Origin of the sequence: Peribacillus sp. V2I11 (assembly GCF_030817135.1) — a bacterium.
In the GTDB taxonomy this organism is placed as follows: domain Bacteria; phylum Bacillota; class Bacilli; order Bacillales; family DSM-1321; genus Peribacillus; species Peribacillus simplex.
In genome coordinates this window covers 217,844-333,186 of record NZ_JAUSYW010000001.1, presented here as the reverse complement: position 1 = coordinate 333,186, position 115,343 = coordinate 217,844, and the positions used below count along the sequence as shown (strand labels likewise).

The following is a 115,343-nucleotide window of genomic DNA, read 5'->3' as shown; positions in this document are numbered from 1 at the left end:
TGGCTACTATGTGAAAGATGAACGAACAAAACAGTTTGCCTATTCATTCCACGCGGCCGCAGACCGCAACGGTTTTGTATTGGGAACGATTGTAACACCTGGAAATACACATGACAGTCAGATCTTAGAGCCACTAGTTGAACAAGTGATTGAGAAAGTTGGAAAACCGGAAGCCGTTACCGCAGATGCAGCTTATAAAACACCAGCGATTACAAGCTACCTATTTAACAAAGAAATCATACCGGCTTTAGCTTATACAAGTCCTCGCACCAAAGAAGGATTTTTCCGCAAACAGGACTATGTATACGATGAACATTTTGATTGTTACCTTTGCCCTTCGGGCGAAACTTTAAAGTACTCAACAACAAATAAAGAGGGCTATCGCGAGTACAAATCGCCAAAACAAATTTGTAGAACATGCTCATTTTTATCTCGGTGTACAGAAAGCAAAGACTGTCAAAAAGTGGTGACACGGCATATCTGGCAAACACATGTGGAAGAAGCAGATCATCTGCGTCATCATCAAGATGTAAAACCTATATATGCAAAACGTAAAGAAACGATTGAGCGTGCATTCGCAGATGCAAAAGAAAAGCATGGTATGCGTTGGACTACTTTAAGGGGACTTAAAAAATTGTCGATGCAGGCGATGCTTACTTTCGCTGCCATTAATTTAAAGAAGATGGCCAATTGGACATGGCGAGGTCCAAAAATGGCCTAACATAGTGGGCTCGTAGAGCCCCAATCTCTTAACTTTAGGCGAAAATTCAAAGGGAATTTCAAAAGGGGTTCAGAATTTTTTAATTCCGAACCCCTTTTGTCTACAAACTGTGAGCTTATCCCTCTAGGGATAAGCTCTTTTTACTGAGGTTTTATAAGCGAAAAGAAAATCGCTATTGATTATGCTAGTTCATGTGCGACGACTTTAAAATATTAATGGTGTCCAATATAAACACATCCGACAAACTGTACATGAATCTACCTATTGTTATTTTGAGCTTCCTTGAAAAACTTTAAGGAACTGCAAGAAACATAAAAACAAAATATGTAGAAATTAATAGGGTTGCACATAAAAAAATTTAATTAATTATATGATGAACTATAGTCATATCAATTTCCAGAAGATAGTTGGGGTATTATGGGTATTTTGTCATTTCTGCACTCTTTCTGCATAATTTTGTAATGATAATGTAAATTTAGGTAAATGTGCATGTCATTTAATGGTGATAAAATAATAAAAAAGATCTAATCGGGGGAAAAATAGAAAATGAAGAAAATCATAGCATCGGTTGTAGTGACGGGATTGTTACTATCAAATCCATTGGTCAGTAATGCCGCATTGGGAGATCGGACCTTAAAAAGTGGAATGACTCATACCGAAGTAAAACAATTACAAGAGGTTCTAAAGAAAAAAGAGTATTTTAAGAGTAAGAATACCACTACATATTTTGGGACCGTTACTAAAAGTGCAGTTGTAAAATTCCAAAAAACTAAAGGCTTAAAAGCCGACGGTATTGTTGGTCCGAATACATATAAAGCTCTGGGTGTGAAAAAGCAGACAACCAACGTAGCTAATAGGAATAAAACAAGCAATAAATCTACAGCGATAGTGAGTGAAGCAAAAAAACATTTGAATGTACGGTATGTATGGGGTGGAACCACTCCTAAAGGTTTTGATTGCAGCGGATTCCTAAAATACGTTTTCGAAAAAGGTGCAGATGTCACTTTACCAAGAACGGTATCTGAAATTTATAAAAAGGGGACAAAGGTTTCCAAACCACAAGTTGGAGATTTGGTCTTTTATGAAACCTATAAACCTGGCGCCTCACATGCAGGTATTTATATCGGAGGTAATCAATTCATACACAGCTCATCATCAAATGGTGTAAGCATTTCCTCCATGGATAATAGTTATTGGAAAAAAAGATATTTAGGAGCAAAAAGAATGTAATAGAGAAAGTTGCCAGTTTTTTTTAGAGACTGGCTTTTATTTATTATTATTGTTCTACCAATAGGTTACGATATTGAGAAGTCCTATGATGAATTAGGCTGTTAGTATAAACCCCACCCAGGCTATGCAACAAAGCAACATTGACCAAGTTCCTCCGAATGTTCAATGAGATTTATCTCTTTGTTTTTCATGACGGGATATATCCTTTTAAAGTGAAAAATAAATAGACGAGTTACCTCGTCTACCCATTACTTATGAAACGGTTGATTCATCCTGCTTCTTTTCAACAGTCGTTAACTCAGGATTTTTCCCTTCCTCTTCATCTTCTTCCGTTACTAACCCATTGGTTGCACTTTTGAATTCAGTTAAAGTACGTCCAAAAGCCCGGCCGATTTCCGGTAATTTTTTAGGACCAAAAATGATCAAGGCAATGATAAGTACTAAAATTAATCCAGGAATTCCGATATTTGAAAACATATGGAATCAGCTCCTAATATTGAAGTTTTAACGTTCGTAATCCATGGAAGTGGCAACGTGTCACTAGGATGATGATGCCAAATGCCATTCAGGTGCTATACTACAACTTCAATCCCTTAAAATTTCACAAAAAATGCAGTAAAGTACATGATCAATAGTCCAATTGAGAATCCAGAAAGGTTTAACCATGAAACAGATGCTTCGTTATGTGTTCTATGATCTTCAATGAGCATTTTCGTTATTACATAAATTACTTGAAGAATGGCCCCTGCACCAATACCCAGGAACAAAGCTCCCCAAATTGGAGAGAAGATAAATCCGCCAACCCATGTACCTGCAATGGCGGGTGCACCTGCAATAACTCCCAGTAGTAGAAAGTCCCTGAATCGAGGTGTGGTCTTTAATAAAGGAGCAGCGATTCCAATACCTTCCGTAATGTTGTGAAGGGTAAATCCGATGATTAAAAAGGTTCCCAGAGCTGCTTCACCTAGGGAAAAGGAAGAACCAATAGCCAAACCTTCCCCAAAGTTATGAAGCCCTATTCCGGTAGCCATCAACAAAGCAAGACCTAAGGGAGAATATCCTTTCTTTTCTTGTTTTCTTTGTTGATACTGATCAAAGCCAATCAATAATAAGAAGGTTAAGGAAGCTCCAATAATCACAACCATATTGCCCTGAAAGACAGAAGGAGCTTCTGCACCAATTTCAAAGCCATCGGCTAGAGTCCCAACAAATAAAAATAAAAGCAGCCCTACCGTAAGGGCAAGGATCGCATTAATCCACTTACGTGAGAAACGTTTCATAAATGGATACCACAACAACCCCAATGTGATCGGGACAATTCCAACGTAAAATCCTATTATGCCGTAGTTTAAAAAGTTGCTCCAGGTGGTTTCTGGGGAGAGTGTGGCAGCTGCAACTTCACCTTCCGTGATAATCCCATTCTCTGTGATTAGTTTAATGGCATGTGGATCACCTTCCACCCATGGGTATGCGATGGTCACCTTTCCTTCTTCAAATCGATCAAGTTTTGCTTGAGGAGAGACACTGAAATTCCACACCGAATCATTGACCATAACTTGAGAAATCGTTAATGGTTTTGGTCCTGTATTACTTACAGATAATTCAAACCCGGTTTCGGTTATCTTGATGCGTTCAATGTTCAGGACTTCAATCGGTGCTGCAGGATCTTTTTCTACACCTGCTCCATTCATTAGTACCCATCCAAGAACCCCTATAAGTAAAATTAACGGTATTAAACCAGTAATTAGCCATTTCCCCTTCATATAATTCCCCACCCTTCTTTACTCGACCTCAAAGAATCCCATCCAGCCTAACTCAGCGAATTCGCTTACATGGGCATGAAACATATATATTCCCTTGAATGGAAAACGAACTTCTACAATTCCACGTTCTCCCTGACATTGCATGATGGTATCTGTGAACTGGGATGGATTATCGTTTCTGCCTGTTGGATAGTACGTAAAGTAATTTGCATGTAAGTGAAACGAATTTATTAAGTCGAATTCCGTTAAATTACTTAGATAGATACGTACAAGTTGATCTTTTTTGATTTTAATAGGGTGATTCATAAATGCGAAGGCATATCCATTCACTGTATAAAACTCGTTTTCGCCATCTAAATCCAGGTCAAACCCATTCATAACCATGTTTAACTCTAATGCTGGCTCTCTTGGCTTCTTTGGATCAATAATAAAATTTCCATATAACCCTTTATGGATATGGCGAGCTAGGGGGAGTACATGGCAATGATATATTTGCAAACCGTATGGTTTCGCTTCAAATTCGTAAGTGAAATTTTGTCCAGGATAAATGGAAGTTAAACCGTCCATCTCAGGGGGATGGATTCCGTGAAAATGGATAGAGTGGGGATGGCTGCCCTCATTAATAAAGTGAAACCGCAAAAGATCACCTTCCGTACAACGAAAGGTTGGTCCTGGAATAGTTCCGTTATAAGTCCAGCCTGGGAATTTAATTCCTTTGGCAATTTCGATTTCCTTATCAATTGCCACTACTTCATATTCCCGGAGTGTTTGGCCGTCTGGCAACTTGGTAACTTTTCCATAGTCAAACTCAGTAAGGAGCCGTTCAGCCATTTTATAACCAGTTGTTATTGTTTTATCATTCATATTTGCATGATTGGAATGATTGCTCTTCTTATGAGACGAATCATTGGATGCCTGAGCCACAGTTGGAATTTGTGTCATTTTATTTAAGTAATAAGATCCAGCTATTCCAAACGCACCTGCAGTCCCCATCTTTAAAACATTTCTGCGGGAAACCTTTTTCTCATCAGACATTACTTGACCCCCTTCTAAAAAGTTTCCTAAAGGAAACTCTTTGTTGTATAAGCTATACTTTAAGATATGTACAAGTTTCATGTCAACTCTTTTTTTTCAGAATACTTCGTATACGATGACATGCACTTTAGGATCTTGTAGAAGTGGATGAACAAAGATCTTTACGGACGATATATGGCAGCAAAAAAGCTGGATGGATCTAGTCCTTCAACTTATCCATCCAAGAGTAATAAAAATACTTTGTCCACTAACTATTTTTTAAGTATAAATAAAAAGGGCTTTACATACTATAGGGGGGTATAGTACTATTTCGATAAAGAAGTTGAGGGAAATTGTCAATGAATTCAGATAGTCTTGATAATATTGGTGAAATCGATTCGAAGGACAAATCCGAGGAATAAAAGGGTTAATTGAAAAAGATACGTACTGTGACGATGTAATTACACAAATAGCTGCGACCCAGTCCGCTTTAAATAGTGTTGCCCGAATTTTGAGGGTCATTTGAAAAGCTGTGTTCTTGAAAGAATTCAAGAGGGAGATACAGAGGTTTTAGATGAGGTACTGGTAACATTTCAAAAATTAATGAAAAAATAGAAGGAGATTGAGTTAGTATGGAAAAAAACACTTTAAATGTAAAGGGCATGTCTTGTGGACATTGCATTAAAGCGATTGAAGGTAGTGTAGGGAAAATATCTGGAGTTAATTCTGTGAAAGTAAACTTGGATTCAGGAACTGTGGAAGTAGAATTCAATCCAAATGAAGTAACCCTTGATTCTATTAAGGAAACAATTGACGACCAGGGTTATGACGTACAATAACATGACTAAAGAACGTGCTGATTAAAGCACAATTTCTTTCCGATATTCATATACTATACCATGGTATGGTTTATATAATTGAAATAAATTATCTAACATAAATTAAGGAGAACAAAAGAATGGAGAATGTAATATTAGCAGTGAAAGGAATGTCATGTGGGCATTGTATTAATTCAATTGAAGGGAATGTAGGAAAAATGAAGGGAGTTCATTTTGTTAAGGTTCACTTAAATGAAGAAAAAGTAGATGTATCCTTTGATTCGAAAGTAGTTTCTTTAAAGGGAATTACTGACATTATAGAGGACCAAGGTTATGATGTAGAGCTGAGTAAATTTCCTGAAGATCAAAGTTGTCACTAAGGAATTGAAAAAACGTGCTGTCTTGCCCCCTGCACGTTTTCTTCACTAAAAAATATACCCCACTGTAGTATGTGGTGATAGGAGTGTAAGGTTATGAGCGATAAAAAAGAAACAACACTTCAAATAGCTGGCATGACGTGTGCTGCCTGTGCAGTGAGAATAGAAAAAGGTCTCAAAAAAATAGATGGAGTAGAGGATGCAAGCGTAAATTTTGCGTTAGAAAAATCAAAAGTAATTTTTGATCCATCCAAATCAAGTGTTAACCAACTTAAAGATGAAGTTGAATCCTTAGGGTATAAAGTGGTTAGTGAAAAAGCTGAATTTGATATATCTGGTATGACATGCGCAGCATGTGCTAACAGGATTGAAAAGCGTTTAAACAAGTTAGATGGAGTGCAAAATGCAACTGTAAACTTCGCATTAGAATCAGCCCTTGTAGAATACAATCCGGATGAAGTTTCTATCGTTGATATGAAAGATGCCATTAAGAAATTGGGTTATCGTTTAGAACAAAAGCAAGAAACTACAGGCGAAAAGGTTGATCATAGACAGAAGGGAATTGAGAAACAAACAGGAAAATTCATATTTTCTTCTATTTTATCCATCCCTTTACTTTGGGCGATGGTCAGTCATTTTGAATTTACATCTTTCATTTGGCTACCAGAGATGTTCATGAATCCATGGGTGCAACTCGCACTTGCGACTCCTGTTCAATTTTACGTAGGCTATCAATTTTACGTAGGCGCCTTTAAAGCATTAAGGAATAAAAGTGCGAACATGGATGTTTTAATTGCACTTGGAACCTCTGCAGCTTATTTCTATAGTGTTTACTTAAGCATTCTGTCAATAGGGTCCGATGCACACATGGTTGAATTATATTTTGAAACAAGTGCCGTATTAATTACTCTCATAATATTAGGTAAGTTATTTGAAGCAAAAGCAAAGGGGCGTTCATCGGAAGCCATTAAAAAACTTATGGGGTTGCAAGCCAAAACAGCCACTGTTTTAAGAGACGGTCAAGAATTGAATTTACCTATCGAAGAGGTAATAGCTGGAGATATCGTTTTTGTTAAACCAGGTGAAAAGGTACCTGTAGACGGAGAAATATTTGAAGGGAGATCTGCCCTAGATGAGTCAATGATTACAGGTGAAAGTATTCCTGTTGATAAAACAGTAGGAGATTCAGTAATAGGCTCAACCATAAACAAAAACGGGTTTCTGAAGGTTAAGGCAACAAAGGTAGGAAAGGATACCGCCTTAGCTCGAATTATAAAGGTAGTCGAAGAAGCACAAGGATCAAAAGCGCCTATTCAACGCTTAGCTGATGTCATATCAGGAATATTTGTCCCTATTGTAGTGGGTATAGCGATTATTACTTTTCTTGTGTGGTACTTTTTTGTAAGTCCTGGAGAGTTTGCAGTAGCTCTTGAAAAGTTAATTGCCGTATTAGTTATCGCATGTCCATGTGCTCTAGGCCTAGCTACTCCTACGTCCATTATGGCAGGGTCAGGTCGCGCAGCTGAATATGGGATTTTGTTTAAAGGCGGAGAGCATCTTGAAACAACTCATCGGGTGGATACAGTGATCCTTGATAAAACGGGAACTGTAACAAATGGAAAACCAACACTTACAGATGTTATTCTCTCAAATGGGTTTGAAGAAAAGGAATTTTTAAAGTTAGTCGGTGCTGCAGAGAGAAATTCTGAACATCCGTTAGCTGAGGCAATTGTTGAGGGGATTAAAGAAAAAGGTATTGAACTAGGCAGTTCAGAACACTTCGAAGCCATTCCTGGCTTTGGAATCGAGTCTAAAGTTGAAACCAAATCCTTGCTTATCGGAACACGCCGACTTATGGAGAAAAACCACATTGATGTTGGAAACATATTACCTAAGATGGAAAACTTAGAAAAGCAAGGTAAGACCGCAATGCTAGTTGCAATTGATCATCAATTTGCCGGAGTGATTGCAGTTGCAGATACAATTAAGAATACTTCTCAAAAAGCGATTGAAAGGCTAAAAAATATGGGTCTTGAGGTCGTTATGATTACAGGGGATAACAAACAGACAGCTCAAGTGATTGCAAATGAAGTCGGAATTGACCATGTTATTGCAGAAGTCTTGCCAGAAGGAAAGGCAGAGGAAGTTAAAAAACTTCAAAAATCTGGAAAGGTAGTCGCGATGGTCGGTGACGGTATTAACGATGCACCAGCGTTAGCTACTGCAGATATTGGCATGGCAATCGGTACTGGTACGGATGTAGCAATGGAGGCTGCTGATATCACCTTAATCAGAGGAGACTTAAATAGTATTGCCGATGCCATCTTTATGAGTAAAATGACGATTCGAAATATCAAGCAAAATTTATTTTGGGCCTTTGCTTATAATGCTATAGGAGTTCCAATTGCAGCACTGGGATTTCTGGCACCATGGTTGGCAGGAGTAGCAATGGCATTTAGTTCAGTTTCAGTTGTTTTAAACTCACTCAGATTACAAAGGATTAATTTAAAAGGATAAACTATCTATAGGAGAGGAGTGTTTTTATGAAACAAAAAAACATTTTAACCTGGGCGATTTCAGCCATTGTTTATCTCGGGTTAGTAATTGCCGGTTATACCGTATTTGCAAGCTTGGACAGTAATAACGATCACACTGATACCCATGATGAGGCAAAAACAAATGGTAACGAGGAAAAAGAATCTATTAATGAGCAAGCACATAAAGATAATCATACTAGCCAAAGAAGTGATGGTAAGGATTTGCATTCAGATCATGTAGATCAATTAGAAAGTGAAGTGTTCACAAACGTAAAATATGAAGAAGGTTTAATTATTATAGATGTGAAGGATAAAGATCAAAATTCACCCAAATTAGAAATTTCACATGAAAAGATTATGCACTTAATTATTGTAAGTGCCGACTTAGAAGATTATTATCATATCCATCCTGAGGAAAAAGGAAATGGCGTTTATACACTGAAATTCGACCTACCTGAAAACTCTTATAAAGCATTTGTTGATATTAAACCAAAAAACCTTGCCTATCAGGTTAGTCCGACAGAGTTCCATGTGGGGAAAGGTCATGGTGAACATAAGGGAAATCCACTTAAGGTTGATACAAACTTAGCAAAAACAATTAATGAAAAAACAGTTGAATTAAACACTACAGAACTAGGAATAAACAAAGATGCTACGTTAAGTTTTGATACGAAAGGAATTACTCCAGAGCCCTATCTGGGGGCTTTAGGCCATGTTGTTATTTTGGACGATAAGGGTGAGGAATTTGTTCATGTGCACCCGCAATCCGAAGAAAAGACACTTTTTGAAACAAAATTTGATAAACCTGGGATCTACAAAGTGTGGGGAGAATTTAAGTTTGATGGTAAAGTCAATAGCTATCCATATGTTATAGAGGTTAAATAAAAGGAAGAACAAAAGGGGAATTTTTATGAACTTAGATGGGATTAGCAAACATCTATTAATTTGCAACGGGAAAACATGCACTAAAAATGGAGCAGAAGGAGTAACAGAGACAATTAGGGGAGAATTAAAAAACTTAGAGCTGCAAAAGGAGATTCACACAACAAAAACATTATGTAACGGGCAATGCAAGCATGGTCCGATCGTTGTTCTATATCCACAAGGAACATGGTATAAAGAAATGAATAAAACAAAAAGTGAAGAACTTATTCGTCAATTGAAGGAAAATGACAATGTTCATTTTGACTCTGAACTTTATTGTTATGATGGGAAAGCATTTAAGAACCATGAGAGTGAACTGTAACATTTTATAACTATATCTAAAAAGGCGTTTCTGTATAACAGGGCGCTTTTCTACTGTAATAAGTGTTGAGTGACAATTGCAATAAGGTCTAATATAAGGCTATTTATGTAGTCATAGGCATGCTCAAACCCAGCATCACGAATACATGGTGTGGTTATTTTTAAGGAGGTGAGTGTATCTACAAATGTAGCTGTTGCCAGGGTGCAGGATGTTGTCCTTATTGTGATGGATCATGTTCAACCGGTAGGTAAAGCTTACTAATCCTATTTAGACGGGAGCTTTTTTTAAGGATAATGGCTGATCATGTGAAATTTATCGGACATCTCCTTGACCGTCTGAAAGAAAACTTGTAGATATGGCACGAGACTTTAGCAATGATTTTGATCAATTGGTCTTCCAAGCTGTAGACTTAGATTCTATGAAACCGCAATCCCAACTGTTCCTCTTTTGGATCAATTTCTAGATCAGAATCGTGTGTCTGTAGTATCACTTCGAGACTTTAAGAAAACCCCAGGGATTTAATTGAAGAATGCAAAATCAAGAGCATAATTCATCCTCTATTGGTGTTTTTAAGGCGAATGTGTGCCTAGGGCGGCTTCGGCTAAAAGTAGTATGAAAAAACCGACCAAAAAAGGTCGGTTTCTTCAAATTCGTCAGTTATCTTTTGGGAAGATGACCACTTCCATTATGATCATCCTAATTTGGATGGTGGAGCAAATGTTGTTTTCTTAAAAGAAACACAACAAATTTATTAATTTCGGAGCTTCTGGTGAAAAATGTTTGAAATTTGTAAGAAGCTAAACAAATCCGCTATAAAAACAAATTGGAAACTCTTATGAGTTTATCAAGTTCTTGAACTGTATAAAGAAAATTGCAAAGAAGACCGCCTATTCTGGCGATCTTTCGAATCTACATATTAAAAAGCTAAGCAGCATCTTTTATCTCTCTTGTTTTGTTAGCAAATAGTTTTTCTTTAAGAGTAGGCATTATTATACCATCTACCCCATATCTTCCTGCATTCATAGCAGAAACTATGATAAATATTGACAATAAAACAAGTTGTGGGTTTGTACTTGTAGTACCACTAAACATATAAGAAAAGTTCATCGCCATTCCAAAAAACACTGCTGTTTTTGTAAAACAACCGACTAATAATCCTAGTCCAACAAACAGTTCTCCCCAAGGTACTAAGAAGTTAAATACCTCTATATTAGGAATCGCTATATTTTTTAGAAATACTACCCACCATTCTTGAACAGCCGGGTGTTCACCTGTTGCATTGGACAACGCCCCCTGTAAAAAGCCAGAAGCATCAAACTGTCCACTTGCTATCTTCCCCCAACCAGCCATAATCCACGTATAGCCGATATATACACGTAACATAGCTAAGAGTATAGACATGTTTTTATTGTGTCTTAAAGCATCAATCATAATGTTTTTCCCCCTATAGTATAAAAAGTACTAAGAAATATAATAACATAACCGAAAATGATTTTCATTATCAATTAAATAATATGTAAAAAAACTCTTCTACAATCGGAAGTAACATACGGGGAGGGCTCTTAAGGAGCTTTCTGATGCTTCCCTTCAATACAGTGACAATACTGCTGGAAACCTTATCCTTAAACAACTGGGGGGACGACTGAATTTAAAAAAGCACTGGAGGAAATCGGAGATAATGTTACCAACGCTGAGCGAGTTACTCCTGGTGAAACTCATGATACGAGTACACCAAGAGCACATGCTACTAATCTTCAGGCTTTTACATTGGGAGATGCACTTCCAACTACTGAGAAACGTGAACTTTTAATAGATTGGATGAAGAGAAATACTACTGGAGATGCGTTAATTCGTGCTGGAGTGCCGAAAGGTTGGGTAGTGGCTGATAAGACTGGAGCAGGATCATATGGTACGCGAAATGACATTTCGATCATTTGGCCATCAAAAGGAGACCCTATTGTTCTTGCTGTACTTTCATGTCGTGATAAAAAAGATGCTGATTATAACGACGACCTTATTGCTGAGACAACAGAAGAAGAAATTAAGGCCCTTAAAGTAAAAAATAAATAGAATATGATTGTACTAAAAAAGGTTACGTTAAGCAGCCTTTTTTAGTAGATTAATTCCTAAAACGATTATTATGGTGACCCTTCAAGAACGGACAAACAGGTCGGTTCCTGGCATCAACATTCAATTTTAAAAGGTCAACCAGTAAAGAATCACTGGGTTGACCTTATTTTAATATTTATTTAACTACTAGTTGGGGGGGTAAGACCGAATTTCCCTCGTAGTATGCTACTGCTAAACCCGATAAATCCTCCAACAATTGCTGGAATAATCCACCCTAGTCCGACATCGTACATAGGGAGAATTTCATTAAAAAAATTATTAATGGATGAAAAGTGTATACCAGCTCGATTTAATCCATCAAATAAACTAATTATAAATGTTAGAAGTAAGCTTCCTTGATACACTTCAGCTTTCCCTTTAAATAAAGAATGAAAAAATGTCAAGAAAATTAATACAATGGCTAATGGATAAATAGCTGTTAAGAGAGGAATAGAAACAGCAATTAACTGTGTTAGCCCAATATTGGCAACTATTGCACTAAAAATAGATAAACTAATGGCAATTGTTTTGTAAGGTACCTTTGGAAATAGTTTATGGAAGAATGAAGAACAAGATGTAACAAGTCCTACGCTTGTTGTTAAACAAGCTACTGTAATCATTAATCCTAATAATATCCCGCCATAAGCTCCAAAATAATAATCCGAGACTTTTGCTAAGATGGTACCTCCATTTTCCAGGTGCCCAAGTTTTTCTACACTTGAAGCACCCATATAAGATAGAGCTGAATACATGGTTGCTAGGAAAAAGGCAGCAATTCCAGTTGCTTTTGCACAAACAACCATAATTTGTTTTTTTGTTTTTGCACCTTTTTCTTTAATGGCATTAATGATGATGATGCCAAAAACAAAAGATGCAAGCGTATCCATTGTTAAATACCCTTCTCTAAACCCATTAAAAAATGGTTGAACTGAATAATTCTTAATAGGTGCTTGAAAATCTCCGATTGGATGATTAAAAGCAACTACTACTAGGATTCCAATGAACGTTATCTTGATTGGTGTTAATATTTTCCCGACAATTCCGACAACCTTCGCGGGATTGATCGAAAAAAGGCACGTAATGCTAAAAAAGATGATTGTAAAAATAAGTAAAGGTATAGAGCCTGAATTTTCGGACAAAAAAGGTTTTACACCGATTTCGAAAGAAACGTTTCCTGATCTAGGCAAAGCAAATAAAGGACCAATGGCTAAATAAAGAACGGTTGTGAATACAATACCAAATACAGGATGTACCCGACTTGCTAACGACTGTAAATCATCTTTCCCCGAAAAACCAAGTGCTAACACACCAAGTAACGGCAAGCCAACTCCTGTTATTAAAAACCCTGCATTTGCTGACCAGATATTCATTCCTGCTGATTGACCAAGCATTGGTGGAAAAATTAAATTTCCTGCCCCAAAAAATAGAGCAAATAACATTAACCCAATAACTAATATAAATGAAAATGGTACTCTAGTAGCCAAATTAAAACCTCCATGAAAGAACTAGATTTTACTTTTCGAAAAGAAATAATTTTCAAAAAATTAATTTCAATATAAATTTTAAGTTTCTCCTTTTGGGCGGCCTTATTTAATATGCAATAAGGTTCTTTAAAAAATTTTAACGAGGAGCAGATAATTACTACCAAAATTCAAATGTTAATCGCTGTGAATTACAGAAAATTCCCCTACTTAACCCCCTTTTAGTGATGTGTAATCATTGACTAAAAATACCATTTATAACTATTGATATATTGTAATACATACTTCTTTCTCTTTAAAGGATACAAAGGAGGAAAAAACAAGAAATAAAGTTGTCATTGGGAGGTATAAAAGTGGATTATGGACTAATGGTTATTGGAATAGCTCTTTTACTTGTGTCATAAGGTAGCTATGAAAAAACAATCCTGGTTGTTAGCTGGATTTAATGAAAAATATAAATAGTTTTGTATCCTTATGAAGTAACTGTTGGTTTTATTAACAATTGTGTAAGTATTTATCAATGGAAGGTTAATCGATTAATTCAACTAACAGGTGCTTTAGCCTATGATCGGAACTGTCTTTAAGGCAGCTTTTTCTTTATGGAACTATCGGGGCAGGTTAGTTCCATAAGGAATACCTAAATATTAGATCTATTAGTATTGTTGGAATGATGTTATCCATAAAAAACAATTTTTTTGGAAAGAATAAAAAAAATAGGAATGAAAGAGGACCGGTGCTATGAAGTGAACCCAAAAAGTTAGACACTTTATTTACTTAGGCAGCCTTGAGGGCATGAACCCGGTAATCTACCGGGCTCATGCCTTTTAATTTTACCTTGATTCTTTGATGATTGTAGTAATGGATATATTCTTCTAGTTCTTGTTTGAAATGCTCCATGCTTTCAAATTCTTGAAGATAGAGTAATTCGGATTTTAATAAGCCAAAGAAGTTTTCAATGACTGCATTATCGAGACAATTTCCTTTGCGGGACATGCTTTGTGTAATGTTATGTTTTTTCAAATCATGCGAGTATTGTTTCATCTGATAATGCCAGCCCTGATCTGAATGGAGAATGGGTCTCCCCCCACGAGCAAGTACGTTTTGCCCTGGCTACCGATATTTTTCGATTCCAGTCACTGTCTAAGGGTCAATAGTAGATTGTGTTTTTTCTGTTAAATGCTTCAAGGTCGAGTCTGAACAGAAATAACCTCAACGCCAAGTTCTTCCAATGATTTTTTAAAGGAAGGGTGGAGTCGATCATCCACAATAAATTTGTCAATTTCCTGCAAGTCTGCAACCTTTGCAAAGGAAACCTTTCCCATTTTGCTAGAGTCGCTTAATAAGATAACTTGCTGTGCATTCTGGATCATCAATTTTTTTATCCTAGCTTCAATTAAATTTGGTGTTGTCAAACCTTCAGTTAAATGAACACCATTTATCGCCACAAAAGCTTTGTCCACACGGATCATTTCCAAGTTGTGTTCAGCAAACGATCCCACCGATGCAAGCGTTTCATTTCGCAGGCTTCCTCCTAAAAACAATATTTCTATACCTGCAGTGGGTTTGAAATTTCTCATAATCAGTATGGAATTGGTAACTATTGTTAACTGGGAAAACTGTTGAAGATCTTCAAGGATTGGCAGAGTAGTTGTTCCAGCATCTAAAAGAATTGTATCTCCATCGTCTATAAATTCAACAGCTTTTTTTGCGATGGCTTTTTTTTCTTGTACATATTCAACTTCTTTATCCATAATCTTTGGTTCAAAATTAACGGCTTGTAAAGAAACAGCTCCCCCATGAGTTCTTTGAATCTGGTTAGTTGTTTGAAGTTCTTTCAAATCTCTTCGAATCGTTGATTGCGATACTTTTAGATAATCACTTAAATCTTGGACTGAGGCTCTAGAATAGTTAGTTATAAAATCAATAATTTTTAATTTTCTCTCTTCACTGTACAAAAAAACTCCACCTCCATCACAGTGTACATCGTAATTGTACACGATTAAGCAGAGTAATACATTATTTTTAAAAGAATTCTAAATCTTTAGAAAACATTGACAATTATTTAAGATTCTCATAAAATTGTCATATGTAATCATAGTTGGTCAAAAAAAATCATAAATGATCAATTATGAAAGCGATTCCAAATATATAGTGGGGAGATGATACATTTTTTAACTAAGAATTTAACTCAATAACAGGCGAAATTCAAAAAACGGGAGGATTTTATGAAAACTTATCTAAAATCGTCATTTATTTTGATTATCATGATGTTTCTGGTTGTTTTGACTGCCTGCAGTGTAATTGATACAGGATCGAATTCACAATCAAACAGTGCGGGAAGTGTTGAAAAAAATAAAAGTGACCAAAAATTAAAAATAGGGTTAACACTAGGAACGCTCTCTAATCCTTTCTTTGTTTCTATGTCAAAAGGAGCGAAGAAAGCGACAAAAGAAATGGGGGCTGAGTTAATTACGGTGAGTGCAGACTATGATTTGGCGAAGCAAACTTCTCAAATTGAAGATTTCATTACAAAAGAAGTTGATTTAATTCTTTTAAATGCAGTCGATTCAAAAGGCATTGCTGGGGCAGTGCAACAAGCCAAATCAGCGGGTATCCCGGTTATTGCAGTTGATGTAGCTGCAGAAGGCGGAGTGGACAGTGTCGTTACATCTGATAATTACCAAGCAGGTAAAATTGCAGGTGAGTATATGATCAAACAATTAAAAGGGAAAGGAAATATAGCAATAATTGAAGGCCCACCGGTATCTGCAGTTACAGATCGTATTAATGGTTTTGAAGAAGCGATTAAGAAATCAGAGATTAAGGTGATTGCTAAACAAAATGGAGAAGGAAATAGAGAAAAAGCGTTATCTGCAACAGAAAATATCTTGCAAGCACATTCGAATGGCTCTATTGATGCAATTTTTGCTATTAATGATCCTGAAGCACTTGGAGTAAAGATTGCTCAAGAACAAGCAGAACGTGAGAAGGAATTTTTTATTGTGGGTGTAGATGGTGCTCCAGAAGCAGTCGAAGCTTTAAAAGAGAACAAAAGTTTTACAGCTACTTCTGCACAGCATCCAGATGAGATGATGAAAAAAGCACTGGAAATTGGGAAAGATGTGTTGGATGGAAAGAAAGTCGACAAGTTAGTCAAAGTTCCTGTTGAATTAGTTACTCAAGAGAATGTGAACAACTATAAAGGTTGGTAATGAGAGGATGAATAAGATCTTCCTTAGAAGGTCTTATCTTTTTTAAGAAATTAATTCATTAAGGGGGACAATAATGTGAACAGTGTACAATTAATTGAGAATGATGTTGTTTCGGTATCTGACTCTCCCTCTCCCATTCTCAAAATGAAAGGGACCAGTAAGACATTTTCAGGAGTCACTGTTTTAAAAAATATTAATCTTGAACTCTATAAGGGGGAAGTTCATGCATTAATGGGGGAGAATGGAGCAGGGAAATCTACACTTATTAAAATATTATCAGGTATCTATCAGCCTGATGCAAATGGTGGCAGCATCATATATAAGAATAATTCTGTCACTTGGAGTGGTCCAGTGGAAGCGAAGAAACAAGGAATTAGTGTGATTCATCAAGAATTGAAGCTATCTCCAAATTTGACAATAAGTGAAAATATTTTAATGGGTACTAAATTTCCTGAAAATAAATTTGGCATGGTTAAATGGGATGATGTTTATCATAAAGCAAAAGAAATTTTACATTCAATGGGATCTGAATTAAATCCCCAAACGATAGTATCCACATTAAGTGTGGCACAGCAACAAGTTGTAGAAATTGCTCGTGCTCTTTCATATAATGCAGACGTATTAATTATGGATGAGCCGACCGCGTCGTTAACTGATAAAGAAATTGAAAAGTTATTTGAGATAATTGAGGATTTAAAAAAGAAAGGTGTTGCTATTGTTTATATCTCTCATCGAATGGATGAAATTTTTCGAATTTCAAACAGGTACACCGTTCTAAGAGATGGCGAGTGGATAAATAGTGGACCAATCAAGGATACAAATCCTGAGCATCTTGTAAAGTTAATGGTCGGAAGGGAATTAAACTCCCTTTTTAAGAGGCAAACAAAAGTAGCCACATCTCGTGTCGATGACACGAAGCCCGCCCTCGAAATAAATGGAATATCTGATAAAAGGGTTGTGAAAAATGTTTCGTTTAAAATATATCCTGGAGAAATTGTTGGACTTGCTGGTCTTGTAGGGGCAGGTAGAACCGAATTAATTCGAACCATCTTTGGAGCTTCTCAAAAAACAGGTGGTGAAATTCTGGTTAATGGTGAAAAAGTGAATATTACCTCTCCGAATGATGCAATCCGACATGGTATTGCCCATGTGCCGGAAAGTCGAAAGGAGCAAGGATTGTTTCTGAACATGAGTGTCAAAGAAAATATTATTATGAATGAATTAAAAAAATTTCGCAAAGCTGGTAAATTGAACTGGAAAGAAATTGATCAAAAAGCAGATTCCCTTATAAAGGAATTAGGAGTAAAGGTTTCTTCGTCTGAACAGCTTGTTGCCAATTTAAGCGGTGGAAACCAGCAAAAGGTTGTCATCGCACGGTGGCTCTCGATTGGTCCAAAGGTTCTACTTCTCGATGAACCAACTAGAGGTGTGGACATTGGGGCAAAAACAGAGATTCATAAAATTGTATCAAAGTTAGCTGAAGCTGGATTGGCAGTGTTAGTAGTTTCCTCCGAGCTGCCTGAAATTTTGGGAATTAGCGATCGAATTCTAGTAATGCACGAAGGTAAATTACAAAGGCATTTAACAAGGCAAGAAGCAACTCAAGAAAAAATCATGTTTTTTGCTACAGGGGGGCAATGAAAATGAAAGCGAATACAACGGTTGTAACCACTGATAAAGCCCGATATGGAAAGGAAGCTCTACAAATTTGGAATCGCTTAGGAATGCTCATTATTTTAGTATTATTATGTGTTGTGCTGGCTTTTACTGCACCAAATTTCTTGGAAATGTCGAACTTGTTAAATGTACTTAAGCAAGTGTCCATTAATGGCGTACTGGCAGCTGGAATGACGCTTGTCATTTTAACAGGTGGAATTGATTTATCTGTAGGTGCCATTGTTGCTTTATCGGGTGTTGTTTCCGTAATGATTTCCCAAGCGGGAGTACATCCGTTGGTGTCAATCTCCGCTGGACTATTAGTGGGGGCTTTCTTTGGACTTGTAAATGGATTTTTTACAGCAAAAACTAAATTGCCGGCCTTTATTGTCACCCTTGGAAGTTTCACATATGTAAGAGGGCTTGCGTACGTGATTAGCGGTGGCTACCCTATTGTTGTGGAGTCAGATTTGTTTAAATTTTTGGGAGCTGGCCGGCTATTTTTAATCCCCACTCCTATCTATATCATGGTTATTGTGTATATTGGTATGTTCTTTGTCTTGAAATATACTATGTTTGGTCGTCATGTATACGCAATTGGTGGAAGTGAGGAAGCGGCGCGTCTTACAGGTATTAAAGTAGAGCGTACTTTAATGAAAGTTTATTCGTTAAGCGGGTTATTAGCGGGTCTTGCGGGTGTTGTTCTGGCAGGTCGATTATTTTCTGGACAGCCAACAGCAGGTTTAGGGTATGAACTTGATGCTATTGCCGCAGTAATATTAGGCGGCACGAGTTTAACGGGTGGCGTTGGGAGAATACAAGGGACTATTATAGGAGTTTTAATTATGGGTGTAATTAGCAATGGACTAACGTTAATGGATGTTGGATATTATTGGCAACTCGTTGTTAAAGGCGGTGTGATCATTGCCGCTGTACTTATTGACCGATTAAGAAGCCAGTCTCAATCATTATAAAGTAAAACAAAATTGCAAAGGTGTGAGGCCGTTGAAAAAAGCAATAGAAAAACTTTCAGCATGTGGTGTAATTTGTACTTTAGCATTAATCCTAGTTGTTCCGACATTTGCAGCCGATTCAAATTATTATAATGAAAGTAACCGAAATCAATTTCATTTTTCACCTGAAGCAAGTTGGATGAATGACCCGAATGGGATGGTCTATTATGATGGGGAATACCACCTTTTTTATCAAAACGATCCTTATAGTTCTAAATGGGGTCCTATGCATTGGGGACATGCGGTCAGTAAAGACTTAGTTCACTGGGAGCATTTACCTGTTGCTCTGTATCCAGATGAAAATGGAATGATATTCTCAGGAAGCGCAGTGATTGATTATAACAATACTGCAGGATTTGGAAAAGAAGCAATGGTGGCGATTTTTACTCATGCTGATGGGTCAAAGCAAGTGCAAAGTCTTGCTTATAGCAATGATAAAGGAAGAACATGGAAAAAATATGAAGGGAACCCGGTTATGCCGAATCCTCCTATTTCAGATTGGCGGGATCCAAAGGTTTTTTGGCATGATCAATCAAAAAAGTGGGTGATGACGCTTGCAGCGAAAAACGATGTTATGATTTACACTTCACCCAATTTAAAGGAATGGAGCTACGGGAGTTCATTTGGTGTTGATCCCACATCGGTGCAAGCCACAAGCCTAGATAAGGATGGATCAGTATTATCCAAACAAACAGGCAGTGACTTTGTTTATGAAGCGGATATAAGTGTAAGAGAAAAAAATGGTCGAAAGGGTTCCGGGGAACTGGTCTTTCGTTCGGATTCTACCTTAAAAAATGCTTATCTTGCTGGATTGGATGCCAAATCCGGGAAAGTGACTTTAAGCAAATTGGTTGATGGAAAGAAAATCGTCCTTCAGGAAAAGAAAATTAAAGTGATGGATGAAGATTCAACTAAGTTGAGAGTGGAAACTAAAAAGGATTTCATAAAAATTTCTATAGGAAACAAACCGGTTATAAAAATGACTGATAATTCGTATGAAAGTGGAAATTTTGGCTTATATAATAGAAATGCTGTTTCTGTTTTTAGGAATGTTTTCTTTAAAAATGCGACAAACTTTAAAACAAATATCCTTAGCTGGAAAGCTATAGATGGAAAATGGGAAAGTACGTTGGAAGGGAAGGTAGGGAATTCTAAAACAAACGGTAATTACGTATCTTCACAGGTTGATGATCAATTTGGCTATAGAGCGAACGTTAAACTAAATGGGAAAAGTGCGAGAGGTGGACTTCTTTTCAGAGCTGACAAAAACGGTAAAAATGGGTACATTGCCCAATTGGATGCTGGGAATGGTAAGGTTAGTCTTTTAAAAATTGAAAACGATAGAGCTACTACCTTGGCTGAAAAATCCATAAGTATTGATTCAAATCAAGTGTATGATGTTTCTGTTTATACTAATGGCAGCAAGATAAAGGTATTGATAGATAATAAAGAAATCATAGAACAGGTTGATACAGCGTATGAGAGCGGGCATTTTGGTTTAACTGTAAGTAATTCAAATGTAACCTTTCAAGACGTGAATAAAGAAAATTACATTGTGGCAAAGGAACAAAATATTGCTAATCCTGATTTCGAGTCAGGAAGTCTAGAGGGATGGAGCGTTCTTGACGGTGATGCTTTTGGGGCAGCAAATGTTACAAAAGCTACTTCTTACTGGGGTGGTGCATTTGGACAACAGGATAAATATCATTTATGGGGATATACAGCAGAAAAAGGGGATGATGCAACCGGTTCGATTCGATCTTCCTATTTTACACTGGGGGGAAGCGGCGAAATTAATTTCTTGATTGGTGGGGGATACGATAAAAACCTTTATGTAGCGCTCGTCCGTGCCTCTGATAATAAGGAATTAATTCGTGCAGAAAACACCAAGTGGGCGGAGGATGAAAAGTATCGCCGTATGACATGGGATGCTTCAAAATATATTGGAGAGACCGTCTATATGAAAGTGGTGGACAATAAAACTGGAGGTTGGGGACACATCAATGTGGACGATTTTCATGTATACAATCAAGGGTCACTGCCTATTGTTGTTGACAATGATCCAACTAAGGCTGATACACCTTTCGTAAGTAAGAAAAAGGGCTTGATTAAAGAATGGGACTTTATAAATGGTGAATGGACAGAAGGGACACAAGGATCTTATAGCGGAGTGTGGGAATGTCCAGAATTAATTCAGGTGCCGGTTGAAGGGAAACCGAATAAGAAAAAGTGGGTGTTGTCTGTAAGTATAAATGATGGAGCAGCAGCCGGGGGTTCAGGAATGCAATACTTTGTAGGTGACTTTGATGGAAAAAAATTCACGAATAATAATTCGTCAGACAAGGTTCTATGGACGGATTATGGGGCAGACTTTTATGCAGGTGTGACATGGAATAATACTGGGAATAAAGGCAAGCCGTTATGGTTGGGATGGATGAGTAACTGGCAATATGCGAACGACACCCCAACTTCCCCATGGAGAAGCTCAACCACTGTACCACGTGAATTATCGTTAGTGCAGACAGAGAAGGGGTTACAATTGAAACAAACACCTGTACAACAATTAATAACCTTACGAGATAAAGGTCTTAAGTTAAGCAACCAACCTATTATCCCTGGTAAAAATCTTTTGAAAAATGTTAAGGGAGATACGTTAGAAATCGAAGCGGACTTTTCAGCAAATAAAGCAAGTGAAGTTGGATTTAAAGTAAGAAATGGTAATGGACAATATACGACCATTGGATACAACCCTAGCAATGAAACAGTGTTTATTGACCGTACCCATTCAGGATATGATTTTGGTCCGAATGTTAAAAAAATACATGAAGCCCCCGTACAAAATACAAATGGAAAAGTGAAATTGAAATTTCTTCTAGATCGTTCGTCCATCGAAGTGTTTGTTAATGAAGGAAAACAAGTGTTAACTGATCAAATTTTCTCATCACCAGAGAATCAGGGTGTCGAACTTTATAGTCTTGGCGGTACTGCTCATTTAGACTCTCTTGAAATGTATACATTAAAAAGTATATGGGGAATCAGTCCGATTGTTTCCAATCTATCTGGATGGACTACAATCAATGGTGAATGGGGAGACACTAGAGAAGGGAAACAAGGCCGCGGCGATTCTGACAGCTTTATAGTTGCCTCTCAAACCGCAAGTGATTTCACTTACAAAACCGAGGTGAAGGTATTAAACGAGGGAGCTGGAGCTCTTTTATTCCGAGCAGATGAAAAGGCCGAAAATGGTTATATAGCTACAGTGGATGTACGTAATGATATATTGAAATTGTTTAAAATTGTAGATGGGAAGATTGAAGTTCTACAGGAAGAACATATGGTACTTAATCCTAATCAAACATACAAATTAAATGTTACAGCAAAAGGCAGTCTGATCCAAACTTATTTGGATGATAATCTGATCCTAGAAAAGTCTGATACGACTTTTAACAATGGGCGTGTAGGGTTAAATGTATGGAATTCAACTACTGTCTTTAATCATCTTTCTTTAGAGACACAAAAATAAAAAATGATAAGTAAGGGCTGTTAGGCATAGCCAGCAGCTCTTTTATCACGGAATATAAGCATTAGTATCGTTCATATAAGTACACTTTTACGAACGGTTTGATAGAAAAGAGATAGAATTAACATGGAGAGGTGTAAAAATGGATGGTTCGTAAATTTGGATACATACGAGTAAGCAGCAAAGATCAAAATGAAGGACGACAACTTCAAGCCAGGTTGGATAATGGTTTTAAAGAACGAGATATCTAGATCTTTACAGGATGGTCCGATCCATTGAACCGGTTATGTGGCTTGGATGATTCTTGAATTCAGCGGTGGCAAGAATCAGTCTACGAATGCGCAAAAGCTAAAAATCTAGGAATGGAAGTTGAGCAATAGATTTTTATTTATTGACTCGTAAGCCAAGTTTCAATAAACATTGCAATTGCCCATCCTTAGCTGGATGGGCTTTTCAAATTTTATAATACATTTTGGATAAAATCTCAAAATCACGATTTGTGAGCAGGTATAATCTATAATATGGCAAAAACCTACTTTTCACTATCGATTGAAAACCAACCAGAGCCTATAAAAATTCAATAATGAATTATTGGTATTTCGATGAATCCTCTACAGAAAGGCATTATATGTGAATAAAATTCATTAATGAATTGATTGATCTTAATACTAAGCGATTTTTACACAAATATAGGACTTGGCATGCAAGTTGCATTATAAATAAGTATAAATCAAACATGCACGATATGAAATTCGTTTATGTGTGGAGGGATTAATGGTGCGAAAAACGATAAATAAACCATGGGAGCAGTGGTATGTTGAAAGAATGAACTCTATGAAGCTACCGGAAATATCCGTCTATTCACTGCTTGATATAACAGTAAGTAAGTTTCCACACCATACAGCCATCATTTATGAAGACCAGTCAATGGATTATAAGAATCTAAAAATGCAGGTAGACAGACTTGCAGGTAAATGGAGAGAAATGGGCTTTGTTAAAGGTGAACGGATTGGTCTGATGATGGCCAACCACCCTTATTTCATAATCAGTTATTACGCTGCCCAGGCACTAGGTCTGTTAGTTGTACAAATTAATCCCATGTATAAACCACGGGAACTATTGCAAATTTTAATAGACTCGGAGACCAAGAATATTGTATTTGACCAAACTGCCGCAAATACAATCGAAGAAACGAAAGCGATATATGAATTTGATGTTTGCATTGACACGGAAAATGATCAAAATGGTTCTTATTCCCTTCAAACGATGATTGAAACCGGGGAGGCCATTAGGAAGCCCGAAATGATAAGCCCGCATGAAGATACTGCAGTCATCCAATATACTGGCGGTACCACTGGGAAGATGAAGGGTGTCATGCTTACTCACCATAATTTAACCTCTAATGTCGTGCAGAGCTTTGAAATGTATGGGGATTCACTGAAACCTGGCGAAGAAATCGTTTTGGCAGCTACGCCTCTTTACCATGTTTATGCCATGACAAGTGCAATGAATCTAGGTATCTATATTGGAGCTGCCATCCTCTTATTTCCTAAATTCGAACTTCAAGATGTACTTGCAAAAATAAAAAAGTATCGTCCGACTTTCTTTCCAGGAGTTCCAAAGATGTATAATGCATTCGTCAATCATCCTGGAATTGAAAACTATGGACTGAATTGTTTAAAAAGTTGTTCTTGTGGATCGGCGCCCCTGCCGGTTGAAGTAATTAAGCGTTTTGAGGAGCTGACCGGTGCCAAAATCGGAGAGGGTTTCGGTTTGTCGGAGGCTTCGCCGTCCACACATCGTAATCCGCCTTTCGGAAAAAGGAAAATAGGAAGCATTGGCATCCCTTTTGCAGGCACGGACTGTATGATCATTGACGATGAAAATAATGAAGTGCCTCACTCATGCGTCGGGGAGTTGCTCATAAAAGGCCCGCAAATCATGAAGGGTTATTGGAATAACGAAGCTGAAACCAAAAAGGCCTTACAGAATGACTGGCTATATACTGGCGATCTTGCTGTGATGGATGACGAAGGATATTTCTATATTGTCGGGAGAAAAAAAGAAATGATAATCGTCGGCGGATTCAATATTTACCCGCAGGAGGTAGAAGGGGTTCTGTATGAACATCCGGCAATTAAAGAGGCAGCTGTGGTGGGCATCCCCCATAAAGAAAAAGGCGAAATTGTGAAAGCATTCATCGTACCCAAAGAAAGCGCTACCGTGGATCTTGAAGAAATAGAAGGATATTGTTATTCCCAATTGACGCCTTATAAGGTACCAAAAGTATTTGAATTGAGAAAAGAACTTCCGCGAAATACAGTGGGTAAACTATTAAAAAGATTGTTAGTTAAAGAAGAATTGGAAAAGGATTGATAGAGGGGGAATGTGTTTGCTCTTCCAACCATACGAGTTTGTGAATGAAAATAAAGAAGAGGAGGGATTCATATGCGTTGGGTTGTTCTCATTCTATTATTCTTTGGGGCCGTCATCAATTTTGCAGACAAATCCATCGTAGGTCTCGCAGCTGTTCCCATTATGAAGGAATTCGATCTTACCTATGCGGAGTGGGGTCTTGTTGGAAGCAGTTATTATTGGCTCTACCCGGTAACAGGGATTTTTGGGGCAGCATGGGCTGATCGGCTTGGGGCTAAAAAAGTACTGGGATTCATCATGCTGACATGGACTGTTTTGCAATTCGGCGTTTTAGCCATTACCGCTCTTCCATTATTAATTCTATACAGGATTTTACTGGGCGCATTCGAAGGGCCGTATAGCCCAATTGCTTACAGTCATGCCGATAAGTGGTTTCCGCCGAAACTGAAAGGCTTTGCCAATTCGGTAGTGGTTGGCGGAGGAACCGTTGGTGCGATGATCGTGGCACCGATCCTCGTTTCCTTAATTACGATATTCGGCTGGAAGGCCGCCTTTGCCGCTCTTGGTGCAGCAAGCCTTGTTTTGTTCTTCCTCTTTCAATTTTTAACAAAGGAAAATCCAGTTGAAGTATATGAAAACGTACAAAAGAAAAAGAAATTGAAACTAGAAAAAATAAAAGTGAAAGACTTTTTATTGCTACTTGCTTCTCCTACTGCCTTGTTTACTACACTCGCTTATTTTTCAACGTATGTTTTAGTTGTTTGGTTTTCTGTTTGGCTCCCGATTTATTTAGTGGAAGCCGTAAAAATGACTCCAGGTCAAATGGGAACCAGCGTTGCGATAATCGGTGTCGTTTCTGTATGTATTTATATGGGTGTTTCAATGGCGTCTGATCATCTATTCAAGAAGAATCAGAATTGGCGGTCATCGAGGGTATTTGTCGTCGCTGGCGCTATGATTCTTGGTGCATTGTTCTTTGCCTCGATAATGGTTTTTCAAAATCCAATCTGGGTGATAGTCGCCATGTGTTTAGCGAAGGGCCTTACATATGCCATTTTACCGATCGGACCAACGATCATGATCAATGAAATGCAAGAGCGGGGGGGATTGATGACAAGCATTTTAACATCGTCAGGGAATATAGCAGGCATTATTGCACCTCTATTAACTGGCTATATCATAAGTTTAGCTGGAGGAAATCAACTATTGGGTTATAACTTATCGATATTGTTCATGGCCATCCTTGTCCTGGCTTTTGGCATTCTGTTTGCGATATTCGTAAAACCTGCCAAACCAAAAGGGAATCATAAAAATAAAAGATCGGATAACGTTGATCTTAAGTCCTCATAAGCAGGGGAGAACCTGCTTTCATTCAATGAAACTAGGGAAATGATGGAATGCCTGCACAAAATGGTGTGAATAAAAGGAAAAGGAGCGGATGGGGAAATGAATAGAGATGCCGTCATAGTTTCTGCAGTTCGAACAGCAATAGGAAAACAGGGAGGTGCACTTGCATCGGTTCCTGCCCACGTTTTTGGGGCAGAAGTGATGAAAGAAGCCATAAATCGAGCGAATGTCGAACCTCGAATGATAGATGATGTGATCATGGGGAATGTGTTAAGCGGGGGTGGAAACATTGCCAGGTTAACTGCTCTGGAAACTGGTCTCTCGATTGATCTTCCGGGACTGACTGTCGACCGTCAATGCGGCTCGGGAATAAATGCTGTCAACTTGGCTGCACAAGCGATCCGGGCTGGTGAAGGCGATGTCTATATCGCCGGTGGGGTCGAGAGCATGAGCAGGGCGCCATACTTGATGGATCGTCCGGAAAAAGCATACAGTGCAAAGCCACCGCAGTTCAGAAAGTCCCGGTTGTCCCCAAAAGAGATTGGCGATCCCCCGATGGGAATCACGGCTGAAAACTTAGCGGAAAAATATGAGGTCAGCAGGGAAGAACAAGATGCATTCGCTCTGCAAAGCCAAAAAAATATGGCCAGTGCCGTGGAAGAGGGCCGTTTCAATGAGCAAATTGCGCCTATTTACATTCCCGTCAGAAAAGGTGACGATATCGAATTTAAATTGGATGAACATCCACGACCGCAAATAACGAAAGAAGGGCTAGCCAAATTATCACCTGCGTTTTTAGAAGGCGGATCCGTGACTGCAGGCAATAGTTCAGGATTGAATGATGCCGCATCAGCCCTGGTCATAATGTCGAGGGAAAAAGCGGCGGAATTGGGGATTAAGCCTTTAGCGACGATCAGGGCCCAGGCTGTTGCAGGGGTAGATCCAAATTATATGGGCATAGGGCCTGTTCCCGCTATAAGAAAGGTAATGGAGAAATCAGGGCTTTCCTTAAATGAAATGGACATTATTGAAATTAATGAAGCCTTCGCCGCTCAAGTCATTGCTTGTAATAGGGAGCTTGATATGAATCCCGCAAGAGTGAATGTGAACGGGGGAGCCATTGCACATGGGCACCCACTAGGTGCGACGGGTGCCATCCTCATGACGAAAGCGGTTTATGAATTGAAGCGTTCTGCCGGAAGGCTTGCTCTTATTACAGCTTGCATTGGAGGCGGACAGGGAATTGCTACGATAATTGAGCGCGAAGCCTGATTTTGTAAGGGTGGGGACTCTAATTTACCAGAATACAATGAATTCCATTAAATGATTAGTAGACACAGCATTAAGCCCTATATGCCATATGAAGGAAACTTGTCAACTGGCTACTCATGAACAGACCAAAGGAGGAATAAACTCATGACAATCACTTTAACCAAGGAAATGCAGCAAATGAAGGAAATGATCCGTAATTTTGTTGAAAGGGAAGTGGAGCCTTACGCCATACAAATTGAAGAAGAAGATGCCATCCCGGAGCATTTGGTGGAAAAAGCAAAAGACCTTGGCTTATTCGGGATAAGCATTCCTGAACAATACGGTGGAATTGGCTTAAATGCGGTGGGAAAGGCTACCGTATTAGAGCAGTTAGGAAGGACCCATAATGGTTTTGTTTCATTAATTAGCGCTCACACCGGGATTGGCAGTACAGGTCTGGTTAAGCTTGCATCCGAACATTTGAAAAATAAATACTTGCCTGATATGGCAGCAGGCACGAAAATTGGCGCCTTTGCTTTATCTGAACCCGGAGCGGGATCGGATGCAACCAATTTGGCAACAAGTGCAGAAAAGAAGGGTGATTACTGGGTGATGAACGGGACGAAACATTTCATCACGAATGGGCCGATAGCCGATGTTTATACAGTTTTCGCTTTAACGGATAATAAAGGGGCAAAGGGAGGGATTACTGCTTTTTTAGTAGAAAGAGATTTTCCTGGTTTGACTGTCGGCAAAAAGGACAAAAAAATGGGGTTAAGAGGATCATATACCTCACAGGTCATTTTTGAGGATTGTATCATACCTGAAGAAAATGTTATCGGCGAAGTTGGAATGGGATATATCTCTGCCCTTAAAATTTTAGGTGAAGGGCGGGTAGGATTGGCTGCAAGAGCAGTGGGTTCAAGCGGTAAATTAATTGAACTGTCAGCCAAATATGCAAAAGAGCGCATTCAATTCGGTAAACCAATCGCGGACAACCAAGCGATTCAATGGATGCTTGCTGATATGGCAACCGAAACGGAAGCCGCAAGAGCATTGACGATGATGGCGGCACAAAAGATTGATGAAGGAAAAAAAGTGATCAAGGAAGCATCAATGGCAAAACTGTTCGCTTCAGACGTTTTTAATCGGGTGGCGGATAAAGCGGTTCAAATTCATGGCGGAATGGGATATATGGCTGAATATCCAGTTGAACGTTTTTATCGGGATGCCCGCATAACGAAGATCTATGAAGGAACGAATGAAATCCAACGTTTAATCATTGCAAGGAATGTCTTGGAAGAGTGTTAAGTGTTTCCTGTTTTATTCGGGCAGGTAGTCTTTTGCCCATGTATCTGGATTCTTAAGGGGGAGGAACGAAATGGGAGAAGATATCGTGATCGTGAGTGCTGTACGAACACCAATCGGAAGGTACGGTGGAGCATTTAAAGAGATTAGTTCCGGTCATTTGGCTAGCATTGCCATTAAAGAAGCAATCAAGCGGGCGAATATTGTAGCTGAACAAGTGGATGAAGTCATTTTCGGGGAGGTTAGGCAAACGACCGAATCCTCGAATGTAGCGAGAGTGGCAGCACTCCGCTCAGGGATTCCCGATTCTGCACCGGCTTTTACGGTAAACCGGTTATGTGCATCTGGAATGCAGGCCATCACTTCAGCAGCACAGCAGATAAGCTCAGGTCAAGCAAATATTGTTGTTGCCGGCGGTACGGAAAGCATGAGCCGCGCACCGCTTTATTTAAGAAGTGCCCGTTTTGGGGGAGACAGGACTTTGCTAGTGGATTCTAATACTGAAGCTGGACAGCAACCACAAGAAATTTATGGAAAAAGTTTAGGGATGGGAATCACCGCTGAAAATGTCGCACAGCGATACAACATTTCCAGGGAAGAACAAGATGCCTTTTCAGTGGAAAGTCAACGCAGAGCGGCGCAAGCGATAGAAGAAGGAAAGTTCAAAGATGAGATCGTTCCTGTCCAGGTCTCTGACAGGAAAAGTACGGTTACCATTGAAACGGATGAATATCCACGCCCCGAAACCACAATGGAAAAGCTTGCAAGCTTAAAACCGGCATTCAGGGAAAATGGAACCGTCACTGCAGGGAATGCTTGTGGCCGTAATGACGGGGCTGCTGCATTGGTATTAATGAAAGCCGGTGAAGCGAAACGGTTACAAGTACAGCCAATCGCAAAGATTGTCGATTGGGCGACTGCCGGAGTTTCTCCTGAAGTGATGGGAATTGGTCCAGTACCAGCCGTTGGAAAACTTATGGAGCGCACCGGGAAAAAAGTAGAAGAAATTGGGCTTTTCGAATTAAATGAAGCGTTCGCTTCACAGGCATTGGCAGTAATCAGGGATTTATCGCTAGATGAAAACAAGGTGAATGTAAACGGGGGCGCCATTGCACTTGGTCACCCAGTCGGATCGACGGGTGCCAGGATCGTGACAACGCTAATACATGAACTGATTCGCAGGAAAGAAAGATATGGAGTTGCTACTCTTTGTGTTGGCGGCGGACAAGGAATGGCTATCATGATTGAAACGATATAGAGAATCTCCAACGAGAAAGGAGTGGAAACCCCATACGTTTCTGCTCCTTTCCGTATCTAAGTTGAATCGCGCCAAAGTGAGGGGGAGGAAGATTGCCTGTTGAAGTGGAGGATATTCGGAATCAATTCGAAAGTAGTGCATTCTTTTCACATATAGGGTTTGAAATCATTCGGTTTGAAGAAGGGAATGTAACGATAAAGTTAAACATTGAAGAACATTTACTTAATGTTAATGGAACACTGCACGGTGGCATTCATGCTACCATGCTGGATACCATTCTAGGAATGGTGACTCGTTCCGTTACCAAATCTAAAGTCGTGACGACAAGTTTAACTGTACATTATTTAGCCAGTATATCGAGCGGGGAATTATTTGCGGAAGCAAAAGTCCTTCAAAAAGGATATAAAATTGCCTTTACTGAAGGAGAAATAAAAGATACTGAAGGCAACATCATTGCAAAAGGCACAGGAATTTTTAAAATCATTCGTGATAAATGAGGCAAGGATGATCAAAGTTGGCTTGCCTATGTTCCTTTTTATTAGAAAAGAATGAGGTGTGAAAAAAATTGACTAGAACTTGGCATGGTTTTTATCCGAAAGAAACTCCTGCTGAAATTGACATTCCATTATTGTCATTATATGGACTCCTGGAACGTTCAGCACGACATTACCCAACCTGCAAAGCCGTTATAGATGGGGAACGGGAAATGACATATATGGAATTGAAGAATGCCTCTGACCGAGTTGCTGTGAATTTAGACAACCGTGGATTTCAAAAAGAAGATCGTATAGCAATCATGCTGCCAAATTGTCTAGAATATATCATTGCCTATTATGCGATTCATCGTTTGGGAGGTGTGGTCGTTCAAGTGAACCCACTGTATCAGTCGAGTGAATTGGATTATATATTACGGGATTCCGAAGCCAATTGGTTCATTGGAAGTAAGGAACAACGGGAAAAATTAGTGCTAACAAGTTTCTCTGAAGTGTTAACGTTCATATCTGCCGAACAATTAATGGAAACTGGAACGGATTTATCAAGGGAATATATGGAACTCCCTACTCTGGCTATCGATCCCAAGGAAGCTGTGGCTGTACTTCAATATACAGGGGGGACAACAGGGAAATCAAAAGGGGTCATGCTCACGCATTTTAATTTGATCTCGAATGTATATCAAGACTTTGCCTTCACGGCAAATGCCCTTCAACTCCAAAGGCCTGGCGAACGGATGCTTGGATTGACCCCATTATTCCATGTGTTTGGTAATGGACGATTGAATAGTGCTATTTATGCCGGATCAACTTATATCACATTAGAGAAATTTGAAATAAACAAGGTGGTAGATTTGATTCGAAAACATCGGCCAACCATTTTTCCTGGTGTCCCGACCATGTATATTGCTTTACTGAATCACCCGGATTTAACGGCGGACGATTTAAGCTGCTTTAAGTACTGCAGCTGTGGTTCAGCCCCGCTCCCGATAGAAATCATTCATCAGTTCGAAAGAAAATTACGGGTCACAATATTAGAAGGATTCGGAATGTCGGAAACTTCACCCACTACCCACCGCAATCCAGTCATAGGTCAGAAAAAACCAGGAAGTATCGGAATTCCTTACCCTAATACCGATGCTAAAATCGTCGATCTGAAAACAGGCATTGATGAATTGCCAACAGGCGAAATTGGCGAACTGATCATTAAAGGTCCGCAAGTAATGAAGGGATATTGGAAAAATCCAGAGGAAACGGCAACTGCTTTGCGGGATGGATGGCTTTACACTGGGGATATCGCGACGATGGATGAAAACGGCTATTTTTATATCGTAGGCAGGAAGAAAGATATGATTATTGCAAGCGGTTATAATGTTTATCCAATTGAAGTCGAAGATATTATTTATCAGCATCCAGCCGTAAAAGAGACATGTGTATATGGAGTGCCGGATTCATACCGTGGGGAAACGGTAAAAGCGGCCATAGTTTTAAAGAAAGGAAAGTCAGTCTCGGAGCAGGAAATCAGGGAGTTTTGCGTGCAACGACTGGCCAGATATAAAGTGCCGCGAAGTTTTGAGTTCAGGGAACAACTGCCAAAATCAGCTGTAGGGAAAATATTGCGTAGAATATTAATGGAGGAAGGAACGCAGAGCCCTACTGTCGGGGAGAGATAAGCATATCAATTTCGTTAGGGAGCTCATTTGAAACCCTAAATAAGTGAAACCTTTTTTCGAGATTCCCCTTATTTAGGGTTTTTTATCATATCTTTATATTCTCTAAAACTACTTCCCTTTTAGGGGAATTTCAAATGAAGTCCCATCCACCAATAATTCATGAGACTCACCATCCGCTATATCATCGGTAGTGAATGAAAAGGAATCGAGCCGTCCGAAGTTTTCCTCTGGATCAACCAATAAGCCAATTGTGCCTTTTCTTGTTTCTCCTGGTTGGTAATCTGATCGACTTACTTTTTTTGTCCCGATAAAAGTATCTCCGGAATGGATGAAATTTTTAGAAGGCACATCATATGTAAGATCATCATTGAAAGTAACATTTTCCATACTAAAGAACTGAAGTTCCTTCGAATCTATATTTTCAACAGAATAAGTTACCTCTAGATAAGAAACCTCTTCATCAATATCCGTTTTAGACAACGCAGCCTGTTGATCGATTTCCTCCATGGATAAATTCTCTTTATAGTATATCGAATAGGCCTCATCAAAACTCAATCCCGTATAGGACTTGAGCTCCTCCTTTACTTCATCTGTGAGTGAAGATAATTGAATCCTGCGGATATCCTTGATTGTGATGACCATGGGTGCCAATTCAAATGACTCATTAATAGACTTCGTTTCTAGTAATGTGAAGGTTCCCCAATTTTTTTGGCGAACCTTATCGCCGACTTTTTTAAGATGGGTCCCGCCATATTCCTGCACCTCAGGAATTTTGGATTCCTTGGCTTCCGCATTTTTCCCTTTTTCCGTTTTATCGCTCTCGAAATAATTGAAGGCAATTACACTTAAACAAATAAGCAATAATCCAACAATTGTTGAAATGTTCCATCTTTTACGGATACTTCATCACTCCTTGACTTAAACCATTGATGTCAAAGTGTAATATACCATTTTTTGCAAATGAAGGAAAGAAGAGTACCTGAAGATCCATCTTGTTTATGCAATGGTACACATTAAGGCGTTCCCAATTAAAATGAAAAAAATAAAACAACCGATAATGTCGACTAACTTATCCCGTTTTAAAAATTAAAAGAACGAAAGAATAAGCCGAAAAAACAGGAAGTAACTTGGCACATGTAAATTTTTAATCCCCGTCCTAAACGGGGTTATGATTGTTTGAGCTTTTAAAATTAAATAACTTTATTGTCTTTTACAATTCGGCTGCTCTATCTTTGGAATATAGGAAGGTGAATCAAATGATAGGAATATCTGTAAACATTGGGGGATACCAGGGCATTCCAGTCTCCACTTCTTTTGGAATGTGTGTGAATTTCTCATTAATTGTACACTCCATTTTTTCATAAAAATCATATCATGTTACGAAGAGAGAATATTATGAAACTGGGCAGTCGTTAAAGTAATATGGATTTTTTATGGAGGATGAATGTGTATTTGTTGTCTGTTATAACCACAATCTTTACTTATTAATGATTCTAAGTATTTATTTTTACAGCTCCCTGGAAACCATCTCTCTAGTAACAAATTTTTTAAAAAAGGAGACGTTTAGGGAATGTTGTGGCCTATTAACAATGGTATGGAAAGGATACATCAGCCGAATAAAAGTACAATGCTGTCCCGGCAAGAGATAAAAGCCATTGAGTCCTGGATATCTCAAATGGGGACATTCCAATTTTATAAAACCGCTGGACAAAAAATGTCTACTGGGAGAAAAACGCTAAAGTTCAAGTATAAAATCATTGGGCATGGATTTAACCGAGTCGTCTATGATTTAAATAATGGCTATATATTAAAAGTTGCATTTTCAGAAGTAGGATTAATCAGCAATGCAAATGAAGCCTATATATATAATAACTGTAATGAAAAAGCCAAAAAGTATTTTTGTCCGGTTAAGGAGTATGGGACGGGCTGGATTATCATGAAGAAGGTGGACACGAAAGTGCCATTTGCAATCAAGGAATATTCGAAACTGATCAAGTTGGAATTAAAACTCCTGAGGTACGGTATTATACCAATAGATTTGCGATTAGATAATGTCGGATATAACGAGAATGATGAAATGGTCGTCATTGATTATGGTTTTTTCACTCTGGATCTCAAAAGCCCTGTGCTGCGATGGTTAGTTTGATGATGGGTCTTACCAAAGAAAATATATAATGGAGATTATAATGAAGTGATTGGGCGAAGCGGTGAATTTTGTGAGCCGTTCTTCAGAGTTCATTAATTCCTAGAAATAAGTTTATCTAATTGCAACTGGTGAAGAGATATTATCGAAATATCTAAACGAAAAAAGCATGTTACGAAGGGCTTTTTTGTGCAACATGCTTTTTTATCCGTTTTAAAGGACCATAACTGATGACACAACGCTTGCCACTTTTTTATCATTTTGAAATAAATCTGCGAGTACATAAGCTGTTTTTTTTCCGATTCGGTCTACTTTTGCTTCAACCTGTACGTCTCCTAATCTTACTGGTCGATGAAAGGTAGTATGTAAATCAATGGATGCGAAGGATTGTCCGATACTTAATTTAGATGATATCGCATAAGCCATTATAATATCTGCTGCAGAAGTGACAAATCCACCCATAGCAACACCATTTCCGTTGATGAATGTTTCATCTACTTTCCATACTCCCCTTGCAATTCCATCCTGGGCATAATTCGCTTCAATCTGTAACGTAAGATCACAATTCGGAGGCTGTTTCCCCTCCGTTATAACTTGTAAAAGCTCGTGTCCTTTAAATGATTCCCCCATTAAAATGCCCTCCTTGAATAAGTTGAAACTACAGAATATTCTAACATATATCTTGATTTCAATGAAGTTGTTGATTTTACAAATAAAGTAATTAGAGACTTGAACCAAGAAATGTTATTTGGTGGTGGACTTGATTTCCACTCCAGGTACTCGCTTTCCGCGGGCGGTCTCGGAAGCCTCCTCGGCTTCCGCCTGCGGGGTCTCCCTAGACACGCTTTTCCCGCAGGAGTCTCGCACCTTCCGTTCCAATCAACTGGAACGTTTTTTATAAAAACTGCAGGCTGGTCTATTCCGAACAAGTTTAAGGCTAGATTATCCTTCATGTTTTCTTACTATAATCCTTAATGGATTGAAGAAATTTGCGACACTCCTGCCGAAAAACTGGCTAGCCTAGACCCCACAGACGCTTGCGTCGAGGAGGCTTGGCAGGCAGTCGGCGGAAAGGGAGCGGATTTTAGAAATCAAAGGGAACGTTTATTAAAGAAAAAACTGTAGGCAAATGGCTTTTCTTCGAATTTGTCTACAATTGAAGGTTCGGACGATCTTATCCTTCATGTCTTTTTACTATAATCCTTAATGGATTGAAGAAATTTGCGACACTCCTGCCGAATAACTGGCTAGTCAAGACACCGCAGACGCTTGCTTTGATGAGGCTTGGCAGACAGTCGGCGGAAAGGGAGCGGATTTCCTCAATCAAGGGCGGGAATATAAAAAACAGTAGGCATATTTATCTACTGAAACTTGAAATAATAATTATCAAAAAAATCAAAAATCTTCTTCTTTTTCTAATTAAATTGTGATAGTGTATAAAACAAAGAAGTATTACCTTCGTCATTTTATTAAAAAGAAGTATTTAATTCATCAGAAAGGGGTTATATTTTGGAACATCTTCCTTTTAAATTATTAGTGAAAGAAAGATTTGACCATTTATCGGCAGGTCAAAAAAAAGTTGCCGCTTACCTTATTGAAAATTTGGATGAAGCCGCCTTTAAAACAGCTTTTCAAATTGGTCGGGAAGCGGAGGTTAGTGAAACGACGGTCATTCGGTTTTCCTATTCATTAGGATTTGAAGGGTTTAGCAGAATGCAGGATAGAATTCAAAAACAGCTGCTTCACCAAAATCAAACAGATCTATCCAATAGTGATTCCATTCTTAGCATTGATGACAAGCAAGATCCATTTACAAAAGTGATAGAAAACGAAGTTCATATTTTAAGACATCTATTAGATCATACGAATGTTCAGGATATATGGAAGGTGGTCGATGTCCTGATACAGGCTGACCAAATATTAATTGCAGGACATCGGATTTCCCATGCTGCCGCCTATTGGTTCTCCTATACGCTAAGTTCATTAAGGGAAAATGTAAGTTTATGTTCACCAACAGGTGACTTTTATGAAAAGTTTTGTAATCTTACTAACAAGTCTGCATTGGTTGTTTTTTCCTTTCCAAGATATGCGAATGAAACATTAAAAGTTGCCGAGTGTGCGAAAGAACAAGGAGTTTGTTTAATTTCAGTTACAGACCGCCTTCTGTCACCTGTTGGCCGTATCTCTGATATTGCACTGACAACTGAAGAAAACGCAGAAACCGGAACCAATTCAATCGCTTCCGTCATTAGCTTATTGGACTTGGTTATTGCAGGTATACATCAAAAAGACGCAAAACGGATATATACCCATCAGCAAAAATTAGAAAGGCTATATTCAAGTTATGAAGTGTTTAATGAATGAGTTTAAATTCATGTAAAGGAGGAAGTGCATCATTATGAACCCGATTCAATATATTGATCAGCATCAAGAATCATTGTTAAAGTCCTACCATGACTTGCATTTTTTGGCTGAGCCAAGCTGGCAGGAGGAAAGAACGTCTAGCTATATTTTAAAATGTCTTAGGGAAGCGGGAATAACCATAAAAACATTTCAGAGCCATTATGGAATCATTGCTGAGATTCCAGGCATCTCAAAAAAGGTTGTGGCATTAAGGGCTGATATGGATGCGCTTGTCCAGGAAGTAGATGGAGTTGTAAAGGCCAATCATTCATGTGGACACGACGCACATAGCACAATGGTTTTATATACAGCATTGGCCATTGCCTCCAGCGGAATCCGGCCTGAACACACTCTCCGATTTATATTTCAGCCTGCGGAAGAAAAAGGAGAAGGCGCTCTTCAAATGATCAATGATGGCGCGCTGGAGAATGTTACATATTTATTCGGGGTACATGTAAGACCCAGTACGGAGGTTCTTTATATGAAAGCTTCCCCTGTCATTGTCCATGGCTCTGCCGAAACAATAAGGGGAACAATCAAAGGCATTCAGGCCCATGCATCCCGTCCGCAAGATGGAATCAATGTCATCGAGGCAGCAGCTTTGCTTGTCCAAAAATTACGGCAGATTAATCTGGAAACCGAAACTCCTTATTCCATCAAAATGACTCAATTTGAAACAAACAACAAAGCATCAAACGTTATCCCGGAGACAGCTTTCTTTGCAATTGATGCCAGAGCTCAGTCAAATGATGTTATGAATGAACTGAACCGCTTAACAAAGGAAGCTATTGACCAGACAATGGAACAAACTGAAACATCCATTTCATGGTCTGCGGAGGAATTCGTCCCAGCGGCGAGCTTGCATGAAAAAGCCATAAAGCTTGCTGAAATTGCAATAGGAGATATACTTGGGACGGAAAATGTCGTTCCAGTCTGTGTTTCTCAAGGAGGAGAGGATTTTCATTTTTATACAGCCCAAAATCCTGATATAACAGCAACCATGATAGGATTAGGCTGCGATTTAACGCCTGGTCTGCACCATCCGGATATGAAATTTAATCTAGAAGCACTTATTTATGGAACGAAAATTTTAATTAACACAGTAATGATGGCGGCAGGAGAATGAAATTCTTCACTTTAAAAATTAATGAAGGGGTGTTTTATGGAAAATACCGCAAAAACATCACAAACTGGTGGCCAAGCAGCCACTGATGAAAAACAACTGGAGCGCAAGCTAAAACCAAGGCATCTTTCCATGATTGCAATCGGCGGAACCATTGGAACGGGACTATTTTTAGCGAGCGGTTCCATTATTCATACTGCGGGTCCTGGAGGAGCTGTAGCTGCTTATATAATTGCCGGGATCATGGTTTTTTTTCTGATGACAAGTTTAGCCGAAATGGCTGCCCTTATTCCTATTACAGGCTCTTTCAGTACCTATACATCAAGGTTTGTCGACCCGGCATTAGGATTTGCGATCGGATGGAACTATTGGTATAACAATGCAATCGTAGTCGCTCTTGAATTAGCAGCTTCCTCCCTGATTATGAAATATTGGCTGCCTTCTGTTCCGGGCATCATTTGGAGCGCATTATTTCTTGCACTCATATTTGGCCTGAATATTTTATCGGTAAAAGGATATGGAGAATCAGAATTCTGGTTTGCCATCATAAAGGTTTTGACGATTATCATTTTTATTGCAGTAGGGTTATTAATGATCGTAGGAATCATGGGAGGCGATGCCGTAGGTTTTGAAAATATCACCAAAGGAGAGGCACCGTTTAAAGGAGGCTTTTTATCCGTTATAAGCGTCTTTATGGTGGTTGGGTTTGCCTTTCAAGGCACCGAGTTGGTAGGAATTGCGGCCGGTGAGAGTGAAAACCCGAGAAAAAATATACCAAAGGCCATTAAGCAAATCTTCTGGAGACTGCTCTTGTTTTATGTATTGGCGATAATCGTGATTGGATTTTTAATCAATTATAATGATCCGCGTTTGTTAAGCTCGGATATTGAAGATATTGCGGTAAGTCCCTTCACTCTAGTTTTTCAAAACGCAGGGCTTGCGATCGCTGCCTCCGTTATGAATGTGGTCATTCTTACTTCTGTTCTTTCTGCGGGAAATTCCGCTATGTACGGAGCTTCTCGGGTCCTTTGGGTGCTGGCTAAAGAAGGAAAAGCCCCTTCTTTTCTAAAAAAAGTGAATTCAGGCGGCATTCCAGTGAACGCTGTGTACTTTTCTACCATCGTTGGGATGGCAGCTTTTCTAACCTCCCTTTTCGGTGAAGGCACTATTTATACTTGGTTATTAAATGCTGCAGGATTATCAGGCTTTATATCCTGGTTGGGAATTTCGATTACACATTATCGTTTCCGGAAGGCGTTCATTGCACAAGGAAGAGATTTGAAAGATTTACCTTATGTATCAAAATGGTATCCATTCGGTCCGATATTAGCCACATTTTTATGTGTTACGGCTATCCTGGGACAAAATTACTCTGCTTTTTTCGGACCTGAGATTGACTGGTATGGAATTTTAATTTCTTATATCGGGCTTCCTTTATTTTTCCTGGCATTTCTAGGTTATAAAATCGTAAAGAGAACAAAAATGATTCCATTGAAAGAGGCTGATTTCAGTAAAGTGGAATAATCTCTTTGTAAAAAAAGTAGGAAAGTATTTCATTTAAGAAAAACCAATTAAATCATAGCTCCAGTGCCTAGCCACGGCAAGCCGTCAGCTGAGGAACTAACTTGTCCATCATATGTTAGGGTGATCAAGGCGCTTGTGCTTTTCCTTGGAGGTTGACCATGATTAAAACACAGGAAATTGTAATTCGTTCTCTTCATAGAATTGAAGAGTTAGAGGACGTAAGAAAGCTAGAGTCCAGCATTTGGGGAGAAAGCGACTCGATCCCCTCACACCAAACCTTAACAGCCGTGAAAAACGGTGGTTTGGTTATAGGAGCTTATTGCGAAGGGAAGCTGATTGGATTTCAATACAGCTTTCCGGGATTCAATGGGCAATCAGCCTACCTTTGTTCACATATACTAGGAATAGATGAGCAATTTCGCAATAAAGGTATAGGGGAAAAGTTAAAGTTAGCACAACGTGAGGAAGCGATAAATCTCGGCTATTCCCTTATTACTTGGACATACGATCCATTAGAAAGTGTTAATGGGTACTTAAATATAGCCAAGCTTGGTGGAGGATGTTCCACATATATCGCAAACTGCTATGGTGAAATGGAAGATCTTTTAAACAGCGGAATTCCTTCTGACCGCTTTCTTGTCGAATGGCATATTGGTAAAAAAGATACAAGGGATTCTAGTGGACGTGGAATATCGCTGGACTTTGTGATAGAAAACTCGCTTATTCAATGGGATACCATTGAAAAGGGAGTGCCTGTTCCTACTTTCACTCTTCCGCTGCCGGAACAAGAATGTGATACAGCTTTTGTGGCCATTCCAAAGGACTTCCGAACAATAAGAGTCACAAATATTCAAGCGGCCAATGAATGGCGAATGAAAACCAGGGACATTTTTACCGATTTATTTCAGCAAGGATGGCAGGTAACAGATTTTATAAAGATTTCCATGATAGATATTCCCGTTCAATTTTATATGCTAACAAGGAAATGAACTAGTAAGGATTAATATAATGTTTAGTAATTTCAGGCTGCTGTCAGCCTATTTTATAAAAAAATGGTAAGACTGTGTCTTTTAACAGTTTTATCACAAAAGGAGAATTTCCAAGTGAAAATTAAACAAGTTATTCTAAGGCATCTTAAGCTAGACTTGCTTGAACCTTTTACAACTAGCTTTGGGACGGAATACGATAGGGATTTTATCCTTGTAGAAGCCAAAAGCGATGATGGCATTTCCGGTTGGGCTGAATCGGTTGCGATGCTCGACCCTCTGTATAATGAAGAGACCTTAAAAACAAACTGGCATATACTCGAGGATTATCTAATTCCAATTATTCTTAAAAATGAAATCAATCATCCGGATGAACTCTCTGAAAAATATTTCACCCATATTCGCGGCAATTATATGGCAAAAGCCGCTTTAGAGGGTGCTGTATGGGACTTGTATGCGAAAAAGCAAAATGCTTCTCTCTCGAGTGTGTTAGGTGGAACAAAAAAGAAAATTGAAGTGGGGGTAAGCATCGGAATAAAGGACTCGATCGATTCGACTCTAGATATGATTGAAGCATGTCTACGTGAAGGCTATAAACGTTTTAAACTTAAAATTAAACCGGGCTGGGATGTTGAAATAATAGACAAGGTCCGAAAAGTATATCCTGAAATCCCGCTCATGGCAGATGCAAATTCTGCTTATACATTGCAAGATATAGACCGGCTATCCGCCTTGGATGATTTTAATTTAATGATGATTGAACAACCGCTTGCCTATAATGATATCATTGACCATGCAGATTTACAGTCAAGTTTAAAAACACCTATTTGCCTGGATGAAAGCATTCACTCATTAGAGGATGCAAGGAAAGCTATTAAATTAGGCAGCTGTAAAATTATTAATATTAAGATTGGCCGTGTTGGAGGTTTGACTGAATCCAGGAAAATCCATGATTTATGTCTTGAACATGAAATTCCGCTATGGTGTGGGGGTATGCTGGAATCAGGCATTGGAAGAGCGCATAATATTGCAATCACTTCACTGCCAAACTTTACTCTTCCTGGAGATACCGCAGCTTCCTCCCTCTACTGGGCAGAAGATATTATCGACCCCGAAGTTACAGTGGAAAACGGAATAATCATGGTTCCAGAATTGCCCGGAATTGGCTATGAACCAAGCATGGAAAAAATCGATAAGTATACTATGCACAGTCAAACATTTAATTTAAGTTAGAATAGGGTTGAAAGAAACGTCTAGGGTAGTTCCTACCTACAACATCTATTTTCCATACATTAAGGCATGATTCCCCATGAAGGGAGCATGCCTTTTTTTATTTAAAATCCATTTGCCACTCAATATTGTAATTCGACTTTCTGCCCTGTTTTGATTTCCTTTATTTATTCAAGCTTCGTATGAAGTGATTTGGTTCAAGCGTTATGACATGCAATTTAGCTTTTCTTATATACCTTAAAAAGTTATCATAATAGAGTCTCTGTACATTGTATATATACACATTTATGATACAAAACTGTATGTATAGAAAAAAGGGGTGAGGCGATGCGAAATTTACATATTATCTGTGCCATTACAACCGTATTCCTTTTCTCTTTTGGCTGTTTCTTTCCTTTAGCAGTCCATTCGGAAACCCAAAAAGTGATACGGGTTGCAGGGGATAATAACTTTCCTCCTTTCGAATACTTGAGCGATTCGGGCGTTTATACCGGTTTTAATGTGGATATAATGAACGCCATTTCTATCGAGACAGGCATTAGGTTCGAATACTATCCTATGCCGTGGAATGAGGCAGTACAAGCTATGCGCTCGGGAAGAGTGGATGCGATTCAAGGCATGAAGTACAATCAGGAACGTGAAGAGATTTATGATTTTTCTGCTCCGTATTTCACAAGTTCACAAGGGATTTTTGTGTTGAAAGATAACATGTATATCCGAAAAATCGAAGATCTTAAAGGCCGGAAAGTAGCCGTACAAAAAGGTGATGTTGCCAGCGGTCTATTAAGCAAAGTCGATCGTTTGCAATTGGTGGAAACTAACAATCAACAAGAAGCCGTTCAGTCGTTGATCGACGGAAAAGTGGATGCTTTCATTGGAAATCGGATTACGGGTCAATATTTCCTACAGAAAAATGAGCAGCAATCACTCATTAAGATTGTCGGTGAGTCACTTGACACCACAAATTATGCTGTAGCTGTGATGCCGAAAAACAAAGAGTTGCTGACTCTTTTCAATCAGGGAATTTCTCAAATCAAGAAAGATGGAACGTATGAAAAGATAGAGAAAAAGTGGTTCGGGGAATATATCCTGCCGAATACTCAACGACTACGCAAAACGCTGTTGTATTTGGAAATTGGTCTTTTTCTCACCTTCATTGTTATTTCTCTCATCTTATGGTGGAATCTCAGCCTTAAGCGAGAAGTAGCTAAGCGAACCGAGCAAATTGAGCACGTGAATAAAGACTTGGAGGAGAAGATGCTGCTACTTGAGGAAAACATCCACTTCCAGCAGCAAGTATTAAACAGTGCATACAGTTCACTAATTACACTTAATCAGCAAGGTCTTGTATCAATGATTAATGTTAGGGCCATGGAATATTTGGAGTTGGACGGTAATGTTGTTAGAAAACGTTTTCAGGATCTGCCCATTGCCTGTTTCATCCCAGAAAAGGAGATTAAGGCTGCGCTAGAGAAAAAGAGAGTTTTCTTACAAAAGGAAACGGTGTGGTCTCAGTATGCGAGCAAAAAAAGGCATATTACTTACAGCGTGTATCCAATTCAGACTATGGGGGGAGAAAGTGTAGGTGCGGTGTTGAATTTTTTCGATATTACGGAACAAAAACAGCTTGAGAGAAAAGTGGCTCAAGATGACCGATTGCGTTCATTGGGACAACTTGTGGCGGGTATCGCTCATGAGATAAGAAATCCGTTAACGTCAATCCTTACCTATACGCAATTGCTGCCGAAGAAATTTGCAAGCGCAGATTTCCGTACGTTCTTTTCCGAACAGGTTACAAGTGAAATTACCCGACTTAATACATTGATTAACGATTTGCTCGATTATGCTCGCCCTAAAAAATCAGAGCCTGCCACTTTTTCGCTGAATGAGACCATGCAAGGGATTGAGTTATTGCTTAAGCCTAAAATCAAAGAAAAAAACCTGCGTATTGTTCATGAGTTCGCTGGAGACATTCAGACGACTGCAGATACACAACAGATCAAACAAGTACTGGTGAACGTCATTCTTAATGCCATTCAGGCGTCCAATATAGGGGGAACCCTTATTTTCCGGGCATATTATCGGGACATGTTCACTGTTGTCGAAATCGAGGATGAAGGCATCGGCATTTCGGAAGAAGACATTGATAAGATCTTTGAACCTTTTTACACCAGGAAACCAAACGGGGTCGGGCTTGGTCTTTCCATTTCGTATCAGCTTGTCAAAGAAAACGATGGTACCATTGAGACAAAAAGTGAAGAAGGAAAGGGAACAGTAGTGACCATTTGTTTAAAGCATTAAAACAGAAAGGGTGAAGACGATGCACGATATCATGATTATTGATGATGAGCCAACCATTTGTCAGTCACTTACGTTTGCATTGGAGGACCAGTATCACGTTTATTCGTTTACAGACCCACGCGAAGCTCTCCCTCTTCTCGAAAGAGCAGAAATCGCCATCGTTTTGCTGGATTTAAAAATCGGGGGATACAATGGGATGGAAGTGTTAGAAGAAATCAAGCACCTCTCCCCCTCGACAGTTGTGATTATGATGACGGCCTACGGTACCATCCCATCTTCCGTAGAAGCAATGCGTAAGGGAGCGTTTTCATATGCGACAAAGCCGCTTCATATTGATGAATTGGAAGTGCTGATGCAAAAAGCAGAAGAAGTATATACCCTTCAGTCCAAAGTGAAATGGCTTAGTGAAGAATTGGATAAGGTGGCAGGTGTGAACGGCCTTATCGGTGAAAGTTTTGCAATGCGCAATATATACTCCCTAATCGATAAAGTGAAGGATATCGATTCTAACATTCTCATAGAAGGGGAAAGCGGAACCGGTAAAGAAGTCGTCGCCAGAACAATCCATAATCAAAGCAAACGCAGAAACAAAAAGTTTCAGGCTATTAACTGTGCCGCCATACCGACTCACCTGTTGGAATCAGAATTATTTGGATACGAAAAGGGCGCATTTACAGGGGCGATACAGCGGAAATATGGGCTTTTTGTGTTAGCGGAAGGAGGAACAATCTTTCTTGACGAAATCGGTGAGATGGATTTGGCGCTGCAGGGGAAAATTTTGCGCGTTCTACAAGAGAGAAAGGTAATGCCCGTTGGAGGGATAGAAGAGGTCAGCATCGATGTCCGTATCATTGCTGCGACAAACAGAGACTTGGTTAAAGAAGTAAAAGATAATCGATTTCGTGAAGATTTATATTACAGATTAAATGTGATTCCGATTCAACTTCCGTCTTTACGTGAACGAAAAGAGGACATTCCTTTGTTGTTGGAATTTTTCATTGCAAAAATCGGTGATCGAATGGGAAAACCTGTAGAAGGAATTTCCCATGAAGCGCTACAGCTTTTACAGCAATATGACTTCCCAGGAAATATTCGTGAACTGCAGAACGTGATTGAAAGAGCAATTGCGCTTACGAATGAGTCTTATATACAGAAAGCCGATTTACCTTCCGATATCCAAAAAAGCTCGCGCGCATTTTTCGGCAACACCTTAATCCCCGTCTATGTCGGCGAACCGCTTGAAGAAATCGAAAAAAGAGTGATTCTTCATAACCTTGCCGCTTTTAACGGTCATCAAAGGAGAACAGCCCAAACTATTGGCATCGGGGAGAGGACATTGCGGGACAAGTTGAAGAAATATCGGGAAGAAAAGTAGGCGGAAATTGCCGAGCGGCAATTTCCGCCTACTTTTTATTTTGATTATATCTTAATTTTCCTCTGTTTTTATGGCGATGGACTTGGCATGAAACTTGCTTAATTAAATTGTAGTAAGACCATTAAGCAGAATGGAGGGAATATGGATATACACCATAATGGTCTACAACGCTGGGCTGGAAGTTATAGTGCAGCGAAAGCGGGATGTGCAAAATGCATCAGGTGGTATAAGTCAATAGCCTATCCACGTTTAACGAAAACAAAAAGGACAAGCCATTGCACCATTATCTTTTAAAAGGGTACAACCCGCAATTGATTGGCGATTGCACATTTGAAGTATTTTTATTTATGGGGAGGAAAAACAAATGTATGCGTTACCAAATATGGATTTATGGAAAGGCAGAACAGATAGTCTAATAGATAAAGATGAATTTAGAATTCATCAAATAGTTAAAGATAATCAAATAACATCAATAAATAATACATGTGGAATAATAGGGTTCTCTTGTGAAGAAGGCGTACGCAGGAATAAAGGAAGACTTGGAAGCAAAGAAGCTCCCAATGAAATACGTAAAACCTTATCTTCTTTATCTTGGCACGGTCAATCAGCGGATAGTCTAGTTGATTTTGGAAATATCATTTGTGAAAATCAACAGTTAGAAGCAGCACAAGCTGAATTAGGAAGTCACGTTGAGAAAATATTAACTAAAAATATGTTTCCTGTTATATTGGGGGGCGGACATGAAACCTTTTATGGTCATTATCTAGGAATTAGGTCGAGTGTTGGACCCAATGCTAAAATAGGCATTCTTAACATTGATGCTCATTTTGACTTACGCTCTTATGAAGAAATAACTTCTTCTGGAACGATGTTTAAACAAATACTAGATAATGATCATCAAGCTAGTTATTTGCCTATTGGTATTCAACGTTATGGAAATACAAAAAAATTATTTGACACTGCAATTTCACTTGGTTGTTCTTGGATATTGGAAGAAGAATTAGTAGATGAGATTTCTGAGGAAAATGAAAATAAAATTCTGAATTTTATAAATCAACATGATTATATTATAGTAACACTTTGTATGGATGTTATAAACGCTTCTGAAGCACCAGGTGTTAGCGTACCTTCCTCATTTGGTCTTTCTGGAAAAATAGTTAGACAATTAATTCGTAAAATTACTTCACATACGAAAACTATTTCATTTGATATCTGTGAAGTGAATCCATCATTAGATTGTGATAATCGCACTGTAAAACTAGCTGCAAACCTAATAAATGAAGTATTCATGTGTGTGGAGAGGAGATAGACAATATGAGCATCGAGATTAATCAAACCATCACTATTTTTTTAGCGATACTGCTTTTGGCACTGGGCGGGATTATCGTTAAGAATGTCAAATTATTTAAACATTTTTGTATCCCTGCACCTGTTGTTGGGGGATTACTTTTTGCAATAGTCGCTACAAGTCTTAAAACCTTTCTAAACGTAACCATTTCATTAGATACGACACTCCAGGGATTATTTATGTTAACATTTTTTACGACTGTTGGATTGGGTGCTAGTTTTCAATTAGTAAAAGTCGGCGGTAAATTGTTATTAATATATTGGTTGTTATGTGGGTTTCTGGCATTTGCTCAAAATTTAATTGGAATTTCTTTAGCACCCGTTTTTGGGATTGATCCATTGATTGGTATGATGGCAGGAGCAATTTCCATGGAAGGTGGTATAGGTGCAGCTACAGCATTTGGTGGTACGATTGAATCTCTGGGAATTCAATCTGCCCAAGCAATTGGAATAGCAGCAGCTACTTTAGGATTAGTATTTGGTGGATTAGTTGGAGGTCCAACTGTAAAGTATCTAATTAATAAACACAAATTGACACCAAGTAAAAAGGATATTGAAATTCAAGAAAAGAAAGAAATGGAAGACAAAATAGAATTAAATGTAGCTTCATTTATGAAACAAGTATTAATACTGACATTTTGTATGGCTTTAGGTTCATATCTAGGAGAGTTATTTTCGGCGAAGACAGGTTATGTTTTACCGAATTATGTTGGAGCAATGATCGTGGCTGTAATAGTTCGGAATATTTTAGATAAAATAAATGGAAAAATTATCGAAATGCCTAGTATTAATTTTATTGGAGATATCACTTTAGGTATTTTCTTATCAATGGCATTAATGAGTATAAAACTATGGGAAGTTGCTGACCTTGCTTTACCAATTATTTTAATTGTGGTGATACAAGTAATTTTCATTATACTTTTAAGTATATTCATCATGTTTCGCTTTCTTGGCAAAAACTACGATGCGGCAGTTATGGTTGGTGGGTTTATCGGACATGGTATAGGGGCTACACCAAATGCTATGGCCAATATGTCAACAATCACTGCTAAATATGGACCTTCAAGTAAAGCGTATTTAATCGTTCCGATAGTGGGTGCATTTCTTATTGATGTTTTTGCCATGCCAATTATCATTATAAGTATTAATCTATTTAAATGATAATTTGCTCTTAATTACGGAATGAATTTCATAAATATTTGCCTTTGTTTATCGGAGTTATTAATGCATGAATAAAGTTTTTAGTGCAAAGCCCGAAATGGTCAAATAAAATAAGAATATAGTGTTAATACTGAATATTTTTGGTTGTTATACCAAAAACATTCGGTATTGATTTTTTTATATCGAACTTGCCCATGAGTAGGTAATTCACAATGATTTTTCTGTATGATTATTAATGCAACAGAACCCCATCAATTTCAAGTAGGTATGAGCGACCTTGTGTGTATCGTATCGTTACACTTCCTGATCTAGTAAGAATGAATTTCTCCTACGATGATCAGAAGCCAGTCGACTTAAGCTCAGTTAGCCTTCTGTTTATCGTATTCACCCTATTGGGAATACACCAATTTTGCTCTCGAAATTGATTTGATCTGAAATACTGTAGTAATGAAAGGGGAGAAAATAGTTGTCATATTCACTAAAAATAATAAGAAAAAGTGAACAAATAACTAGTCTTTGGTCAGGTGGTAAAACAACTCAACTTGCTATTTATCCTGAAGATGGAGATTACTCGAAGCGTGATTTCAAATGGAGGATAAGCACCGCAGATGTCGAGGTGGACGAATCCTTATTTACTTACCTTCCAGGTATTCAGAGAATTATAATGGTCCTTGATGGTGAAATGTTGCTGCAACATAAGGGAAAGCACCATGTGCATTTAAAGCCATTTGAACAGGATCGGTTTGATGGCGGCTGGACTACCCGAAGTATTGGGAGGGTTACGGACTTTAATTTGATGTTAGCAGAAGGATGCGAAGGGGACCTTAGCACGATTCATATGAATAATGGAATCCATTCTGAAGTGTTGGATAACGGGGAATCTTCGAAAAGATCCGACGCCTATTATTGTTTCAAAGGAAAAAGTAGAATGAGTATCGATGGTAAAGGGACTATTGTTTTAGAGCAAGGTGACTTGGTAATCTTAAACATCGATCATTTATGCAACAATTTAAATGTAAAGTTATCCAATTACGAAGACGACTCATCTGCAACAATTATTAAAGTAAATATTTTTTATTGATAGAAATTCTGGTTCTAGTGCAAAAACATTCACTAGAAGTATAGTATTCATTGAAATTTTGCGGTAAAAGGCATATCCAAATAACTTTTGTAGGAGGAGCTGCAGACAAAACGCGGATATATTACATAACCAATACGATTATGCTGCAATCGATCTTGTAAAGTTCAGTCGTAAAGTTCCAAAAAAGTAAAGGCTTAAACGCCGACGGTATTGTAGGTCCGAATACATATAATGCATTGGGTGTGAAAAAGCAGACATCCAACGTAGCTAATGTGAATAAAACAAGCCAGCACATTAGAGATGAAAATATTAGAAACGAAAAGAGAAGGATTTTCCTGTGGTCATAACAAAAAAGGCGAATTAGTAGAAGGAAAATATCTATATATCCTTACCCAGCTGCTTCTGGACTATGGACCCTTCTTTAGATCTAGCACAGTTGGTCCTTGAATTAATAAATGCAATAAATGCACTAAAAGAGGAAAGTAAAATCGGAATTTCTGCAAGTAAAGCAAAAGAAATGATCACTCCACAGAGAGGAAGATCGTGGACTGGGCTTGGTGTATTTCTAGAGGATTCGAAAAAAGAACTTAAAATTACATTACTTGCAAAAAGGCCAGGAACAAGCAGCGCTCATAGTCGAATTAATGTGAAAAAATTCATTCAAGTTCTTTATTTTGAAACGAAGCGATCGATTAGGAATCATTAATTATACAAACATGCGAAAGAACAAGTACTACTATGCTGTTCTTTCGCATATTTGCATGCGTAAAAAATGGGTGCGTTTACATTTCAGAATATTCTAAAATAAAGAATGTAGGCTTTTGTAGTTTTTTGTAGGATGATGTAATTTCGATGATAAAGTAAAGAAAAGGTTAAGTTTTATCTACAATGCTAATCGTTAGGGGATCCAGAGTAATGGTAGCAAAGGTCAAAAAGTAAAAAGAGCTTAAGCATATTGAAAAAGGGAAGGTGAGGAAAGTAAATGAAGAAATTTAAATTAAGTTTAGCTAGTCAAATTTTCATTGGTTTAATTCTAGGGATTATCGTTGGTGCCACTTTTTATGGTAATGAGACGGCCCAAAGCTTTTTACAGCCATTCGGAGACATTTTCCTACGAATGATTAAAATGATTGTAGTGCCTATCATTGTTTCAAGCCTTATCGTTGCAGTTGCGGGTGTAGGTGATTTGAAAGCGGTAGGTAAACTTGGTGCTAAATCATTATCATACTTTGTTGCGGTAACACTTACTGCGATTGCTGTTGGTTTAATTTCCGCGAATATCATCCAGCCTGGTGCTGGTGTGAATATGAATAATCTGGAACAAACAGATATTTCCACATATGTTGATACTGCAGAAACTAAGCAGCATGAATCGTTCGTAGATACACTTGTACACATTGTGCCATCCAATCCTGTTAAAGCCATGGTAGAAGGCGATATGCTAGCGATCATTTTCTTCTCCGTGTTGTTTGGACTTAGTATTGCGGCCATCGGCGAAAAGGGTAAACCAGTATTCCGTTTCTTCCAAGGTACAGCTGAAGGAATGTTCTACCTAACTAATATGGTCATGAAATTCGCTCCTATCGGTGTATTTGCACTAATCGGTGTGACTATCTCCAAGTTCGGTTTGGAATCTTTAATTCCGTTAGGAAAGTTAGCGCTTACTGTTTACGGAACAATGATTTTCTTTGTAATTGTCATTCTGGGTCTTATTGCAAAATTTGTAGGATTCAATATCTTTACATTGATTAAACTTCTAAAAGAAGAATTGATTCTTGCTTTCTCTACAGCCAGTTCAGAAGCGGTTCTTCCTAAGATCATGGAAAAAATGGAAAAAGCGGGATGTCCGAAACATATTGCTACATTTGTTATTCCGACTGGATATTCTTTTAACCTTGATGGTTCTACATTATACCAAGCATTAGCAGCTATCTTCATCGCTCAAATGTATGGAATCGATTTAAGCATGTATGAGCAAATTACGCTAATGCTAGTGTTAATGATCACGTCCAAGGGGATTGCGGGTGTACCGGGTGTATCTTTCGTCGTTCTTTTAGCGACATTGGGAACTGTCGGTATTCCTATTGAAGGTCTAGCATTTATTGCCGGTATCGACCGTATTCTTGATATGGGACGTACAGTAGTGAACGTTATCGGTAATTCACTTGCAGCAATCGTCATCTCTAAATGGGAAGGTCAATTTAATGAAGTGAGAAATGAAGTCGCATAATGTTGCAAGACCGAGTTTAATGACTAAGGTGACTTACTAAACATTGGATAAGAACCTTGCTGTATAATGTGTAATTTTAATAACATTGAACACAACCTTGTCTCTTTCTCTACTTACCAAGTGACAGACGATATATTAGCCTGTTTGACTAAGAAAAAAATTGTAATAGTCATAAATTAATAGATAGAGTAACGCTTGTCCAAACACATGCATAATATATATAAGACGTGAGGAAGCACCTGACGTCACCTTTAGACTGACTATTTATAGTCAGTCTTTTTTGTTTTAAAATAGAAGTATTAAAACTTGAGTTGATTAAGATTGCTTTCTAAACATGATTCTATTCAGCGAGATCAACTTAAAATGATAACTTTGGATCAATTGGTGCCAGAGAACCATATGGTTCGTAAAATTGATGCTGCCATTGACTTCATATTCATTTATGATTTGGTGAAAGATATGTATTCAGAGGTAGGTCGCCTAAGTATGATCCAGTTATTCATGTCCCCCACAGGTCATCGTCTAAACAAGGCTCAAATCCTTTTATATCAAGGGTGTGGAATCTTCTTTGTTTTCTGACATATCTATTTTATCCCTGTATTTTATTACATTGTAAAAAAATGCACGAGAATGTCGCTCTGTCTTACAGTCACAAGAACTCTATTGCTTGTTGATAGGTGCTTTTTTGTCCATTATATCCAGTAGCAATCACGATCGGCTGTTTTCTTTTGCATTTCTTCAATTGTGTGCGAGTAGATATTAAGCGTAATACCGACTCTGGCATGACCTAAACGTTCGCTAACGACATTTGGGTTTTCTCCCATTCGCATCAAAATCGTGACATGAGCAGTCTCAATTTGTGAAAAGGAATGTCAGGAACGTTTGCTTTCTTTGTAAGAGCTTTAAACTTACGAATTAGATTTCGTGGTTCAAGATAGCGGCAGCTATAGAGGCAATAACTAAACTTAGGGCATTTGATTCTTGGTATTCTCTATATTTAACTAAAGCCTCTCGTAATGTCTATTAATAACGGTCCACTTTCTTCATTATAAATAGTATCTTGTTTAGACATCCCTTTAATTGGATTGTATTCCTTATATATAAAGTTTTATCATAAACGAATATTTTTCCAAAATCACCTAAAGTATACGCATGATTTATTGCCGTATAAAATAGGAATTAAATCTAAAGTATCAATTGGTAATTTATATTCCAAAGTTTGATCCTCCAAATCTAGTAGGGAATGTCATTGGATTTCATATAGGTGCTATGATTTTGCCTTCGTTAGTAACTGGTTTTCTTGTTGATAAAATTGGCCGTGCTGTTATGGCTATTGCTTCTGCCATTACGCTACTTGTTTCTGGCATTTTAGCTGCTATACCGACAGATGATTCAATGGTAGTACCTATTACAGCACTTGTTTTACTTGGGCTTGGCTGGAATTTTGGTTTAATTAGTGGCACAGCAATTCTTGTAGATGCAACTCCACGTTCTACTCAGGCGCAGGGTTCTGTAGATGTTTTGATTGCTTTGTCAGGAGTTAGGAGGAGGCTTATCTGTAATGTTGTAGCACATTCTAGTTATGCAGCTCTTTCAATTGCTGGTGCTGTGCTTTCATTACTGCTTATTCCAATTGTTATTTGGGCCGGTATCAACAAACAGAGTAAGGTCTAATAAAATAAAAATAACTGAAAATTCAAGATGCTATTAGAGTAAGGTAGTTATTAAACTTATAAATAATTGTTATACGTAATCAATTATAATTAATCAGAGCTGTCCTTAGACGGCTTTTTCTTGTGTGCCAGGCATGGCAACTATCTAGGTGGTGAAAGTCCACTGTGGGGGTACACATCGACCAACCACTAAGGAAGCGCAAGGTACTTATCGTGAGGTAAGGGCTGGAGGAAGCGTGGAATAAAATCTTGGCTCGACGAACAGGAATCTGATACTAAGGCTCTATAAAGGGATTAAACTCCAAGACAAGTTAAAGTCCAAAAGATGTGCGTAACTTTACAGAGTAAATCAGGCGAGTAAAAGAGGAAAGATAGGTGTCTTACCCTGGGAGGTCTTGCGGATGTACAGAAGTACAGTCGAAAAAGGTTAGTCGCAAGAAGTCAGCAGAAGCCATAGTAATGAAATAATTTCATGAAGGGCTGAACAATTTATAGTGTTTCAACGCCACGAATGCGTAAGTGACGAACTCCGAATGTGTTAATGGTGAAAGTATGAGCGTACCTCAAAGAATAACCAAAATGGAGATATCACTTACTACGTGAGAGGAAAGGAGAAACGAGTGTGGAACTTTTAGAACAAATCCTAAGTAATAAAAATATGAACGAAGCCTACATACGTGTCTATAAAAATAAAGGTGCAAGTGGGGTCGACGGAGTAACAGTCGACGAACTAAAGCAATACCTGAAAGAGAACAAAGATGAACTGCGTCAGCGCATCAGAACAAGAAAATACCAACCACAAGCTGCCTTAAGAGTGGAGATCCCAAAAGAAAATGGAAAGATGCGCAAATTGGGAATACCAACAGTAGTGGATAGAGTCGTTCAACAAGCCATTCATCAAGTTCTCAGTCCACTATTTGAAAAGCAATTCAGTGAATTCAGTTACGGTTTCAGACCAAAAAGAAGTTGTGAAATGGCGATAATTAAAAGCCTGGAGTTTCTGAATGATGAACATGATTGGGTAGTCGACATTGATCTTGAAAGATTCTTCGATACCGTCCATCACGATAAACTCATGAGAATCATATCCAACACAATAAAAGACGGAAATGTCATCTCGTTAATCAGAAAATACTTAGTCAGTGGAGTCATGGTGAATGGAAAATATGAAGACACACCTGTCGGTACTCCGCAAGGGAGACCTCCGAAAAAAGATATCCAACATTACCAAAATGTAGGATAAAATAGGAATATAGGATTCTAGGGGAGGTATAAATAAATGCTTAGAAAAGATACATCTAAACAAATTTCTGGATTTGATCAATATTATTACGATAATGTTATTCCTCAAGATCATTTACTAAGACGAATCGATGAAACGATTGACTTTTCGTTTATTCGTGAGATGTTAGCGGATCGTTACGCTAAAGATCGGGGGCGTCCTGCAGAGGAACCAGAATTTATGTTTAAGATTTGTCTTTTAGAGTATCTATATAACCTTTCTGATGTCCAAGTCATTGAACATATTAGACTGAACATCGCTTACCGATGGTTTCTCGGATTGAATCTCGATGACGGTTTGCCTGATGATTCCACCATCAGTTATTTCCGCGTGAATCGAGTAGGTCTTGAGAAATTCGAAGAAATTTTCCATCGTTTAGTTGATCTATGTGTCGAAGCAGGTCTGATTGAAAGCCAACCAAAACGTGCCATAGCGGATGCCACCCATATAATCGCAGATGTGGCTATTCCAACATGGCTTACTTTAGTTCGTCAAGCTTTTGAAAAAGTCATGCTTGAATTAAAAGAAGTAGACCTACCTAAGGCAAAGGATTTCCAGCAGCGCTATGAAAAGCTGTGGGAAGAACTTAAAGGAAAAAAACGGGATGAAAAGCTACCGTTTGTACTTGAGCTGGCTATAGAATTGCTCGAAGTAGCTCAACCACTGTTACCAAAGGATGAAGATCCATATTCTGCTACAGCTATGTTACAGAAGGTCATTTCAGACCGCAATGATACAGCGAAAGATCGAATGATTAGTGTTGTAGATCCAGAGGCTAGAACCGGTCACAAGTCAGATATGCGTACCATACAGGGATATAAGGACCATATCATGATTGATGAAAAAAGTGAGATAATCACAGCTGTTAAAGTTACGCCAGCTAATGCAGAAGACGGAGATCAACTTATCGACCTAATGGTCCAATTTCAAGAACATCACGGTGTGTTCCCTACTGAAGTAGCTGCAGATAAAGGCTATTGGTTTGGAAAAAATCTGCGTTATTTACATGAAAATAATATTATCGGTCACATTAGTTGGATGAAAACTAAGCAACATGTATCTGGTCTTCTTAGTCCGGAGGATTTTCAATTTGATCCAGAAAAAATGGAAGTAACTTGTCCAAATGGAGTTACAACTGACAAATACAGAGATCGTACCAAAGATCGTAAAGGACATGAATTTCGTTTTACTAAATTACAATGTCAAGGCTGTCCACTACGTACACAATGTACGAATAGTAAAACCGTTCGTAATGTTTTCATTAGCGAATATTATTTTGATTTGAAAAGAGGGCGAGAACATTATCATACAAATGAATATAGAGAAGCAGGTAAAAAACGCTGGTTAATCGAACGCAAGCATGCCGATAAAGTAAGAAATCACGGTTTACGTAGGAGTAGATATCGTGGTTTAGAACGAACCGGGATTCATTCATTATTAAGTAGCATGGCGTCGAATATAAAGAGGATGAGTAAGCTAATTTATGAAAAACGACAACGGGATCAGTCTGCCCTTTTACAGACTACATAACGTAAAATAAGCTAAAAAAGACTCTAAGTCTCCCCTTTTATCTCCAATAAATCAACTTCCGCCCTATTAATTACCACAAAATAACAGATAGTGATGGATTACGCATTTTTTAAGGGACTTTTTCAGAGGTCTCCAAGGAGGCAACCTCAGTCCACTATTAAGTAATATAATGTTAAACGAACTTGATAAGGAACTGGAGAAAAGAGGACTAAGGTTCGTGAGGTACGCTGATGATGCCCTTATCTTTGTGAAAAGTGGAAAGGCAGCGAACCGAGTAATGAGCACAATCGTGAGATTTATAGAAGAGAAATTAGGCCTGATAGTCAACGTAGACTAAAGCAGAGGGGAGTCCCCTCTGCTTTAGAACATTATCTAAAAGTACACACTGTGATATAAATTGAAACGCCGTATACGCGAACCGTACGTACGGTGTTGTGAGAGGGGCGAAAATAAACTTATTTTCCCCCTACTCGATTTTGAAAAAAGGTCTAGATTATTTGGTGTTTAGATATTTCAGTCACTAACGAGATAAAGAAGTATCCAAAGATAATTTATTATTTTGATATACCCAACCATCTAATTATTTGAGAATATTTGGTGTGTGAAATCAGAAGTAAAACACTTGCATTTCCTATTATAAGTAAAATTATCCGAAAATATCAAATTATCTTCAAATTCAGATGATTCAGTGTTATTATTTTATAAGAATATTCAAACTATTAAATCGGAAGGTGAGGGAACGCATATGTCACAGATGTTGGCTTTGGTTATTGTTATTTTGATTTTATTTGTAGGAGACATAGTGGCGGTTCGAACAAAAGCCTGGGTACCTTCCGTTTTCATTTCCGCGATCCTATTTCTATGCGGTTATTGGACATTCTTCCCGCAAGACATCGCTTTCAATAGCAGGTGTCCCACCGGTTGTGGCAACCATGATGATGTACCTATTGATCACGAATATGGGGACATTGCTTTCAATAAGGGAATTGGTAAATCAATGGAAAACGATTGTCATCTCCTTATCTGGTATTCTTGGTATTGTTGCACTATTATTCGGAATTGGAATATTTATATTTGATCTCCAAACTGTCCTTGTAGCGGTTCCACCTTTAGTGGGCGGTATGGTTTCTTCAATAATCATGTCAGAAGGAGCGGCAGACGCAGGACTTACGAGTTTGTCCGTTTTTGCCATTGTTATTTATGTAATGCAAGGTTTCGCTGGATATCCTTTAACTTCAATTGTCTTGAAGAAAGAAGGGAAGAAGCTTTTGGGGCAATATCGCAATGGGAAATTAACGGTAAAAAAGAGTGATACGGCAGACGCAGCAGAAGGTATGAAGGAACTAAAGCTGTTTAAAAAACTTCCTGAAAAATATAATACGGAATATTTTAAATTTTTAAGACTTGCGGTCGTTGCTTTTCTCGCTTACCTTGTGTCGACTGGATTAGCGCCGATTATATCAATAAATGCATTTGTTCTTTGCTTATTATTCGGGGTTGTCGGAAAAAGTATAGGTTTCTTGGAAAGACAGACTCTCCAAAAGGCAAATGGATTTGGATTTGCCATCATGGCCCTTATGCTTTTCGTCTTTGATGGATTAAAAAATGCAACACCAAGTATGATGATGGAGATTCTTTACCCACTTGTTGTTTGCATTTTCTTAGCTGTGATTGGCATGTATATATTCTCATTCATAGCAGGGAAATTGTTAAAAGTCAGCAAAGAAATGGCCTTTGCTGTATCTTTAACAGCATTATACGGATTTCCAGCCGATTACATTATCACCAATGAAGTCGTCAATTCATTAACAAAAGATGAAAATGAAAAAGAAGCATTGCTAAGCCATATGCTGCCGCCGATGCTTGTTGGTGGTTTTATATCGGTTACAATCGTGTCGGTTATTTTGGCAGGAATATTCGTACAATTCTTGTAAAATAGGAGGGATTCTAAGTGAGCCTTATCGAACGTATAGAAAAGCAAATAAAGGATTTGAGCGAATTTACATCAACACCCGGAAAAGGGACTACCCGGCTTACGTATAGCAAGGAAGGCTTACTTACACGTAATTATATTAAAAATAAAATGATGGAATACGGTCTAACAGTACAGGAAGATGGATTTGGAAATATTTTTGGAAAGCTTGAGGGTACTTTAAAAGACGCACCAAGCGTCCTGTTCGGTTCACATTTTGATTCCGTACCAAATGGCGGTGCCTATGACGGACCAGCCGGTATAATTGTCGCCCTTGAAGTGGCTGCCCTATTTGCAGAAAATCAATTAACGCCTAAATATCCATTGGAAATCGTTGCCCTAATTGAAGAGGAGGGTGCTCGTTTTGGCGGAGGTCTAATGGGGTCGAGAGGAATAGTGGGAACACTTAGTGAGGAAAGTTTTAAAAACTTAAGGGATAAAGAAGGTATCACAACAATTGAAGCGATGTCAAAAATTGGACTGGATTTCTCTCTTCCGAAAAGGAGAAATCCCAATAGCATTAAAGCATTTCTCGAATTGCATATAGAACAAGGGCCAATCCTTGAAGAGAAGAATATCCCCATTGGTGTTGTAGAAGCTATTGTTGGTTTAACTCAATTAGAAGTAACCATTGAAGGAAAGGCAGGACATGCAGGCACAACTCCAATGGATCGCCGTACGGATGCATTGGTTGCAACCGCTCAAATTATTTCTCAATTACCGAGCTTTGCAATTGAGGAAGGAGAAGGAACGGTTATCACGACGGGACGACTGCATGTTTTACCAAATGGAGCAAACGTCATCCCGAATAAAGTGGTATTTTCGGTAGATATACGATCTAGCAAGGAAGAACATATTAACAATGTCATCAAGCGGATGAAAGCATTGATCGAATCCTATCATCAACAAGGGATCCGTACAACTGCGGAACAGCTGTTATATATGCCGCCAAAGGTATTGAGTAATGAGATTAAAGCTTTATTAAAAGATAAAAGTTCTGATTTGGAAATCCCATACTGTTCCATTAATAGTGGAGCAGGTCATGATGCGATGGTTTTTTCCGATGTGACTGATGTTGGCATGCTCTTTGTTCCAAGTAAAGCAGGACTAAGTCATTGTCCAGAGGAATGGTCTGATGCACGTCATTTAGCAAATGGAGTGCAAATATTTTACGAAGTGGCTAAATGTTTAACGGAGGTAGAATAAGAATGATTAGTCTAACGATAAAAGAAGCGATTCAAAATTATAGTGATGAATTAACAGAAATACGTAGAAAACTTCATAGCGAACCTGAGTTATCATGGGAAGAAGAAAATACAACTGCCTTTATTTGTGAATACCTTGAAAAATTAGGGATTACTTATCGAAAAGCAGAACCAACAGGTGTCATTGCAGAAATTAAAGGCGGTAAGGGAGGAAGGACCGTAGCATTAAGAGCAGATATGGACGCCCTTTCTGTTGAGGAATTAAATAAAGACTTGCCATATGCTTCAAAAGAAGAAGGGAAAATGCATGCATGTGGTCATGATGCACACACATCAATGCTATTAATAGCAGCGAAGGCACTAAACGCAATAAAAGAAGAATTACCTGGGAATGTGCGATTAATATTTCAACCAGCTGAAGAAGTAGCAACAGGTGCAAGGGAAATGGTTAAACAAGGGGCTGTTGATGGTGTTGATAATGTTTTTGGCATACATATTTGGTCGCAAATGCCAACAAACAAAGTTGCTTGTACCCAAGGACCTTCATTCGCTTCAGCAGATATCTTTACAGTAACGTTTAAAGGAAGAGGGGGACATGGTGCAATGCCACAGGATTGTATCGATGCAACTATTGTTGCCTCTTCATTCGTCATGAATGTACAGTCTGTCGTATCAAGAACGGTCGACCCACAAAATCCCGCTGTTTTGACAGTTGGAAAAATGGTCGTTGGCACACGATTTAATGTCATTGCAGAAAATGCCGTTATTGAAGGGACTGTCCGTTGTTTTGATCATAAAACACGGGACCATATTGAAAAACAGCTCCAGATTTATGCTGAAAATGTTGCTAACATTTACGGTGCGACCGCAAAGGTTGAGTACTACCGTGGAACGCAAGCTGTCATCAATGATGAATACAGTGCCAAATTAGTGCAAAAAGTGGCCTCAAATGCGTTTGGCGAAGACGCAGTATATAATGAAAAGCCAACAATGGGTGGAGAAGACTTTAGCTTCTATTTAGATGAAGTACCCGGAAGCTTCGCTTTAGTTGGATCTGGAAACTCTGAAAAAGATACGGAATGGGCCCATCATCACGGGAAATTCAACATCGACGAGGATGCGCTTGCTACTGGTGCAGAACTATATGCTCAATATGCATGGGCATATTTGAACGAATAACGGACTGGATAAAAGAGGGGATACGGTAATTACTAAAAAAAGGTGTTTGAACGCCAGAAGGCCGCCAATTGGCGGCCTTCTGGCGTAAAGGGTTAAATTTCACCAAAAGGGCTTTGCATACAATCAAGAAGGGAAAGGATTTTACCATTCCCTTTTTGATTTCCATAACCAAGATTTCTTTTGTCGAATTAAAAGTGAGAAATAATTAATCAACCCCGAAAAACTTAAACCGACTTAAATTAATGCATATTTCATTGCCATTAAGACTAAATAGACTTATAATTGGATCTATAGGGTGAAATCATGTAACTGGACGAGAACTATTTCAACAAATATGAATGGATTGATTTCGAAACAATTTATTAAATAAATATAAATCCAAAAACACCACTAGAAGAGATATGAAAAATTGGAAGAAAAGAGTAAGCTCAATCAAATACGGAATGGATGCCTCTTGTTCTCCAATAAGTCTATAATCATGATCATCTTAAAATACAAACGTACTAGAGGAGGATTTTACAGGTGAATCAGGAAAAGGAAGGTTTGTCCCGCAGAAAGTTTATAGGTAACGTCTGTAAAATTGGAAGCGCTTCCGCTGTTCTCGGTGTCACTGACACGATGGGATTATTCATGCCTGAGACGGCAAGTGCGGATGCTGAGAAGAAGGCTGGCCATAACACCAAAAAACCAGGAAAGAACAGTTCCTACATGTTGATGAATGTTCGATTGGAAAGTGGATACAAGTATAACAATGGCCAGGTCGTAGCAACTGAAACCGTATTGAGGAACCTCCATATTGTTAAAGGCATCATTACCAGAATACTAGATACTAAGTCCCCTTATGGAAAAGGTATCGATTGCTACGACGCGAAAGGCATGCTACTACTTCCTTCTTTTAGAGATATGCATATCCATTTGGATAAAACCTTTTATGGAGGTCCCTGGAGAGCGGCTGCGACGAGGAAAAATGGCATTTTTGACATGATTACCTTGGAGCAGACACTGCTACTTGAGCTCCTTCCAACAGCCCAGGAGCGAGCGGAGAAATTAATTGAACTAATTTTAGGCTACGGCTCGACATATGTCAGAAGCCATTGCAACATCGATCCAGTCGTTGGTCTAAAAAATCTTGAGAAACTCAATCGGGCCTTAGCAAACTATTCAGATAAAATATCACATGAAATCGTTGGTTTTCCTCAACATGGCTTGCTTCGTTCAAATGCTCAGGGACTGATACGCGAAGCCATGCAGCTCGGAGTTACACATGTTGGCGGACTTGATCCAACCTTAGTTGATGGGGATATGGAAAAATCATTGCAAACGATGGTACAGATCGCGGTTGACTACAAAGCAGGTATTGATATTCACCTTCATGAAGGTGGCGAAACGGGTTTGAAGGCAATTCGTCGATTGGCTGATCTGACTGAGGAAGCAGGTCTACAGGGAAAAGTGACGATCAGTCATGCGTTTTCGCTCGCTTCGTTAGGTGCTGGCGCCGACGTAGAAATGGCAAACCGCCTTGCATCCCTGGGGATTTCCATTGCCTCAACCGTTCCAATCGGCAAAGACGTAATGCCGATTCCGCTGCTTCAGAAGCATAAGGTGAACGTCATGCTTGGTAATGATAGTATTACGGATCACTGGTCACCATTCGGGATTGGCGATACGCTGCAGAAGGCACATCTCGCCTCAGATCTGTATGGGTGGTCAAACGAATACAACCTGTCTCGCTCACTTTCCCTTGCTACCGGTGGCATTACACCATTAGACGAGTCCGGTAAGCAAATATGGCCAAAGGTAGGCGATGCCGCGACCGCTGTACTCATTCCAGCAAGCTGCTCAGCCGAAGCCGTAGCCCGCCTGCCTAAGCGTGCTGCCGTATTACATAAGGGAACTCTATCTTCGGGTTCACTTGATAGTGTTAAGCCTAAGACAGCAAATCCTTAATAGTAACAAAAGGGCAGGATATTGTTAATGAACCTGGTAAAAAAGAATTGGGGGTTGGTTCGATGAGCACAGTAACGTACACCAGTTTGAGTGAGAAAGAGTTTAAAATCTAAGTAGCGTGATAGTTTCAATATTAAATAGCGACTCGGATTATCTCCTCAAATTTTCAATCGGAATACAAGAATGAAACACTGGATAAGAATATGGATCCTAAACTGATTTTTTGCTAAAGCTACTCTAAAATTGATAAGCGTTTAACGTTTTAAAGGAATTACAAAATATAAATACCGGGGGGAAGTTATGCTTCAAAATATTGGAATGCCAGGATTGATGCTAATTTTAGTGATTGCCCTTATTATTTTCGGTCCTTCTAAATTACCCGAAATAGGAAGGGCATTTGGCTCTACATTAAGGGAGTTTAAAAAGTCTACTAGAGACCTTGTAGCAGATGACACTAATGCAGATGTGACCAATAAGAAAGAAAACTAATCAAATGAAGAGGGGATGTAGGATCTGTCTTACATCTTTTTTTCCTGGAGTGATGAAGTTGGAAAATCAAAAAACGAGCATAATTAAGCACCTTGAGGAGTTACGTAAACGTATTATTATCACTTTATTCGTTTTCCTGATGTTCCTCGTACTTACATTTATTTATGTTCAAGATATTTATAATATCATAGTTAAAGATTTGCCGTTTAAGCTAGCTCTGTTAGGGCCGAGTGATATCATAATCGTTTATTTGATTATTGCAACCGTCGTTTCCATCACGGCTACTATACCGTTTGCTGCGCTCCAAGCTTGGCTGTTTGTACGTCCAGCGTTAACACCAAAAGAACGGAAAGTTACTAGTGCCTATATTCCAGCACTATTTATTCTATTCATATTAGGAATCAGTTTTGGTTACTTTATTGTATTTCCTCTTGTTCTGAATTTTTTAACGTCTCTATCAAACGACATGTTTACTACTTTCTTTACAACGGAGAAATATTTCCGATTTATGCTTCATATGACATTGCCTTTTGGATTTCTGTTTGAAATGCCCGTTGTTATTATGTTTTTAACAAGTTTAGGAATTATAAATCCATACCGTTTGCAAAAAATCAGGAAATATTCTTACTTTATTTTAATAGTTATTTCAATTTTGATTACTCCACCGGACTTTCTATCAGATATCCTAGTAACAATACCTTTATTACTCTTATATGAAAGCAGTGTCAGCTTATCTAAACTCGTATATAATCGACATCACAGGGAAACAGAAGGTAAAAAAGAGATGTATGAATCAGTCTAAAAAGGGCCTAGCACTTGTCCTCAAGTAAAATGGAATATTCTCAGGTAAAGGGACTTAAGACGGTATAATCTCCATTTTAAGGGTAATGTTTTTTCATACCCGCAATACACCTTTCCTATAGTCGGGATATAAATACCTATAATTCAGTGGGCTTTTACCAAGATGTTTAATCCCTGGCTGACTATCCCGATTTGGAATTCTTTTAACAAAATATATTGTTTACTGTGTTCAGTATTTACTAACAATCCACCCTCGAAAGCTTAATTATCCTTAATATAATTCATGTTTCGTTGTGATAAAACTTGGATTAACTTATAATTAAATCTACGAGGTGAGATCATGCTACAGGATGAACGACTAGACGCCATTGTTCAATATTTAAACGAACATGAACGGATTGATATTGAAACAATTTGTAAAATAAATAATGTATCTAAAGATACGGCCAGAAGAGACTTAATAAGCTTAGAAGAGAAGAGGAAGATCATTCGGATACGGGGTGGGGCGAAAAGGGCTCTGCTTTCCAATGAAGTCCATAATTATGGTGAGCGTATGAACATGGCATCGGAAGCTAAAGCTAAGATCGGAAAATTTGCAGCTTCTTTGATAAACAACGGGGATCATCTTATTTTGGATGCCTCTACAACAGTTCAATTTTTAGCTAAATATTTAACGAGCCGGAACAACACTGTCGTGACTAATTCGATTAACATTACCAGTGTATTAAGCCAAAGAGAAGATATAAAAGTTAATTTATTAGGTGGAACATTAAGCACTAGACATCAAGCCATTTATGGTTCAAGAGCCATTAGAGATGTACAAGATTATAAGGTGAATAAATGCATCATCGGTACTTGCGGAATATCCTCTGAAGGACTGTCAACTTCCATCGAGGAAGAAGGCCTTCTCGTTCACGAAATGATTAAGCGTTCTGACCAGGTCATTGTGATTGCAGATTCAACGAAATTCAATAAAACTTTTTTTCAAAAGGTATGTGACTTAGACTCCGTTGATATAGTGATTACAGACAAAGAAGTACCAAAAAACATGCAGGAAATCCTAAATAAACATGTGGTAGAAGTGATTGTGGTTCCAGGTCATGAGGGAGACTATTGAGTAATAGAAAAATGGGTTCGGTTTTAAAAGCTACTCCCTAGATATATCAAAATATCAGTTGTCTTTAAAATTCCCGCTTTTTAAGCTAACCTGAACAATCAATACATGGGGCATTAACTGCTTGTGATGGGTCAATCTGTTATGCACCGAATGGGGTAAACTTATTTGAGAATCATAAAAAGATACTCGAGGGTCTTAGTTTGAGAAAAAAGGTGTAAAAATGAATATTTACCAATAGTTTACATACCGCTGATTATATTCACTAAAAACAGCCGTTTATAATGCGTAAATAGAGAATATACGACAGCCTGAAATAGTGTTGAGCGAAAAGCAACAAGATATGATGGTGAAACACGTTGAAAAAATAATTCATGTAAAAGAGCGCCCAAGTGAAGTGAACCCAAAAAGTTAGACACTTTATTTACTTAGGCAGCCTTGAGGGCATGAACCCGGTAATCTACCGGGCTCATGCCTTTTAATTTTACCTTGATTCGTTATAATTGTAGTAATGGATATATTCTTCTAGTTCTTGTTTGAAATGCTCCATGCCTTCAAATTCTTGAAGATAGAGTAATTCGGATTTTAATAAGCCAAAGAAGTTTTCAATGACCGCATTATCGAGACAATTTCCTTTGCGGGACATGCTTTGTGTAATGTTATGTTTTTTCAAATCTTGCGAGTATTGTTTCATCTGATAATGCCAGCTCTGATCTGAATGGAGAATGGGTGAATCTTTCGATTCCAAGCGATCAAAGGCTTTATCCAGCATTTTGGAAACGAGCGGATAAACAGGACGAGATTCGATATTATAGGCGATGATTTCTCCATTAAACAGGTCTAGAATGGCCGATAAGTATAGTTTCTCCCCAGCTAGATGGAATTCTGTGACGTCTGTCACCCATTTTTCATTGGACTTTGCCGCCTTGAAATCACGTGCTAGAATGTTGGGCGCAATCTTGCCGATGTTCCCTTTGTACGAACGGTATTTCTTCATGCGAACCAATGACTTCAATCCTAGTTCATTCATCAATCGGAGAACTGTTTTATGATTGATGCGAGCACCTCGGTTACGTAATTCTAGGGTGATATGCCGATACCCATAACGCCCTTTATGCGTATGGAATATCTCTTTGATAAGGGATTTAATTTCTGTGTATTTATCCTCACGCCCGAAGGCGTTTACCCAAATAATAGTACGTACTCCGTGCCATTTTAGAAATGGATAGAAGCAGATTTAAATCAAATTGTTTCCTTAGTTCATGGACTACTTTCGCTTTTTCTTTCTTTGTAAGGCTGCCTTTTCTTGAACTAAGGCATTCAACTTTTTTAGATAGGTATTCTCTGCACGTAAGTATTCTAATTCGGCAAGAAGTGCTTCTTGAGAGCCATTAGCTGGCGATTTTTTCTTAGTTTTTTTTTTCATGGATAGACGCCCCTTTTTCTTTGGTTTAAGGGCGTCTATACCTCCTTCCTGAAACTGATTTGCCCAATTCAAAAATGTAGAATCGGAAGGAAGGTTATAGAGTACAGCGGTCTCGTTGATCGATGCCCCATATTCGTTCATATATTTAAGTACTTCTAGTTTAAAGGGCAAAGTGTAATTTGTATAGGATGAAACAAGTCCCTCCATCCCATGTTTTAGATAGCGAGCGACCCTTCTTTTCAGAGGGGATAAACCTACATTTCTTTCTTGAGCAATGGATTTATAGGATTTTTTCCCTTCTAAGTACTCTAAAACTGCATTTGATTTTTCGTCTATCGTATATTTAGTCAAAAAAACTGCACCTCCAATTGTTAGATGTTATCTAACAATTGGGGTGCAGTTCAAAGAGGTGCTCGTTTTTTAGTAGATAGATTGATGAAGTTCTTATTTAAGTTATGAATGCAAAAATTGAACTTTATAAAGAAATTGGAGGTAGTTTTGTAATAGCATCCCCTCAACCGTCTGGTGTAGGATGTTTTTTATTGATAGCAGGCGATCCGAATAATCCGGCAGTCGGATTAACAATCGATGATCCATCTTATACCTTTCAGGACAATCGTGTGTATTCTACTCGTTTTACATCTCCTTCTACTCCGCCAGTTCCGAGTGTTTTTAAAATTGTTGTTTCTTTTGAGTTAACAGATTACCTGATTCAACCTATTTATTCTTCTAATCATCCGGTTTTTACAATCCAGAAGGATTACAATTTATTTTCGATATCTACGGTGCGCCAGCCAGCTGTATAGAACCTCCACCAACAGCCACTCAATCATTTATGTAAATAAAGCTGGTAATGATGTTACTGCTGACGATAGAAATCCATTAATCCTTAAGCGACGGAACCCCATGACTTAGTATTTTTTATACTCAATTTGAAATTTAATACTAGTGAATTTCATTTGCTCACTTATTGCCTATAAACGAAGAAGTTGATATGATCCAGTATTTTCGATAGACAGGGTGTTTTAAATTTCATTCATTTTAAATGGGAAAATGATAAAGTTAGGGGAGGATAGATGTTGTCTTTCAAACTGACCCTCTCCAATCGGTTGTGCTGCCGTATGGAAGGAGGGAAATCAAAAAATTAATAAATTAAATTATGGTAGTTAAAGTAAATGTAAGACTTAGGAAGAACATTACAAAAAAGGCTTTACGGAGGAGGAACACATGTGGGCAATTACTTATCAATCAGTGAAATGGCTTCCATTCACAGTATCTCAAGGCAAACACTCATTTATTACGATAAAATCGGATTATTTAAACCTGTACATATAGATGAACATGGTTATCGATATTATAGTGCAGTTCAGATTCCGTTTCTAAGGGAAATTTGCTTTTTGAAGTCGATTGGCATCAAACTGAATGATATTAAGGACCATATAGGAAATCGGAATTTAACCACTGCCATGTCACTTTTGGAATTTCATCAAGAATTCATTGATAAAGAAATAAATGCCTTGATGAATACACGTACATTTATTCAACAGAGATTAATGAAATATTCAGAAGCCAAAAATATTAAAAGTGAATTGGATAAACCAATTATAGAAGAATTTCCTGAAAGGCATGTCTTATTTATACCATTTGAAAATGAATTGTGCCGAGAAGAATTACATTTAACGCTGATGAAAGCTTGGAATGTATTAAGTAAGCATGAGATGCTTCCGTCAGAGGGATTTGGCACGGTTATTTTAAAGGATAAACTTGGAACGGATGATGTTTTCGAGGGTGCGGGAATATATACTTCATTACCCTTTATAGATCCTGATATGGATAACATGATGACGTTGCCTGCTGGGCAATATGCATGTGTGTATAAATATGGAATGCCATATAACATTGAGTTTTTAAATGAATTGGTTCAATGGATCAGTGAAAATCAGTATAGAATTGTAGGGGACGTCGTGGACGCTTGCTTATTGGATACGACCTTTTACGAGAATGATAATAGTGTTGATTTTTGTCAGCTGCAAATCCCTGTAAAGAAAATTACTTGAATTTTCAAATATCCATTGACTGTATAGTAGAAATACACTTTAGAATATCAGTAGTAACCGATAACATATAGGTTATTTGAATTTGAATGATACATAGGATACTGGTCATAAAGTGATAGGGGGATTTTTTATGTCTGAAAAAATGAATAAAGTGATAGATTTACGTTCTGCCTTGGAACTACTGAAGTCCATTCCAGGACAATTGATTGAAACGGATGAACCAGTCAATCCCCATGCTGAATTATCTGGGGTTTATCGTCATGTCGGTGCTGGCGGAACAGTAATGCGTCCAACAAAAATTGGACCTGCCATGGTTTTCAATCATGTATTGGGACATGAAGATTCAAGTGTGGTGATTGGACTTTTAGCCAGCCGGGAAAGAGTCGGCCTCATGCTGGATACAAAACCGGAGCGACTGGGGTTCCTTTTAAATGAAGCTGTAAAAAATCCGATTGATCCAATCACCATTTCAAATGATAAAGCGAAAGCTCAAGAAGTGGTTCACTATGCAGAAGATCCGGATTTCGATATCAGAAAGTTAATACCTGCGCCTACGAATACAGAGGAAGATGCAGGCCCGTATATCACCATAGGTATGTGCTATGCCTCCGATTCGGAAACGGGTGAATCTGATATAACGATACATCGTTTATGTTTACAAAGTAAAGATGAGATGTCCATGTATTTTGTTCCTGGCCGCCATTTAGAAGTTTTTCGTGAAAAGGCTGAAAAAGCAGGAAAACCGTTACCAATTTCCATTAGTATTGGTGTTGACCCTGCTATTGAAGTCGCTGCTTGTTTTGAAGCACCTACGACTCCCCTTGGCTTTAATGAGTTGAGTGTTGCAGGGGCGATCAGGAAAGAAGCGGTAGAATTGGTCCAATGCTTGACCATTGATGAAAAAGCTATCGCGAATGCTGAATATGTAATAGAAGGGGAATTGGTTCCCGGAGTGCGCGTTCGGGAAGATCAAAACACCAATACTGGAAAAGCAATGCCGGAATTCCCTGGTTATACAGGTTCAGCTGTTGCGGAACTGCCTCTAATCAAAGTGAAAGCTGTAACGCACCGTGTCAATCCAATCATGCAAACAGTTATTGGTCCAAGTGAAGAACATGTGAATATGGCTGGCATTCCAACTGAAGCAAGCATTCTGCAAATGGTGGAAAAGGCCATGCCAGGCAAATTATTGAATGTTTATGCCCATACTTCAGGAGGAGGTAAATACATGGCTGTTCTTCAATTCAAGAAAAGTCAGCCAAGTGATGAAGGTCGCCAAAGACAAGCTGCACTATTGGCGTTTTCTGCCTTTTCTGAACTTAAGCATGTATTCATAGTGGATGAAGATGTGGATCCCTTCGATAGTAATGATGTTTTATGGGCGTTAAATACTCGTTACCAAGGTGATGTTGATACGGTTTTCATTCCTGGAGTGCGCTGTCACCCGTTAGATCCTTCACAAGATCCCGCATACAGCCCTGCCATTCAGGAAAAGGGGATTTCCTGTAAGACCATTTTTGACTGTACAGTACCGTTTCATTTAAAAGATGAATTTAAAAGGTCTGAATTTAAAGAGGTAGATCCAAGGCGATTTGTGCCTGGATTCTCCAATGTATAAGTTCTCTATATTTTAAAGTTTCGATTCAATGACTAATGAATAAGGAGGGGAATTAATGAAAATCATTGTTGGGATAACAGGAGCGACTGGAGCCATTTTCGGAATTAGGATTCTTCAGATGCTTAAAAGCAGTGAAGTGGAGACCCATTTAATCATGTCCCCTTGGGCACATGCCACCATTCAACATGAAACTTCATATTCTGTTAAAGACGTGGAAGGATTAGCTGATCATTCCTATTCTTACAAAGATCAAGCCGCAAGAATATCAAGTGGATCTTTCCGGGTTGATGGCATGATCGTAGCACCTTGCAGTATGAAAACACTAGCTTCCATTCGCATGGGACTAGCGGATAATTTATTAACGCGATCTGCTGATGTCATGTTGAAAGAAAGAAAAAAATTATTACTAATGACAAGAGAAACCCCTCTAAATACGATTCATTTGGAGAATATGATGGAGCTTTCCAAAATGGGGACTATTATATTCCCTCCGATGCCAGCCTTCTATAATCATCCTGAGAATGTTAACGATATCATTGATCATCTGGCTTATAGGGCGTTAGATCAATTTGAAATCGATGCTCACGGTGCGAAACGGTGGGACGGAATGAAATATCGCACCAAAATATAACAGATTGATAGTGAATTAAAGAAAAAGGTGGAAAAAATGAATGGGATGGAAATGCCAGTAGAGGTATTCGACTTGTTAAATGGTAAAGAACTTGTTGACAAGCAGCATGAAGCCATGATGCTGTTGACGGTAAGTGAAGAAGGATGGCCACATACTGCTATGATTAGCGTGGGTGAGGTCGTAGCGATAAGCAGGAAGGAATTAAGGATTGGCCTATGGCCGGATACTTCGACTACAGCCAATGTCATTCGTACCCATAAAGCTACACTGGTTTTGTTGTGGAAAGGTAAAGCCCAATATATTCGACTTTCATTAGAGAGATTAAAAGAGCTGCCAAATGCACGGTACCAAAGAGAAAGATTCCACGCCAAAATAGTAGAGGCACGGGAGGATATTGCTAAGTATGCTGAAATAACCTCTGGAATTAAAATCGACTTGAAAAACCCTAAAGAAATTGTTGAACGGTGGAGTGAGACCATAGAGGACCTCCTTCAATAAAATTCCCAGGTACCAACTTTAAGTTACTAAGAAATCAAAATTATCAAATTATAATTGAAAAAATTAGAACTTCATGTAAAATGGAATCATTACATGTATTTAAATCTTGCCTATTCATTAATCATTAAAAAAAGCCCTTTTTTAATGAAAATTAATGAACTGACTGGCTATCTTAAATTCTCTATCAAGTTACCTTGATGGTGAAGTTAAGATAGCTTTTTTTATTAAATATGTAGGCTGGTTTATGTTAATAATCATGGAAATGAAGGAGTGTCACTATGGAAATGTATGTAAAGGAATTGGGGAATCAAAGAATCCAAATTGCAGATTATCCTGGAACGAAAGGGCCAATCATCGCCATACATGGTTTAACGGGTAATCATAAGCAAATGCATTATTATGCAGAAATGTTAAAAGGCAAGTACAGAGTCATTTCGATTGACTTGAGAGGGAGGGGAAATAGTTCAAGGGCAGATGTGCAGTCTTCTCTATTCAAACATGCAGAAGATGTAATTGAGTTAATTCAAGAGCTAAAGATTAAAAATCCGATTTTAATCGGGTATTCAATGGGAGCCTTCATCTCAAGCGTTGTAGCCAGCAAGTTAACCTCGGTACAGGCCCTGATATTATTGGATGGTGCGGCCACTTCCTCTCAACAACAAAGGGACATCGTACAACCATCACTAGGACGATTAAGTAAAGAATATGAATCTCAAGAAAGCTATATTGCAGAAATTAAGGGAATCTATAGCCGTTTGGGTATCAAATGGACGGATCATCTGCAAAGTGTGGTGGAGTATGAGGTTCATGAAGTGGATGGTCACTGGGAGAATAAATCATCAGAAGATAGCATTCTTACAGATTTCAATAGTTTTTATTCTTTTGTCCCTAAAGAAGTTTGTAGACAAATTTCCTGTAAAACCTTATTGGTTTATGCCAGTGGGAAAATAGGGGATTTTCCTCCATTATTTTATGAAGAAGCCTATGATGATACGAAGAAATATACACCTGATATCGAAACGATCGTTTCAACTTGTAACCACTATACAATGGTGTTTGAAAATAGGGCGGAGATTAACGAAGGAATAAAATCTTTTTTAAAACGAATTTGATTTTTTTTTAAGAAATATTAAAAAAAATATTGTAATTAACTGAAATTAGTGTAATATTATGAATATATAATAAACTTAATTATTGCCTATTCATTAGCTATTAAAAAATAACCTTTTTTAATAACAACTAGTGAACAACTGGCTACCTTAAACACCTGCTGTCAATTATTGATAGTAATGTTTAGGGTAGCCATTTTTGTCGTGATAATGTAAACGCTTAATGAATTTGGGGGTTTTATCGTTGAAAATCATTGATTTAACATTGGAACTTTACGATGGTCTAGTTACGAATAATGATTTACCTGCAATAGGGATTAAAGATGAACCTCTTGAACATAAGGGAAAATATGATTCACTTCCTAAAGGCTATCGTTCCAAGTTGATTTCTTTTTATGACCATAGTGGGACACATGTGGATGTGGCTTCACATTACTCAGAAAACGGGGAGTCGGTTGATACCATCAATCTGAAGAATATGTTTGGGGATGCCCTCATACTGGATGTAAGCATGTTAAAAGCGACACATGAACCTGTTACGAAAGATTTACTTGAAGAGGCGGAACTTAGGCAGGGAGTATATGTTGAAAAAGACGATATCGTCCTCATCAGGACATGGGGGAAATCATGGGGGGAAGAAGGCTTTTTTGAAGCGCAGGCATTAGATGATAGTGTGGCCCAATGGTTAATTGAAAAGCAAATACATATTGTCGGGTTGGATTTGCCAAATGCCGATTTGAACCAAGATTCAGAAAGCAGATTTCATCAAAAATTACTGAACAATGATATTTATATCGTTGAAAATCTAGTGAATCTGGAAAAATTGCCTAAGCATTCTCGTTTTCTTTTTTTTCGGGATTCCTTTAAAACTAAAAAATGCAACAGCCTCACCTATAAGAGCACTATCGATACTTGACTCGCAATTAATTTAAAGAGGTGCAGACGAATGAGCGAAGGATTATTGTATTTCAAAGAAGTTTATGATGTGGTACCAGGCTGGGTGCAAAAAATGCACGATTATAGCCCTGATGCTCTTGATCACTATACCAACTTGCGCAGTAACATCATGCAAGAGGGAGCCTTGACGAAGAAGGAGAAAGATATATTACTGGTAGGCATGAATGCTGCGAGGTTGTATGAACGGAGTATGGTTTACCATACAAAAGGGGCAATGGATGGTGGAGCAACATTACCGGAACTGGTGGAACACCTAATAGTTTCATACTTATATAACGGAACTAAGGCATTAAAAACAGGGATCAAGTCTTTGGAATATGCCCTTACACTTAAAGGCATTCGATATCCAGAAGTAAGTGGCCGTAAAGAAACAGTTGAAGAAATCCTGCTTTATATGATTGAGTTATTAGGTGATGAGGAGACGGGATTCGTCTCGAATGTTTTGAAACTGGTTAAATCGGAAGACCAAAACTCCCTCAAAGATTATATATTAAGTGATTCAGTCGTTTCAAAAAGGCTAAAACATATCCTGATGACAGGAATATTCATTACGGAATTAAAAGGGAAACAGGTTGGGGAATGGATGGAGGCGGCAAGGTTAAATGGCGCTTCGGAAGAACAATTAGCGGAGGTGGGACTAATTTGCTTATTGACTGCTGGAATTCCTGCTTGGTTTGAGGCAAGTGATTCATTAATTGAAAATAAGTAACGTGAGATTGGTGGGGAAAACATGACGAAAGTACATCAGGATATAGAAGCAGCTTTATCTTGTGTGAAGAACGGTCATACATTAATGGTAGGTGGATTTGGCTTGATCGGTGCCCCTCTTACATTAATTGATGGTTTGGCCAAAAAGGATGTAGCAGGCTTGACAGTAATCAGTAACAATTTAGGCGAGAAAGGGAAAGGTCTGGGAGTTCTACTGAGCCAGAAGAAAATAAAAAAAGCGATCGGTTCTTATTTTACAAGCAATCGTGAAATTGGGGAGTTTTACCAACGTGGTGAAATTGAATTAGAACTATTACCACAGGGGACATTAGCGGAATGCATTCGTGCTAGCGGTGCTGGCATAGGCGGTTACTATACGAAAACGGGTGTAGGGACCGATTTAGCAAAAGGAAAAGAAAAAAGGGAAATAAATGGGGCTACATATATTTTTGAACCTGCCATAAGAGCAAATGTAGCTTTGATCAGGGCATGGAAGGCTGATACGCTTGGTAATCTTGTTTATTATAAAACGGCTCGAAACTTTAATCCGGTTATGGCAACAGCCGCAGATGTCGTAATTGCAGAAGTGGATGAGATAGTTGAACCTGGAGAACTCTCGCCAGAGGAAATTGTAACACCGCATCTATTCGTCGATGGAATTATTAAGGCAAAGAAAATCCTGACGAAGGAAGGTGTAAAAGATTATGGGTGAAAAAGAATTAATGCAAAATATGATAGCAAGACGCGCGGCAAAAGAATTGACGGGTCCTTGTATAGTGAACCTTGGAATCGGGATTCCGACCTTGGTTGCAAAATACATTGATGATGAAAATGTTTTTTTCCATACGGAAAATGGATTATTAGGGGTTTCAGAAGTGGATGAAGATAAAATCGATCCCAATTTAGTTAATGCAGGCAAGTTACCAGTAGGGGAATCGATTGGTGCATCATTTTTTAATAGTGCAGAATCGTTTGCAATGATCCGTGGAGGACACATTGATGTTGCTATCTTAGGTGTTTTGCAGGTAGGTCAAACCGGGGAAATTGCAAATTGGGCGGTACCTGGCAAGAATATCATGGGTGTTGGAGGAGCGATGGACCTGTTGGTTGGCGCAAAAAAAGTGATCGTGACAATGACACATACAAGTAAGGAAGGTAAAAGTAAAGTTTTAAATGAATGCACCTACCCCATTACTTCCACTAGAAGCGTTGACTTGATCATCACCGAGTTGGCTGTCTTTGAAGTTATTGACAAACAGTTGAAACTGATAGAATTAATGCCCGGTGTAACGATCGAAGAAGTAAGAGCAAAAACAGAAGCGAATTTTATCTATTAAATGTTAAAAAGGTGGATTAAATGAAAATACGTTCAGTTGATGTATACATTATTGATTTACCCATAATTCGTCCTCATCAGCTTGCCATGCATACGATCGTGGAACAAACGATCATTCTGGCCCGTGTCATGGATGAAGAGGGTGCGGAAGGTTGGGCAGAGGTGGCGACAATAGGCGGGGCTTCATATGGTGAGGGGACGCCTGAGGCAATAAAAGTGAATATTGATACATATATTGCCCCACTTATCATTGGTAAGAACCCCGTCCATTATGACAAAATCATGTATGAAGTTTCACTAAATGTTAGAGGAAATAATTTTGCGAAGGCTGTCGTTGAATCAGCCATGGTGGATTTAGTTGCTAGAAGGAGAAATATCCCTGCTTATGAATTATTCGGAGGGCAAATTCATAAATCATTGCCGGTGGCATGGACTTTGGCAAGTGGTGATACGAATAAAGATATCGAAGAAGCGAAAGAATCCTTACACCAAAAACGTCATAATATCTTTAAAATGAAAATTGGCAAAGGTAATCCATATAAGAATGTGGAGCATGTATTGAAAATTATTGAAGCCGTAGGAGATCAAGCACGCATTACGGTTGATGTTAATCAAGCATGGGATGAAACAACGGCTACGTATTGCATTGAAGCTTTACAGGAAGGTGGGGTTTCCATGGTCGAACAGCCGCTGCCAGCTTGGGATAATGAAGGAATGTCAAGATTGACCGATCGTTTTAAGGTCCCGATCATGGCCGATGAATCATTGAATACTTTACAAGATTCATTCCAAATAGCTAAACATAGAGCAGGTAATTCATTCGCCTTGAAAATATGTAAACATGGTGGAATGACCCAAACGAAAAAGGTGGCTGCAATTGCTGAAGGTGTAGGTTTTGGTTTGTATGGCGGAACGATGATTGAATCATCATTAGGAACGGCCATTTGTGCACAACTTTATTCAACCATTCCAAAATTCGAATTCGGTACTGAATTATTTGGACCGTTGCTTTTTAAAGAAAATATCACGCTAAACCAAATTAAATATGAGAATTATGAAATAATCATCCCGGATGGGCCAGGATTTGGCATGGAGATAGATATGGAAAAAGTAAAACATTTTTCAAGAGGTCTTTAATTAATATAAACTGGAAAGGGGATTATGGAACACCCACACTAGTTTATGCAAGTAATCTTGAGAGGATGTAGTTTTATATGGGACAGCCAACATTATTAATCACGGCCTATGCGAAGGCACCGCAAAATACGAGCATGTATGAAAATTATAAATACGCTGGGATGGTACTTGAAATCCATAAGGAAAGTCACATTATCATTAATGCAGAATTTACGTTTTTAACAACTTTGGCCCAGGATTTTTTTAAGCGAATGATAGTTGGTTTCGATTTTAGTAAAGATATTGATTCCTTAATAGAGAATATTAAAACGGACTTTTTAGCTCCATCGCAGCAGTCGGTGATTGTTGCCTTGAAAATAGCTCACCAAAGATATAAGGATAGTTTAGAAGAAAGAAATAAAAATAGCAGGGGGTAGAAAATTGAGCAATGTAGTTATTATAGACTCTGTTCGCACCGCTATCGGGAAATTAGGGGGAGCATTGGAAAATGTTCCTGCCGATTTCCTGGCAGCTGCTGTCCTTGATGAAGTGGTCAAGAGAGCGGATATTCCTAAAGAGAGTATTGATGAAGTGATTATGGGACAAGCCAAACAAAGTTCAGACGCGTCAAATTTGGCAAGAGTTGCATCGCTCCGGGCAGGTTTTCCTGTGGAAGTACCAGGTTATACCGTTCACCGACAATGTGGATCCGGCATCCAGGCGATCAACTCTGCAAGTCAACAAATACAGTGCGGATTCGGAGATGTAATCATTGCAGGTGGAGCGGAATCAATGAGCACGGCTCCATACTATATGAGAAATATCCGTTTTGGGTTGAAATCAGGCAATGGACAGTTATTGGACCCGAATACGGAAAGCCAGCCAGGTTCACAGCCCATTGAAGATTACGGTATGTTAACGATGGGAATGACAGCAGAAAATCTGGCTGAAAAATATTCCATTTCAAGGACTGAACAAGATGAATTTGCTTTAAGGAGCCAAGAAAATGCAAGACGGGCAATTTCTACTGAAATATTTACGAAAGAAATCGTTCCCTATCAAATTAAAACGAAAAAGGGTGAAATCGAATTTAATGTGGATGAGCACCCAAGAGAAACCAGTCTGGCAAAGTTGGCTAGTTTAAAACCGGTTTTCAAGAAAAATGGAACGGTAACCGCTGGAAATAGTAGTGGAAGGAATGATGGTGCATCCGCTCTGATACTTATGTCGGAAGAAGCAGCAAAAAGGCGTGGTAAAAAGCCGAAAGCAAGAGTGATTGCTCAAGCGGCAGCTGGCGTATCACCGAATTTCATGGGGCTCGGGCCTGTCAACTCTACCTTGAAAGCGCTTCAAATGTCAGGGTTGAAACTGAATGATATTGATTTAATTGAACTGAACGAAGCCTTTTCTGCACAAGCTTTGGCAGTAATCAAAGAATTGAAGCTTGATATGACTAAGGTGAATCCTAACGGCGGTGCCATTGCCATGGGACATCCAATTGGTGCCACTGGTGCCATTTTAGCAACCAAATTGATACATGAGTTAGAAAGAACCGGAAAAAGATATGGGCTAATCACACTATGTATCGCAGGTGGATTGGGAATCAGTACCATTATTGAAAATATACAGATATAAAAACTGTAAAAATTGGAGGAAGTATTATGAAGAATCAAAAAGTAATCGACGTTTATAATGGATTGGTAGTTAAATTCAAGGAATTAGTTAGTGAATATGAAATTGATCATAATGACTATCAAGCTCTTGTTGATTGGATGGATCAATTAGGCAGGGCAGGGGAAATTCCGTTGTTTATGGATGTTTTCTTTGAAACTCATGCACTTCAAGAAATGTATAAAAGTGTAAAAGGAACTGAACCTACTATTCTAGGACCATATTACATTGAAAATACGCCAGTCGTTCAAAATCCCGGAGTGCTGCCACAACGTGAAAATGAACCAGGTGACGCCCTTTACTTTTCAGGATCAGTGAAAGATGTTAATGGAAATCCGTTGGCTAATACCAAAATCGATATGTGGCAGGCTGATACAAATGGTGAATACTCATACTTCGCTGAAGGTATTCCAGATGATAATTTACGTGGTGTTTTTTATACGGATGCGAATGGTAATTTTGAAATTAAAACAGTTGTACCGGGTAATTATTCAATTCCAACAGATGGGCCTTCTGGTCAGTTCTTAAAGTGGATTGATCATCATTCATTTCGTCCAGCACATTTGCATCTGTTGTTTCAACCAGAAAATGGCGATAGATTAGTAACACAAATATATTTTGAAGGCGATGAATATTTAGAAAATGATGTTGCACAAGGTGTTCGCGGAAGCTTAATTACGAAGTTAGATAAACATTCCGGTGCAGAAAAAGGATTGAAAAATGATTATTATACGGCTCATTTAGATTTTGAACTTAGATTACAAGATAAACCTGTTTTCAATAAAGCTGTCGTGAAAAACTAATCATCCCTAAGAATACGCAGGCAAATATTCTCGAAAAAATAGTTAGTAAATATACCTATGAATCCAACGAAAGTGCCTAAGTGCGTACTGAAAATGAAAGTAGTTTGCTAATGAAATAATTCCACTCTTCGTTATCTGATTTTTCTGATTTTTCCGAGTTCCTATTTTGGAACTCGGAAAATACATTCGAAACGGATATTTTTTTAAAATGATGGGAGGCGGAAAATGCGTAGTGTAGTTGCTTCGGATATCATTGCTGCCAGTAAATTTAACCGCTTTCATTTACTTGTTTTTCTTTGGTGTTTTTATGCCATCGCTTTCGACGGGTATGATATTGCGATGTATGGTGTGGGTTTGCCTTGGATGATGGAAGAGTGGGATTTAACTTCCATTCAGGCAGGGGCAGTAGGCAGTTATTCCTTATTCGGCATGATGATGGGTGCCCTGATTTTAGCACCGATTGCAGATAAATATGGGCGGAAAAATGTTCTCGTTATTTGTATGATTTTGTTCAGCGTATTTACCTTGGGGGCAGGGATTGCACCTAACCTCACATGGTTCACCGTCATGCGTTTCATGGCGGCAATTGGCATGGGAGCCTTGATGCCGAATGTCATATCGCTAATGACTGAATATTCCCCAAAACAAAATCGGACCATCATTGTAGCTGCGATGTATTGTGGCTACTCAATCGGTGGAATCATGGCATCATTAGTGGGAATGTATATCATTCCTTATACGGATTGGCGTGTATTGTACTTTATTGGAATTTTGCCATTACTTACACTTCCAATATTCATGAAGCAGTTTCCTGAATCCCTTTCCTACTATTTAGTGAAGAAGGAAATTAGCAAGGTTGTTGAAATCCTCAATAAAGTCAAACCAGAAGGGGATTTTAAAGAAACAGATGATTTCAGGCTTAGTGAAGCTGTACAGAGGGGGAAAGGATCTCCAGTAAAAAAACTATTTACGAACAAACGGGCATTCAGTACGATTTCCATATGGGTGGCTGTGTTCTGTACATTGATGATGGCTTATGGATTAAATACATGGCTTCCAAAAATGATGCAGGATTCCGGATTCAGTATCACCTCAAGCCTTTCATTTAATCTGGTTTTATGCCTTGGTCAAATTGGAGGTTCCTTAGTAGGCGGTTATTATGCTGGGAAAATGGGACATCGTAAAATTCTTGTTACACTATTCTTAGTAGGGGCCGTTACCTTTGTCGCATTGAGCGCTACGACTAATACTGTCGGAGTATATATACTGATATTTGTGGGGGGTGCCTGTACTGTGGGTGCCATGAACTTAGCCAATCCGTACATCACAGAATATTACCCCCGTGAAATCCGTACGACGGGTATGGGCTATTCGCAAGCTATAGGCAGGATTGGCTCAATTATCGCTCCTACTTTAATTGCCTTTCTTCTGTCAACAGGCATGAATCCAAAGGTGGCTTTTGCTACATTTGCCCTGCCAAGTATTATAGCAGCGATCGGTTATATTCTGGTCCAAGAAAAATATGGATCTTTTGACAGGGTAGTCAAGGAGGATAATGAAGAGGTAGAATCAGAGAAGACTGTAACTATCTGAAGAAATGATTCACAATTCAAAAAACAATCCCCAAGTTGCTTAACTTTGCAACAAGGGGATCTGCTATCAATGTTCCTAGGGGCTGCTCTTGAAAATATTAAACTCAGATTGATAAGTAATTGCAGGAAACATATAAGCTTTTATGAAATTTCAATAAAATTAGTAGAACGATGTACTAATGTTGGGCATTAGGTTAGGGGGAAAATATTGAGCTCAGAATTAAAGGCAATAATAGAAGATCGAACACCGGAACTGGTAACGGACAGATCAAAAAAAGGAAAACAGAAAACTGTTCGATGGTTTATCTTATTTCTAATTGCTTTAGTCACTTGTATAAATTACATCGACCGTGCCATCATTTCGCTTGCGGCTCCGAATATTCAATCCGATTTACAAATAGATCCGGCATTAATGGGAATCATATTTTCCGTATTTGGCTGGAGTTATACCTTCTCCATGTTATTTAGCGGCTACTTTCTTGATAGATTTGGTCCTAGAAAGGTATACACGGTTTCCCTCATTTTTTGGTCTGTATTTACATTCATGGTAGGAACCGCGAAAAGTATATCGTCACTGATTACATATCGCATAGGACTGGGTGCCTTTGAATCTCCCTCCATACCTACTAATGCCTGGTGTGTATCCGAGTGGTTTCCTAAAAAAGAACGTGCCACTGCGGTAGGGATTTATACGGGTACCCAATATATTGGGTTAGCCTTCCTGACTCCAGTTTTTACTTGGATCATCATTACCATTGGATGGAATTACCTTTTTTATATTGCCGGAATTATAGGGATTCTTATTGGATTTGTTTGGTATGGATTCTATCGGAACCCAAGGGAACATAAGCGGATTTCTCAGCAGGAGCTAAACTATATTAAAGAAGGCGGAGGGATGATCGGTACCGAAGAGAAGCATCCTTTCTCCTGGAAACGGATTGGCCAACTGCTTAAACACCGTCAAATTTGGGGAATGTTCATCGGGCAATTTTCCATTCAAACTACTTTGTTTTTCTTTATGACTTGGTTTCCCTCCTATTTGATTGATGAAAAGGGAATGACGATGTTAAAAACCGGAATTTATGCAAGTATCCCATACATAGTAGCGATACTAGGAACTCTGATTGGCGGCCGATGTTCCGATTGGATGATAATACGCGGGTTATCAACCGGAATGGCACGGAAACTGCCCATTATTGTCGGATTGTTACTTTCTTGTTTGATACTCGGGGGGAATTATACGGATTCACCAAACATAGTCATCACCTTTATGGCAATAGCATTCTTCGGACAGGGGATGGCATCAACGGTTACCGGTGCCCTTTTAGCTGATATTGCCCCGAAAGGGATGGTAGGACTAACGGGTTCTTCACTATATTTTGTAGCTAACATTGGCGGGGCGTTATCTCCGTTGATCGTCGGTTTAATCATTAGTGCGACACATTCTTATGCAGCAGCGCTAACCTTCATATCCGTAGTGGCCCTAATTGGCGCTTTTGCTTATATCTTTCTTCTCGGAAAAGTCCAGCGTATTGAAATCACTGAATCATAAAAATAAAAAGGAGAAAGGCGGAATTTCATTGAAACTGAGTTTATGCACAACAGGATTTAAAGAATGGGACATAGAGGAAATAATAAATTGGCTGCTTCCGTTGCAAGCGGATGTTAAAGGACTTGAATTATGGAATAAACATATAGAACGATTTCAGGAGAAGCACGGACCACTGGACAAATTAGCCAAATTACTTGAAACCAATGATTTACAAATACCTTCCATTAGTGGATATACGACTTTTTCGAAACTCTGGAACCAAAAAGAACATCAAAACGAAATCAATCAAGCAAGAAAATTGTTAGATATGGCTCATCAATTAAACTGCCCATTAATACGGACTTTCGCAGGACATATAGCATCAAGGAATGCCTCACCAGAGCAATGGTCGGAAACGGCAACCGAATTAAATAAATTAGGGCAAATGGCAGATCTCTATGGAGTGGATGTTGCAATAGAAATTCACTATGACTCCTTTGCTGATAACCTCGAAGCCATTCATAAGCTTTTAGAAGATATCGACCATCCACGGATAAAACTGATTTTCGATGGTGCTAACTTATACGTTGATCAATTGAATCCGAAAGAGGTATTGGAATCCATTTTCCCCCATGTCAGCCATGTACATTTAAAAAATTATCACTACAATCATAAAGAGCGTTATAAAAACAAACCAGCACCCATTTTTAGTGGGGATGTTGATAATATTCGCTTACTCGAAGAATTGAGAAAGCGAAATTATACAGGCTTTGTTTCTCTGGAATATTTCGGTCAGGAAGGAATGCCTAACTTGCTTGCCTCATTAGAACAATGGAAACAACAACTGACATATTGATTCTTTTGGTATTTTAGATGAAGATCAATGGTGGGAATTCAACTTTTATTTAAATGATTTTGGACGATTCCGAATTCTCTATGGAAAGAACCTCGACAAATGGATTTAATAAAGATTCCACAGGTACAAGGCGTTGCATAATTGACAACTCTTATGATGCTGAAATAATTGAACAATTGAAGTAATTAGTGAAAGCTGCCGTATTTGGTGGCTTTTCATTATAATTGTGTTTTAATCACAGCTCTGGGGAATTGTAAAATGGTTGTGTGCGACCGCTATCAACTATATGGAACGAGAGAACCTGGTGTGGCAGGTTCCACTCTTCAGCAAGAATTAGGGCTAACTGCAACACAGTTGGGTTGTTATTCTCAGCTTTCGATTTTATTTTTAACAAAATTGTGGTGAAAAGGGATAATTTGAGTTAAATTATCATGCATTATCGGCCAATGAGAAATAAGATAAATGTGTAAAGCTATACTAAATTTGGTTAAATATTAAAACTATAAATAGCTTTCTTATTGGCTATAACTTCAACATGGCAGTAGCTTCTTCTGTAATCCAAGATGAATTTATTAAATTTGAAATTGATGATTGGTGTCCTTATTAGCTAGGCTCAAGGTTGTAGAAAAGAATAATAAAGTGTTTCCTTTCTAGGGATGTAAGCGTTTTATTTGAGCGCCCTAAATTAATTATAAAATCACCAGTAAATTTGATCCATTATAATAAGGATCCTTACTCTATTAATTGATTAGATTTAGTTCAAGAGCGTTATGACCCAAAAATGAGAATATAGGATCATCCAGCAGAAAGGAAGACTTCAGGTTTTTAAAAAAGAAAATCTTAAGGAGGATTAACTATGAGCAATCCAATGAAGGTAGAAAATGAGAATGTATCTATATCCATTAAACATAGAAAACCATCTCGTGCTAGATTTATGATTCTTTCCCTTTTGTTTTTTGGAACTGCAATAAACTATCTTGACCGTACAAACATGGCAGTAGCCGCTTCTGCTATTCAAGATGATTTGGGGTTAGGTCCAGCTATGTTAGGGCTAATTCTTTCTGCCTTTGGTTGGACGTACGCGTTCATGCAAGTTCCCGGAGGATGGCTAACCGATCGTTTTGGCCCTCGGGTGGTATATGGCATATCTCTTTTATTGTTTTCACTGTTCACTCTTCTACAAGGATTTGCCAAAAACTTTGGGACCTTATTCGGACTGCGTCTTGGCCTTGGATTTGCAGAATCACCTGCCTTTCCTGCAAACAGTCGTGTTGTCGCCTCTTGGTTTCCACAACGTGAACGCGCACTAGCTACTGGGGTTTACACAGCAGGTGAATATGTAGGGTTAGCAATCGCAACTCCTTTTCTATTTTGGCTATTGTCCTCTTTCGGCTGGCATTCAATCTTTATCGTGACAGGTATAATTGGATTAATTTTTGCTTTAGTTTGGTACAAGTTTTACAAGGATCCGAAGGACAGTAAGTATATTAACAAGGAAGAAATGGATTATATACGTGAAGGAGGTGGACTAGCCGATAGCGCTGGTCAAGGTCAAAAAATTAATTGGTCAAAGGCACGGCATCTTTTTAAGCATCGTCAATTCTGGGGTATCTATATTGGACAGTTTGCCGTTGCATCAACTCTTTACTTCTTTCTCACGTGGTTTCCAAGCTATCTTGTTCAAGAAAAAGGGATTACTTTGCTAAAAGCCGGCTTTGTTGGTTCTATTCCATACATTGCTGCAGGGATTGGTGTGCTTGTAGGTGGTTTTTGGTCAGATAAAATGGTAAAACGTGGAGTATCCGTTGGTGTTGCACGTAAAACCCCAATTATCCTTGGATTGTTGGGTGCTTGTACAATTATACTAGCCAACTATACAACGTCTATTGCTTTGGTTATCGCGGTCATGTCGTTCGCATTCTTTTCACAAGGAATGTCAGCCATAACATGGACTCTGGTTTCAGATATGGCTCCAAAAGAGCTAGTTGGCTTAGCGGGCGGGATATTTAATTTTGCAGGAAACTTATCAGCAATTGTTACGCCTATCGTCATTGGAATAATTTTGAGCGCAACTAATTCATTCAATGGGGCCATTGTTTTCGTAGGTATAGTTGCCTTAATTGGAGCTTTATCATACATCTTCATTGTAGGCGATGTTAAAAGGATTGAAATATCGGATAATGAATAAATGCCATTTTTAAAGTGAAAAGAGGGGTTAAAAGCTCATGATAGATCTCCATGGGAGGTAACTTATACTTCATAGGAAACTGTTATGAGTCTTTTTAATATTCAATATTTACATAGGAAGAAAGATAATTATTTTGGAGGTTGTTCTACAATTCCTTGTATCTTGCCTTATTATGCGGAATAGGAGTTCAAGAAACAAAAAGCTTAGAGCATTCAATGATCAGAAAAAATCAGAAGGAAAGCCGGCCAAAGTAGCCATCGTTGCCTGTATTAATAAACTAATTCATTGGATTTATGCTTTATTAAAAAGAAAAGAAACGCTCTCCTTAAATTTAGCTTGATTAACGGTTTTGTGAGGCGGAGGGAAATCCTTCCAAATGGTTTTGCAGGGTTATTTGGCATGGCCAAAAATAGAATAACATAAGGGAGATGAAAATTTTTAGTGAAAGATATTGACATCCTATTAGCGGGTTTAGTCCTATAGGAAGAAGCAAAAAAAGTCGATTCCTTACACGTAGAGGAGATTGACTTTTCAGATTGGAATTCTCTTAGCATATAATATTTCCGAGATGGGCGGTATAGCATTGTTGCTACTGTTCGTAAAAGTACACTTTTACGAACGGCTCATTTTTTTATAAGCATTATGCAGGAATTAAAATTCATTTTTAAATTTCGGGGTATCATCTTGTTCTTTCTACGATGGTATATAATTTCTATTTTTGGGTGTTAAAAGTAATGATCAATCCAATTTAAGTATTTGTAATTAATCGTCTTTTTCCATTTTCAGTTAGAGATAAAGTGCATTTGAAAAATAAGAATTATCCCTCGGTCGATATAATTTGATGGTTACTAAAAAGGCTTCATTGTACTAGTTAAACCACAAAATATATTAGTTGATTAATATGGTCAATGAAACTATGTTATTTAACCTGACATGCTAATTGCTTTTTTTTCCATTACCAATTATATTTATAAAAATACCTTCTGCATATGTCTGTCTAATCTAAATCTCAGAAAAGAGTTTTTAATTGAAGTGATTAGTTATAAAGGAAAAATGAATGGGGAAATAAATGTGAGGCAATGGACCAGAATGGTAAAAAATTCATACTAGTCCTCTTTGGTTAAAGAAATTTATAAACAAAGGTGGGTATGAGATGGGCTTGTTAGGTAGAGTGGTTTTTTTAAAAAGATTACGAGATGAACTGTTGGAAAAAAGAAAACAAGGAGCCACTGACCTTCAAATTGATGAAATTGACAAGCAAATACGGAAGATTAATATAGAGATACAGAATATGAGGAAGATGATGGAATAAATATTTTCTTGTTTTAAGAATACCCGACCTGAACGATTAGTTTATTTTGTTTGTTACCATCCAAATTTTTTTAAATGGGGCGGCTCTACAATAAAGTATGGACGTTTTTTCTTATTGAACATTTCGTGCGGTAGCACTACAGACTGTACAGAAAGGAATGAACCGCCTCCTTACATGACGTGTCGATTCGGTATTAAATGATGCGATAACGACTACCTGTATGACTCATGTTTCGCCTACATTCCGTAGGTTCCTGTATCATTTACAGCTACTGCCGCCATATCGAACGAGCCGAAAACCGTAAGATTAAGGCATTAGTGGAATATTTCTACACAAAACCATTTAAGATAAAAACCAACTTCATGACTTAATCTAAGAGTTTTTTCTTCAATTAGGGAGTTGCTTGGGCAGCTCTTTTTCTTAAGGTGCTAAAGAAGCAGTTTAGTTCGGGTCATGGATGGTGATACAGTTAAGTGGTTTGATCATACAATTAAGATAGTTTAATTCGAAGGGGAGGATTAAAATGATTATTGATTGCCATTTTCATGTGGATGAAACAATGTTGACTCTAGAAAAAATGATAGAGGGTATGGATAAAAATGATGTAACCAAAACAGCGCTAATTGCCCCCATGAACGGAACAATGTTTGAATGGGATAGCATTTTTCAACAAGGTTTACAACACTTATTCCGTTTTCTAATGCTAAATGTACCTCAAATTGGGCTCGGAATTTATGATGGTCTAGTAAAGGATGGCTATTTGAAACTTTATGGAAATTCATACAAAATTTTCACAAAGCCGGACAATGATATTGTTGCTACTGCAATTGATCGATTTCCAGACCGGTTTCTAGGCTGGGTAGCAGTTAACCCTACGACTCATGTATCAGTGGAAGAGGTAGAATTATATCTTAATAAACCTGGTTTTATTGGAGTGAAAGCTCATCCATTCATGCATGAATATAGTATTAAGGCACTTGATCCAGTTGCAGCTATGTGTGAAACAAAAGGTATACCTATGATTATTCATCTATCTTCAGAACCGGACTCCTATAAATACTTACCTGAAAATTACCCTGAACTTAAATTAATTTATGCTCACGCCGGTCTTCCTTTTTGGAAAAAACTATGGAACTACGTCAAGAATCAACCTAATGTATTTGTTGATACCTCAAGTGATTATCTTAATCCATCTATTGTAAAGAAGGCAGTGGAATCTTTAGGATATCGTAAAGTTCTTTATGGTTGCGACGGACCATATGGAATGAAAAAATTTAATGAATATGACTATTTGACAAAGAAAAGTTGGGTTGATTCACTTCAAATTCCTGATAACCAAAAGGAATATATACTTGGGAAAAACTTTTTAGCATTGATTGATTAATTCAAAGCTCTATCAACAGATCAGTTAAAAGATTATTTAGCTAAGTGGGGTAAGGAAGTTCCCTTTTCATTGTTAATGTAGAGATTAACTGAAAATTATCAGTTAATCTCTACATCGGGTTCTTTCCGTTAGTTTGCTATGCAATTTTTAAATTGCTGTTCTAACTCATCTTTATTTAAGTCCTTTCCAATAAAAACAAGTTCACTTAGTCTTGTTTCACTGTCTTTCCATTTCCGATCTGGTCTTCCTGAAAATAACATATGGAGTCCCTGGAATACTATTCGTTGTTGGATTCCTTGTATATGAAGAATGCCCTTATATCGTAATAGATCTTCCCCTTTTTCTTGAACAAGGTAACCCATCCATTCATTTATCTTTTCGAAATCGAGTGGCTTTTCTTCACGAAAGGCAATCGATGGTACCTTATCATCATGATGGTGATGGTGATGATCTTCTAAGAAATGAGGATCAATTTCAAGCTTACGATTCACATCAAACGTATTAATTCCTAAAATATCTCTTAAATTTATATTGCAATTTTGAGCATGCATTCTCTTAGCTGCAGGATTCATGTTGGTAAGTCTGCGCTCCAACGTATTCAGGTCGTCATCAGTTACTAAATCCGTTTTATTTAGAATAATCACATCAGCGAAAGCAATTTGCTCTTGTGCCTCATCATGACTATCCAAATGCTTGGTAACATGCTTGCTATCTACTACAGTGACAATACTGTCCACTTCGAATTTTTCGGATAGTAATTCATCCATAAAAAAGGTCTGGGCAACAGGTGCCGGATCAGCTAAACCCGTTGTCTCAATCAAAACACGATTGAATTTTGTCTGCCCCTGTTCACTTGAAAAAACCAGAGTTCGTAGGATGCGAATTAAATCCCCACGAACCGTACAACAGATGCAACCATTGTTCATCTCCAAGATCTCCTCATCAGCATCAACTACTTAACTGGTTGTCTATTCCAACTTCCCCATACTCATTAACGATAACCGCAATCTTTTGATTGTGCTTTTCTGTTAGGATCCGATTTAAAAGCGTAGTTTTACCTGCACCTAAATATCCAGTCAAAATGGTGACCGGGATTTTGTTTGTTTCGATTAAAGTCATATTTTTTCTCTCCATTTATTTTATTTTTGATACTTTGATTACTTTTTCCTTGTCTTTTGTAACCCCGGCGACAACTCCTTCAGCGCGTTCAAAACCATCCCCAAGGAATGAGTGGCTTACTTTTTCTGTATAATCTTCATTAGCAAGGAGTGAATCGACGAAGGGGGAGACATCCTCAGGTTTTAAACCCTTATACCAAGTTCCTTTTGGATAGGCGATAACAACGCACTTATCATGGCATCTTCCATTACAACGTGTGCGAGTTGTATGAATGGTGTCGTCTACCTGTCGGTCTGAGATTTCTTTACGAATTGCTTGAGTCAGTTCTTCTGATCCGACCTCGTTACAGCTACTACCGTTACAAATGAGAACATGATGCTTCGTATTACTTAAATTCCATGTGGCCATGTTTAATCTCCCTTTCGTATAAATCGTAATAATTACGATTTATAATCAATTATTGTCTCATTTTTAACTTTCTAAACGAATAAATTCACTAAATTACCGAGTAAGCATTTTCAGTTGAGCTATATCCCGAAAGACTGTGTGTACCAACTTGATTTTTGATGCCTAGAGTTAACCTTTATGTGCTAACTCCCGAAAGGCGATTAAAGCATCTTAAACTTTCTTAAATATCCTTAAGGTCTTCCTATAATCTCGCAACGATTATGCCATCGAGTAGGGGATGAGTCTACCTAAAACGTTCAGCAAAAGTTAGTGTTCCAAGGACATGCTATTTTTCTCTAAATTACTCAGTGTTTTCTTTAGGAAGCAGTGATCTAATCCATCCCCGATAAACACTAGTATATTGTTCACCTTTAAACCTGATTTTGCATGAAAGGGCATGCCATAAGCATATTGGAAGAGAAATGTTTCCCGTTTACCTGTAAAATTGATATACCTTTTAATTCGATAAATGGAGCCAGGCATTGTTCTTAAGAAGTCTTCTTGTTAATAGGGTGAAGGAAGGGAGCAGGGATGGCACCATTGTATTTCATTCTTACTTCATTCTTACTTTGTTCATTACTTTGTTTATTTTTCTTATTGAGCAGGAAACCCCATCATGGCAGTCGAACATCAATTAGTAAAAGAGCGGTCTAATTAAGAGAAGCTGATAAGGAGGGTGAATATGCAGAATCATGAGCTGGAACAAGTCATAAAAAATGCGGATAGGGCAATAAATAATGAGGATTTCGATCATTTAATGGAGTTCTATTCAGAGGATGCAACTTTAGTTGTCAAACCTGGAACATTCGCAAAAGGGAAAGAGGAAATTCGTCGGGCATTCATTGCTATCGCTGAATACTTTAATCATAGTTTAATCGTCAATCAAGAAAAGATGGCAATAATCGAAACGGGTGATACGGCATTGGTTGTGGCAAAAGCCCAGCTAAGTGCCAACCAAAAGGACGATTCCGAATTCTCTATGGAAAGAACCGCGACATATGTATTTAAAAAGGATTCCACGGGTACATGGCGCTGCATAATCGACAACTCTTATGGTGCTGAAATAATTGAAGAATTGAAGTGATTGGTGAAAACTTCCGTAAATGGTGGCTTTTTATTTTTTTCAACTAGATTACATCAATATGTAACTAAGAGGCATTTTGAAAGTGAAAAGAAAAAAACAGTTTTTTAATTACGAAAAAATCGCTTATGTATAGAGGTGATGATGAAATGATAGTGCCCATTAATAATAAGACTAAGGTTACAATAAAAACATTAATTTACGACAAAAAAAGAAGACGAAACCTTTAAGATATCGCCGTCTCATATACTACGGGTTTATAATTTTCCCTATGGTCATTTGTCGCTTATTTTAAAGCTGATAAACTTCTGCTCCATCATTTCATGCATCGCATATTTGACGCCTTCCCGGCCAACACCGCTGTCCTTCCAGCCGCCATAAGGCATATTATCAATCCGATAAGTTGGGATATCATTGATTACGACTCCACCTGTTTCCAAGCGTTCAGCCGCATAAAAAGCTCTTTCTATACTCGGTGTCATCACTCCCGAGTTCAATCCGTAACGCGAATCATTTGCATCATTGATGGCATCATCCAGCGTATCGAATGGGAAAATGCAGACAATCGGACCAAATACTTCGAAACGAAATACCTTTGAGTCACGATTTACATTGGTTAAGACGGTAGGCAATAGTACATTGCCTTCCACTGTACCGCCGCACTCAATTTTTGCTCCTTCCTGTACTGCCTCGTCAATCCAACTTTGTAACCGTTCCAATGATTTTTTTGAAATAACCGCTGTAATATGTTGTATTTTCCTCCAGTGGAGAACCGATGACAAGCTGTTTTGTTGTACTTACGAATCGATCTAAAAATTGTTGGTATAGTGATTTGTGGACATAAATTCGTTGAATCGAGATACACACCTGCCCATTATTCGTAAATGAACCCATCACACTTCTTTGAATAACTTTATCGATGTCGACTCCTTCATCAATGATGAAAGGCGAATTGGATCCGAGTTCAAGGGTAAGCTTACGGAAGCCTGCCTGCTGCTGAATAAGGTGTCCGACCTCTACACTGCCTGTGAAAGTCACTTTTTTTACATGCGGATGGGTCGTCAAGGCTTCACTTAAAACATCCCCTTTGCCCGGTATGATGTTCAATACTCCATCTGGCAGCCCTGCTTCTTTAAAAATATCGGCAAGAACCAGTGCACTCAACGGGGTTTGTTCGGCAGGTTTTAACACAATCGAATTTCCAGCGGCAATAGCTGGACCAACTTTATGGGCGACCAGATTAAATGGAAAGTTAAATGGCGTAATCGCGGTAACGACGCCGATCGGGGTTCGAACCGTGAAGCCAAAACGGTTTACCCCACCCACTGCCGCATCCATCGGGATCTGTTCTCCATAATTGTTCTTTGACGCTTCTGCAGCAAAACGATAGGTCTGAACCGTACGATTCATTTCTTCACGAGCATTACGAATCGTTTTCGCCGCCTCTAGAGAAATGATTTTCGCAAGTTCTTCACTGCGTTCTTCCATGATTGCTGCTGCTTTAAATAAAATTTCTGCTCGTGCATGAGCCGGGTAGGATCGGTATTTCTGAAAAGCTGAATTTGCCTCAACAATCGCTTCAATGGCATCCGCTGGTTCAGCCTGTCCGATTTGTGCAATTTCTTCGTTTGAATGGGGATTATATAATGGCTCATATGATTTAGCCTCCCGCCATTTACCACCAATCCACAATTGCCACTTTTTCTTCATCTGAAATCCCTCCAATAATATCTGCCTTTATAATTTACAAATATAATCACCTAGTGTTTTCGAGAGCTTTACATTTTCCGAATAATCGACATCCACATCAATCAAGACAATTTCCTGACTTGAAATCGCTTCTTCTAATGCATGAAGCAATTCATCGGAGTGGGTTACTTTCACTCCTTTAACCCCAAAACTTTTTGCGAACCCCAAAAAGTCTGGGTCTGTAAATTCAATCGCATTCGTACGATCAAATTTATTCAATTGCTTCCACTCAATCAGGCCGTATTTTGAATCATGGAAAATGACGATCACGAAGGCAAGACCTAGACGTTTTGCAGTTGCCAATTCAACCCCATTCATCAGAAATCCACCATCCCCTGTAACCGCAATGACAGGTTTATCAGGTTTTGCCATTTTGGCTGCAATTGCGCCGGGAATGGCAATTCCCATCGATGCAAAGCCATTGGAAATGATAGTGTGATTAGGCATTTCCGGCTGATACATCCGGGCAATCCATAATTTATGGGCACCCACATCCGAAATGACAATGGCATTACCCTTTTCCGCCCTTTTCAAATCGGCGATAATTCGCTGAGGGATGATAGGGCTACCTGATACATCATCAGAAGAATGAAATTCTTCAATGATTTGAGTCCTTAACTTTTTCACTTCTGGCCAAAGCTCTTTTTTTGCTACACCATTGGTCAAGGCTTCAAGTCCCTCCGTAACGTTCCCGACCAATTCAGCTTGAACGGGGTAATAAGCATCAATCTCAGCCGGTCGAGCATCAATATGAACAATCGGATTCATTGCCTCATCGTTCCAATACTTTGGCAAATACTCGACGAAATCATAGCCGACGGTGATAATAAGATCGGCCAAATCAAACCCGCATAGAACATAATCCCTTGCTTGCATCCCTACTGTAAAAAGGGTCAATGGATGGTTAGAAGGTAAAACTCCTTTGGCCATGAACGAATTCACAACGGGAATTTGCTTCTCTTCTGCAAATTTCCGTAAGGACTCAGCAGCTCCATCACGGATTACGCCATTACCAGCTAGAATAATAGGCTTTTTAGCGCGATTTATTAATTCGACGGCTTTTTTGATTTCTTCCTCCGCTGGGCGGGATCTAGGCATTGGTGTAACTGGAAGAGGTTCACCTTCTGTATCCATCATCGCCACATCTTCCGGTAGTTCTATATGAACAGCTCCCGGCTTTTCTATGACTGCAGTTTTAAATGCTTTTCTGATAATTTCCGGAATCGTATGCGCCACCTTAATTTGTTGATTCCATTTCGTTACTTCCTTAAAAACCCCAATGATGTCCACATATTGATGCGACTCCTTATGAATTCGATCAAGGCCCGCCTGACCTGTAATCGCAACAACAGGGGAATAATCCAGATAAGCACTTCCTATCCCTGTCAATAAATTGGTTGCACCCGGTCCCAATGTGCCCAAACAGACGCCGGGCTTTCCAGTCAGCCGTCCATAGATGTCTGCCATAAAAGCTGCAGCTTGTTCATGATGAACCAAGATAAATTTAATATCAGAGCTTATTAGAGAATCAATAAGATCCGTATTTTCCTCACCAGGTATCCCAAAAATATACTGAACACCTTCATTCTCTAAACATCTTACAAACAAATCAGATGCCTTCAAATTATTCCCTCCTCGACCATTTCAATTTCTTTCCTTATATGTTGGCTTTACCAACTAGAAATTATGTACTTGCGTATATTAAAACCATTTCGAACAGTTGCAACTCTGTATAAAGAAATTCAGCTTCAAGTAAATTATCCTCAATAGTCATAACTAGGATGGGTAAAATGGATATCGCAAGTCGATTAATTATCTTATTTATTACAGTTGCACTTGTCCTTTTTCTTAGCTATTTATTAAATATTTGATCGAAATCAGAAGCATCACGCCATACTTCGGAATTATCCAGAACTAGGCAGCGTGCGCTATTTTTTCAGAAAAATCGGGCCCGGAATTTCGGCAATATTTATTTAACGAGGAAACTGAAGGGAAGCCATTTTCAAGGGATGTCTTCGAATATATTGTTAAAAAACGCAAAGTATATGCGAAATGTAATTGGGTTTGGTTCAAAACGTGATTTTGATGAAGAAGGACTTTTTATTCGGAATGCTATGTTCCCCAGATAGCCGAGAAGAAAATTTGATAGGGAAACGAAGGTGATGACCAAAAGATATATCTTATCCATACTCTATAGAGGATGCTTTATCATGGATTGAGCATCATCTTAATAATTTTAATGCTAATAAATTTCTATAACAGATAAGGAAAGTGGAGAATTATATGGAGCTATAGCGGTAACTAACAACCAAAAGTTTAATCCTGGTGAAATAGCCTATTGGATAGGTGGGGAATTTTAGGGGTATGGATATGCTACAGAGGCAGCGCAAGCTATATTACATTTTGCATTGGAAGAAAAGCAATACCATAAAGCATTTGCTCGTTACTTTAATTCAAATCCAGCTTCAGGAGAGTAATGCAAAAATTAGTTTTGAAAAAAGAAGGGATATTAATTGACCATGTGAGGAAAGAAAATCGATTTGAAGATCTAGTATATTATGGAATTATAACTGAGTAGGATTATAGGTTATACTGCTTATTTGTAATCGGTTCCTTTTTCGTGAGGGAGATATGCTAAATTATTAGCCAAATGGTGGACCGACGGTGATTTTGGGTTCAACCAGAAATATCTGGCTGAACTTCTTTTAATAAAGGGTGCTTTACTTCAATAAAGAAGGTTGCTGAGGCGGTCTTTTTCTTATGGCACTAACGGGGCAGTTTAGTTGAAGAAGAAATCAACCATTTTACAGCAATTCCTTTATATTGAAATGTTATTATTAGGTAAATACTTTTCGGTTTGGGGGAGAGGATGCTAAAGAGAAAATATGGAAACCGTTCAGAATGGAAACGTGTCTTGGATAGAAATATGCACAAGGTTTCTTGATACTAAAGAATTTAAGGGCTAAATAACTTTATTACCTACAATTAAAGTGGCTGAACCATTATCCGTTCGATATGAGGATAAGAATATATGTATTGTTGATGATGGTTACATGTGGCTTCAACAATTCCCCTTAGAAAAAAAGCATTCAGTAACAACAATGTTTGATAATAATGGAAATATAGTGCAATGGTATATAGATGTTTGATTTGGAAATGGAGTAGATAATGATATCCCCTATTTGGATAATTTATTTTTAGAAATTATTTTGTTACCTTCTGGAGAAGTAATTCAAAAAGATGCTGATGAGCATGAAGAGGCTTTTTTCAATGGAATTATTGATAAATCTCTTTATGATTCAGCTTGGGATGAAGTAAACATCATTACTAAGTTAATAAATAATAGAAGCTTTGAATTGCTTGATTTATCCCATTATCATATGGAATTCTTGGTCAATGTATTAAAGTAACTTTTATTGAGCTAACAGGTGCTTTAGCTTAGGATTGGAGCTGTCTTTAATGCAGTTTTTTCTTATGGGGGTGCCGCCAAAAAGGTCGGGCAAATACTGCCCGACCTTTCAACTATACTAACCTATTTTCTTTAAATTTTCTTGTAAGTCATAAACTGCTTGTCCTTGACTTCCATTGTGTAAACTTTCTTGAGCAAAGATTGAAATTGGTTTAAAAAACATGAAACAAATAAAAACGAAGAACAAGAAGATTATATCCATTACTAACAATCACCAACGAATCAAGGTAAAATTAAAGGTATGAGCCCGGTAGATTACCGGGTTCATGCCCTCAAGTCTATCTAACTTAAATACAATGTCTAACTTTTTGGGTTCACTTCAAAACAGGCCTTTTTTTTAATATCATCTTTATTTTAATAAAAATTGAGATGTATAAAAATTTTGAATATGGGTTATATCAACATCTCTTCCAATTAGAACAATGCAGGGTTCTGCGGTTTGCTCTCGGGGTAAATTACTAATGTACACTTGATTGGAACTATATTGAAAAGGATAAATACCCTGTCCCTCACTTAAGGATACATAGCCCTTTCCTCTCACTATACCTTCCGGTAAGGACCTTAACCATTTTTTTAATTGTCTCCTAGATATTGAAGGAACATTTTGAATTGTTAGGGTTTTAATCCCATTGTGATGAACGTGATGATGTGTATGTTCATGGTGAATATGACTACATGCAGAATGATGATGTGGATATATAATTGCATTTGATCGCTTTTGTAACAATTTTTCTACATCTACACTTCCATAAGAAGTTTCCATCACTTGTGTGTTTGGGTCTATAAATTTTGTAAGCTTCATTTGTACTTTCTGTAATTGCTTTTCATTTACTAAGTCTACTTTATTTAGTAAAACTAGAGTGGCACCTGTAATTTGATTCTTAAGTAAATCACGAACAGATTTAAACGTAAAAATGCTCTGATCTTCTAAATAACAACTTGCATCAACAACACTAATAATAGTTTGAATCTCAAATGAATGAACAAGAGGTGGGCTAGCGATCACCTCTACGATTTCTAATGGATTAGCAACACCTGTTCCCTCAATGAATAGAACATCAATTGGATTTTTAACATGTGAATCTAAAAGGGTAGTTAATGTTGTTCTTAAATCATCTTGGATTGTACAACAAATACACCCATTTAACAGCTCGAATACGTGCTCATTCCCAAATAAATGTGCCTCAACGTTAACTTTCCCAAGTTCGTTCAGTACAATGGCAGGTTTCATGTTCTTAGTTTTATAGTATTCTAGAATATGAGTTAATAGCGTTGTTTTCCCACTCCCCAAAAAACCTGAGATGATATAAACGGGTATCTTCTTCATACTTCTCCTCCTAACATGGAAGTGATTAAAACGTAATAATTACGATTTAAATTATAACAAGAATATGGTTATAGATACATACAGTAAATTGACATCATCTTATGAAAACATTGTTCTAATATTGAAGGCTCTTACAGACAAGATGGACAAAATCCGTAAACTTCAAACTTATGATCATAAATTAAGTAATCATTAAGGGAGGTATCCATTATTTCCATTGGACACAAGTTTAGTTCGGTCGTATTCCCACATTCTGTACAAATGAACTTATGTTCATGAGTATTAATTTCATTTTTCAAATGGAATAGGTTCTCTCCACCTTGAGAAGTAAGATCCATTATACCGATGTCCTTGAACAAATAAAGGTTTCGATACACAGTATCAAAACTGACATATCCCATTGTATTTCGTAAATGATCCGTTACGGATTTGGCTGTCACAAATCTGTTTTTTTGTCCGATAAAATAAGATAATATGTTCGATCGTTGAGGGGTGCATCTGTAACCATTATCTTTTATGTGATCAAGATATAATTCTAAATTCAAGATATTCATCCCCATTTAGTTTTTCTTTGTTTAAATCTAAAATAAAACGTTCTATTGAAGTCTATTAGATTACCATACTTAAAATGCCGTGATTTAATAGTTTATAGTAGATATCAATTTAAATAAAAATAAGTTGATTCCACACAGGAATTAGCTTGTTATTATAAATTCTCAGCTATAGGAATCCACTTCCATCTTAAATCTTCCTTTGCTATATGTCCTAATCCTGGGAATGGATAATGACACACAAATAATAGTGCTGATTTATCTATTGCATCTTGCAAAAAACCTCTTCGAGTTTCTAGCCCTTGTTTAGGTGACATCTCTGCGCGAATATGTGAGGGAAGATGCTGCAAAGTTGTTGGATCATTTAATATGTCCGATGCCACTAACAAATATTTTCCTTCCGAACTTACGGAAAGAGAGAGATGACCTACTGTATGGCCAGGAGTATGAACAAGACGGACACCTGGAACAATCTCCGTATCTGATGTGATTAAGGTCATGTAGTCCTTTAAAGGTATCAATTTCTTATATTCCTTTGACTTAGGGTTGCTTTTCCATAGATCCCATTCATCTCTTCGCATGATATATTCTGCATTTGGAAAAGTCGGTCTTCCGTTATTTGAGAGGCCACCAATATGGTCCATATGTCCATGAGTAATAATGACAGTATGGATATCATCTGGGTAGATACCTTGTGTTTCTAAATGGTTAAGCAACTTGCCTGCTATTGGTAAATGACTTTCCCCAAATCCTGCATCCACTAAGATATTCTTGTCTCCTGTATCAATAAGCAAAAAATTAAGTGGAGCATAAAAATTGGATGGAATGTGATGAATGATGTCCTCTGGAGTATTCGCGAAAAAGAAGTCTTTGGAAACAGGGAAGGCACCATCCGATATGGCTATCATCCGAAATGTTCCGAATTGAAAAGAGTGTAGTTTAGAGCTCATAAATTCTCCTTGGAAACCACTAATAACGTATAAAGCTGTTAATGGTTAAGTAGTAATTCCCTACATAAACTAAAGGGTATCGTATTCCTTCTCATCTTTTAAAATTTTATCTAATGCTTGCCAAGTCATTAACGCACAATTATGTCTTGCTTTTAACTGATGGACTCCTTGTAGCGATAAACTATCACCTAAATCTACCCCATCTGGTATCTCTCCATGGCGAATTAACTGCTCAAATGCTTTTCTAAGACAAGCAATTTCTTTTAGTGACTTCTTTTCAATGAGTTCTGTCATCATAGATGCAGATGCCATACTAATGCTGCAACCTTCACCAAGGAAGGCTGCTTTTTTAACTTGATTATGTTCAAGGTCTATAAATAAAGTCATGACATCCCCGCAAGTAGGGTTTTTATAATGTACTTTCCGTACATACTCTCCTTTTAATTCTTCAAAATTTCTCTTTTGTTTATAATGATCTATGATAACTTGTCGATAAAGGTTATCAAGCATGGTAAGGAAGTTCCCCTTTCATTGTGAATGTAGAGATTAACTGAAAATTTTCATGAGTGGAATTTTCAGTTAATCTCTAAATCGGGTTCTTTCTCTTTTACATTTGAAATTAGATTATTGGTAATAAAAACAGTTATGTTAGTTCGCTATGCAATTTTTAAATTGCTGCTCTAACTCATCTTTATTTAAGTCCTTTCCAATAAAAACAAGTTCACTTAGTCTTGTTTCGTTGTCTTTCCATTTTCGATCTGGTCTTCCTGAAAATAACATATGAAGTCCCTGGAATACTATTCGTTGTTGGATTCCTTGTATATGAAGAATTCCCTTATATCGTAAAAGATCTTCCCCTTTTTCTTGAACAAGGTAACTCATCCATTCATTTATCTTATCGAAATCGAGTGGCTTTTCTTCACGAAAGGCAATCGATGATACCTTATCATCATGATGGTGATGGTGATGATCTTCTAAGAAATGAGGGTCAATTTCAAGCTTGCGATTCACGTCAAACGTATTAATTCCTAAAATATCTCTTAAATTTATATTGCAATTTTGAGCATGCATTCTCTTAGCTGCAGGATTCATGTTGGTAAGTCTTCGCTCCAACGTATTCAGGTCGTCATCAGATACTAAATCCGTTTTATTTAGAATAATCACATCAGCGAAAGCAATTTGCTCTTGTGCCTCATCATGACTATCCAAATGCTTTGTAACATGTTTGCTATCTACTACAGTGACAATACTGTCCACTTCAAATTTTTCGGATAGTAATTCATCCATAAAAAAGGTCTGGGCAACGGGTGCCGGATCAGCTAAACCCGTTGTTTCAATCAGAACACGATTGAATGTTGCTTTCCCTTGTTCATTTGAAAAGACGAGAGTTCTAAGAATCCGAATTAAATCGCCCCGAACTGTACAGCAGATACAGCCATTGTTCATCTCCAAGATTTCCTCATCAGCATCAACTACTAACTGGTTATCTATCCCAACTTCTCCATACTCATTAACAATAACAGCGATCTTTTGATTGTGCTTTTCTGTTAGGATCCGATTTAAAAGCGTTGTTTTACCTGCACCTAAATATCCTGTCAGAATGGTGACCGGGATTTTATTTGTTTCGATCAACGTCATATTTTTTCTCTCCATTTATATTATTTTTGATACTCTGCTTACTTTTTGTCTTTTGTAACCCCAGCGACAACTCCTTCTGCGCGTTCAAAACCATCCCCAAGAAATGAGTGGCTTACTTTCTCTGTATAATCCTCATTAGCAAGGAGTGAATCGACGAAGGGGGAGGCATCCTCAGGTTTTAAATCCTTATACCATGTGCCTTTTGGATAGGCGATGACAACGCACTTATCATGGCATCTTCCATTACAACGTGTGCGAGTTGTGTGAATCGTGTCGTCTACCTCTCGGTCTGAGATTTCTTTACGAATTGCTTGAGTTAGTTCCTCTGCTCCGACCTCATTACAGCTGCTACCGTTACAAATGAGAACATGATGCTTCGTATTACTTAAATTCCATGTGGCCATATTTAATCTTCCCTCCAGGTAAATCGTAACAATTACGATTTATAATTAATTATTGTCTCATTTTTAACTTTCTAAACGACTAAATTCACTAAATTATCGAGTAATCATTTTAAGTAGAGCTATAATCCCGAAAGGTTGTGTTTACCAACTTGATTTTTTGATGCCTGGAAGTTGACCTTTATGTTGCTAACTCCCGAAAGGCGATTCTAGACATCTTAAACTTTCTTAAATATCCTCTAGGTCTTCATGTAATCTCACAACGATTATGCAATCGAGTAGGGGATGAGTCTTTTATTCTTTTCTCAAGTCAAGGATAATTTTAAACTATTCTTGGCGATGCTTCTCTTTTGCCTTCAATTTCTTTGCCACGTCTTTTTCTCCTTTCTCATTTAAATATTATATGACTAAGTAAAACGTAATCATTACGTTTTATGTGATATTATTTTAACCCTTTTTTAAGCCATCTGCAAATAATAAAAGATTAAGCAAAAGTTAATGTTCCAAGGACCTACTATTTTTCTCTAAATTACTCAGTGTTTTCTGAAGGTTGCAGTGATCTAATCCATCCCCGATAAACACAAGTATATTGTTCACCTTTAAACCTGATTTTGTATGAAAAGGCATGCCATAAGCATATTGGAAGAGAAACGTTTCCGGTTTACCTGTAAAACGGATATACCCTTTAATTCGATAAATAGCCTCAGGCATTGTTCTTAAGAAGTCATCAAATAATTTCTCGTTAATAGGATAAGAGAAGGTATGTACATAAGTCTTGATATGTAGGTGATCAATAGCATGTGTTTTCTCATGTTCATCTTGTCCTTTTCTTTCAACAAATTGGATCGTATTCAAGTTGATGTTGGCAAATTTCGTCGGAATAATCTTACCAGTTGGATTAATCATGTTTAATTCATTTTCAATAATTCTTTGGCTTCCATCTGAAATTCGATCAATTTTATTCAATACGATGGTATCAGCATGTTTTACTTGCTCCGTAATTAGCTTTCGAAGAGTAATCTTTAATTTATGGCGATCCATCCAACAGGCAGCATCTAAAAGAGTAATAATCGATTGTATCCTTACCCTCTCAGCTAGGAAAGGAGATAAACAAGCATCTAACACTTCAACTGGATGGGCAACCCCAGTCGTTTCAATGTAAATTGCATCCAATTCAAACTGATTAAGGAGTTCGGATAATTGGACTTCGAGTTGATCTGATAGTGTGCAGCAAATACAGCCATTTAGTAATTCTTTTATAGGAACGTTTTCTGGAATCGCGTCTGAATCTATAGAGACTTGTCCCATTTCATTCATAATTACAGCCACTTTCCTATTATTTGCTTGTTCCTCTTTCATAATATTTTGAAGTAGAGTCGTTTTTCCTGCACCTAGAAAACCAGCTAGAATATAAATCTCCACACTTCTCATTGAAATCATCCTTTCAACTATTAATTAAATGTGTCGTAACAAAATCTAATTTCATCCTGATGAGTAAAAAAAATTTATTAAGCTTAAATAAAAAGTAATGATTACGATTTATAATTATAAAGTGAATGAAAGGTTTCTACAAGGTAGGTGTGCCACAAATCATCTAAGGATAAGAGGTTTATGCTAAGTTCATATGAACTAAAAAAAGGTTGAATAGTCTGTCATCGTAAACATACATGGGCTATTAATAAAGAAAACATCAAGATTCTACTTTCTAACAAACTTTTTTGACACTGTAGTCGATCTATCGTTTTAAACGATGGATTTTTTTATTTCCTTATTTAAAAAATAAACTTGTTCTTTTTTTAAAAAAGTGGTAAATTGTCAATGGTCAAACACAAATCGTAATTATTACGATTTGTAGTAAGGAGGATGTTCAATTGTTTGGATTAATAGAAAAGGGGAGAAAAAAATGAATCTATATAAAGTAAAAGCAATATTAGTAGCCTTGGCTTGTTTTACAATCATGGTGGGATGTAGCAATAAAGAAGATGTGACCTCAAATCAAAAGGAAAAAGCCTCGGCACCTGACGAAAAACTACATATCGTCACGACCTTTTATTCTATGTATGAATTTACTAAAAACATTGCAAAAGATAAGGCTAAAGTGGATCTCTTGATTCCTTCAAATATTGAGCCGCATGATTGGGAGCCTACTCCTAAAGATATGGTAGCTATTCAAAAAGCAGATCTTCTTGTTTATAACAGTCCTTTTATGGAAACATGGATTTCTTCTATCCAAGAAAGTTTGGATAAAGATCAACCACTGTTTATAGAAGCGAGTGAGGGAATCCCTTTAATGGAAGGATCCGAAGAGGAGTCAGATCACGGTGACGAGGAATCAGACCATCATGATGAAGACCACGAGCAGTTAGATCCGCACGTATGGTTAAGTCCAGTACTTGCTCAAAAAGAGGTACAAACAATTACAGATGCATTAGTAAAACAAGACCCCAAAAACAAGGACTATTATGAGAGCAATAGTCAAGATTATATCCAACAATTGAAGGAGCTAGATGAACTTTACCGAACAACGCTACAAAACGCTTCGAGTAAGGAAATGATTACACAACATGCTGCTTTTGGATATTTAGCAAAAGAGTATGGTCTTACTCAGGTTCCTATTGCGGGATTATCACCATCAGAAGATCCAAGTCCAGCAAAACTTGCTGAACTCAAGGAATTTGCTAAGGAGCATCAAATTAACGTGGTTTACTTTGAAGAAACAACTTCTCCTAAGGTTGCCCAAACATTAGCTGGAGAACTGGGAGCTGAAACAGAGGTGTTAAATACGTTAGAGGGTTTAAGCAAGGAAGATCAAGAGAAAGGCCTCAGTTATATTGAAGTTATGGAGAATAACTTAAAGTCTCTTGAAAAATCTTTTGTAAATAAATAGAACTAAGCTGAATTAACTTTAAAAAGTGTGCGCCTTAAACAGGATAGGACGCACACTTTTTATAATCATTTCAGAGAGGAGTGGAAAAATGAAACTCGTTTCTTTGCATAATATTGTTTTTGGTTATACCCATTCCCCTTTATTAAATAGAGTATCCTTTGAGATACAGAGTGGAGAGTTTGTTGGAATTATAGGACCCAATGGAGCTTCCAAATCAACGATGCTACGAGTCATGCTAGGTTTGCTAAAGCCTTGGGAAGGTACGATTACAATAAGTAAAAAAAATGCCGACGGAAAACGTCTTACCATTGGGTACGTCCCTCAACAAATTTCCTCTTTTAATACGGGTTTTCCAAGTACAGTTTTAGAACTGGTTCGATCAGGGAGATTTCTCAAGGGCAGATGGTTAAAAAGATTAAACCATGAAGATGAAGAAAAAATTGAAAATGCCTTGAAAATGGTAGGGATGTGGGAGTTTCGAAATCATAAAATTGGCGCCTTATCCGGAGGTCAAAAACAGAAAATAATTATTGCACGAGTTCTTGCTACCGATCCAGACTTATTGGTTTTGGATGAACCAGCAACAGGAATGGATGCTGAGAGTAGAAAAGGATTTTATGAATTTATGTACCATCAAGTGAAAAAACATCATCGGACCGTTGTGATGGTCACACACGAGCAGGATGAAGTGCAGAAATATTTGGATAAAATTATTCGTTTAGAGAGGGGGGAGCAAGGTGGATGGAAATGTTTAACTTGGAATTCATGCAGCGAGCATTTTGGGCAGGAGGATTAATTGCCATTATTGCTCCTATTTTAGGAGTATTTCTAGTATTAAGGAGGCAAGCTTTAATGGCGGATACGTTGTCCCATATATCTTTAGCTGGGGTAGCTATCGGTTTCTTTATTCATACAGATATTACGCTCTCAAGTATTCTTGTCGTCACAGCAGGGGCAATAGGTATTGAATACATGAGGCGAGCCTATCGAACGTATTCAGAGGTTTCAATTGCTATTCTAATGGCAGCAGGATTGTCATTCGCCTTATTCTTATTAAGTATAAGTGAAGGAGGAATGACAACCAATATCGAGCAATATTTATTTGGGTCGATTGTAACAATTAGCTCTGAACAGCTTTATGTGATGGGCGGAGTAACCGCAATTACACTCTTATTTTTCTTTTTTTTAAAGCGCCCGTTATATTTAATGACATTTGATGAAGATACCGCCTTTACAAGTGGCATCAATACAAACCTATTGTCCCTATCCTTTAGTATTTTGGTTGGTTTAGCTATTTCAGTCATTATACCAACGATCGGAGTTCTTTTAGTTTCAGCTCTATTGGACTTGCCAGCTGCATTTGCCATAAGATTCGTAAAAGGTTTTAAAGTGGTAATTGTGACTGCTGTTCTTATTGCCATGTTTAGTATCTTTTTGGGATTGGTCTCTTCCTATACATTAGGAACTCCACCAGGCGCCACCATTACTTTATTATTGGTCATCATCTTATTTATTGGTTTTCTTAGTCAAAAATTAGTAGTAGTTTTCAATAGAAAAATTAAGCGCAGAATGCAACAAGAAAGTTCATAGCTATCAGTTGCTAGATTATTTAAAAAAATACTTATAGCAGGGAGATACAACTATTGTGATACTTTCTAGTAAAACAATCTTAAAGAAAATAAAAGAGCAAGAGCTTATCATTGAACCAATTACACAATCCCAACTACAACCAGCTTCTATTGATTTACGGATAGGAAATCATTTTTTGACGATTGATGAATATTCCACCCCTCTTATTTCACTGGACAAACCAGCTGCTTATAAAGAAATTTACAAAGATCATATTATTATTCCGCCTCAAGCTTTTGTATTAGGAACAACCCTAGAAGTTATAAAGTTACCTAATAATATGTCAGCTTTCGTTGAAGGCAGAAGCTCTATTGGAAGGTTAGGTCTGTTTATTCAAAATGCTGGATGGGTTGATCCTGGGTTTGAGGGACATATTACATTAGAACTTTACAATGCAAACCGTGTGCCAATTGAGTTAAAGGCAGGGAGACGGATATGTCAGTTAGTTTTAGCTACTTTGGATCAAGAAACTACTCCTTACATTGGAAAATACTATGGTCAAAATAAAGCAACTGAGAGCCAAGTCTATCTTGATGAGGAGTCTGAGGATTTAAGTCCGAAAACAAAATGGAAATTCAAGGAATTTGATTGATTTATAGGTTTACTCCAGCCTTAGGTTTTTAAATAATGTCAGCTATATTGAAACTATCATAAGTTCATACATTAAAAGAAAAGAGGGAAAATAATGAGTGTTAAGCAACATAGGGAAGAAGCGCCTAAAAAGGTGAATTGTAAAGTCATCACAGTAAGTGACACACGTTCAAAAGAGACAGATAAAAGTGGGAGATTGATTATCAAGATGTTAGAGAATGCTTTACACTCTATACAAGATTATCAAATTGTGACAGATGACTATGGGGCCATCTATGAAGCTATAAAGGCAGGATGTTTAGACAAAGGCATTGATGTCGTATTGTTGAATGGAGGAACAGGTATAGCAAAACGAGACGTTACAATTGAGGTTGTTCAAAGTTTAGTAGAGAAGCAACTTATAGGATTTGGTGAGATTTTCCGGATGCTAAGTTATTTAGAGGATATTGGATCTGCAGCGATTTTAAGTAGATCTATTGCTGGTATTTCCCATGATACAGCCATTTTTTCTATGCCTGGATCTAGTGGGGCAGTCAAATTAGCCATGGAAAAGATTATTATTCCTGAAATATCTCATGTAGTGAGGGAAATACGAAAAGACTTAAGACAGAAGACAACAGCAGAGTGAGTAAATGAATTGTATTATATTAAATTGTTGTGATTAATCAATCTTTAAATAGAGTAATTTTTAAATCGTAATAATTACGTTTTGCATTTTGAATAAATTCCTTTAGGATTTTAAAAAGATGGATTAGGAGAGTGAACTAGAAATGAACGCGTGGTATGAAGAACATTTTCAAACTGACTATATAAACATTTATCAGCATAGGCACAGTGAAGCAGGTAGTGAGCTGAAAGATCTACTTGAATTAATCCCCTGGAAGAATGGTCAATCCGTTCTTGATTTGTGTTGTGGGTACGGAAGACATTCTCGCTACCTTGCTCAGCTTGGTTGGAGAGTTACTGGAGTGGATCTCTCCGCGCCCCTTCTTCAAGAGGCTATCCACCTGTCATTGAACATGCCTATTCAATATATGAGGTGCGACATGAGGAAGGTTCCGTTTCGTAAGGAAATGGATCTCGTTGTAAATATGTTTACAAGCTTTGGTTATTTTGACAGTGATGACGAGAATGAGAAGGTGATTGAGGGAATAAGCCATTCTTTGAAGGATGGGGGCTACTTTATAATGGATTATCTTAATCCTACATTTGTTGAAGAAAATCTTATTCCGTATTCAAGAGAGGAAGTTGGATCAGTGGAACTGATTCAATATAGGAAGATAGTGGGAGAACATGTACATAAAAAAATCATCATTAAATCCGGTAACGATGAGAAACGATATGAAGAGGTTATTAAGTTATATCATTTAGAAAAAATGCTATCCATGCTAAATTCACATGGACTTGTCGTTCAGAACATCCTGGGTCACTATGATGCAAGTTGTTTTAATTCACGGAAATCACCCCGTATGATCTTTATTTGTCAGAAAGGTGCATAAAAAATATGAAATAAATTATGAAAAGAACCTTTAATCAACACCGTTCTCGGCAAGATGATTGACGTATTTATTGAAAAAGAAGAAAAGGAGTGAAAGAACAGTGTCGAAAGCTGTAAAGTTATATCAAATAAGCCGAAAAGTACATAAATGGGCTGGATTGATTTTATCTGTTGTTTTTATGTTCGTGGCTGTGACAGGCCTTTTGCTTATTTTTTATACACCACTTGGATTGGGTACGGCATTAAAAACGGGGACGGAGGTGGATCTAAGTCAATCGATACCTATTGATAAAGTTGTGTCCATTACGACGTCTCAGGAGCTGCCAGATGTAACTTCGATTGAAGATATCTTCAGAATTGAATTGACTCCCAGTTAAAATGTTTATCGGGTTCGCCTGGCAAACAATCAAGAAGTTCAAATCAATGCAAGAACGGGGGAGGTTTTATCGACAAAGCCAGATTACACAGGCTTACTCATTTCATTGCATGATGGATACTTTTTTGGTAATTGGTATAGATACAGTGCTCTAACATTGGCAGGTGTATCCTTAATCCTGCTATCATTCTCAGGTTATTGTATGGTTGGCTATCCTCTTTATAAGCGTATAATGGCGAGAAAAAACTAAAAAAAATTTGAGATTTAGCGCCCAAAACGTTCACTGTAATAGTATTTGTTTATTTATATAATTTAATAGTTACGTACGTTTACTGACTGTAAGGAGTGTAATGCATGAAGAATTTTAAACTTCCTCCAAAGAATGAACGGTTAAAACTGTTTGGCTCTATAGAACCTGGAATAAAAACGAAGCCGAGCGAAAAAGAAAACATGTTGGATTTACAAAATATGAAAGAAGATTTCTTATTTGAACTCGATGCCGTTGGCATTACAAACGTCAAGACTCCTGTTTCCGTTATCTCAACGTTAGAGCCAATAACGCAAACTACCATCGCTACCTTTACGTTAACTTCAACTATTCCTCGTGATGTAAAGGGGACCAATATGAGTCGTTTTACCGAACAATTGGAGCTATATCGCAGGCAAGGATTTACCCTAACCTTTTCACAACTATCCGATTTTATTAAAGAATTATCAGAACGTTTAGGTCAAAAAGATGCAAAACTGGAAGTAAGTTTCCCTTGGTTTTACGAACAGCCATCACCTGCGTCTTTTCTTGCAGGATTGAACTATGCTGATGCAAGGATCTTGTTCTCTTATCAACATGGAAAGATAGAAAGAACGGTTGAATTAACCTGTGCTGTAACCACCTTATGCCCTTGTTCGAAGGAAATTAGTGAGTATAGCGCTCATAACCAACGGGGTTACATTAAAATGAATGCATTGTTAACTGATGATTATGATGAATCTGTTGATTGGAAAGCTGTACTTTTACATGCGGCCAAATCAAACGCCAGTGCCGTAATTCATCCAATTTTAAAACGCCCCGATGAAAAAATAGTGACTGAAAAAGCTTATGAAAATCCTCGCTTTGTCGAGGACATGGTTCGACTTGTGGCTTCTGATCTATATGAAGCACCATTTATTCAATCATTTACAGTGGAATGTCGTAATGAAGAATCTATCCACCTTCATGATGCCTATGCCTCTGTAACATTCGATAAAGATAACACCAATAAATAAATCTTTCTATTTTTTATTAGAGTAAAGGCAGAGTGATGACAAATCTATTGAGAGAATTGAGCCACCGATGAAAAAACTAACCTCACCTGTCCATCATATTATACTAAATCAATTCATACATTTACGGGTAGGTCAGCTACGCTAGTACTACCATAGAATTGGGGATGAAGATGAAATGAAATCGATACCTGTATATGTCCTTTCGGGATTTTTAGGGAGTGGAAAAACGACATTATTAACCCGTATGTTGAATTACCTTAAACTGAAAGGGAAACGACCAGCTGTAATCATGAATGAGATAGGCGATGTCAATCTGGATGGCCTTCTCATAAATGATGACGTGCCGGTGGCAGAAATGCTAAATGGGTGTATCTGTTGTACAATACGGGAGGATTTGAGTTCGACTCTGTTAAATATTTACCACCAAGTTCAACCAGATGTAATTGTCATTGAGTCAACAGGGATCGCCAATCCACTTGAGCTCATAGAAGGCATCACAAACGCTTCTTTAATTGCCGGCATTGAGTTAAGACTTGTGACAACAGTTGTCTCAGCTCCACATTTTCTTGCACTAACACATGCTGAAAGAGGCAAGACACGTCGCCTCATGGAGGAACAAATTCGTTGTGCCGATTTGCTCCTGCTGAATAAAACCGACCAACTCATAGGCGAATATAACCAGGAAGTCAAGAACGAGCTTGTACAATTAAATCCGCATGCCAATCTTGTGGAAACATTGCGTTGTGAAATAGGTATGGACTTACTGTTTACTTCGATCCATAGAGAAGCTGAACTTAACGACCAGAATGAACAGCTGCATTCTATTGAAAAAACGGACGAGCATTCTCATCATCATACGCATAAACACGTCATGACCTATACTCATCGATTCGATGGAGTGGTGGATCGTCAGAAATTTGAGAAACTGTTTAGTAAAATACCTACTGAAGTGTATCGTGCAAAAGGAATTATTAAATTCACAAAGGACAAGAATCTATATTTGTTCCAATTTGCCTACAGGGAATTGGAAATTATTAAAATCAAACCACAGCAGTCCGTAGAACCAAAGTCTCTAGAACCAGTAGCAGTGTTCATCGGTGAGCATTTTGATAAGATTCAGGTAATGCATGCTGTTCAGGAAATTACATCTATTAAGATGAATTGAATGCATTAGGGGGGGAAATTAAAAATGGAACACTCTATCCATACAGGAAATCGCTTGTGGACATACAAAAATTCGACACGACGACCATATTGATTATGTACACAATGGTCATCTTCACCATGAACATGAAGGCCACTGGGATGAATGTAAGATTCCAGTTAGAGAAACCCACCCTGATGAATGTCGACTTATTGCTTGCGGGTGTAACCACGAAGATAATTGCGGACATGAAATGGTACCTCATGGTGATCACATGGATTATTTAGTTAATGGGAGATTACATCATGTTCACAATGGTCATTGTGATGACCACGGTCCTGTTGAAATCATTACAATAAACTAAATAAAAAGAGCCTCATACTGGGGGCGGTTTCTGGATCTGGGAAGACCTATCATATGCTATTGGAAGGAAAAAACGAGATCTTAAATGTGAAATATCACATTTAAGATCTCGTTGATTGATATTATTTAATACGGGCTGAACATTATAGTACTCTTCCCAGTGTCATGTTGAGCTTTAAGGTCTTTGGCTATCTCTATTCCGATATTAACCTGAACGCAATTTCCTAAAAAAAGCTGAGAGTATGAAAAACTTACTACCATCTAAAACATAATACCGTTTCAATTTTGGAACGGTGTTATGTTTTAAATTATAGGGATTAAAAATAGAATCACCAACTATATGAAAAATCTGCTCATTTACAATATTGGAAGCCTGTTTTACGGTTTAATGTGGATCTTTTTAGGCGTGGACCAGTACTAATCCGTCCGGGTGGTTTCACTTGTTTTTTGACGTTATGAAATTAAAGTCTCCTGTTTTAGTACATGTTAATTTTTCTATCCTCCTATAATCCTTTACATTATTCTAAAATTGCTTTAAGATTTAAAACGTAATAATTACGATTTAAAAACGGAAACCTTCTATTCTTTGAGTAGGAGGAAATACCATTTAATAGAATAGGAGTTAATAAGTATGAATAAAAGTAAGTTGAATACCATTCTGTACTAACTGAGAAGGTTAATAAAGTTGATGAATGGAAGAAGCACTACATTATATTTTAAGGAGGTACCTATGATTCGGATTATTCGAGGTTATATGATAGATATAACCGGTATTATCATAATAGCACTAGCTCTTTTCCTGTTTTCTTTCAGTTCTAGTATAAAAGATACCTTTGTTATTCCACCGTCATTGTTAAATTTAAATACTATTTTTCTAAGTATTTTAATAGAAGCCTTGCCCTTTGTTTTAATTGGGGTACTCATCGCTGGAGTGATCCAAATCTTTGTTACTGAAGAACATATTCAAAGGTGGATACCAAAGAATAAGGTTATGGCTGTAATCATGAGCTGTATTGTAGGAGCGCTGTTTCCTGCCTGTGAATGTGGAATCGTCCCCATTGTTCGACGTTTAATTGTAAAAGGAGTACCTATTCATGCTGCGATGGGTTTTATGTTAACAGGCCCTCTTATCAACCCGATTGTTATTGCTTCTACATATTTGGCATTTGGGAATGATTTTAAAATTGCTGGATTGCGTATGGGGTTAGGTTTTCTGGTGGCTATAATGGTTGCCTTTGCTGTCGGTTGGATTTTTAAAGGCAATCAATTTAAGGCTTCCATCATTTCTGTTTCAACCCATGATCACAGTAAAAATCATTCACTTTCCAATCGTTTTTGGTCGATGCTCACACATTCAATTGATGAGTTTTTTGATATGGGGAAATACCTGGTTATGGGAGCTTTTTTAGCTGCTTTAGTACAAACCTATATGCCAGCAAAATCCTTGTTGGAAGCTGGAAACGGTCCGGCTTCTTCTTTATTTGTTATGATGGGATTGGCTTACGTTTTATCTCTATGTTCTGAAGCAGACGCGTTTATAGGAGCTTCCTTTAGCAGCATTTTTCCAGTTTCATCAATCCTTGGCTTCTTAATTTTCGGACCCATGATTGATTTAAAGAACACACTTTTGATGCTGAGCGTTTTTCGATTTAAATTTGTTATGGTTTTGCTAGCATTGGTTGTTTCTATGGTGTTTATCACTTTAATGCTGCTGCAAAGCTTTTTATAAGGAGGGGAAAATCATGCAACTCCAATTTCAGCAAGCTGCTAGAGCTTTAATTTTACTAGCTTTTTCGTCCCTCATATTTAAGCTTCATTTCACCGGTGAAATTACAAAGTTCATTAATCCAAAATATGAAAGTTTAAGCCAAGTAGCTTCTGTAATATTTTTGATTTTGTTTTTTATTCAAATTACAAGGACATGGAAAGTAAAGAAAAGCAGCTATCATCATTGTGATCAGCACGACCATGACTGCGACCATAACCATGATCATGGAGATTCTTCTTTTAACACAAAAAAACTAATTTCGTATTTTATTATTGTGTTTCCATTACTAACTGGGTTTCTGCTTCCAGCCAAAGTACTCGATGCTTCTATTGCCAATAAGAAAGGGGCAATGCTGGCAGTGTCAAACCAAAAACAAGAACCTAAAGAAGACAAAAATAAAGAAAACAGTAATCCTCCAGAAGAAATGGAAGAGAGTAACATAAATGGTCAGGCTGATCCCTCTATAGATGACAACCCTGTAGACCCAGCCCTTCTAGAAAACCAGCAGGAAGAAATCTCAGAGGAAGAATATAATCAATTGATACAACAGTTAGAACAAAATCAAGATATTGAGATGAATGACTATGTTTATGCAGCCTATTATGAAGAAATGAGTAAAGATATTAATAAGTTTAAGGGAAGAAAAATCGAATTAAAGGGCTTTGTTTATAAAGAAGATGGATTTGCTCAAAATCAGCTGGTGATTTCAAGATTTTTAATTACTCACTGTGTCGCAGACGCAAGTATTATTGGATTTCTTTCAGAGTTCCCAGAGGCTTCTTCCCTAGAGAAGGATACATGGATCAAAGCAAATGGTGTAATAGAAATTACGACGTATAACGGGACTGAGCTTCCTGTAATCAAAATTACTGATTGGGAAAAAATCAGTGAACCTTATGAGCCTTATCTCTATCCGATTAGTGTAAAAATATTATAGAACATTTGCAAAAAGAAGCTGATTCCATCCGCTACTTTTAATTTTATTTAACTTTTATAGTTTATGCAACTTGTTCGTCAAATTGTCCGTGCGTTCGCTGAGAACCAGCGTGTGACTTCAATCGTGAATGCGATTCGTGCCCTCTTGTATGAAGGGTCTGTTGGCAACGGTATCTGGATTGCGCTTGCCTGGTGCGTCGGCATCATGGTCATCGCTTACTTCTTCGCCAGTAAAGTATTTAAACGCCAGTTAGGGGAAGTACACCATTATGGCATTATCCATATCAATAGTCAGCTGCTGCGATGAATGCATTTGCTATCACATGGAAGGCTGCTTAAATGCCGGGGCAACCATCGATGAAATCATGGAAACCCTCAAAATTGGTGTCATTGGTGGCGGCTCGATCACTTATCCCAACGCGAGGTTTGCCATGCATGCTTTAGAAGAATTTACAGCGGGTAGTGCTCTTTCAGAGGAGGAGAAATTAAAAGAATAAAGCCCATAGGTATAATTGACAGTAAAAGAGTAGAATCCGAGGCAAAACCGCTTTGGTAATCAATGTCATTAACTTAAGGAACTATGGATTACATTTCACGTTAGCTGAAGATCGGAGCTGTCTATAAGGCAGCTTTTTGTGCGACGGGCAGTCGTATGGGATGCTGACACAGTCAGCGTCCCTCATTTTTCTTTATTCGACAGAGACGTCATTTCGATGAAACGACTGGCAAAAGAATGAAGCACTTGAATCCCAGATGGTGAAAGTCCATTCCCAAGGAGACTGACTTAGCTTGGGAAGCCTAATCTAGGGCAATACCGTGAGGTATTGTCTGAAGGAGATGCGGAAAGTCGAGAGACCCGTAGGTGAAAAAGCAGACCCTAATGCAAGAAGTGTAAAGCACGGCGGCGGGATAAGTTGGCGACTTTTCGAAAAATGAGGAAGCCCACTTACAGGCATTTTCTTTAGAAGTCAGATCGAGTAAATGTGACTTATCACGTGATGGTGCAGGGTATGTTTTGAAGGGAAATACGATAACCCTGTGAGGTCTCCTCCTTACCAAACAGCAGGGTTCTAGTCTATAAGGGTAATCCGAAGTGACATAGAACGGGTGGAGAAGTCAGACGTTCTCATAGTACGGGAGTAGTTCAATGACCAAACATTGAATGAACGGAAGGGGAACGACCTATGGTTCCAGGTCATGGAAGTGATGTAATGCCAACAAATACGTTACCGCGGTAAAACCGTTCGAATGTACATCAAGGAAAGGCGTGGAATATGAAATGAGTCAAGAGTGGAAAATGAAATTACACAGCGTTTATGGACAACTCCTATTCGACCGCAAATTGACGGAAAGCTTTCGGGAAGTCAAAGGAAATAAAGGTGCGGGAGGAGTAGATGAAGAAACCATCGAGAGTTATGAAGTAAAACTGGAAGAGAATATACTAAATCTCTTAGGGGAATTGCGAACGAAAACGTACCAACCCCAACCAGTAAAAAGAGTATACATCCCCAAGAAAGATGGGAAGAAACGAGCATTGGGCATTTCCACGATAGAAGATAGAATCGTGCAACAGAGTGTGGTCAATGTCTTACAGCCAAAATTCGAGGAACAGTTATTTCACAGTTGGTCCGTGGGATACCGCCCAAATCGGGGAGTCAAAAGAGCCTTACAGATTATTTTATGGAATATTGAATCGGGGTACAATCATATCTATGATTGCAATATAAAAGGGTTCTTTGACAACATCCCACATAAGAAGCTCTTAACTGTACTAAAGAAGTATGTGTTGGACCGTACGGTCCTAAATATGATTCAGAAATGGCTTAAAGCAGGATATATGGAAGAAGGAAAACAAATTCACTCTGACTATGGGACACCCCAAGGGAGACCTCCGAAAAAAGATATCCAACATTACCAAAATGTAGGATAAAATAGGAATATAGGATTCTAGGGGAGGTATAAATAAATGCTTAGAAAAGATACATCTAAACAAATTTCTGGATTTGATCAATATTATTACGATAATGTTATTCCTCAAGATCATTTACTAAGACGAATCGATGAAACGATTGACTTTTCGTTTATTCGTGAGATGTTAGCGGATCGTTACGCTAAAGATCGGGGGCGTCCTGCAGAGGAACCAGAATTTATGTTTAAGATTTGTCTTTTAGAGTATCTATATAACCTTTCTGATGTCCAAGTCATTGAACATATTAGACTGAACATCGCTTACCGATGGTTTCTCGGATTGAATCTCGATGACGGTTTGCCTGATGATTCCACCATCAGTTATTTCCGCGTGAATCGAGTAGGTCTTGAGAAATTCGAAGAAATTTTCCATCGTTTAGTTGATCTATGTGTCGAAGCAGGTCTGATTGAAAGCCAACCAAAACGTGCCATAGCGGATGCCACCCATATAATCGCAGATGTGGCTATTCCAACATGGCTTACTTTAGTTCGTCAAGCTTTTGAAAAAGTCATGCTTGAATTAAAAGAAGTAGACCTACCTAAGGCAAAGGATTTCCAGCAGCGCTATGAAAAGCTGTGGGAAGAACTTAAAGGAAAAAAACGGGATGAAAAGCTACCGTTTGTACTTGAGCTGGCTATAGAATTGCTCGAAGTAGCTCAACCACTGTTACCAAAGGATGAAGATCCATATTCTGCTACAGCTATGTTACAGAAGGTCATTTCAGACCGCAATGATACAGCGAAAGATCGAATGATTAGTGTTGTAGATCCAGAGGCTAGAACCGGTCACAAGTCAGATATGCGTACCATACAGGGATATAAGGACCATATCATGATTGATGAAAAAAGTGAGATAATCACAGCTGTTAAAGTTACGCCAGCTAATGCAGAAGACGGA

96 protein-coding genes and 18 pseudogenes (2 of these 114 running past the window's edge) are annotated in these 115,343 nt (G+C 38.1%); 91 read left to right on the top strand and 23 right to left on the bottom strand.

Annotation, left to right across the window (positions count from 1 at the left end; translation table 11 throughout):
* Positions 1–721 carry the 3' portion of an IS1182 family transposase gene (locus QFZ73_RS01520; RefSeq protein ID WP_307262135.1) on the top strand. 635 nt of this gene lie to the left of the window's left edge, so only the last 721 of its 1,356 coding nucleotides appear in the window; the start codon falls outside the window, past its left edge; its stop codon occupies positions 719–721.
* A gap of 546 nt (positions 722–1,267) precedes the next feature.
* A complete protein-coding gene (locus QFZ73_RS01515; RefSeq protein ID WP_251436815.1) occupies positions 1,268–1,951 on the top strand; it encodes a C40 family peptidase in 684 nt (227 codons plus the stop codon).
* Positions 1,952–2,203: 252 nt separating this feature from the next.
* Here the strand turns inward: QFZ73_RS01515 and QFZ73_RS01510 are convergent, their stop codons facing one another.
* The 3 genes from QFZ73_RS01510 to QFZ73_RS01500 form a co-directional block, all read right to left on the bottom strand.
* Positions 2,204–2,428 (bottom strand): twin-arginine translocase TatA/TatE family subunit, encoded by a 225-nt coding sequence (locus QFZ73_RS01510; protein WP_307262131.1) that lies wholly within the window; start codon positions 2,426–2,428, stop codon positions 2,204–2,206.
* Positions 2,429–2,544: 116 nt separating this feature from the next.
* Positions 2,545–3,714 carry a ZIP family metal transporter gene (locus tag QFZ73_RS01505; protein ID WP_307262129.1) on the bottom strand — a complete coding sequence of 390 codons (1,170 nt, stop codon included), beginning with the start codon at positions 3,712–3,714 and terminating at the stop codon, positions 2,545–2,547.
* Positions 3,715–3,732: 18 nt separating this feature from the next.
* A complete protein-coding gene (locus QFZ73_RS01500) occupies positions 3,733–4,749 on the bottom strand; it encodes a multicopper oxidase domain-containing protein (RefSeq protein WP_251436809.1) in 1,017 nt (338 codons plus the stop codon).
* A gap of 370 nt (positions 4,750–5,119) precedes the next feature.
* On the opposite strand from QFZ73_RS01500, the pseudogene QFZ73_RS01495 reads away from it, so the two are divergent.
* The 8 genes and pseudogenes from QFZ73_RS01495 to QFZ73_RS28835 all read left to right on the top strand — a co-directional run.
* Positions 5,120–5,343, top strand: a pseudogene (locus QFZ73_RS01495) (metal-sensitive transcriptional regulator); the annotation flags it as partial.
* A gap of 17 nt (positions 5,344–5,360) precedes the next feature.
* Positions 5,361–5,567, top strand: coding sequence for a copper chaperone CopZ (gene copZ, locus QFZ73_RS01490; protein ID WP_307262127.1), 207 nt, complete (start codon positions 5,361–5,363; stop codon positions 5,565–5,567).
* A 119-nt stretch (positions 5,568–5,686) separates the two neighbouring features.
* Positions 5,687–5,926 carry a copper chaperone CopZ gene (copZ, locus tag QFZ73_RS01485; RefSeq protein WP_251436805.1) on the top strand — a complete coding sequence of 80 codons (240 nt, stop codon included), beginning with the start codon at positions 5,687–5,689 and terminating at the stop codon, positions 5,924–5,926.
* Between the two features lie 93 nt (positions 5,927–6,019).
* Positions 6,020–8,440, top strand: coding sequence for a heavy metal translocating P-type ATPase (locus tag QFZ73_RS01480; protein WP_307262125.1), 2,421 nt, complete (start codon positions 6,020–6,022; stop codon positions 8,438–8,440).
* Positions 8,441–8,466: 26 nt separating this feature from the next.
* Positions 8,467–9,345, top strand: coding sequence for a hypothetical protein (locus tag QFZ73_RS01475; protein ID WP_307262122.1), 879 nt, complete (start codon positions 8,467–8,469; stop codon positions 9,343–9,345).
* Positions 9,346–9,370: 25 nt separating this feature from the next.
* Entirely contained in the window at positions 9,371–9,706 is a 336-nt protein-coding gene (locus tag QFZ73_RS01470; protein WP_307262120.1) for a (2Fe-2S) ferredoxin domain-containing protein, read from the top strand.
* A gap of 278 nt (positions 9,707–9,984) precedes the next feature.
* Positions 9,985–10,269, top strand: a pseudogene (locus QFZ73_RS01465) (DUF2935 domain-containing protein); the annotation flags it as partial.
* A 72-nt stretch (positions 10,270–10,341) separates the two neighbouring features.
* Positions 10,342–10,461: pseudogene (locus tag QFZ73_RS28835) on the top strand (CPCC family cysteine-rich protein); the annotation flags it as partial.
* A 169-nt stretch (positions 10,462–10,630) separates the two neighbouring features.
* On the opposite strand, the gene QFZ73_RS01460 reads toward QFZ73_RS28835, so the two are convergent.
* A complete protein-coding gene (locus QFZ73_RS01460; RefSeq protein ID WP_251436823.1) occupies positions 10,631–11,140 on the bottom strand; it encodes a DoxX family protein in 510 nt (169 codons plus the stop codon).
* A 115-nt stretch (positions 11,141–11,255) separates the two neighbouring features.
* Here QFZ73_RS01460 and QFZ73_RS01455 point away from each other — a divergent pair.
* Positions 11,256–11,776, top strand: a pseudogene (locus QFZ73_RS01455) (serine hydrolase); the annotation flags it as partial.
* Between the two features lie 179 nt (positions 11,777–11,955).
* Here the strand turns inward: QFZ73_RS01455 and brnQ are convergent.
* The 3 genes and pseudogenes from brnQ to QFZ73_RS01440 form a co-directional block, all read right to left on the bottom strand.
* Entirely contained in the window at positions 11,956–13,299 is a 1,344-nt protein-coding gene (brnQ, locus tag QFZ73_RS01450; RefSeq protein WP_307262118.1) for a branched-chain amino acid transport system II carrier protein, read from the bottom strand.
* Positions 13,300–14,070: 771 nt separating this feature from the next.
* Positions 14,071–14,373: pseudogene (locus tag QFZ73_RS01445) on the bottom strand (IS3 family transposase); the annotation flags it as partial.
* Positions 14,374–14,477: 104 nt separating this feature from the next.
* Positions 14,478–15,251 (bottom strand): DeoR/GlpR family DNA-binding transcription regulator, encoded by a 774-nt coding sequence (locus QFZ73_RS01440; RefSeq protein WP_251436795.1) that lies wholly within the window; start codon positions 15,249–15,251, stop codon positions 14,478–14,480.
* A gap of 270 nt (positions 15,252–15,521) precedes the next feature.
* Between QFZ73_RS01440 and QFZ73_RS01435 the strand changes: the two genes are divergently transcribed.
* From QFZ73_RS01435 to QFZ73_RS01380, 13 genes and pseudogenes are all read left to right on the top strand, one after another.
* On the top strand, positions 15,522–16,508 hold the full coding sequence (locus QFZ73_RS01435) for an ABC transporter substrate-binding protein (RefSeq protein ID WP_251436794.1): 987 nt from the start codon (positions 15,522–15,524) through the stop codon (positions 16,506–16,508).
* Between the two features lie 144 nt (positions 16,509–16,652).
* Positions 16,653–18,149 carry a sugar ABC transporter ATP-binding protein gene (locus QFZ73_RS01430; protein WP_307272521.1) on the top strand — a complete coding sequence of 499 codons (1,497 nt, stop codon included), beginning with the start codon at positions 16,653–16,655 and terminating at the stop codon, positions 18,147–18,149.
* A 2-nt stretch (positions 18,150–18,151) separates the two neighbouring features.
* Positions 18,152–19,138: an ABC transporter permease gene (locus QFZ73_RS01425; RefSeq protein ID WP_285847389.1), complete on the top strand. Its 987-nt coding sequence runs from the start codon at positions 18,152–18,154 to the stop codon at positions 19,136–19,138.
* A gap of 43 nt (positions 19,139–19,181) precedes the next feature.
* Positions 19,182–19,805, top strand: a pseudogene (locus tag QFZ73_RS29120) (glycoside hydrolase family 32 protein); the annotation flags it as partial.
* A 267-nt stretch (positions 19,806–20,072) separates the two neighbouring features.
* The gene (locus tag QFZ73_RS01415; RefSeq protein WP_307272519.1) at positions 20,073–22,700 is read left to right on the top strand and encodes a GH32 C-terminal domain-containing protein; all 2,628 of its coding nucleotides are present in this window, start codon (positions 20,073–20,075) and stop codon (positions 22,698–22,700) included.
* A 143-nt stretch (positions 22,701–22,843) separates the two neighbouring features.
* Positions 22,844–22,945: pseudogene (locus QFZ73_RS28830) on the top strand (recombinase family protein); the annotation flags it as partial.
* 529 nt (positions 22,946–23,474) lie between these two features.
* Positions 23,475–25,073, top strand: coding sequence for a long-chain-fatty-acid--CoA ligase (locus QFZ73_RS01410; protein ID WP_251436792.1), 1,599 nt, complete (start codon positions 23,475–23,477; stop codon positions 25,071–25,073).
* Between the two features lie 72 nt (positions 25,074–25,145).
* Positions 25,146–26,423, top strand: coding sequence for an MFS transporter (locus QFZ73_RS01405; protein ID WP_307262113.1), 1,278 nt, complete (start codon positions 25,146–25,148; stop codon positions 26,421–26,423).
* Positions 26,424–26,519: 96 nt separating this feature from the next.
* Positions 26,520–27,692, top strand: a complete 1,173-nt coding sequence (locus tag QFZ73_RS01400; RefSeq protein WP_307262111.1) for a thiolase family protein — start codon at positions 26,520–26,522, stop codon at positions 27,690–27,692.
* Positions 27,693–27,836: 144 nt separating this feature from the next.
* The gene (locus tag QFZ73_RS01395) at positions 27,837–28,982 is read left to right on the top strand and encodes an acyl-CoA dehydrogenase family protein (RefSeq protein WP_307262109.1); all 1,146 of its coding nucleotides are present in this window, start codon (positions 27,837–27,839) and stop codon (positions 28,980–28,982) included.
* A 70-nt stretch (positions 28,983–29,052) separates the two neighbouring features.
* Positions 29,053–30,237 carry a thiolase family protein gene (locus tag QFZ73_RS01390; RefSeq protein ID WP_251436784.1) on the top strand — a complete coding sequence of 395 codons (1,185 nt, stop codon included), beginning with the start codon at positions 29,053–29,055 and terminating at the stop codon, positions 30,235–30,237.
* A 92-nt stretch (positions 30,238–30,329) separates the two neighbouring features.
* A complete protein-coding gene (locus tag QFZ73_RS01385) occupies positions 30,330–30,734 on the top strand; it encodes a PaaI family thioesterase (RefSeq protein WP_137018018.1) in 405 nt (134 codons plus the stop codon).
* Positions 30,735–30,802: 68 nt separating this feature from the next.
* The gene (locus QFZ73_RS01380) at positions 30,803–32,401 is read left to right on the top strand and encodes a long-chain-fatty-acid--CoA ligase (RefSeq protein WP_307262104.1); all 1,599 of its coding nucleotides are present in this window, start codon (positions 30,803–30,805) and stop codon (positions 32,399–32,401) included.
* A gap of 108 nt (positions 32,402–32,509) precedes the next feature.
* Here the strand turns inward: QFZ73_RS01380 and QFZ73_RS01375 are convergent, their stop codons facing one another.
* Entirely contained in the window at positions 32,510–33,262 is a 753-nt protein-coding gene (locus tag QFZ73_RS01375; protein ID WP_307262102.1) for a hypothetical protein, read from the bottom strand.
* A 709-nt stretch (positions 33,263–33,971) separates the two neighbouring features.
* Between QFZ73_RS01375 and QFZ73_RS01370 the strand changes: the two genes are divergently transcribed.
* Positions 33,972–34,547, top strand: a complete 576-nt coding sequence (locus tag QFZ73_RS01370) for a hypothetical protein (protein ID WP_307262099.1) — start codon at positions 33,972–33,974, stop codon at positions 34,545–34,547.
* Positions 34,548–34,757: 210 nt separating this feature from the next.
* Here QFZ73_RS01370 and QFZ73_RS01365 read toward each other — a convergent pair whose 3' ends face one another.
* Positions 34,758–35,174, bottom strand: coding sequence for a PaaI family thioesterase (locus QFZ73_RS01365; protein ID WP_251436773.1), 417 nt, complete (start codon positions 35,172–35,174; stop codon positions 34,758–34,760).
* An 879-nt stretch (positions 35,175–36,053) separates the two neighbouring features.
* Here QFZ73_RS01365 and QFZ73_RS01360 point away from each other — a divergent pair.
* The 25 genes and pseudogenes from QFZ73_RS01360 to QFZ73_RS01240 all read left to right on the top strand — a co-directional run bounded on the left by QFZ73_RS01360 (position 36,054) and on the right by QFZ73_RS01240 (position 64,500).
* Positions 36,054–36,908, top strand: a complete 855-nt coding sequence (locus QFZ73_RS01360) for a MurR/RpiR family transcriptional regulator (RefSeq protein WP_251436769.1) — start codon at positions 36,054–36,056, stop codon at positions 36,906–36,908.
* A 34-nt stretch (positions 36,909–36,942) separates the two neighbouring features.
* The gene (locus tag QFZ73_RS01355; protein ID WP_307262094.1) at positions 36,943–38,073 is read left to right on the top strand and encodes an amidohydrolase; all 1,131 of its coding nucleotides are present in this window, start codon (positions 36,943–36,945) and stop codon (positions 38,071–38,073) included.
* A gap of 36 nt (positions 38,074–38,109) precedes the next feature.
* The gene (locus QFZ73_RS01350) at positions 38,110–39,594 is read left to right on the top strand and encodes an amino acid permease (RefSeq protein ID WP_251436764.1); all 1,485 of its coding nucleotides are present in this window, start codon (positions 38,110–38,112) and stop codon (positions 39,592–39,594) included.
* A gap of 158 nt (positions 39,595–39,752) precedes the next feature.
* Entirely contained in the window at positions 39,753–40,583 is an 831-nt protein-coding gene (locus tag QFZ73_RS01345) for a GNAT family N-acetyltransferase (protein WP_307262091.1), read from the top strand.
* Positions 40,584–40,697: 114 nt separating this feature from the next.
* Positions 40,698–41,813 (top strand): o-succinylbenzoate synthase, encoded by a 1,116-nt coding sequence (gene menC / locus QFZ73_RS01340; protein ID WP_307262089.1) that lies wholly within the window; start codon positions 40,698–40,700, stop codon positions 41,811–41,813.
* Positions 41,814–42,137: 324 nt separating this feature from the next.
* Entirely contained in the window at positions 42,138–44,111 is a 1,974-nt protein-coding gene (locus QFZ73_RS01335) for a transporter substrate-binding domain-containing protein (RefSeq protein WP_307262087.1), read from the top strand.
* Between the two features lie 19 nt (positions 44,112–44,130).
* On the top strand, positions 44,131–45,486 hold the full coding sequence (locus QFZ73_RS01330; protein ID WP_251436752.1) for a sigma-54-dependent transcriptional regulator: 1,356 nt from the start codon (positions 44,131–44,133) through the stop codon (positions 45,484–45,486).
* Between the two features lie 364 nt (positions 45,487–45,850).
* Entirely contained in the window at positions 45,851–46,795 is a 945-nt protein-coding gene (gene hutG / locus QFZ73_RS01325) for a formimidoylglutamase (protein WP_307262083.1), read from the top strand.
* 5 nt (positions 46,796–46,800) lie between these two features.
* On the top strand, positions 46,801–47,994 hold the full coding sequence (gene gltS, locus QFZ73_RS01320; RefSeq protein WP_251436747.1) for a sodium/glutamate symporter: 1,194 nt from the start codon (positions 46,801–46,803) through the stop codon (positions 47,992–47,994).
* Positions 47,995–48,460: 466 nt separating this feature from the next.
* Positions 48,461–49,075, top strand: a complete 615-nt coding sequence (locus tag QFZ73_RS01315) for a HutD/Ves family protein (RefSeq protein WP_251436744.1) — start codon at positions 48,461–48,463, stop codon at positions 49,073–49,075.
* A 176-nt stretch (positions 49,076–49,251) separates the two neighbouring features.
* Positions 49,252–49,422 (top strand): annotated as a pseudogene (locus QFZ73_RS01310) (peptidoglycan-binding domain-containing protein); the annotation flags it as partial.
* 62 nt (positions 49,423–49,484) lie between these two features.
* Entirely contained in the window at positions 49,485–49,781 is a 297-nt protein-coding gene (locus tag QFZ73_RS01305; RefSeq protein WP_307262078.1) for a hypothetical protein, read from the top strand.
* A gap of 276 nt (positions 49,782–50,057) precedes the next feature.
* A complete protein-coding gene (locus QFZ73_RS01300; RefSeq protein WP_307262076.1) occupies positions 50,058–51,305 on the top strand; it encodes a cation:dicarboxylate symporter family transporter in 1,248 nt (415 codons plus the stop codon).
* Positions 51,306–51,626: 321 nt separating this feature from the next.
* Positions 51,627–51,794, top strand: a pseudogene (locus QFZ73_RS01295) (transposase); the annotation flags it as partial.
* Between the two features lie 786 nt (positions 51,795–52,580).
* Positions 52,581–52,979 (top strand): MFS transporter, encoded by a 399-nt coding sequence (locus tag QFZ73_RS01290; protein WP_373458900.1) that lies wholly within the window; start codon positions 52,581–52,583, stop codon positions 52,977–52,979.
* Positions 52,980–53,600: 621 nt separating this feature from the next.
* The gene (locus QFZ73_RS01285; protein WP_307262075.1) at positions 53,601–54,221 is read left to right on the top strand and encodes a reverse transcriptase domain-containing protein; all 621 of its coding nucleotides are present in this window, start codon (positions 53,601–53,603) and stop codon (positions 54,219–54,221) included.
* Between the two features lie 36 nt (positions 54,222–54,257).
* On the top strand, positions 54,258–55,790 hold the full coding sequence (locus QFZ73_RS01280) for an IS1182 family transposase (protein WP_307261978.1): 1,533 nt from the start codon (positions 54,258–54,260) through the stop codon (positions 55,788–55,790).
* 133 nt (positions 55,791–55,923) lie between these two features.
* A pseudogene (locus tag QFZ73_RS01275) lies at positions 55,924–56,124 on the top strand (reverse transcriptase domain-containing protein); the annotation flags it as partial.
* A gap of 411 nt (positions 56,125–56,535) precedes the next feature.
* Positions 56,536–57,724, top strand: a pseudogene (locus tag QFZ73_RS01270) (hypothetical protein).
* Between the two features lie 17 nt (positions 57,725–57,741).
* Complete coding sequence (locus QFZ73_RS01265) at positions 57,742–58,968, top strand: Zn-dependent hydrolase (protein ID WP_307262073.1); 1,227 nt, start codon at positions 57,742–57,744, stop codon at positions 58,966–58,968.
* A 2-nt stretch (positions 58,969–58,970) separates the two neighbouring features.
* Positions 58,971–60,146, top strand: coding sequence for an amidohydrolase (locus QFZ73_RS01260; RefSeq protein WP_307262071.1), 1,176 nt, complete (start codon positions 58,971–58,973; stop codon positions 60,144–60,146).
* Positions 60,147–60,668: 522 nt separating this feature from the next.
* Positions 60,669–62,093, top strand: a complete 1,425-nt coding sequence (locus QFZ73_RS01255; protein ID WP_373458899.1) for an amidohydrolase — start codon at positions 60,669–60,671, stop codon at positions 62,091–62,093.
* A gap of 300 nt (positions 62,094–62,393) precedes the next feature.
* On the top strand, positions 62,394–62,582 hold the full coding sequence (locus QFZ73_RS01250) for a twin-arginine translocase TatA/TatE family subunit (protein ID WP_251433953.1): 189 nt from the start codon (positions 62,394–62,396) through the stop codon (positions 62,580–62,582).
* A gap of 52 nt (positions 62,583–62,634) precedes the next feature.
* Positions 62,635–63,384, top strand: coding sequence for a twin-arginine translocase subunit TatC (gene tatC, locus QFZ73_RS01245; RefSeq protein WP_373458898.1), 750 nt, complete (start codon positions 62,635–62,637; stop codon positions 63,382–63,384).
* 339 nt (positions 63,385–63,723) lie between these two features.
* Positions 63,724–64,500: a DeoR/GlpR family DNA-binding transcription regulator gene (locus QFZ73_RS01240; RefSeq protein ID WP_307262064.1), complete on the top strand. Its 777-nt coding sequence runs from the start codon at positions 63,724–63,726 to the stop codon at positions 64,498–64,500.
* Between the two features lie 425 nt (positions 64,501–64,925).
* Here QFZ73_RS01240 and QFZ73_RS01235 read toward each other — a convergent pair.
* A pseudogene (locus tag QFZ73_RS01235) lies at positions 64,926–66,274 on the bottom strand (IS3 family transposase).
* A 104-nt stretch (positions 66,275–66,378) separates the two neighbouring features.
* Between QFZ73_RS01235 and QFZ73_RS01230 the strand changes: the two are divergent.
* From QFZ73_RS01230 to QFZ73_RS01125, 22 genes and pseudogenes are all read left to right on the top strand, one after another.
* Positions 66,379–66,729: a hypothetical protein gene (locus QFZ73_RS01230; protein WP_307262062.1), complete on the top strand. Its 351-nt coding sequence runs from the start codon at positions 66,379–66,381 to the stop codon at positions 66,727–66,729.
* A gap of 423 nt (positions 66,730–67,152) precedes the next feature.
* Positions 67,153–67,980 (top strand): MerR family transcriptional regulator, encoded by an 828-nt coding sequence (locus tag QFZ73_RS01225; RefSeq protein ID WP_307262060.1) that lies wholly within the window; start codon positions 67,153–67,155, stop codon positions 67,978–67,980.
* Positions 67,981–68,110: 130 nt separating this feature from the next.
* Positions 68,111–69,598: a UbiD family decarboxylase gene (locus QFZ73_RS01220; RefSeq protein WP_307262058.1), complete on the top strand. Its 1,488-nt coding sequence runs from the start codon at positions 68,111–68,113 to the stop codon at positions 69,596–69,598.
* 55 nt (positions 69,599–69,653) lie between these two features.
* Entirely contained in the window at positions 69,654–70,229 is a 576-nt protein-coding gene (locus QFZ73_RS01215; protein ID WP_063236062.1) for a non-oxidative hydroxyarylic acid decarboxylases subunit B, read from the top strand.
* A 36-nt stretch (positions 70,230–70,265) separates the two neighbouring features.
* Entirely contained in the window at positions 70,266–70,727 is a 462-nt protein-coding gene (locus QFZ73_RS01210; RefSeq protein ID WP_307262056.1) for a pyridoxamine 5'-phosphate oxidase family protein, read from the top strand.
* A gap of 278 nt (positions 70,728–71,005) precedes the next feature.
* Positions 71,006–71,839, top strand: a complete 834-nt coding sequence (locus QFZ73_RS01205) for an alpha/beta fold hydrolase (protein ID WP_307262054.1) — start codon at positions 71,006–71,008, stop codon at positions 71,837–71,839.
* 241 nt (positions 71,840–72,080) lie between these two features.
* Positions 72,081–72,752, top strand: a complete 672-nt coding sequence (locus QFZ73_RS01200; protein WP_307262052.1) for a cyclase family protein — start codon at positions 72,081–72,083, stop codon at positions 72,750–72,752.
* 30 nt (positions 72,753–72,782) lie between these two features.
* Positions 72,783–73,502: a carboxymuconolactone decarboxylase family protein gene (locus QFZ73_RS01195; protein WP_307262050.1), complete on the top strand. Its 720-nt coding sequence runs from the start codon at positions 72,783–72,785 to the stop codon at positions 73,500–73,502.
* Positions 73,503–73,523: 21 nt separating this feature from the next.
* On the top strand, positions 73,524–74,213 hold the full coding sequence (locus QFZ73_RS01190; RefSeq protein ID WP_307262048.1) for a CoA transferase subunit A: 690 nt from the start codon (positions 73,524–73,526) through the stop codon (positions 74,211–74,213).
* Positions 74,206–74,838: a 3-oxoacid CoA-transferase subunit B gene (locus QFZ73_RS01185; protein WP_307262045.1), complete on the top strand. Its 633-nt coding sequence runs from the start codon at positions 74,206–74,208 to the stop codon at positions 74,836–74,838. Before QFZ73_RS01190 ends, QFZ73_RS01185 begins: the two co-directional genes overlap by 8 nt.
* Before the next feature lie 20 nt (positions 74,839–74,858).
* Positions 74,859–75,974: a muconate cycloisomerase family protein gene (locus tag QFZ73_RS01180; protein WP_307262043.1), complete on the top strand. Its 1,116-nt coding sequence runs from the start codon at positions 74,859–74,861 to the stop codon at positions 75,972–75,974.
* 77 nt (positions 75,975–76,051) lie between these two features.
* Complete coding sequence (locus QFZ73_RS01175; RefSeq protein ID WP_063236054.1) at positions 76,052–76,390, top strand: DUF3870 domain-containing protein; 339 nt, start codon at positions 76,052–76,054, stop codon at positions 76,388–76,390.
* Between the two features lie 4 nt (positions 76,391–76,394).
* The gene (locus tag QFZ73_RS01170; protein ID WP_307262041.1) at positions 76,395–77,588 is read left to right on the top strand and encodes a thiolase family protein; all 1,194 of its coding nucleotides are present in this window, start codon (positions 76,395–76,397) and stop codon (positions 77,586–77,588) included.
* Positions 77,589–77,614: 26 nt separating this feature from the next.
* The gene (locus QFZ73_RS01165) at positions 77,615–78,427 is read left to right on the top strand and encodes a dioxygenase family protein (protein ID WP_307262039.1); all 813 of its coding nucleotides are present in this window, start codon (positions 77,615–77,617) and stop codon (positions 78,425–78,427) included.
* 225 nt (positions 78,428–78,652) lie between these two features.
* Positions 78,653–80,020: an MFS transporter gene (locus QFZ73_RS01160; protein ID WP_307262037.1), complete on the top strand. Its 1,368-nt coding sequence runs from the start codon at positions 78,653–78,655 to the stop codon at positions 80,018–80,020.
* A gap of 207 nt (positions 80,021–80,227) precedes the next feature.
* The gene (locus tag QFZ73_RS01155) at positions 80,228–81,571 is read left to right on the top strand and encodes an MFS transporter (protein WP_307262035.1); all 1,344 of its coding nucleotides are present in this window, start codon (positions 80,228–80,230) and stop codon (positions 81,569–81,571) included.
* Positions 81,572–81,599: 28 nt separating this feature from the next.
* Entirely contained in the window at positions 81,600–82,406 is an 807-nt protein-coding gene (locus QFZ73_RS01150; protein WP_181762239.1) for a sugar phosphate isomerase/epimerase family protein, read from the top strand.
* Between the two features lie 258 nt (positions 82,407–82,664).
* A complete protein-coding gene (locus tag QFZ73_RS01145; RefSeq protein ID WP_307262032.1) occupies positions 82,665–82,811 on the top strand; it encodes a hypothetical protein in 147 nt (48 codons plus the stop codon).
* A gap of 463 nt (positions 82,812–83,274) precedes the next feature.
* Positions 83,275–84,594 (top strand): MFS transporter, encoded by a 1,320-nt coding sequence (locus QFZ73_RS01140; RefSeq protein ID WP_307272517.1) that lies wholly within the window; start codon positions 83,275–83,277, stop codon positions 84,592–84,594.
* A gap of 190 nt (positions 84,595–84,784) precedes the next feature.
* Positions 84,785–84,934 (top strand): annotated as a pseudogene (locus QFZ73_RS01135) (IS110 family transposase); the annotation flags it as partial.
* Between the two features lie 813 nt (positions 84,935–85,747).
* The gene (locus QFZ73_RS01130; RefSeq protein WP_156324934.1) at positions 85,748–85,906 is read left to right on the top strand and encodes a hypothetical protein; all 159 of its coding nucleotides are present in this window, start codon (positions 85,748–85,750) and stop codon (positions 85,904–85,906) included.
* A 523-nt stretch (positions 85,907–86,429) separates the two neighbouring features.
* Positions 86,430–87,290: an amidohydrolase family protein gene (locus QFZ73_RS01125; RefSeq protein WP_307262029.1), complete on the top strand. Its 861-nt coding sequence runs from the start codon at positions 86,430–86,432 to the stop codon at positions 87,288–87,290.
* Positions 87,291–87,418: 128 nt separating this feature from the next.
* Here the strand turns inward: QFZ73_RS01125 and QFZ73_RS01120 are convergent.
* The 3 genes and pseudogenes from QFZ73_RS01120 to QFZ73_RS01105 all read right to left on the bottom strand — a co-directional run.
* Positions 87,419–88,409, bottom strand: a pseudogene (locus QFZ73_RS01120) (CobW family GTP-binding protein).
* 15 nt (positions 88,410–88,424) lie between these two features.
* Positions 88,425–88,817 (bottom strand): (2Fe-2S) ferredoxin domain-containing protein, encoded by a 393-nt coding sequence (locus QFZ73_RS01115; protein ID WP_251433965.1) that lies wholly within the window; start codon positions 88,815–88,817, stop codon positions 88,425–88,427.
* A 306-nt stretch (positions 88,818–89,123) separates the two neighbouring features.
* Positions 89,124–89,342 (bottom strand): annotated as a pseudogene (locus tag QFZ73_RS01105) (CobW C-terminal domain-containing protein); the annotation flags it as partial.
* A 196-nt stretch (positions 89,343–89,538) separates the two neighbouring features.
* Here QFZ73_RS01105 and QFZ73_RS01100 point away from each other — a divergent pair.
* Positions 89,539–89,940, top strand: coding sequence for a YybH family protein (locus QFZ73_RS01100; RefSeq protein ID WP_307262024.1), 402 nt, complete (start codon positions 89,539–89,541; stop codon positions 89,938–89,940).
* 272 nt (positions 89,941–90,212) lie between these two features.
* Here the strand turns inward: QFZ73_RS01100 and QFZ73_RS01095 are convergent.
* Both QFZ73_RS01095 and QFZ73_RS01090 read right to left on the bottom strand, forming a co-directional pair.
* A pseudogene (locus tag QFZ73_RS01095) lies at positions 90,213–91,647 on the bottom strand (aldehyde dehydrogenase family protein).
* A gap of 27 nt (positions 91,648–91,674) precedes the next feature.
* The gene (locus QFZ73_RS01090) at positions 91,675–93,309 is read right to left on the bottom strand and encodes an acetolactate synthase large subunit (protein ID WP_307262021.1); all 1,635 of its coding nucleotides are present in this window, start codon (positions 93,307–93,309) and stop codon (positions 91,675–91,677) included.
* 785 nt (positions 93,310–94,094) lie between these two features.
* Between QFZ73_RS01090 and QFZ73_RS28825 the strand changes: the two genes are divergently transcribed.
* The gene (locus QFZ73_RS28825; protein WP_373458985.1) at positions 94,095–94,163 is read left to right on the top strand and encodes a hypothetical protein; all 69 of its coding nucleotides are present in this window, start codon (positions 94,095–94,097) and stop codon (positions 94,161–94,163) included.
* A 705-nt stretch (positions 94,164–94,868) separates the two neighbouring features.
* Positions 94,869–95,096 carry a DUF402 domain-containing protein gene (locus QFZ73_RS01080; RefSeq protein ID WP_307262017.1) on the top strand — a complete coding sequence of 76 codons (228 nt, stop codon included), beginning with the start codon at positions 94,869–94,871 and terminating at the stop codon, positions 95,094–95,096.
* Between the two features lie 408 nt (positions 95,097–95,504).
* Here QFZ73_RS01080 and QFZ73_RS01075 read toward each other — a convergent pair whose 3' ends face one another.
* From QFZ73_RS01075 to QFZ73_RS01040, 8 genes and pseudogenes are all read right to left on the bottom strand, one after another.
* On the bottom strand, positions 95,505–96,482 hold the full coding sequence (locus tag QFZ73_RS01075; protein ID WP_307262015.1) for a CobW family GTP-binding protein: 978 nt from the start codon (positions 96,480–96,482) through the stop codon (positions 95,505–95,507).
* 131 nt (positions 96,483–96,613) lie between these two features.
* Positions 96,614–97,027, bottom strand: a complete 414-nt coding sequence (locus tag QFZ73_RS01070; protein ID WP_307262013.1) for a Fur family transcriptional regulator — start codon at positions 97,025–97,027, stop codon at positions 96,614–96,616.
* A gap of 161 nt (positions 97,028–97,188) precedes the next feature.
* On the bottom strand, positions 97,189–97,983 hold the full coding sequence (locus QFZ73_RS01065; protein ID WP_307262011.1) for an MBL fold metallo-hydrolase: 795 nt from the start codon (positions 97,981–97,983) through the stop codon (positions 97,189–97,191).
* A gap of 69 nt (positions 97,984–98,052) precedes the next feature.
* A complete protein-coding gene (gene sufU, locus QFZ73_RS01060; protein WP_307262009.1) occupies positions 98,053–98,493 on the bottom strand; it encodes a Fe-S cluster assembly sulfur transfer protein SufU in 441 nt (146 codons plus the stop codon).
* 138 nt (positions 98,494–98,631) lie between these two features.
* Positions 98,632–99,621: a CobW family GTP-binding protein gene (locus tag QFZ73_RS01055; protein WP_307262007.1), complete on the bottom strand. Its 990-nt coding sequence runs from the start codon at positions 99,619–99,621 to the stop codon at positions 98,632–98,634.
* Between the two features lie 38 nt (positions 99,622–99,659).
* On the bottom strand, positions 99,660–100,025 hold the full coding sequence (locus tag QFZ73_RS01050) for a (2Fe-2S) ferredoxin domain-containing protein (RefSeq protein WP_307262005.1): 366 nt from the start codon (positions 100,023–100,025) through the stop codon (positions 99,660–99,662).
* 141 nt (positions 100,026–100,166) lie between these two features.
* A pseudogene (gene rpsN / locus QFZ73_RS01045) lies at positions 100,167–100,332 on the bottom strand (30S ribosomal protein S14); the annotation flags it as partial.
* A 185-nt stretch (positions 100,333–100,517) separates the two neighbouring features.
* On the bottom strand, positions 100,518–101,453 hold the full coding sequence (locus QFZ73_RS01040; protein WP_307262003.1) for a CobW family GTP-binding protein: 936 nt from the start codon (positions 101,451–101,453) through the stop codon (positions 100,518–100,520).
* 472 nt (positions 101,454–101,925) lie between these two features.
* Here QFZ73_RS01040 and QFZ73_RS01035 point away from each other — a divergent pair, with 472 nt between their 5' ends.
* From QFZ73_RS01035 to QFZ73_RS00960, 16 genes and pseudogenes are all read left to right on the top strand, one after another.
* Positions 101,926–102,909 carry a metal ABC transporter substrate-binding protein gene (locus QFZ73_RS01035; RefSeq protein WP_373458897.1) on the top strand — a complete coding sequence of 328 codons (984 nt, stop codon included), beginning with the start codon at positions 101,926–101,928 and terminating at the stop codon, positions 102,907–102,909.
* An 88-nt stretch (positions 102,910–102,997) separates the two neighbouring features.
* Positions 102,998–103,705 carry a metal ABC transporter ATP-binding protein gene (locus tag QFZ73_RS01030; RefSeq protein ID WP_307262000.1) on the top strand — a complete coding sequence of 236 codons (708 nt, stop codon included), beginning with the start codon at positions 102,998–103,000 and terminating at the stop codon, positions 103,703–103,705.
* Positions 103,651–104,499: a metal ABC transporter permease gene (locus QFZ73_RS01025; protein WP_307261998.1), complete on the top strand. Its 849-nt coding sequence runs from the start codon at positions 103,651–103,653 to the stop codon at positions 104,497–104,499. Before QFZ73_RS01030 ends, QFZ73_RS01025 begins: the two co-directional genes overlap by 55 nt.
* A 55-nt stretch (positions 104,500–104,554) precedes the next feature.
* Positions 104,555–105,130: a dCTP deaminase gene (gene dcd / locus QFZ73_RS01020; protein WP_307261996.1), complete on the top strand. Its 576-nt coding sequence runs from the start codon at positions 104,555–104,557 to the stop codon at positions 105,128–105,130.
* A gap of 93 nt (positions 105,131–105,223) precedes the next feature.
* Entirely contained in the window at positions 105,224–105,757 is a 534-nt protein-coding gene (locus QFZ73_RS01015; RefSeq protein WP_307261995.1) for a MogA/MoaB family molybdenum cofactor biosynthesis protein, read from the top strand.
* 142 nt (positions 105,758–105,899) lie between these two features.
* Positions 105,900–106,628, top strand: coding sequence for a class I SAM-dependent methyltransferase (locus QFZ73_RS01010; RefSeq protein WP_307261994.1), 729 nt, complete (start codon positions 105,900–105,902; stop codon positions 106,626–106,628).
* 100 nt (positions 106,629–106,728) lie between these two features.
* Positions 106,729–107,004: a hypothetical protein gene (locus tag QFZ73_RS01005; RefSeq protein WP_307261992.1), complete on the top strand. Its 276-nt coding sequence runs from the start codon at positions 106,729–106,731 to the stop codon at positions 107,002–107,004.
* A gap of 353 nt (positions 107,005–107,357) precedes the next feature.
* Positions 107,358–108,266, top strand: a complete 909-nt coding sequence (gene folE2, locus QFZ73_RS01000; RefSeq protein ID WP_307261990.1) for a GTP cyclohydrolase FolE2 — start codon at positions 107,358–107,360, stop codon at positions 108,264–108,266.
* A gap of 175 nt (positions 108,267–108,441) precedes the next feature.
* Entirely contained in the window at positions 108,442–109,431 is a 990-nt protein-coding gene (locus tag QFZ73_RS00995; RefSeq protein ID WP_307261988.1) for a CobW family GTP-binding protein, read from the top strand.
* Between the two features lie 56 nt (positions 109,432–109,487).
* Positions 109,488–109,697: a hypothetical protein gene (locus tag QFZ73_RS00990; protein WP_307261986.1), complete on the top strand. Its 210-nt coding sequence runs from the start codon at positions 109,488–109,490 to the stop codon at positions 109,695–109,697.
* Between the two features lie 806 nt (positions 109,698–110,503).
* Positions 110,504–111,502: a permease gene (locus QFZ73_RS00985; protein WP_251434017.1), complete on the top strand. Its 999-nt coding sequence runs from the start codon at positions 110,504–110,506 to the stop codon at positions 111,500–111,502.
* Between the two features lie 13 nt (positions 111,503–111,515).
* Positions 111,516–112,478 carry a TIGR03943 family putative permease subunit gene (locus QFZ73_RS00980; RefSeq protein ID WP_251434020.1) on the top strand — a complete coding sequence of 321 codons (963 nt, stop codon included), beginning with the start codon at positions 111,516–111,518 and terminating at the stop codon, positions 112,476–112,478.
* 78 nt (positions 112,479–112,556) lie between these two features.
* Positions 112,557–112,784: pseudogene (locus QFZ73_RS00975) on the top strand (hypothetical protein); the annotation flags it as partial.
* The gene (locus QFZ73_RS00970) at positions 112,747–112,974 is read left to right on the top strand and encodes a carboxymuconolactone decarboxylase family protein (RefSeq protein WP_307261982.1); all 228 of its coding nucleotides are present in this window, start codon (positions 112,747–112,749) and stop codon (positions 112,972–112,974) included. The pseudogene QFZ73_RS00975 and the gene QFZ73_RS00970, both read left to right, overlap by 38 nt.
* A gap of 782 nt (positions 112,975–113,756) precedes the next feature.
* Positions 113,757–114,407, top strand: coding sequence for a reverse transcriptase domain-containing protein (locus tag QFZ73_RS00965; protein WP_307261981.1), 651 nt, complete (start codon positions 113,757–113,759; stop codon positions 114,405–114,407).
* A gap of 36 nt (positions 114,408–114,443) precedes the next feature.
* Positions 114,444–115,343, top strand: the 5' portion of a protein-coding gene (locus QFZ73_RS00960) for an IS1182 family transposase (RefSeq protein ID WP_307261978.1). It continues 633 nt past the right edge of the window; 900 of the gene's 1,533 nt are visible here — the first part of the coding sequence; it begins with the start codon at positions 114,444–114,446; its stop codon lies off the right edge, out of view.

Excerpts from the sequence above, each read along its gene's own strand:
- QFZ73_RS01015 (WP_307261995.1), top strand. The coding sequence starts at position 105,224 with ATGAGTGTTAAGCAACATAGGGAAGAAGCGCCTAAAAAGGTGAATTGT.
- QFZ73_RS00965 (WP_307261981.1), top strand. The coding sequence starts at position 113,757 with ATGAGTCAAGAGTGGAAAATGAAATTACACAGCGTTTATGGACAACTC.
- QFZ73_RS01515 (WP_251436815.1), top strand. The coding sequence starts at position 1,268 with ATGAAGAAAATCATAGCATCGGTTGTAGTGACGGGATTGTTACTATCA.
- QFZ73_RS01230 (WP_307262062.1), top strand. The coding sequence starts at position 66,379 with ATGAATGCAAAAATTGAACTTTATAAAGAAATTGGAGGTAGTTTTGTA.
- QFZ73_RS01100 (WP_307262024.1), top strand. The coding sequence starts at position 89,539 with ATGCAGAATCATGAGCTGGAACAAGTCATAAAAAATGCGGATAGGGCA.
- QFZ73_RS01500 (WP_251436809.1), bottom strand. The coding sequence starts at position 4,749 with ATGTCTGATGAGAAAAAGGTTTCCCGCAGAAATGTTTTAAAGATGGGG.
- QFZ73_RS01330 (WP_251436752.1), top strand. The coding sequence starts at position 44,131 with ATGCACGATATCATGATTATTGATGATGAGCCAACCATTTGTCAGTCA.
- sufU (WP_307262009.1), bottom strand. The coding sequence starts at position 98,493 with ATGCTTGATAACCTTTATCGACAAGTTATCATAGATCATTATAAACAA.
- QFZ73_RS01280 (WP_307261978.1), top strand. The coding sequence starts at position 54,258 with ATGCTTAGAAAAGATACATCTAAACAAATTTCTGGATTTGATCAATAT.
- QFZ73_RS01030 (WP_307262000.1), top strand. The coding sequence starts at position 102,998 with ATGAAACTCGTTTCTTTGCATAATATTGTTTTTGGTTATACCCATTCC.
- QFZ73_RS01510 (WP_307262131.1), bottom strand. The coding sequence starts at position 2,428 with ATGTTTTCAAATATCGGAATTCCTGGATTAATTTTAGTACTTATCATT.
- copZ (WP_307262127.1), top strand. The coding sequence starts at position 5,361 with ATGGAAAAAAACACTTTAAATGTAAAGGGCATGTCTTGTGGACATTGC.
- QFZ73_RS01165 (WP_307262039.1), top strand. The coding sequence starts at position 77,615 with ATGAAGAATCAAAAAGTAATCGACGTTTATAATGGATTGGTAGTTAAA.
- folE2 (WP_307261990.1), top strand. The coding sequence starts at position 107,358 with ATGAAGAATTTTAAACTTCCTCCAAAGAATGAACGGTTAAAACTGTTT.
- copZ (WP_251436805.1), top strand. The coding sequence starts at position 5,687 with ATGGAGAATGTAATATTAGCAGTGAAAGGAATGTCATGTGGGCATTGT.
- QFZ73_RS01205 (WP_307262054.1), top strand. The coding sequence starts at position 71,006 with ATGGAAATGTATGTAAAGGAATTGGGGAATCAAAGAATCCAAATTGCA.
- QFZ73_RS01215 (WP_063236062.1), top strand. The coding sequence starts at position 69,654 with ATGAAAATCATTGTTGGGATAACAGGAGCGACTGGAGCCATTTTCGGA.
- QFZ73_RS01185 (WP_307262045.1), top strand. The coding sequence starts at position 74,206 with ATGGGTGAAAAAGAATTAATGCAAAATATGATAGCAAGACGCGCGGCA.
- QFZ73_RS01140 (WP_307272517.1), top strand. The coding sequence starts at position 83,275 with ATGAAGGTAGAAAATGAGAATGTATCTATATCCATTAAACATAGAAAA.
- QFZ73_RS01415 (WP_307272519.1), top strand. The coding sequence starts at position 20,073 with ATGGATGAAGATTCAACTAAGTTGAGAGTGGAAACTAAAAAGGATTTC.
- QFZ73_RS01355 (WP_307262094.1), top strand. The coding sequence starts at position 36,943 with ATGAACCCGATTCAATATATTGATCAGCATCAAGAATCATTGTTAAAG.
- QFZ73_RS01350 (WP_251436764.1), top strand. The coding sequence starts at position 38,110 with ATGGAAAATACCGCAAAAACATCACAAACTGGTGGCCAAGCAGCCACT.
- gltS (WP_251436747.1), top strand. The coding sequence starts at position 46,801 with ATGAGCATCGAGATTAATCAAACCATCACTATTTTTTTAGCGATACTG.
- QFZ73_RS01190 (WP_307262048.1), top strand. The coding sequence starts at position 73,524 with ATGACGAAAGTACATCAGGATATAGAAGCAGCTTTATCTTGTGTGAAG.
- QFZ73_RS01300 (WP_307262076.1), top strand. The coding sequence starts at position 50,058 with ATGAAGAAATTTAAATTAAGTTTAGCTAGTCAAATTTTCATTGGTTTA.
- QFZ73_RS01390 (WP_251436784.1), top strand. The coding sequence starts at position 29,053 with ATGGGAGAAGATATCGTGATCGTGAGTGCTGTACGAACACCAATCGGA.
- QFZ73_RS01345 (WP_307262091.1), top strand. The coding sequence starts at position 39,753 with ATGATTAAAACACAGGAAATTGTAATTCGTTCTCTTCATAGAATTGAA.
- QFZ73_RS01055 (WP_307262007.1), bottom strand. The coding sequence starts at position 99,621 with ATGACGTTGATCGAAACAAATAAAATCCCGGTCACCATTCTGACAGGA.
- QFZ73_RS01365 (WP_251436773.1), bottom strand. The coding sequence starts at position 35,174 with ATGGGGGAATCATTTAAAGGACACGAGCTTTTACAAGTTATAACGGAG.
- QFZ73_RS01475 (WP_307262122.1), top strand. The coding sequence starts at position 8,467 with ATGAAACAAAAAAACATTTTAACCTGGGCGATTTCAGCCATTGTTTAT.
- QFZ73_RS01065 (WP_307262011.1), bottom strand. The coding sequence starts at position 97,983 with ATGAGCTCTAAACTACACTCTTTTCAATTCGGAACATTTCGGATGATA.
- QFZ73_RS01395 (WP_307262109.1), top strand. The coding sequence starts at position 27,837 with ATGACAATCACTTTAACCAAGGAAATGCAGCAAATGAAGGAAATGATC.
- QFZ73_RS00970 (WP_307261982.1), top strand. The coding sequence starts at position 112,747 with ATGGCATTATCCATATCAATAGTCAGCTGCTGCGATGAATGCATTTGC.
- QFZ73_RS01335 (WP_307262087.1), top strand. The coding sequence starts at position 42,138 with ATGCGAAATTTACATATTATCTGTGCCATTACAACCGTATTCCTTTTC.
- QFZ73_RS01370 (WP_307262099.1), top strand. The coding sequence starts at position 33,972 with ATGTTGTGGCCTATTAACAATGGTATGGAAAGGATACATCAGCCGAAT.
- QFZ73_RS01050 (WP_307262005.1), bottom strand. The coding sequence starts at position 100,025 with ATGGCCACATGGAATTTAAGTAATACGAAGCATCATGTTCTCATTTGT.
- QFZ73_RS01145 (WP_307262032.1), top strand. The coding sequence starts at position 82,665 with ATGGTTGTGTGCGACCGCTATCAACTATATGGAACGAGAGAACCTGGT.
- QFZ73_RS01505 (WP_307262129.1), bottom strand. The coding sequence starts at position 3,714 with ATGAAGGGGAAATGGCTAATTACTGGTTTAATACCGTTAATTTTACTT.
- QFZ73_RS01040 (WP_307262003.1), bottom strand. The coding sequence starts at position 101,453 with ATGAGAAGTGTGGAGATTTATATTCTAGCTGGTTTTCTAGGTGCAGGA.
- QFZ73_RS01425 (WP_285847389.1), top strand. The coding sequence starts at position 18,152 with ATGAAAGCGAATACAACGGTTGTAACCACTGATAAAGCCCGATATGGA.
- QFZ73_RS01160 (WP_307262037.1), top strand. The coding sequence starts at position 78,653 with ATGCGTAGTGTAGTTGCTTCGGATATCATTGCTGCCAGTAAATTTAAC.
- QFZ73_RS01180 (WP_307262043.1), top strand. The coding sequence starts at position 74,859 with ATGAAAATACGTTCAGTTGATGTATACATTATTGATTTACCCATAATT.
- QFZ73_RS01075 (WP_307262015.1), bottom strand. The coding sequence starts at position 96,482 with ATGAAGAAGATACCCGTTTATATCATCTCAGGTTTTTTGGGGAGTGGG.
- QFZ73_RS00995 (WP_307261988.1), top strand. The coding sequence starts at position 108,442 with ATGAAATCGATACCTGTATATGTCCTTTCGGGATTTTTAGGGAGTGGA.
- QFZ73_RS01470 (WP_307262120.1), top strand. The coding sequence starts at position 9,371 with ATGAACTTAGATGGGATTAGCAAACATCTATTAATTTGCAACGGGAAA.
- QFZ73_RS01125 (WP_307262029.1), top strand. The coding sequence starts at position 86,430 with ATGATTATTGATTGCCATTTTCATGTGGATGAAACAATGTTGACTCTA.
- QFZ73_RS01035 (WP_373458897.1), top strand. The coding sequence starts at position 101,926 with ATGAATCTATATAAAGTAAAAGCAATATTAGTAGCCTTGGCTTGTTTT.
- QFZ73_RS01430 (WP_307272521.1), top strand. The coding sequence starts at position 16,653 with ATGAAAGGGACCAGTAAGACATTTTCAGGAGTCACTGTTTTAAAAAAT.
- QFZ73_RS01305 (WP_307262078.1), top strand. The coding sequence starts at position 49,485 with ATGGACCCTTCTTTAGATCTAGCACAGTTGGTCCTTGAATTAATAAAT.
- QFZ73_RS00985 (WP_251434017.1), top strand. The coding sequence starts at position 110,504 with ATGATTCGGATTATTCGAGGTTATATGATAGATATAACCGGTATTATC.
- hutG (WP_307262083.1), top strand. The coding sequence starts at position 45,851 with ATGTATGCGTTACCAAATATGGATTTATGGAAAGGCAGAACAGATAGT.
- QFZ73_RS01480 (WP_307262125.1), top strand. The coding sequence starts at position 6,020 with ATGAGCGATAAAAAAGAAACAACACTTCAAATAGCTGGCATGACGTGT.
- QFZ73_RS01260 (WP_307262071.1), top strand. The coding sequence starts at position 58,971 with ATGATTAGTCTAACGATAAAAGAAGCGATTCAAAATTATAGTGATGAA.
- QFZ73_RS01025 (WP_307261998.1), top strand. The coding sequence starts at position 103,651 with ATGGAAATGTTTAACTTGGAATTCATGCAGCGAGCATTTTGGGCAGGA.
- QFZ73_RS01115 (WP_251433965.1), bottom strand. The coding sequence starts at position 88,817 with ATGGCCACATGGAATTTAAGTAATACGAAGCATCATGTTCTCATTTGT.
- QFZ73_RS01405 (WP_307262113.1), top strand. The coding sequence starts at position 25,146 with ATGCGTTGGGTTGTTCTCATTCTATTATTCTTTGGGGCCGTCATCAAT.
- QFZ73_RS01250 (WP_251433953.1), top strand. The coding sequence starts at position 62,394 with ATGCTTCAAAATATTGGAATGCCAGGATTGATGCTAATTTTAGTGATT.
- QFZ73_RS01010 (WP_307261994.1), top strand. The coding sequence starts at position 105,900 with ATGAACGCGTGGTATGAAGAACATTTTCAAACTGACTATATAAACATT.
- QFZ73_RS01130 (WP_156324934.1), top strand. The coding sequence starts at position 85,748 with ATGGGCTTGTTAGGTAGAGTGGTTTTTTTAAAAAGATTACGAGATGAA.
- QFZ73_RS01220 (WP_307262058.1), top strand. The coding sequence starts at position 68,111 with ATGTCTGAAAAAATGAATAAAGTGATAGATTTACGTTCTGCCTTGGAA.
- QFZ73_RS01240 (WP_307262064.1), top strand. The coding sequence starts at position 63,724 with ATGCTACAGGATGAACGACTAGACGCCATTGTTCAATATTTAAACGAA.
- QFZ73_RS01400 (WP_307262111.1), top strand. The coding sequence starts at position 26,520 with ATGAATAGAGATGCCGTCATAGTTTCTGCAGTTCGAACAGCAATAGGA.
- QFZ73_RS01195 (WP_307262050.1), top strand. The coding sequence starts at position 72,783 with ATGAGCGAAGGATTATTGTATTTCAAAGAAGTTTATGATGTGGTACCA.
- QFZ73_RS00980 (WP_251434020.1), top strand. The coding sequence starts at position 111,516 with ATGCAACTCCAATTTCAGCAAGCTGCTAGAGCTTTAATTTTACTAGCT.
- tatC (WP_373458898.1), top strand. The coding sequence starts at position 62,635 with ATGAAGTTGGAAAATCAAAAAACGAGCATAATTAAGCACCTTGAGGAG.
- QFZ73_RS01435 (WP_251436794.1), top strand. The coding sequence starts at position 15,522 with ATGAAAACTTATCTAAAATCGTCATTTATTTTGATTATCATGATGTTT.
- QFZ73_RS01210 (WP_307262056.1), top strand. The coding sequence starts at position 70,266 with ATGAATGGGATGGAAATGCCAGTAGAGGTATTCGACTTGTTAAATGGT.
- QFZ73_RS01175 (WP_063236054.1), top strand. The coding sequence starts at position 76,052 with ATGGGACAGCCAACATTATTAATCACGGCCTATGCGAAGGCACCGCAA.